Annotated in this window: 103 protein-coding genes and 1 pseudogene (1 of these 104 cut by a window edge); 57 read left to right on the forward strand and 47 right to left on the reverse strand. The window is 56.1% G+C overall.

The window, feature by feature from the left end:
* Positions 1-1,009, reverse strand: partial view of an OmpA family protein gene (locus G536_RS0104340; RefSeq protein WP_033369629.1) — the 5' portion only. It extends 20 nt beyond the left edge of the window; 1,009 of the gene's 1,029 nt are visible here — the first part of the coding sequence; it begins with the start codon at positions 1,007-1,009; its stop codon lies off the left edge, out of view.
* Between the two features lie 264 nt (positions 1,010-1,273).
* Here G536_RS0104340 and accD point away from each other — a divergent pair, with 264 nt between their 5' ends.
* The 5 genes from accD (at position 1,274) to G536_RS0104365 (ending at position 6,169) form a co-directional block, all read left to right on the forward strand.
* Positions 1,274-2,164: an acetyl-CoA carboxylase, carboxyltransferase subunit beta gene (accD, locus tag G536_RS26220; protein WP_022822360.1), complete on the forward strand. Its 891-nt coding sequence runs from the start codon at positions 1,274-1,276 to the stop codon at positions 2,162-2,164.
* Positions 2,165-2,376: 212 nt separating this feature from the next.
* A complete protein-coding gene (locus G536_RS0104350) occupies positions 2,377-3,123 on the forward strand; it encodes a YiaD family glycine zipper/OmpA-like lipoprotein (RefSeq protein ID WP_022822361.1) in 747 nt (248 codons plus the stop codon).
* Between the two features lie 356 nt (positions 3,124-3,479).
* A complete protein-coding gene (locus G536_RS0104355) occupies positions 3,480-4,190 on the forward strand; it encodes a YiaD family glycine zipper/OmpA-like lipoprotein (RefSeq protein ID WP_022822362.1) in 711 nt (236 codons plus the stop codon).
* 88 nt (positions 4,191-4,278) lie between these two features.
* Positions 4,279-5,094, forward strand: a complete 816-nt coding sequence (locus tag G536_RS0104360) for an endonuclease III domain-containing protein (RefSeq protein ID WP_245575749.1) — start codon at positions 4,279-4,281, stop codon at positions 5,092-5,094.
* A 91-nt stretch (positions 5,095-5,185) separates the two neighbouring features.
* Positions 5,186-6,169, forward strand: a complete 984-nt coding sequence (locus tag G536_RS0104365) for a radical SAM protein (RefSeq protein WP_022822364.1) — start codon at positions 5,186-5,188, stop codon at positions 6,167-6,169.
* Between the two features lie 10 nt (positions 6,170-6,179).
* Here G536_RS0104365 and G536_RS0104370 read toward each other — a convergent pair whose 3' ends face one another.
* Positions 6,180-6,539 (reverse strand): DUF4870 domain-containing protein, encoded by a 360-nt coding sequence (locus G536_RS0104370; RefSeq protein ID WP_026879823.1) that lies wholly within the window; start codon positions 6,537-6,539, stop codon positions 6,180-6,182.
* A gap of 175 nt (positions 6,540-6,714) precedes the next feature.
* On the opposite strand from G536_RS0104370, the gene G536_RS0104375 reads away from it, so the two are divergent.
* Positions 6,715-7,227 (forward strand): gamma carbonic anhydrase family protein, encoded by a 513-nt coding sequence (locus tag G536_RS0104375; protein ID WP_022822365.1) that lies wholly within the window; start codon positions 6,715-6,717, stop codon positions 7,225-7,227.
* A 44-nt stretch (positions 7,228-7,271) separates the two neighbouring features.
* Here G536_RS0104375 and G536_RS0104380 read toward each other — a convergent pair whose 3' ends face one another.
* Positions 7,272-8,603, reverse strand: coding sequence for a hemolysin family protein (locus G536_RS0104380; protein WP_022822366.1), 1,332 nt, complete (start codon positions 8,601-8,603; stop codon positions 7,272-7,274).
* A 201-nt stretch (positions 8,604-8,804) separates the two neighbouring features.
* On the opposite strand from G536_RS0104380, the gene G536_RS0104385 reads away from it, so the two are divergent.
* From G536_RS0104385 to G536_RS30320, 4 genes are all read left to right on the forward strand, one after another.
* Positions 8,805-11,042 carry a protein-disulfide reductase DsbD family protein gene (locus G536_RS0104385; protein WP_022822367.1) on the forward strand — a complete coding sequence of 746 codons (2,238 nt, stop codon included), beginning with the start codon at positions 8,805-8,807 and terminating at the stop codon, positions 11,040-11,042.
* 86 nt (positions 11,043-11,128) lie between these two features.
* Positions 11,129-12,271 carry an isoaspartyl peptidase/L-asparaginase family protein gene (locus tag G536_RS0104390; RefSeq protein ID WP_022822368.1) on the forward strand — a complete coding sequence of 381 codons (1,143 nt, stop codon included), beginning with the start codon at positions 11,129-11,131 and terminating at the stop codon, positions 12,269-12,271.
* A gap of 582 nt (positions 12,272-12,853) precedes the next feature.
* Positions 12,854-13,324 (forward strand): Lrp/AsnC ligand binding domain-containing protein, encoded by a 471-nt coding sequence (locus G536_RS0104395; RefSeq protein WP_022822369.1) that lies wholly within the window; start codon positions 12,854-12,856, stop codon positions 13,322-13,324.
* A gap of 194 nt (positions 13,325-13,518) precedes the next feature.
* Entirely contained in the window at positions 13,519-14,484 is a 966-nt protein-coding gene (locus G536_RS30320) for an energy transducer TonB (protein ID WP_169515040.1), read from the forward strand.
* Positions 14,485-14,657: 173 nt separating this feature from the next.
* Here the strand turns inward: G536_RS30320 and trxA are convergent, their stop codons facing one another.
* The 6 genes from trxA to dnaE all read right to left on the reverse strand — a co-directional run bounded on the left by trxA (position 14,658) and on the right by dnaE (position 22,357).
* Positions 14,658-14,987 (reverse strand): thioredoxin, encoded by a 330-nt coding sequence (gene trxA, locus G536_RS0104405; protein ID WP_022822371.1) that lies wholly within the window; start codon positions 14,985-14,987, stop codon positions 14,658-14,660.
* 191 nt (positions 14,988-15,178) lie between these two features.
* Complete coding sequence (locus tag G536_RS0104410; RefSeq protein ID WP_022822372.1) at positions 15,179-15,562, reverse strand: hypothetical protein; 384 nt, start codon at positions 15,560-15,562, stop codon at positions 15,179-15,181.
* Between the two features lie 43 nt (positions 15,563-15,605).
* Positions 15,606-16,532: a TIGR01777 family oxidoreductase gene (locus G536_RS0104415; protein WP_022822373.1), complete on the reverse strand. Its 927-nt coding sequence runs from the start codon at positions 16,530-16,532 to the stop codon at positions 15,606-15,608.
* A gap of 120 nt (positions 16,533-16,652) precedes the next feature.
* Positions 16,653-17,171 (reverse strand): GbsR/MarR family transcriptional regulator, encoded by a 519-nt coding sequence (locus G536_RS0104420; RefSeq protein WP_022822374.1) that lies wholly within the window; start codon positions 17,169-17,171, stop codon positions 16,653-16,655.
* Between the two features lie 112 nt (positions 17,172-17,283).
* Entirely contained in the window at positions 17,284-18,570 is a 1,287-nt protein-coding gene (locus G536_RS0104425) for a chloride channel protein (RefSeq protein WP_022822375.1), read from the reverse strand.
* A 103-nt stretch (positions 18,571-18,673) separates the two neighbouring features.
* Complete coding sequence (dnaE, locus tag G536_RS0104430) at positions 18,674-22,357, reverse strand: DNA polymerase III subunit alpha (protein WP_026879825.1); 3,684 nt, start codon at positions 22,355-22,357, stop codon at positions 18,674-18,676.
* 507 nt (positions 22,358-22,864) lie between these two features.
* Here dnaE and G536_RS0104435 point away from each other — a divergent pair.
* Positions 22,865-23,932, forward strand: a complete 1,068-nt coding sequence (locus G536_RS0104435) for a fatty acid desaturase (RefSeq protein ID WP_022822377.1) — start codon at positions 22,865-22,867, stop codon at positions 23,930-23,932.
* Between the two features lie 76 nt (positions 23,933-24,008).
* Here the strand turns inward: G536_RS0104435 and G536_RS0104440 are convergent, their stop codons facing one another.
* The 6 genes from G536_RS0104440 to G536_RS0104465 all read right to left on the reverse strand — a co-directional run bounded on the left by G536_RS0104440 (position 24,009) and on the right by G536_RS0104465 (position 33,352).
* A complete protein-coding gene (locus G536_RS0104440; RefSeq protein ID WP_022822378.1) occupies positions 24,009-26,273 on the reverse strand; it encodes a LysM peptidoglycan-binding domain-containing protein in 2,265 nt (754 codons plus the stop codon).
* A 164-nt stretch (positions 26,274-26,437) separates the two neighbouring features.
* A complete protein-coding gene (locus G536_RS26230; protein ID WP_051166837.1) occupies positions 26,438-29,350 on the reverse strand; it encodes an outer membrane beta-barrel protein in 2,913 nt (970 codons plus the stop codon).
* Positions 29,351-29,556: 206 nt separating this feature from the next.
* Positions 29,557-30,201, reverse strand: a complete 645-nt coding sequence (locus G536_RS0104450) for an O-methyltransferase (protein WP_022822380.1) — start codon at positions 30,199-30,201, stop codon at positions 29,557-29,559.
* A gap of 127 nt (positions 30,202-30,328) precedes the next feature.
* Positions 30,329-30,772: a YDG/SRA domain-containing protein gene (locus G536_RS0104455; protein ID WP_026879827.1), complete on the reverse strand. Its 444-nt coding sequence runs from the start codon at positions 30,770-30,772 to the stop codon at positions 30,329-30,331.
* A 128-nt stretch (positions 30,773-30,900) separates the two neighbouring features.
* A complete protein-coding gene (locus tag G536_RS0104460) occupies positions 30,901-32,133 on the reverse strand; it encodes a M16 family metallopeptidase (RefSeq protein WP_026879828.1) in 1,233 nt (410 codons plus the stop codon).
* Positions 32,134-32,326: 193 nt separating this feature from the next.
* Complete coding sequence (locus G536_RS0104465; RefSeq protein ID WP_022822383.1) at positions 32,327-33,352, reverse strand: glycosyltransferase family 9 protein; 1,026 nt, start codon at positions 33,350-33,352, stop codon at positions 32,327-32,329.
* Positions 33,353-33,552: 200 nt separating this feature from the next.
* On the opposite strand from G536_RS0104465, the gene G536_RS0104470 reads away from it, so the two are divergent.
* From G536_RS0104470 to G536_RS26240, 3 genes are all read left to right on the forward strand, one after another.
* The gene (locus G536_RS0104470) at positions 33,553-34,848 is read left to right on the forward strand and encodes an aminopeptidase P N-terminal domain-containing protein (RefSeq protein ID WP_022822384.1); all 1,296 of its coding nucleotides are present in this window, start codon (positions 33,553-33,555) and stop codon (positions 34,846-34,848) included.
* 345 nt (positions 34,849-35,193) lie between these two features.
* Positions 35,194-36,657 (forward strand): OmpA family protein, encoded by a 1,464-nt coding sequence (locus G536_RS30325; protein WP_022822385.1) that lies wholly within the window; start codon positions 35,194-35,196, stop codon positions 36,655-36,657.
* Between the two features lie 282 nt (positions 36,658-36,939).
* On the forward strand, positions 36,940-38,505 hold the full coding sequence (locus G536_RS26240) for an OmpA family protein (protein ID WP_022822386.1): 1,566 nt from the start codon (positions 36,940-36,942) through the stop codon (positions 38,503-38,505).
* A 530-nt stretch (positions 38,506-39,035) separates the two neighbouring features.
* Here G536_RS26240 and G536_RS0104490 read toward each other — a convergent pair.
* The 5 genes from G536_RS0104490 to G536_RS0104505 form a co-directional block, all read right to left on the reverse strand.
* Positions 39,036-39,584, reverse strand: a complete 549-nt coding sequence (locus G536_RS0104490) for a DUF4252 domain-containing protein (protein WP_084708483.1) — start codon at positions 39,582-39,584, stop codon at positions 39,036-39,038.
* A gap of 114 nt (positions 39,585-39,698) precedes the next feature.
* Positions 39,699-41,285 (reverse strand): hypothetical protein, encoded by a 1,587-nt coding sequence (locus tag G536_RS0104495; protein WP_157530400.1) that lies wholly within the window; start codon positions 41,283-41,285, stop codon positions 39,699-39,701.
* Between the two features lie 171 nt (positions 41,286-41,456).
* Complete coding sequence (locus G536_RS0104500) at positions 41,457-41,873, reverse strand: EVE domain-containing protein (protein WP_022822389.1); 417 nt, start codon at positions 41,871-41,873, stop codon at positions 41,457-41,459.
* 90 nt (positions 41,874-41,963) lie between these two features.
* A complete protein-coding gene (locus G536_RS32030; protein ID WP_157530402.1) occupies positions 41,964-42,323 on the reverse strand; it encodes a hypothetical protein in 360 nt (119 codons plus the stop codon).
* 117 nt (positions 42,324-42,440) lie between these two features.
* Positions 42,441-42,839: a hypothetical protein gene (locus G536_RS0104505; RefSeq protein ID WP_022822390.1), complete on the reverse strand. Its 399-nt coding sequence runs from the start codon at positions 42,837-42,839 to the stop codon at positions 42,441-42,443.
* A gap of 182 nt (positions 42,840-43,021) precedes the next feature.
* Between G536_RS0104505 and G536_RS26245 the strand changes: the two genes are divergently transcribed.
* From G536_RS26245 to G536_RS31325, 5 genes are all read left to right on the forward strand, one after another.
* Positions 43,022-44,773, forward strand: a complete 1,752-nt coding sequence (locus G536_RS26245) for a DNA polymerase/3'-5' exonuclease PolX (RefSeq protein ID WP_022822391.1) — start codon at positions 43,022-43,024, stop codon at positions 44,771-44,773.
* Between the two features lie 95 nt (positions 44,774-44,868).
* A complete protein-coding gene (locus G536_RS0104515; RefSeq protein WP_022822392.1) occupies positions 44,869-45,933 on the forward strand; it encodes a glycosyltransferase family 9 protein in 1,065 nt (354 codons plus the stop codon).
* Between the two features lie 115 nt (positions 45,934-46,048).
* Complete coding sequence (locus G536_RS0104520; protein ID WP_026879830.1) at positions 46,049-46,702, forward strand: hypothetical protein; 654 nt, start codon at positions 46,049-46,051, stop codon at positions 46,700-46,702.
* 250 nt (positions 46,703-46,952) lie between these two features.
* Positions 46,953-47,393, forward strand: a complete 441-nt coding sequence (locus G536_RS0104525; RefSeq protein WP_022822394.1) for an OsmC family protein — start codon at positions 46,953-46,955, stop codon at positions 47,391-47,393.
* A 65-nt stretch (positions 47,394-47,458) separates the two neighbouring features.
* The gene (locus tag G536_RS31325) at positions 47,459-47,722 is read left to right on the forward strand and encodes a UBP-type zinc finger domain-containing protein (RefSeq protein ID WP_071837654.1); all 264 of its coding nucleotides are present in this window, start codon (positions 47,459-47,461) and stop codon (positions 47,720-47,722) included.
* Between the two features lie 103 nt (positions 47,723-47,825).
* On the opposite strand, the gene serS is transcribed toward G536_RS31325, so the two are convergent.
* Positions 47,826-49,106 carry a serine--tRNA ligase gene (serS, locus tag G536_RS0104535; protein ID WP_022822396.1) on the reverse strand — a complete coding sequence of 427 codons (1,281 nt, stop codon included), beginning with the start codon at positions 49,104-49,106 and terminating at the stop codon, positions 47,826-47,828.
* Between the two features lie 547 nt (positions 49,107-49,653).
* Between serS and rho the strand changes: the two genes are divergently transcribed.
* Positions 49,654-52,014, forward strand: coding sequence for a transcription termination factor Rho (gene rho, locus G536_RS31330; RefSeq protein ID WP_022822397.1), 2,361 nt, complete (start codon positions 49,654-49,656; stop codon positions 52,012-52,014).
* A gap of 83 nt (positions 52,015-52,097) precedes the next feature.
* Positions 52,098-52,760 carry a DsbA family protein gene (locus tag G536_RS26250; RefSeq protein WP_022822398.1) on the forward strand — a complete coding sequence of 221 codons (663 nt, stop codon included), beginning with the start codon at positions 52,098-52,100 and terminating at the stop codon, positions 52,758-52,760.
* Between the two features lie 133 nt (positions 52,761-52,893).
* On the opposite strand, the gene G536_RS0104550 is transcribed toward G536_RS26250, so the two are convergent.
* From G536_RS0104550 to G536_RS0104565, 4 genes are all read right to left on the reverse strand, one after another.
* On the reverse strand, positions 52,894-53,517 hold the full coding sequence (locus G536_RS0104550) for a hypothetical protein (RefSeq protein WP_022822399.1): 624 nt from the start codon (positions 53,515-53,517) through the stop codon (positions 52,894-52,896).
* A gap of 99 nt (positions 53,518-53,616) precedes the next feature.
* Positions 53,617-54,486: a UbiA family prenyltransferase gene (locus tag G536_RS0104555; protein ID WP_022822400.1), complete on the reverse strand. Its 870-nt coding sequence runs from the start codon at positions 54,484-54,486 to the stop codon at positions 53,617-53,619.
* A 67-nt stretch (positions 54,487-54,553) separates the two neighbouring features.
* A complete protein-coding gene (locus G536_RS0104560; protein ID WP_033369643.1) occupies positions 54,554-55,345 on the reverse strand; it encodes a class I SAM-dependent methyltransferase in 792 nt (263 codons plus the stop codon).
* A gap of 58 nt (positions 55,346-55,403) precedes the next feature.
* A complete protein-coding gene (locus G536_RS0104565; RefSeq protein ID WP_157530404.1) occupies positions 55,404-55,865 on the reverse strand; it encodes a hypothetical protein in 462 nt (153 codons plus the stop codon).
* Between the two features lie 781 nt (positions 55,866-56,646).
* Between G536_RS0104565 and G536_RS0104570 the strand changes: the two genes are divergently transcribed.
* The 9 genes and pseudogenes from G536_RS0104570 (at position 56,647) to G536_RS0104610 (ending at position 63,986) form a co-directional block, all read left to right on the forward strand.
* Entirely contained in the window at positions 56,647-57,288 is a 642-nt protein-coding gene (locus G536_RS0104570) for a hypothetical protein (RefSeq protein WP_022822403.1), read from the forward strand.
* A 136-nt stretch (positions 57,289-57,424) separates the two neighbouring features.
* Positions 57,425-57,718: a winged helix-turn-helix domain-containing protein gene (locus tag G536_RS0104575; RefSeq protein WP_022822404.1), complete on the forward strand. Its 294-nt coding sequence runs from the start codon at positions 57,425-57,427 to the stop codon at positions 57,716-57,718.
* Positions 57,719-58,068: 350 nt separating this feature from the next.
* Positions 58,069-59,199 (forward strand): annotated as a pseudogene (locus G536_RS0104580) (DUF4153 domain-containing protein); the annotation flags it as partial.
* Between the two features lie 279 nt (positions 59,200-59,478).
* Positions 59,479-59,718 (forward strand): hypothetical protein, encoded by a 240-nt coding sequence (locus G536_RS0104585; RefSeq protein ID WP_022822406.1) that lies wholly within the window; start codon positions 59,479-59,481, stop codon positions 59,716-59,718.
* 13 nt (positions 59,719-59,731) lie between these two features.
* Positions 59,732-60,145 (forward strand): hypothetical protein, encoded by a 414-nt coding sequence (locus G536_RS32035; protein WP_157530406.1) that lies wholly within the window; start codon positions 59,732-59,734, stop codon positions 60,143-60,145.
* Positions 60,142-60,543 carry a ribosomal maturation YjgA family protein gene (locus G536_RS0104595; protein ID WP_022822408.1) on the forward strand — a complete coding sequence of 134 codons (402 nt, stop codon included), beginning with the start codon at positions 60,142-60,144 and terminating at the stop codon, positions 60,541-60,543. The genes G536_RS32035 and G536_RS0104595 overlap by 4 nt, the downstream gene beginning before the upstream one ends.
* A gap of 61 nt (positions 60,544-60,604) precedes the next feature.
* Entirely contained in the window at positions 60,605-60,997 is a 393-nt protein-coding gene (locus G536_RS0104600) for a hypothetical protein (RefSeq protein WP_022822409.1), read from the forward strand.
* A 54-nt stretch (positions 60,998-61,051) separates the two neighbouring features.
* Positions 61,052-61,387, forward strand: coding sequence for a hypothetical protein (locus G536_RS0104605; protein WP_022822410.1), 336 nt, complete (start codon positions 61,052-61,054; stop codon positions 61,385-61,387).
* Positions 61,388-61,610: 223 nt separating this feature from the next.
* Positions 61,611-63,986 carry a transglycosylase domain-containing protein gene (locus tag G536_RS0104610; RefSeq protein ID WP_022822411.1) on the forward strand — a complete coding sequence of 792 codons (2,376 nt, stop codon included), beginning with the start codon at positions 61,611-61,613 and terminating at the stop codon, positions 63,984-63,986.
* Positions 63,987-63,995: 9 nt separating this feature from the next.
* On the opposite strand, the gene G536_RS0104615 is transcribed toward G536_RS0104610, so the two are convergent.
* The 5 genes from G536_RS0104615 to G536_RS0104635 form a co-directional block, all read right to left on the reverse strand.
* Positions 63,996-64,259, reverse strand: a complete 264-nt coding sequence (locus G536_RS0104615; protein WP_022822412.1) for a BPTI/Kunitz domain-containing protein — start codon at positions 64,257-64,259, stop codon at positions 63,996-63,998.
* A gap of 39 nt (positions 64,260-64,298) precedes the next feature.
* A complete protein-coding gene (locus G536_RS0104620; RefSeq protein WP_022822413.1) occupies positions 64,299-65,516 on the reverse strand; it encodes a hypothetical protein in 1,218 nt (405 codons plus the stop codon).
* A gap of 9 nt (positions 65,517-65,525) precedes the next feature.
* Entirely contained in the window at positions 65,526-66,440 is a 915-nt protein-coding gene (locus tag G536_RS0104625; RefSeq protein ID WP_022822414.1) for a TIGR01777 family oxidoreductase, read from the reverse strand.
* Between the two features lie 130 nt (positions 66,441-66,570).
* Positions 66,571-67,245 carry a GTP cyclohydrolase I FolE gene (gene folE, locus G536_RS0104630; RefSeq protein WP_022822415.1) on the reverse strand — a complete coding sequence of 225 codons (675 nt, stop codon included), beginning with the start codon at positions 67,243-67,245 and terminating at the stop codon, positions 66,571-66,573.
* A complete protein-coding gene (locus G536_RS0104635) occupies positions 67,238-67,645 on the reverse strand; it encodes a 6-pyruvoyl trahydropterin synthase family protein (RefSeq protein WP_022822416.1) in 408 nt (135 codons plus the stop codon). The genes folE and G536_RS0104635 overlap by 8 nt, the downstream gene beginning before the upstream one ends.
* Positions 67,646-67,901: 256 nt before the next feature.
* Between G536_RS0104635 and G536_RS0104640 the strand changes: the two genes are divergently transcribed.
* The gene (locus G536_RS0104640) at positions 67,902-68,609 is read left to right on the forward strand and encodes a hypothetical protein (protein ID WP_022822417.1); all 708 of its coding nucleotides are present in this window, start codon (positions 67,902-67,904) and stop codon (positions 68,607-68,609) included.
* A 103-nt stretch (positions 68,610-68,712) separates the two neighbouring features.
* Here the strand turns inward: G536_RS0104640 and G536_RS26255 are convergent, their stop codons facing one another.
* Together G536_RS26255 and G536_RS30335 are read right to left on the reverse strand one after the other, a co-directional pair.
* On the reverse strand, positions 68,713-69,297 hold the full coding sequence (locus G536_RS26255) for an inorganic diphosphatase (protein ID WP_071837655.1): 585 nt from the start codon (positions 69,295-69,297) through the stop codon (positions 68,713-68,715).
* Between the two features lie 18 nt (positions 69,298-69,315).
* On the reverse strand, positions 69,316-72,297 hold the full coding sequence (locus G536_RS30335; RefSeq protein WP_051166839.1) for a M1 family metallopeptidase: 2,982 nt from the start codon (positions 72,295-72,297) through the stop codon (positions 69,316-69,318).
* A 142-nt stretch (positions 72,298-72,439) separates the two neighbouring features.
* Between G536_RS30335 and G536_RS0104655 the strand changes: the two genes are divergently transcribed.
* Positions 72,440-72,841: a hypothetical protein gene (locus G536_RS0104655; protein ID WP_022822420.1), complete on the forward strand. Its 402-nt coding sequence runs from the start codon at positions 72,440-72,442 to the stop codon at positions 72,839-72,841.
* A gap of 84 nt (positions 72,842-72,925) precedes the next feature.
* Here G536_RS0104655 and rplS read toward each other — a convergent pair whose 3' ends face one another.
* From rplS to G536_RS0104695, 8 genes are all read right to left on the reverse strand, one after another.
* A complete protein-coding gene (rplS, locus tag G536_RS0104660) occupies positions 72,926-73,306 on the reverse strand; it encodes a 50S ribosomal protein L19 (protein ID WP_022822421.1) in 381 nt (126 codons plus the stop codon).
* Between the two features lie 179 nt (positions 73,307-73,485).
* Positions 73,486-74,163 carry a tRNA (guanosine(37)-N1)-methyltransferase TrmD gene (gene trmD / locus G536_RS0104665; protein WP_022822422.1) on the reverse strand — a complete coding sequence of 226 codons (678 nt, stop codon included), beginning with the start codon at positions 74,161-74,163 and terminating at the stop codon, positions 73,486-73,488.
* Between the two features lie 15 nt (positions 74,164-74,178).
* Complete coding sequence (gene rimM / locus G536_RS0104670) at positions 74,179-74,760, reverse strand: ribosome maturation factor RimM (RefSeq protein ID WP_022822423.1); 582 nt, start codon at positions 74,758-74,760, stop codon at positions 74,179-74,181.
* Positions 74,761-74,872: 112 nt separating this feature from the next.
* Positions 74,873-75,415, reverse strand: a complete 543-nt coding sequence (locus tag G536_RS0104675; protein ID WP_022822424.1) for a 30S ribosomal protein S16 — start codon at positions 75,413-75,415, stop codon at positions 74,873-74,875.
* A 207-nt stretch (positions 75,416-75,622) separates the two neighbouring features.
* Positions 75,623-76,381 carry an acyl-CoA desaturase gene (locus G536_RS0104680; protein ID WP_022822425.1) on the reverse strand — a complete coding sequence of 253 codons (759 nt, stop codon included), beginning with the start codon at positions 76,379-76,381 and terminating at the stop codon, positions 75,623-75,625.
* Between the two features lie 233 nt (positions 76,382-76,614).
* Entirely contained in the window at positions 76,615-77,322 is a 708-nt protein-coding gene (locus G536_RS0104685) for an RluA family pseudouridine synthase (RefSeq protein ID WP_022822426.1), read from the reverse strand.
* A gap of 119 nt (positions 77,323-77,441) precedes the next feature.
* The gene (gene panB / locus G536_RS0104690) at positions 77,442-78,257 is read right to left on the reverse strand and encodes a 3-methyl-2-oxobutanoate hydroxymethyltransferase (RefSeq protein WP_022822427.1); all 816 of its coding nucleotides are present in this window, start codon (positions 78,255-78,257) and stop codon (positions 77,442-77,444) included.
* 112 nt (positions 78,258-78,369) lie between these two features.
* Positions 78,370-81,324, reverse strand: coding sequence for a putative LPS assembly protein LptD (locus G536_RS0104695; RefSeq protein ID WP_157530408.1), 2,955 nt, complete (start codon positions 81,322-81,324; stop codon positions 78,370-78,372).
* 121 nt (positions 81,325-81,445) lie between these two features.
* Here G536_RS0104695 and G536_RS0104700 point away from each other — a divergent pair, with 121 nt between their 5' ends.
* From G536_RS0104700 to G536_RS26270, 8 genes are all read left to right on the forward strand, one after another.
* Positions 81,446-82,240, forward strand: a complete 795-nt coding sequence (locus G536_RS0104700) for an N-acetylmuramoyl-L-alanine amidase family protein (RefSeq protein ID WP_022822429.1) — start codon at positions 81,446-81,448, stop codon at positions 82,238-82,240.
* Positions 82,241-82,302: 62 nt separating this feature from the next.
* Positions 82,303-83,307, forward strand: coding sequence for an MlaD family protein (locus tag G536_RS26265; protein WP_022822430.1), 1,005 nt, complete (start codon positions 82,303-82,305; stop codon positions 83,305-83,307).
* A 195-nt stretch (positions 83,308-83,502) separates the two neighbouring features.
* Entirely contained in the window at positions 83,503-85,131 is a 1,629-nt protein-coding gene (locus G536_RS0104710; RefSeq protein WP_022822431.1) for an acyl-CoA carboxylase subunit beta, read from the forward strand.
* An 895-nt stretch (positions 85,132-86,026) separates the two neighbouring features.
* Positions 86,027-86,599: a DUF1572 domain-containing protein gene (locus G536_RS0104725; RefSeq protein WP_022822434.1), complete on the forward strand. Its 573-nt coding sequence runs from the start codon at positions 86,027-86,029 to the stop codon at positions 86,597-86,599.
* 77 nt (positions 86,600-86,676) lie between these two features.
* On the forward strand, positions 86,677-87,144 hold the full coding sequence (locus G536_RS0104730; protein ID WP_022822435.1) for a hypothetical protein: 468 nt from the start codon (positions 86,677-86,679) through the stop codon (positions 87,142-87,144).
* Positions 87,145-87,167: 23 nt separating this feature from the next.
* Complete coding sequence (locus tag G536_RS0104735) at positions 87,168-87,620, forward strand: GNAT family N-acetyltransferase (RefSeq protein WP_022822436.1); 453 nt, start codon at positions 87,168-87,170, stop codon at positions 87,618-87,620.
* Between the two features lie 147 nt (positions 87,621-87,767).
* Positions 87,768-89,495 carry a ubiquinone-dependent pyruvate dehydrogenase gene (poxB, locus tag G536_RS0104740; RefSeq protein WP_022822437.1) on the forward strand — a complete coding sequence of 576 codons (1,728 nt, stop codon included), beginning with the start codon at positions 87,768-87,770 and terminating at the stop codon, positions 89,493-89,495.
* A gap of 187 nt (positions 89,496-89,682) precedes the next feature.
* Positions 89,683-90,561: a transglutaminase-like domain-containing protein gene (locus tag G536_RS26270; protein WP_022822438.1), complete on the forward strand. Its 879-nt coding sequence runs from the start codon at positions 89,683-89,685 to the stop codon at positions 90,559-90,561.
* Positions 90,562-90,729: 168 nt separating this feature from the next.
* Here G536_RS26270 and G536_RS0104755 read toward each other — a convergent pair whose 3' ends face one another.
* A complete protein-coding gene (locus G536_RS0104755) occupies positions 90,730-91,341 on the reverse strand; it encodes a redoxin domain-containing protein (protein WP_026879835.1) in 612 nt (203 codons plus the stop codon).
* A 98-nt stretch (positions 91,342-91,439) separates the two neighbouring features.
* A complete protein-coding gene (locus tag G536_RS30340; RefSeq protein WP_022822441.1) occupies positions 91,440-92,096 on the reverse strand; it encodes a 4'-phosphopantetheinyl transferase superfamily protein in 657 nt (218 codons plus the stop codon).
* A gap of 134 nt (positions 92,097-92,230) precedes the next feature.
* Here G536_RS30340 and G536_RS0104765 point away from each other — a divergent pair, with 134 nt between their 5' ends.
* The 14 genes from G536_RS0104765 to G536_RS33040 all read left to right on the forward strand — a co-directional run bounded on the left by G536_RS0104765 (position 92,231) and on the right by G536_RS33040 (position 106,455).
* Positions 92,231-93,157: a WD40 repeat domain-containing protein gene (locus G536_RS0104765; RefSeq protein WP_022822442.1), complete on the forward strand. Its 927-nt coding sequence runs from the start codon at positions 92,231-92,233 to the stop codon at positions 93,155-93,157.
* Positions 93,158-93,314: 157 nt separating this feature from the next.
* Positions 93,315-94,334: a DivIVA domain-containing protein gene (locus G536_RS0104770; protein ID WP_022822443.1), complete on the forward strand. Its 1,020-nt coding sequence runs from the start codon at positions 93,315-93,317 to the stop codon at positions 94,332-94,334.
* Between the two features lie 137 nt (positions 94,335-94,471).
* Positions 94,472-94,834, forward strand: coding sequence for a dihydroneopterin aldolase (folB, locus tag G536_RS0104775; RefSeq protein ID WP_022822444.1), 363 nt, complete (start codon positions 94,472-94,474; stop codon positions 94,832-94,834).
* A gap of 194 nt (positions 94,835-95,028) precedes the next feature.
* Positions 95,029-95,580, forward strand: a complete 552-nt coding sequence (locus tag G536_RS0104780; protein WP_022822445.1) for an RNA polymerase sigma factor — start codon at positions 95,029-95,031, stop codon at positions 95,578-95,580.
* Positions 95,581-95,609: 29 nt separating this feature from the next.
* The gene (locus tag G536_RS30345) at positions 95,610-96,464 is read left to right on the forward strand and encodes a HEAT repeat domain-containing protein (RefSeq protein ID WP_022822446.1); all 855 of its coding nucleotides are present in this window, start codon (positions 95,610-95,612) and stop codon (positions 96,462-96,464) included.
* A gap of 107 nt (positions 96,465-96,571) precedes the next feature.
* A complete protein-coding gene (locus tag G536_RS0104790; RefSeq protein ID WP_022822447.1) occupies positions 96,572-97,348 on the forward strand; it encodes a DUF4097 family beta strand repeat-containing protein in 777 nt (258 codons plus the stop codon).
* A 96-nt stretch (positions 97,349-97,444) separates the two neighbouring features.
* On the forward strand, positions 97,445-98,269 hold the full coding sequence (locus G536_RS0104795) for a carboxylesterase family protein (protein ID WP_157530410.1): 825 nt from the start codon (positions 97,445-97,447) through the stop codon (positions 98,267-98,269).
* A 43-nt stretch (positions 98,270-98,312) separates the two neighbouring features.
* Complete coding sequence (locus tag G536_RS0104800) at positions 98,313-99,041, forward strand: DUF4097 family beta strand repeat-containing protein (RefSeq protein WP_022822449.1); 729 nt, start codon at positions 98,313-98,315, stop codon at positions 99,039-99,041.
* A 69-nt stretch (positions 99,042-99,110) separates the two neighbouring features.
* The gene (locus G536_RS0104805; RefSeq protein ID WP_022822450.1) at positions 99,111-99,935 is read left to right on the forward strand and encodes a DUF4097 family beta strand repeat-containing protein; all 825 of its coding nucleotides are present in this window, start codon (positions 99,111-99,113) and stop codon (positions 99,933-99,935) included.
* 113 nt (positions 99,936-100,048) lie between these two features.
* The gene (locus G536_RS0104810) at positions 100,049-100,477 is read left to right on the forward strand and encodes a BlaI/MecI/CopY family transcriptional regulator (protein ID WP_022822451.1); all 429 of its coding nucleotides are present in this window, start codon (positions 100,049-100,051) and stop codon (positions 100,475-100,477) included.
* Positions 100,464-103,046, forward strand: a complete 2,583-nt coding sequence (locus tag G536_RS30350; protein ID WP_084708485.1) for a M56 family metallopeptidase — start codon at positions 100,464-100,466, stop codon at positions 103,044-103,046. The genes G536_RS0104810 and G536_RS30350 overlap by 14 nt, the downstream gene beginning before the upstream one ends.
* A 348-nt stretch (positions 103,047-103,394) precedes the next feature.
* Positions 103,395-105,956: a DUF5916 domain-containing protein gene (locus tag G536_RS26290; protein WP_022822453.1), complete on the forward strand. Its 2,562-nt coding sequence runs from the start codon at positions 103,395-103,397 to the stop codon at positions 105,954-105,956.
* Positions 105,957-106,063: 107 nt separating this feature from the next.
* Positions 106,064-106,366: a VOC family protein gene (locus tag G536_RS29970; RefSeq protein ID WP_425402119.1), complete on the forward strand. Its 303-nt coding sequence runs from the start codon at positions 106,064-106,066 to the stop codon at positions 106,364-106,366.
* Positions 106,303-106,455 carry a VOC family protein gene (locus G536_RS33040; protein ID WP_425402125.1) on the forward strand — a complete coding sequence of 51 codons (153 nt, stop codon included), beginning with the start codon at positions 106,303-106,305 and terminating at the stop codon, positions 106,453-106,455. The genes G536_RS29970 and G536_RS33040 overlap by 64 nt, the downstream gene beginning before the upstream one ends.
* A gap of 52 nt (positions 106,456-106,507) precedes the next feature.
* On the opposite strand, the gene meaB is transcribed toward G536_RS33040, so the two are convergent.
* The gene (gene meaB / locus G536_RS0104830) at positions 106,508-107,485 is read right to left on the reverse strand and encodes a methylmalonyl Co-A mutase-associated GTPase MeaB (protein WP_022822454.1); all 978 of its coding nucleotides are present in this window, start codon (positions 107,483-107,485) and stop codon (positions 106,508-106,510) included.
* Positions 107,486-107,623: 138 nt separating this feature from the next.
* On the opposite strand from meaB, the gene G536_RS0104835 reads away from it, so the two are divergent.
* The gene (locus G536_RS0104835; RefSeq protein ID WP_022822455.1) at positions 107,624-109,024 is read left to right on the forward strand and encodes a DUF5723 family protein; all 1,401 of its coding nucleotides are present in this window, start codon (positions 107,624-107,626) and stop codon (positions 109,022-109,024) included.
* Between the two features lie 321 nt (positions 109,025-109,345).
* Positions 109,346-110,713, forward strand: coding sequence for a DUF5723 family protein (locus G536_RS0104840; protein ID WP_169515041.1), 1,368 nt, complete (start codon positions 109,346-109,348; stop codon positions 110,711-110,713).
* A gap of 165 nt (positions 110,714-110,878) precedes the next feature.
* Here the strand turns inward: G536_RS0104840 and G536_RS26300 are convergent, their stop codons facing one another.
* The 3 genes from G536_RS26300 to G536_RS0104855 form a co-directional block, all read right to left on the reverse strand.
* Positions 110,879-111,976 (reverse strand): TolB-like translocation protein, encoded by a 1,098-nt coding sequence (locus tag G536_RS26300; protein WP_022822457.1) that lies wholly within the window; start codon positions 111,974-111,976, stop codon positions 110,879-110,881.
* Positions 111,977-112,100: 124 nt separating this feature from the next.
* The gene (locus G536_RS26305) at positions 112,101-112,661 is read right to left on the reverse strand and encodes an NUDIX hydrolase (RefSeq protein ID WP_022822458.1); all 561 of its coding nucleotides are present in this window, start codon (positions 112,659-112,661) and stop codon (positions 112,101-112,103) included.
* A gap of 56 nt (positions 112,662-112,717) precedes the next feature.
* Positions 112,718-113,479, reverse strand: coding sequence for a L,D-transpeptidase family protein (locus tag G536_RS0104855; RefSeq protein WP_022822459.1), 762 nt, complete (start codon positions 113,477-113,479; stop codon positions 112,718-112,720).
* A gap of 214 nt (positions 113,480-113,693) precedes the next feature.
* Between G536_RS0104855 and G536_RS26310 the strand changes: the two genes are divergently transcribed.
* Entirely contained in the window at positions 113,694-114,671 is a 978-nt protein-coding gene (locus G536_RS26310; RefSeq protein ID WP_169515042.1) for an alpha/beta hydrolase, read from the forward strand.
* On the opposite strand, the gene G536_RS0104865 is transcribed toward G536_RS26310, so the two are convergent.
* Positions 114,661-115,305, reverse strand: a complete 645-nt coding sequence (locus tag G536_RS0104865) for a hypothetical protein (RefSeq protein WP_157530414.1) — start codon at positions 115,303-115,305, stop codon at positions 114,661-114,663. The two genes, G536_RS26310 and G536_RS0104865, sit on opposite strands and share 11 nt — an antisense overlap.
* Positions 115,306-115,343 lie beyond the last annotated feature (38 nt).

Consider the following 115,343-nt stretch of genomic DNA (forward strand, 5'->3'; position numbering starts at 1 on the left):
CCGCAGAGCTGGAATCCAGAATTTTGAACAGCTCGTTGAGCTTGGGCGTCAGAATGATTTCGGTGCGGCGGTTCATGGCTTTGTTGGCGGGTGTGTCATTGGCTGCTATTGGCACGTACTGTGAGCGGCCCGAGGCGGTTACGCGCTCCGGTTGAATGCCGCCGGTGGTAAGCAGCCGCGCAATTTCAGTGGCGCGTAGCACGCTCAAATCCCAGTTGTCCTGCATTCCACCGGTGGGGCGGCTGAACGGCACGTTGTCGGTGTGGCCTTCCACCACCACGTTTACGTCGGGTTGGGTTTCAAGCACAGCGGCCAACTGCTTGAGGGCCTGCTGGCCTTTAGGGTCGACTTTGGTGGAGCCAGTTTTAAACAACAACTGCTCCGACAGCGACACATACACTTTACCGTCCTTCATTTTTACCTGCAAATCGGTGCCCTGGAAGCCGCGCAAGGCGTTGGCTACGCTGGCCCGTAGGTCATTTACGGCTTTGTCTTTCTCGGCCAAGGCTTTTTCCAGTTCGGCCAAGCGGGCTTCGCGGGTTTTCAGGTCGGCGTTGAGCTTGTCGATAGCGGCGCGGTTTTTCTTCAGCGAAGTATCCAGTTCACCCAGCTCAGCTTCACGGCGCGCTAAGTCCTGCGCCACTTTGTTGTAATCCGACGACTTGTTGGCCAGTTCCCGGTCACTGTTCTTCAGCAGTTTGTCGTAGCTGTCGGTGAGTTGGGTGTAGAGCTGGCGGGTGCGGCGCAGGGCGCTGCCAGTTTGCGTGGAGTCGTCGGTGAGGCGCTTGTTGTTGAGGCGCATCTCGTTGAGCTCGTCGGTGGTTTTTTGCAACTCAGCCACGGCTTTACGCTGCTGGCGCTCGGCTTCGGCCTTGCCCTGCTCCGTGGAGGCCTGACGGGCTCTTAGGTCTTCGTACTTTTTAGAGGGCACGCAGCCCGGAAGCAGCGTAGCAGCCGATAAGGTGAGGGCCAGCAAGCGGGAGGAAGTGTTTTTCACGAAAAAGGGCATGATGAAAAGCAAGGGGCAGAAAGCAGCGTATACCACGCGGCATCTTTGCGGCAAGGTACTCAGCAGCTGCCGGGTATTGCAACCCAACACCTGCAGCCAACCGATTTCGCCCTATATTTGACGCAGCTTCGCAATTAAAAATTGTGAGTTGAAGGCCACTACTTTCAGGTTCGGCGCTTTTGCCGCGGGCAACTGCTTGCTACTAGAGTAGTCTGTGGTCTTTCACAATTTCTAATTCATAATTTTTAATTCATAATTGAAAAGATGTCTTGGTTTAAGCGCGTAGAGAAAGGCATTGTTACGCCAACGGAGCAAAAGAAAGAAACGCCCGACGGGCTGTGGTATAAGTGCCCGGAGTGCAAAACCGTGGCCACCATGGCCGAGCATAAGCGCCTGCTCTACACCTGTGGCAACTGCAACCACCACGACCGGATTGATGCAGCTGACTACTTCGAGCTGCTGTTCGACAACGGCCACCTCACGGAACTGGATGCCGATATGCACTCCGCCGACCCGCTGCACTTCGTGGATACCAAAGCCTACCCACAACGCCTGACGGCCACCGAGAAAAATACGGGCCTTACCGATGCTGTACGGACCGGCCACGGCCAGCTTAACGGCAAGGGGCTGGTAGTAGCCGCCATGGACTTCCGCTTTATTGGGGGCTCGATGGGCTCAGTAGTAGGTGAAAAAATTGCGCGGGCCATCGACTACGCCCGCCAGAATCGGCTGCCGTTCCTGATGATTTCCCGCTCGGGGGGCGCCCGCATGATGGAAGCCGGTTTCTCGCTGATGCAAATGGCTAAAACCTCGGCCAAGCTGGCGTTGCTTTCCGAAGCCGGCCTGCCCTACATTTCGCTGCTCACCGACCCCACTACTGGGGGCGTTACGGCTTCCTTTGCTATGCTCGGCGACTTTAATATTGCTGAGCCTGGTGCCCTCATTGGGTTTGCGGGGCCGCGTGTAATCAAGGAAACCATTGGTAAGGACCTGCCGAAAGGTTTCCAGAGCGCCGAGTTTGTGCTTGAGCATGGCTTCCTGGACTTTATTGTCGACCGCAAAGAACTAAAGTCACGCCTCACCGACCTGTTGACCATGCTTGGCCCAGCAGCTGCAAAACCGAAAGTTGGAGTGAAAACAGAACAGCCAATTTAAAACTCGGCACGCTTCTTGAAAACCCCGCTCAATATGCAGTAGAATGCATTGGGCGGGGTTTTTGCATTTGCTTCATCACTCAAAATCATGCGTTATTGCCACGAGGTGGTAACCAAGTTGTCTGGTAAGTTCAGCAAACATTTTTCCGCCAATTGCAGTAAGCACGTCCATCACTCTCTTCCAAACTCAACTGTTCCACTAACTTCATTTCGATGAAAGCTTCTAATTCTCTTCTCTCGTTTTTCATGGCGCTGACGTTGCTGCTCGGTTCGTGCGCCTCATCTAACACCCGTAACCCCAACATCCCGGATGCACCCGATACCAACGGCACCGGCCCCCGCAAAACGGGGATGAGCAAAACCGCTAAGGGTGGCCTGCTGGGCGCCGGTGGCGGTGCTGTAGTAGGTGGCGTACTGGGCCGCGTGATTGGCGGTAAGTCGGGTACGGCTGCCGGTGCTATTATTGGTGCTGCCGTGGGTGGCGGTGGTGGTGCACTCATCGGCCGCAAAATGGACAAGCAGGCCGAGGAATTGCAGCGCGACATGCAGAACGCCAAGGTGGAGCGTGTAGGCGAAGGCATCAAAATCACCTTTGACTCGGGCATTCTCTTCGATACCAACAAGAGTGACCTGCGGGCTGCTTCGCAGTCGGAAATCCAGAAAATGGCCGAAGTGCTGAAAAAATATCCCGACACCAACGTCCTGATCGAAGGCCACACTGATGCTAGCGGCTCCGATGCCATCAATGATCCTCTGTCGCAGCGCCGGGCACAGGCTGTGGCCAGCTACACCATCAACCAGGGGGTAGACGCCTCGCGTATTACCACGGAGGGCTATGGTTCCAAGCAGCCCATTGCCGACAACACCACCGAGGCTGGCAAGCAGGCTAACCGCCGCGTAGAAATTGCCATCTATGCTAACGAAAAGATGAAAAAGGCTGCTGAAGCTGGTAAGCTGTAACTTTAGGCTCAAACAGCCGCAGGAAAAGGCCGCACATTATGTGCGGCCTTTTTTTATGGTTGAATTGTTCGGTTTCATTTCCAGTGAACCATAAAAAAAGCTGGAAGGCTATTAATTGTTAAAGTGCAAGCAGTCAAGGTTTTTTCTGATTAGCGAATAAATATAAAGAGGCGTTTAGACGCATTTAAAGGCTGTTTCTACACTATTTTTAGAACACAGCCGTTTTTGGCAAGGTGGTTGCAAAATGCCTAGTGCAAGCGAGTTGGTTCGACATAACCACTATCTTCGGCCCGAATTAGCGCTCATCATATTTCTCGTTCTTACCACTTACTTCCGAAACCCTTAACTTTTTCACAATGACAGATCTTCGTTCATTTTTCCTTGTGCTGCTGGCGTTGCTCACCGTGGGCACCAGCACCGTACAGGCCCAAACCGAAACGACTACTACCAAAAAGCCCTGGAGCAAAACTGCTAAAGGCGGTATAATTGGGGGCCTAGGTGGCGCTGCCGCTGGTGGTGTACTGGGCCGCGTGATTGGTGGCAAGAATAGTACGGCTAAAGGGGCCATCATTGGGGCAGCCGTAGGTGGCGCCGGTGGAGCGCTGATTGGCCGCCGCATGGATAAGCAGGCCGCTGAACTCAAGAAAGAAATGGCTGGCGCCAAAGTGGAGCGCGTAGGCGAGGGCATCAAAATCACTTTCGACTCAGGCCTCCTGTTCGCTAAGAACTCATCGGCTTTGACGTCGGCAGCTCAGCAGAATATCAAGGAGTTGGCCCAGACGCTCATCAAGTACGGTGATACCAACGTTATTGTGGAAGGCCACACCGATAACACTGGTACCGATGCCATCAACGACCCATTGTCGCAGCGCCGCGCTCAGGCCGTAGCTAACTACACCCAGCAGCAAGGCGTGGATGCTTCGCGCTTCACTGTATCGGGCTACGGCTCCAAGCAGCCCATTGCTGATAACTCTACCGAAGCTGGCCGGGTGGCTAACCGCCGCGTAGAAGTAGCCATCTTCGCCAACGAGAAGCTGAAGAAAGCTGCCGAGAAAGGCACCATCTAAGCAGCTGCTAATCGGCCGTTGCTGATTGAACAAAGCGGCCCCGCTACCTTTTGGTGGCGGGGCCGTATTATTTAGTAGCCTTTCGAATGTGAATCGGTGGGCCAACCACCAACCAGCCGCCAACGAGCAGCAAGCAACTAGCCGCATGGAGTACACCTTGCCACCCGCCGAAAAAACCTGGGAAAACCACCTGCTTCTAAACGCATTTTATCCGCCCCTGACGCTGGAGCAGCCACGCCGCACACCTATGCGGGAACTGATTTCCACTATTCTCTCGCACCGTACCACCCACGCCGACGAAGAGCTGGCCTACGACCGGATGCTGGAAGCATTTGGTGATTGGGCCGGGGTGTTAGCGGCTCCTACCACTGAATTGGCCCACGCCATCCGGACTACCCGCTGGCCCGACACGCAGGCGCCCCGTATCCAAGAGGTGCTGCGCCGCATCCAGACCCAGACGGGTGGCGAATTTCACTTGGACTTTCTGGCGGATTGGCCTGTAGAGCAAGGCATGCAATGGCTGACCGATATGCCCGGCATCGGTCTGAAGACGGCTTCCTTGGTGTTACTTTTCAACTTTCATAAGCCCGTGCTGCCCGTTGATACGCACGTGCACCGCATTGCGCAGCGTGTAGGCATGATTGGGCCGAAAGCTTCCGCCGACAAAGCGCATCAGGTACTATTGGAGCAACTGCCTAAGGACGCGCTGGTGCTGCTTAACTTTCATAAGCACAACTATTGGCACGGGCAGCGCATCTGCCTGTTCAGCAAGCCCGATTGTCCGAAATGCCCCTTGAAAGGCTTCTGCAATTATTATCTGGAGCATTATGGTCCGGCCACTCCTGAGGCGCTGGCCGCTACGCCCAAGCAGTGGGATACCGCCTGGGGTGCGTTGCCGCATTAGGCCTTTGCTGTTAGCTGATGGCTTTTAGCTGTTAGCTTTGGCGCGGCACAGCGGCTAACAGCTAAAAGCCATCAGCTAACAGCTCACTACTATGCGTCTCGTTCGTCATCCGGTTCTGTGCAATTATTACGTCACGTATCGGTGCAATGCGCGGTGCTCATTCTGTGATATTTGGGAGAAACCCTCGCCGTATATTCAGCTCTCAGATGTGGAGCGCAACCTACAAGACCTGAAAAAGCTGGGTGTATCGGTGGTGGATTTTACGGGCGGTGAGCCGCTGTTGCACCGCCAGATACACGAATTTGTGGGCCTGGCGCACGATATGGGCTTTATTACCACGCTCACCACCAACTGCTTGCTGTACCCGAAGTACGCCGAGAAGCTACGCGGCAAAGTGGACATGCTGCACTTCTCGCTCGACGCCTCTGAAAAGGAAGTGCACGACAAAGGCCGCGGCGTGGCTTGCTACGATTTTGTGCTGGAGAGCATCCGGGTGGCGCGGGAACTGGGGGAGCGGCCCGATATTCTGTTCACCGTGTTCCGCGAAAACCTGCACGACCTGGAAGCTGTGTACCGCGACATTGCGCAACCTAACAAGCTGATGCTGATTCTGAACCCCGCTTTCGAGTACAATAGCGTGGAAACCGGCGAGCAGCTCACCGCCGAAGAACTAGACTACCTATCAGCCTTTGGGCAGCGCAAGGGCGTGTATCTCAACGAGGCCTTCATCCAGCTCCGGCGCGACGGCGGCAACCACGTAGCCGCGCCAGTGTGCCGGGCGGCTAGCACTACGCTTGTTATCTCGCCCAGCAACGAACTAGTACTGCCATGCTACCACTTGGGCGAGCAGAAATTCCCCATCAACGGGCAGCTTTTTGGCCTGTATAATTCGCAGCAAGTGCAGCAACTAGCGGCGCTGGAAGGCCGGTTGCCGCAGTGTGAGGGCTGCACCATCAACTGCTACATGCAGCCAAGCTTCGCTGTTGAAACCAGCAAATACTTCTGGCATGCGCTGCCCAGCACGCTTAAGTATAATTGGGAAAAAGGTACCTGGAAACGAATGCTGACCCGGTAGTTGCCCGTTGCTACGAGAAGAAGCGGATAGAAAGCGGATATACCCACAGTTCACCGTTGTTAGCTTTAATTGCCCCAATAACGGGAAAGATAAGCCCTAGCACCGCCAGAATGCCAAGTAGCGGCAGACCAATTAACACGAAAATCAGCATGCCGCTGATGGCACCATAAATCAGGGAACTGATTACCCAGTTGGTTACCACTTTGCCGTGAGCATCGACGCCGGGTAGTTCGTTTTTCTTGAGCTGCCAAAGCACGATGGGTAGCACAAATCCTGCTCCTGGCACCAGCACGCCAGCCAACAACGAAAGGTGCAGAAAAGTGGTCCACTGACGGGTTTCCTGATCGGCGGAAAAAAATGGCTCCTGCATAGCATACTACCTTTTGCGCTGCCGGAGGTGGCAGACAGGCAGCAAGTAAGTGAAAATCAGCAGTAAGCCTAGCCATTGCTCGCTAGATTCGCTGAGGAGAAGTTTTCACGCGTAGGTTTGCAGTGGCCGTGCCATGCAGCCTCACCAAACAGCCACTTCATCCTCAGTTTCCTATATGCCCGCTCTCATCCTGCCCGTTCACGGAATCACGCCCCAGCTAGGGGCCAACTGCTACGTTGCCGACAACGCTACCATAATTGGCGACGCGGTGCTAGGTGAAAACTGCACTGTGTGGTTTAATGCCGTTATCCGAGGCGACGTGAACAGTATCCGCATCGGCAACCAAACCAATATTCAGGACGGGGCCGTGCTGCACTGTACTTATCAGAAGGCGGCCTTAACCATCGGTTCCCGCGTTAGTATCGGCCACAAGGCCATTGCCCACGGCTGCACCATCGAAGACGACGTGCTGATTGGCATGGGCGCCATTGTGATGGACCATGCTGTGATAGGCACCGGCTGCATTATTGCAGCGGGCGCTGTAGTACTCGAAAACACGCAGTGTGAGCCAGGCTACTTGTACGCTGGTATTCCGGCCCGCCGTATCAAGCCGGTAACTGACGAGCAGCGCGCAACTATAGCCCGTACCGCCGATAATTACGTGTTGTATGCTAGCTGGCTGAAATAAAGAGTTGCGAGTTGTCAGTACGACACCTGACAACTCGCAACTGATTACAGATTCAGCGCTTCGTTGGCTTCTTCTTCCTGCTCAGCGGCAGTGGTTACGCGCAACTGCACTAACTCCACGGAGCGGCGGGAGCGTTTCAGTACCCGGAACTCGTAGTTGTCGAGCACGGCCACGTCGCCTACTTCAGGGATGTTGCCATAGATGACGTTGAGCAAGCCGCCTACGGTTTCGTAATCGTCGCCTTCGGGCAGAGGGTAGGGGAGATACTCGTTGGCGTCGGAGATGGCCGTGGCGGTGTTCACGCGGTATTCCATTTCCGATACCTTTTCCACTACCGGCACTTCATTGTCGTACTCATCCTGAATTTCGCCGACCAACTCCTCCATGATGTCCTCGATGGTGACAATACCGGAAACGCCGCCGAACTCGTCGCTCACGATGGCCATGTGCATGTGCTTGCGCTGAAACTGGCGAAGCAGGCGGTTAATCTTCTTGGTTTCGGGCACGAAGTAGGCGGGGCGCATGATTTTTTGCAGCACAATCGGCTCGTTGCGCCGAATGATTTGCAGCAAATCTTTCACGTATAGCACGCCCACAATGTTGTCGATGTTGCCCTCGAATATTGGAATCCGGGAAAAGCCTTCATCGTACACTGTTTCCAGAATACCGTCTTGTGGTGTGTTTACATCAATGGCCGACAGCTTGGTGCGAGGCACCATAATCTGCTTCACCATCCGGTCATTGAACTCGAATACATTTTCAATCAGCTCGTGCTCCGAATCCTGAATCTCGCCGCTCTGCTTGCTTTGGTCCAGCAATAGCCGAATTTCTTCGGCCGAGTGCGCTTCGGGGCCGTGGGTTACTTCGCCGCCTACCAACCTAGCTACCATATTAGAAAGCGTATTGAGCAGCCAAATAAAAGGTTTGGTAATCCAGGCGAAGGCAAACAGCGGAATTGCTACGGCAATGGTCGTGTTTTCGGGCTTCTGAATAGCTAGCACCTTGGGTGCCTGCTCACCCAGCACGATGTGCAACACCGTGATGATAGAAAAGGAGGTGACCAGCGAAATCTGGTGTACCGCTGTGGCGGAGAGGGTGATATGGAAGTTATCAATAACAGCCATTACCACTTCAGCTACCACGCTTTCCCCAATCCAACCCAGTGCCAGCGAAGCCAGGGTAATACCCAACTGCGTTGCCGATAAGTAGAAGTTCAGGTCGTGCAGCATGCGCTGCACCAGTTTGGCCAAGCGGTTGCCGCCTTGCGCTTTTATGTCGATTTGCGAAGAACGAACCTTCACGAAGGCAAACTCTGCTGCCACAAAAAACCCGTTCACTAATACCAGCAGAACGGTCAGAAATATATTTAAAGCCATAGATCCGGGGGTCGGGCTCACGCGGCCCAGCTCCCTTGGTACTACAAAAGTACGTGTTTCCGCCCAAGCGGTTCCGGCTGAGTTATAATTGGTCGCAACTTGCTAGGTGTTTACTTTGTTGGAAACCCCTAAACCCGTGCGGCTGTTGGGCTTTCTGCCGACCTTTGCGGTCTTATCGTTTTCGTTGCTTTTTCTTTTCCAATGACTTCCTTCAAGAATATCCTGTTGGTTCTGCTGCTGGTGCTGGGCACGGCAGCCGGTGCCACCGCCCAAGTTCTGACGCCCACCAAGCTGTCGGTAGCGCTTGGTGCCTCCACGGTTAAGGCGGGCGAGGAAGTGGACCTTATCGTTAATGCCCGCATCGACGACAAGTGGCACCTTTACGCCACCGACTTCGACCCTGATCTGGGACCTACAGTTTTCACGTTCAACTTCACCAAGAGCCCGGCCTACGAGCTAGTGGGCAAGCCCAAGTCTATTAGCTCGCAGAAGCACTACGACGACGTATTCAAGGGTGACGTCACATACTTCGAGAAAACCGGCCAAATCCGGCAGCGCATTCGGGTGTTGCAGCCGGGCGCCCTCACCGTGAAGGCCAGCGTGGAGTACCAAAGCTGCACCGATGTAGACGGCCGCTGCATTCCCGGCGACGAAACACTGAGCTTTGGCCCCATCACCGTAACGGGCACCGCCGTACCTGCTCAGGCTCCTGACACCAAGCCCGCCACACCTGCCAAGCCCAGCGCACCTACTGGTGCTGTAACTGCCCCTACTACCTCAGCAACAACCGCCGCCGCAGCTACTGCTACCCCTATCGACACTGCTGCAACAGCTGCCGTCGTGCCACCAACGCCCGCTACAACCACTATTGCTGAAGACACTACTGTAGCCACTGCTGCGCCGACCACTGCTAGGGTAGCTGCCTCGTCAGTAATGGGTGCTAATGGCGCTGAACCTGCCAAGGAAAGCTTGCTGGCTTTTGCATTCGGAGCATTCCTGTTTGGGCTGAGCGCCCTTATTACCCCCTGCGTGTTCCCGCTGATTCCGATGACTGTATCGTTCTTTACTAGCGGCAACGACAGCCGGCAACGGGGCATCCTGAAAGCCTTCGTGTACGGCCTCAGCATCATCGTCATCTACGTGCTGATTGGGGTGGTAGTAGCGGCATTATTAGGCGAAGACGGTCCCAACTTGATTGCTACGCACTGGTTACCCAATTTAATTTTCTTCACGGTATTCGTGGTATTCGGCTTGTCATTTCTGGGCTTGTTTGAAATCACGCTGCCCCACGGCATGGTCAATAAAATTGACGCGCAAGCCGACAAAGGCGGCTGGGGTGGTGTTTTTTTTATGGCTCTCACGCTGGTAGTGGTGTCGTTTTCGTGCACTGGGCCTATTGTGGCGAGTATCCTGGGTTTGGCTGCGCGGGGCGAAAGAATCACGCCGGTTGTAGGCATGTTGGGTTTCTCAATGGCGTTTGCGCTGCCGTTCACATTGTTTGCCATCTTCCCAACCTGGCTTAAAAGTCTGCCCCGCTCAGGCGGCTGGTTGAACACGGTGAAAGTGGTGCTGGGCTTCGTGGAGCTAATGCTAGCCCTGAAATTCCTGAGCATGGCCGACCTAGCCTACCACTGGAACCTGCTGCCGCGCGACATTTATTTGGTGCTCTGGATTGCGCTGTCGGGCCTGCTGGGGCTGTATCTGCTGGGCCGGTTCAAGCTTTCCCACGATTCCGACCTGACCCACCTGAGCGTGGGCCGGCTGCTGATGGCGGTGCTGGCATTCAGCTTCATGACCTACCTGGTGCCTGGCCTGTTTGGAGCGCCGCTGCCGCTGCTGGCCGGCTACTTACCCCCTCAGTCTAGCCGCGACTTCACGCTGGCTGCTACGGCTACGCCAGTTGCCACTGCTACTAAGATGAACGCCTTATGCGAAGCGCCTCGCTATAGTGAGTTTCTGGAGCTGCCCCACGGCCTGCGTGGTTACTTCGACTTAGAGCAGGCCCAGCGCTGCGCCAAAGCCGAAAACAAGCCTATATTCATCGACTTCACTGGCCACGCCTGCGTGAATTGCCGCAAGATGGAAGCTACCGTATGGAGCAACCCGGAGGTGCTGCGCCGCCTGCGCGACGACTACGTGGTGGTGGCCCTGTACGTGGACGACAAAACCGAACTGCCCGCCGCTGAGCAGTACACCTCCAAGTATGACAACAAGCTGAAATCCACACTGGGCAAGAAAAACGCAGATTTGCAGCTAACTGGCTTCAACGTGAATGCTCAGCCCTTCTACGTGCTGCTTGACCCTAACACACCTGCTAACCTGCAAAACACGCTGGCTACACCTATTGCGTATGAACCCGATGCGGAGGCATTCGTGAAGTTTCTGGATGCCGGCTTGGCCCGTTACCACCAGCAAAACCAGCCGGTAGCCAACCGCTAAGTTGTAACTGCTTATTTTTCACGGCCCGCTCCCTGGGATATAAGCCGGGAGCGGGCCGTTTTGCGTCCATTCACCTTTCACTTACCATGCAAAAGTTTCTACTCCTGCTGTTTGCAGGGCTGCTCGGCCAGTTAACTCCTGCTGCAGCCCAAACTTCCGCCAATGCCAGTCCATCAGGGCCCTTCACGCTGGTTATCCACGGCGGAGCGGGCACAATCACCAAGGCCAACATGACGGCGGAACAGGAAAAAGCCTACCAAGATGGGCTGAATAAGGCCCTGCAAGTAGGCTATACTATTCTCAAAGATGGCGGTACAGCGCTTGATGCCGTGGAGGCCACCATCCGGGTGATGGAAGACAACCCGTTGTTTAACGCGGGCAAAGGTGCCGTATTCACCCACGAAGGCCGCAATGAAATGGATGCTTCTATCATGGAAGGCGAAAAGCTGCGTGCGGGTGCTGTGGCGGGTGTTACGGTGGTACGCAACCCCATTACGGCCGCGCGGGCAGTCATGGAGAAGTCGGAGCACGTGCTACTGACCGGGCCGGGTGCCGAACAGTTTGCTCGTGAGCAAGGATTGGATATTGTGGAGCCTTCCTACTTCTTCACGCAAGCCCGCTACGACCAACTGCAAAAGGCGCTAAGCACCGAGAAAAGCCCCAGTTCTCTCAGCCAGCCGAGTACTCCAGTTAAAGCGGCGCCAACTCCCACCGCGCCTACTAAAAGCAAGGGTAAAACCAAAGCCGGCAAACCAAGCAGTGGATTAGTGCCTGCGGGCTCTCAAGACCTGGCAGACCTCATCTTCACTGAAGGCCGCAAGTATGGCACTGTTGGCGCAGTAGCTCTCGACAAGCAAGGCAACTTGGCTGCCGCTACCAGCACCGGCGGCATGACCAACAAGCGCTACGGCCGCGTTGGCGATGCGCCCATCATCGGAGCCGGCACCTACGCCGACAACCAGTCTTGCGCGGTTTCATGCACGGGTTGGGGCGAGTACTTCATCCGAGCTACAGTGGCGCGCGACGTAGCTGCGCGCATGGAATACCAGAAGATTCCGTTGAGCCAGGCCGCTCAGGCTACCATCGATAAAGTTGACGCAATGGGAGGCAACGGGGGCCTGATTGCCCTGGACCGGGCCGGTAACATTACTATGCCTTTCAATTCGGAAGGGATGTACCGCGGCTTCATCAAAGAAGATGGTCGCAGCCAAGTACTCATCTATAAGTAGCTGAGTAGGAAGAAATATGCTAGGCTAAAGATTAAAAAGCCCGATTTGCAAATATCACTGCAAATCGGGCTTTTTATTGCAACTAACATCGGCTAGCCCATAAGATTTATCTTTCTTTGCAGCCAGTAGCGAACTGAGGTGTCATTTGGCCACCTACAATGAAAATATCCGCACTATTAAACAACAAAAAGGCGGCACCCACCCAGATGCCGCCTCTTGATGCAACGGAAGCACCCACCCAGATGCTGCCTTTTGCAAGGGAACGTACCCACCCAGATACGTTCCTGTTTTTCCCTCCTCACATTAATCCACCCAGTGCTGTAGAAGAAGGATTCGAACCTCCACGGTGTAGTTAGCCGGCCGCCAAACCAGTTTTTCCCGAATCACCACCCCCGAGAGAGGAGGGTATGTCTGCCAGTTTCATCACTCTACAATGTTTCCCACGCCATCCGCGTTGGATTATGACAAATGTATTACTTTGATTTGAATTGTAAAATTTTCGCAGAGATCTGCATTAAAATTTACAAAATTTTTCAAGAAACACCGTTCTGATTTCAATATATATAATCAAACACCTGCAAAATGGCTAAGAATTACGAACTTGACGACACCGACCGCAAAATTCTGGATTTATTGATGCAGGATGCCAAGATGCCATACACCGAAATTGCTCGCAAAGTCCACGTATCGGGTGGAACAGTGCATGTACGGATGGCGCGGCTAGAGGAGCTAGGCATTGTGAAGGGCGCAACGCTACAGATTGATTATCAGAAGCTCGGCTATGGCGTCAATGCTTTTCTGGGAATTTATTTGCTGAAAAGTTCGGTGTACGCCAGTGTGGCCGAGCAGCTCCGCGAAATCCCGGAAGTCGTCAGTATTCACTTCACTACTGGCGCCTATGGCATCTTCGCCCGCATCGTGTGCCGCGATACGCAACACCTGCGCGACGTGCTGCATGACCGGATGCAGTTGATTGAGGGCATCGAACGGACGGAAACGCTTATCTCACTGGAAGAAAGTTTGAATCGTCCGATTCAGCTTTTGCCTTCCTAAAGTTTTCCTTTACAGCACAAAGGCGGTTGCTATTAGTAGCAGCCGCCTTTTTTAGGTTACGTGAACAAGGGGATATAAGTAATCAATATTAGTTTAGTACTGTATGTAGAACTTTGCCGTCTTGGCCATTGAGTGCTTGGGGGAAGGCTGCGGGAATGGTATATTTCCAGAACCCCACATTATTGCCGCGGCCGATGAAAGCATATTACATGGTGTTTTGCGGACTATTGTTCGTGCTGCCGGCAGCAGGGTCGGCGCAGACGATGCCTGCCATCTACCTCAATGAGCGCGACGAAGAAGTGGTGCCCGACAGCGCCACCCATTACCGACTCATCGAGCAGAAAAACGAGCTGCTGAGTACCTACGCCATGCGTGAGTATTCGCTGGCTGGTACGCTGCTGCTACGCGGCACCCTGGCATCCATTGAGCCGCTAGTACGCGCCGGGGTGCTGACTTGGTACCACCCCAACGGCAGTAAGGCCGCGCAGGTCCACTACCGCAACGATGAGGCCGACGGCGTATATGTGGCCTGGTACGAGGACGGGCGCGTCAGTCAGCGCGGTGAGTACGCCGATGGGCAGCGCATGGGTACTTGGATTAGTGTGCACCGCAACGGCCAGAAACGCTCGAAAGGCAGCTATACAGCTGGCAAGCCCACCGGTGAGTGGCGCTACTATTATGATACTGGGCAGCTAAGCGCCATTGAGTTGCTGAGCCGGGAAAGGGGCCCCGCGCTGGCGTTCTTCAACGAGGATGCCTCGCCGTACGTGGGCCGGCTGCACAAGCGGCAGCTACCCGAGTTTCCGGGTGGGCAGGAAGCTTTACTCAGTTTTGTGGCCCGGAACACTATTTACCCCAAAAACACGCGTCGAAAAGGCATTATGGGCAATGTGTACGTGCGTTATACAGTGGACGAAGGTGGCCGCGTGGGGCAGGTGGAAGTGGTGCGCGGCCTGGCCCCCGAAGCCGACCAAGAGGCCCGCCGGGTGGTAGCCAGTCTGCCTGCCTTCCAGCCCGGCCGCGAGTACAATGTGCCCACCGCCATGACCTTCACAGTACCCATCCACTTTTCGCCGGCGTTTTCGCTGCTGAGCGGCACCCGGCCGCCGCAAGTGCCACCCACCGAGGCACGAGCCTCTACGCCCGATGAGCTGTATTAGATAGTAAGTAATTAGATAAAGGATAAACGGTATTTATAGGCAATTCAAATGGTTCGCATCCTGAATCCAACTGCTAAACACCTACTCAGATACGCTCAACCAATGGCTCATACACAACAAAAGCCCGCTTTCCACGAAGGAAAGCGGGCTTTTGTTGATGTAAGCAGGGGTAACTAGGCAGTTACTTGAGCGTCTAGCTTGCCAGCGAGTACGTGCTTTGGTACGGCACCTACTTGCTTGTCTACCACTTGGCCATTCTTGAACACCAGCAGCGTAGGAATGCTGCGGATGCCGAATTTGGCGGAGGTTTGCGGGTTGGCATCCACGTCAACTTTGCCAATTACAACTTTGCCTTCATATTCGCCGGCCAGCTCTTCTACCACAGGGCCTACCATGCGGCAAGGGCCGCACCATTCGGCCCAGAAGTCCACTAGAACGGGCTTATCGGAGTTGATGATTTCGTCGAAGTTAGCATCGGTGATTTCGATGGCTTTATGTCCCATAACACGAGGGGGTTAGTTGGAATGTGTGTGCTGCTGTTTACGGTCAAGCGGGCCGCAAGGTAGCAGATTGCGAATCAACAAGACACGGGCCGGAAAGTTCAGTGCAGACAGGATGGCAGATGTAGTAACCACGCGCAGCACGGCCCTAACACCGCCAGTTACGCTCAGACTGGGTATCAGGGCCGATTATTTTATTGTTTGTTGGCTACAAAATCGTAGGCGCGGGCTTCGTTTTGGGCGCGGCTGCGGAGCTTATAAAACACATACAGATTGAAGAAGTGCATGCCACCTAGAATCAAAATGATAGTTCCGAGCTTGATGCTGAGCGTTTCTACAGTCTGCTGGTAGCTGGTAACAGGGTCGTCGGAACGGAGGGTAAGGGTGGCGTATCCGATGTTGATAAGGTAGAAACCAGTAAGAAGCAGCTTGTTCACGGAGTCGGCCAAGGGCTCGTTGCCGTGAAAGATGTCAACCAGGAAAGTGCGGCCGTTGGTAAAAAGGGTGCGTGCCACCCATACTGTGAGTAATACCGTGACGGGCAGATAAACGCCGTACACCAGGAGCAAGTAATTCATGATGCGTTAGAAAAAGAAGTGAAAGAAAAACAAGCGTGAAATGTCAAATAAGGTCCGCCACTGCCCGCTCACAGGTTGGGAAGCGGAACCAGAAGCCGAGGTCCAGCAGGCGTTGTGGCACCACTTTGCGGCTTTTCAGAATCAATTCGGTTTCAGTGCGCAGCACGAAGGCACCCAGCTCTAGCAGCCACGTGGGCTGTGGCAAGCGCAGCAGTGGCTTGAACTCTTGCGCCAGCAGCGCATTGAAGTCACGGTTCATTAAGGGGGCCGGGGCGCAGACGTTGAACACGCCCGCTTGGTCGGTTTCGTTGAGCAGGAATTCCACGGCTCGGCAGAAGTCGTGTACGTGCAGCCAGCTGATCCACTGGTAGCCGCTGCCCTGCGGCATGCACAGGCCCCATTTGGCCAGCTTTTTCATCACTGGAAACGCGCCCCCATCACTTCCCAGCACAATAGAAGTGCGGAGGGCAATCCGGCGTGTGTTGGGGGTCGTGGCTGCCCACAGAGCGGCTTCCCAGGCTTGGGCAACTTCCACTGAAAAACCAGTGCCTATTTTTCCGTTCTCTTCAGTGTTGGCTCGCTGCCAGTTCTCGTTGTGCGCATAAATGGTAGCTGTAGACGAGTTTAGCCATACTTGCGGTGGCCGTTCACAGGCCGCAATGGCTTCTCCCAGCACGCGGGTACTGTCAATTCGGCTGCTTAGGATTTGTCGTTTATTGGCCGCCGTATAGCGGCAATCCACGGTACGCCCCGCCAGGTTGATAACAGCGGCGGCGCCTTCCAATTCAACTGCCCAAGCTCCTATAATGCGCCCGTCCCATTGCACGTGGTTTGGCAGAGAACTGCTGGCGCGGCTAATCACCACGATGCGGTAGCCTATGCTTTGGAAGTGCTGGGCCAAATGTTGGCCCAGGAAACCGTTGCCGCCGGCCAGCACAATCTTGGGTCGGTTCTCGGGGAAGCTGTGCATAACAAAGAAGCTTGTAAGGCGAGTGAAAAAGCCGGGAATCGCACCCATGAGAATGTGATATGAGTGTTATAGAAATTTCAAAAAATATTGAAACATAAAACTAAAAAAATAAGCTTCTGCTCATCCTGGCCGCATCAGCTTCATAAACGTGCTCAGAAACCAGTTCTCATCAGCCTTAATGAGGGTGGAAGCCGCCCGGTTGGCGAATTCGGCAAAGTTGTGGATGCCGCTTATTGTCTCAGCGAAAGCCGCCGTTTCTTCGGGGGTGGCGTTGGGCGAGGGCTCCACATGACGGATTTCGCCGAGCACCCTCATAATGGGTTCCAACTCGCGCCGACGGCGTTCCTGCAAAATCAGGGTAGCTACTTTGTGAATATCCTTTTCAGCCGAGAAAAACTCACGCCGCTCACCGGGACGCAATTCTTTCCGCACGATGCCCCAGTCCATTAGGGCCCGCACGTTCAGGTTCACGTTGCCTCGCGAAATCTGGAGCTGTTCCATGATGTCTTCGGTACTTAGGGAGCCCAATGAAACCAGCAGCAACGCGTGCACCTGCGCCATTGTCCGGCTTACGCCCCAGGCCGAGCCCAGGGTACCCCAGCCTTCAATGAACTTGCTTTTGGCTTCGTCGAGTTGCATGGTTCAAATGTAATAAAGTGTTTTAAACTTTCAATAAAAATTGAAAGTTTATTTTCGCGGATACACGCTGTTAGCTTATTTATCGCCGCTTACGAAAACAAGTAGTCTAGTATTAGCCGTGCTCATCGTGTTCCGGCAAACCCAGTTGCGCGTTGATGAGCGGTGACTTGGGGGCCAGAAAAAAGCCCGTCAGGCTAGCAAACATGATGGGTACAAGGCTGTGGAAACCAGTGAGCGAAGCCAACAGAATAGTGGTGCTGATAGGAGTACGCGTAACGCAGGCGTTGATGGCGGCCATGCAGCTAACCATAATCAAGGGCAGATTCTGGTCCGGGAACAACTTGCTAATCAACAGCCCCACCACAGCGCCCACGAAGAAAAGAGGAATGATGAAGCCGCCGCGCCACCCAGAAGTTACCGTGAAGGCAATGGACAGAATCTTGGCTGCCAGCAGCGCCACGAGGAACTGCACAGAAAGAGGCGTCCGCAGAATCTCGTTGAGCTGGTCGTGCCCAAAGTAGCGTGACAACGGCACGAAGTAGGCAATGACCCCTAGGAAGAAGCCACCCAATGCTAGCTGCCAGAAAATGGGGAGCCGTAGCTTGCGGAAAAAGCGGCGGCACTGCCGAACAGTGAAGATGAACCCCCAGCCAGCGGCCGTACCCGCTAGGGCATACAGGATGGCGAAAAAGAAGTCGTTGATGCTAGTAGGAGTGTAGAGCGGAAACTCCCAGGTGGGGCCCAGGCCGGTATGGGTGATAAGCACGAAAATGACATAGCTGGAGCAGCTAGCCACGAAAGCCGGAATCAGGGCCTGGTAGTACTCCACTACATGCCGGTGGTGCAGAATCTCCAGCGCAAACAAGCTGCCGCCCAGCGGGGCCCCAAACAAGGCCGTGAAGGCGGCGGCCATGCCCGCAATAGTCAACGACCGTAAATCTTCGCCGCGCAGCCGGAATTTCTGAGCTAGCCACGTTCCCGTGGAGCCAACCACTTGCACCAACGGGGCCTCGGGCCCGGCACTGCCGCCACTCGCTATGCACAGCAACGACGACAGAATCATGGAGGGGTTGTTGCGCGGGTCGAGTTGCCCGCCTTTGAAGCGAATGTTGTTGACAATTAGGTCCATCTCGCCAGGGTCGCCGAGCTTATGGATGATGAAGCCCGCGAGCAGCCCCGCGCCCGTCATCAGCGGAATAACGAGCAGGCCGTTTACAGCCGACAGCCAGTGCAACAGGTACTCCAGAACAATCCAATAGCTGCCTGCCAATACTCCGCCAATTACGCCAATAGCCGCCCACAAAAAGAACAACCGGCTGAATACGAAAGGGTTGAACTGGAGCGAATCGTTGACGCGGGTACGCAGCGTTAACGCTCTTCGGCGGGCACTAAATCTCATGGTACAAGGGTAAAAAAGGAAGCCGTTCAGTTCTTCTAGCCTAGGCTAAAAAGGACTGAACGGGCATCCGTGAAAAGCAGAGTGATGAGCAGCTTATTCTTCCTTAAATCAGCTGGCAGGCATCGATTTCCATCTCGCGCATTTTGCGGATGAATTCCTTGGGCTCGATGCGGTAGCGGCGGGAGTAGGTATCCACGGCCAAGTGCTCGTGGGGCTCGGCGAACTTGATTTCCAGCTTCTTGGAACCAGCGGCACTTTCCACTGCTTCCATGAACCGATCCATGAAGGGCTCAGTAATAGTGCGTAAATCCAACTGCACGCGCACGCCATTCGAGAGCTTCTCGGCCACGTTGAACAGCGGCTCCATAGTCATGATCTTGAACTCGAACTGGTCGGAGTCGCGGAAGCGCTGGGCGTATTTACCGCGGATGAACATGGGCGGCACCTGCTCCTTGTCGTAGTTGCGCGGGTTGATGATGCTGGAAAACTTGGTGTAGTCGTCGCGGAACAGGGCTAGGTTCAAACTTGATTCGTAGTCTTCCACGTTGAAACTCACGAACGGATGACCGGTTTTGGTGGTCTTGAACAGTACGTTGGAAATCAAGCCGGCCACCGTAATGTCGCGGTTCTTGTAGTTCTCAATCTTGTCGAGACCGCAGGTGCAATACGAGTCAATTTCCAGCTTGAAGTCGTCGAGCGGGTGGCCGGATAGGTAGAAGCCCACCACTTCCTTTTCGCGGCGTAGCTTCTCGGTGGGGCTCCAAGGCTCCATGTCCTGGATTTTGGGCATTGGAATGGCCATTTCGCCTCCGCCGCCCCCGAACAGGCTCTGCTGGGCCGATTCTTTGGCGGCCTGGTGCTGCTGGCCCACTTTCATGGCCTTCTCAATCAGGTTCTGGTCGTTGCCGGGGGCCTCAATAAACTGGCGGCGGTGGTAACGCTCAAACGAATCGAAGGCACCGGCCTGGGCCATGCTCTCAAACGTTTTCTTGTTCACGGCCCGCAGGTTCACGCGGCGCGAGAAGTCGAAAATATCCGAATAGGACCCTCCTTTGGTGCGCTCCTGTACAATTTCTTCCACAGCGGCTTCACCCGCACCTTTCACGGCGGCCATTCCGAAACGAATCTGGCCCTGCTTGTTCACGTTGAACTTCAGGATGGATTCGTTGACGTCGGGCCCGAGTACGGCTACACCTTGCTTGCGGGCTTCCTCGATAAAGAACGTCACCTTCTTGATGTCGCCCATGTTGTTGGTGAGCACTGCGGCCATGTACTCGGCAGGGTAGTGGGCCTTGAGGTAGCCGGTCTGGTAGGCTACCACCGAGTAGGCGGCGGAGTGGGAGCGGTTGAAGCCGTAGGCCGCAAACTTCTCCATTACGTCGAACACCTCGTTGGCTTTCTTGGCCTTGATGCCGTGCAGCTTCTCGGCGCCGGCCGTGAACTTCTCGCGCTCCAAGGCCATCTTCTTCATGTCCTTCTTACCCATGGCGCGGCGCAGCAAGTCGGCGCCGCCCAGCGAGTAACCGGCCAGAATCTGGGCCGTCTGCATGATCTGCTCCTGGTACACCATGATGCCCTGCGAGTAGTTCAGGATGGGTTCCAGCAGCTCGTGCGGGTAGTCTACCGGCTCGCGGCCGTGCTTGCGGTTGATGAAGTTCGGGATGAACTGCATCGGGCCCGGCCGGTACAAGGCGTTCATGGCAATCAGGTCCTCGATGTTGGTGGGCTTGAGGTCCTTGAGGTACATGCGCATGCCCTCGGATTCAAACTGGAACGTGCCAATCGTGTCGCCGCGCTGGTACAGCTCGTACGTCTTCTGGTCGTCAATCGGGATTTCGTCGATGTCAATTTTGACGCCGTGGTTCTGCTCAATCAGGTTGATGGCATCGACGATGATGGTCAGGGTTTTTAGCCCCAGGAAGTCCATTTTGAGCATCCCGGCACTCTCAATCACCTTGCCATCAAACTGCGTAACGAGCAGGTCCGAGTCCTTGGAGGTGGAAACGGGAATGTACTTGGTGATGTCGTCGGGGGCAATAATGACGCCCGCGGCGTGAATACCGGTGTTGCGCACCGAGCCTTCGAGCTGGGTGGCGAGGCGCAGAATCTGGCCGCGCAGGTTGTCGGGCGCTTCGTCGCGCCGAATCATATCCAGCTCTTGGTTTTCAGCAAATGCTTTGGCCAGCGTGGTACCCACCTGGTCGGGCACCATCTTCACCAGGTCGTTGGCAACGGGTAGCGGCAAATCCATGGCCCGCGCTACGTCCTTGATGCTGGACTTGGCGGCCATGGTACCGAAGGTGATAATCTGGGCTACCTGGGTTTTGCCGTATTTATCTACTACGTAGTCAATGACTTTCTGGCGGTTCACGTCGTCGAAGTCAATATCAATATCGGGCATGGAAACCCGCTCCGGGTTCAAGAAACGCTCGAACAGCAGCGAGTACTTAATTGGGTCGATGTTGGTGATGCCGATACAGTAGGCCACCGCCGAACCCGCTGCCGAACCCCGACCCGGCCCTACCGCCACGCCAATGTTGCGGCCGTGGTTGATAAAGTCCTGCGTGATGAGGAAGTAGCCCGCAAAGCCCATCGTCTCAATCACACGCAACTCGTAGTCCAACCGCTCCTCGATTTCGGGCGTGCGGTCAGAGTAGCGGCATTTCGGCCCCTCGAAAGCACCTTTATAAGTGAGGAACCGCAGGAAGGCGTCGGCGGTGGGGTGCTCGGCGGGCAGCGGAAAGTTGGGGAGCAGAATGTCGCGCTGGAGCTTGGGCGGCGTGATTTTATCAACGATTTCGTTGGTGTTGTCCACGCTTTCCGGCACGTCGGCGAACAGCGCGTTCATCTCCTCCTGGGTTTTGAAGTAGAACTGGTCGTTGGCAAATCCGAAACGGGCCCGGGGCCGGGGTGCCTGCGCTTCCTCATCAATGCGCTGCAACTGGCGGCGGATGGTGGCATCCTGCGCCGACAGGTGGCGCAGGTTGTCGAGGTGGTCGTAGTGCACCTTGTTATCCTGCGAAATCAGCCGGAAATATTGCGTCTGGAAGTCGCCAACTGGGATGCTGTGCTCTTCGCCGGTATTCACGCACAGCAGGATATCGTGCGGCGCGAAGTCGGTCTGGTCTACGTAGTGCGAGTCGTTGGTGCAGATGACCTTCACGTTGTACTTCTTGGCGAGGCCCAGCAGCACTTGGTTCACGTCTTCCTGGCTTTTGCCGGTGCCGTCGAAGTTCATCAGCCCGTGCCGCTGAATTTCGATGTAATAATCGTCCTCGAACACATCAAGCCACCATTTCAACAACTCCTCGGCTTTGGCCTCACTCTCAAACAGAATAGCCTGCGGAATCTCGGCGCCAATGCAGCACGAGGTAGCAATCAGACCTTCGTGATATTGAAGCAGAATCTCCTTATCAATGCGGGGAAACTTGGAGTACACACCCTCAATGAAGCTCATGGAGCAGAGCTTAGCGAGGTTGTGGTAGCCGGCTTGGTCCTTGGCTAGCAGCAGTTGATGGTAACGCTTGTCCCGCTCGCCTTTCTCACGGCTAAAAGCTTTTTTGTGGCGGTCAGCCACCATGTAGAACTCGCAGCCCACAATCGGCTTCACGTTGTACTTATTGGCTTCGGCCACGAAGTTGAACGCCCCGAACATGTTGCCGTGGTCGGTGAGAGCAACGGCAGGCATGCCATCGGCCTGGGCCTTTTTCATGAGGGCGCCAATGCTGGCCTGGCCATCAAGAAGGGAGTATTGGGTGTGGGAGTGCAGGTGTGAGAAGACGGGCATGGGCAATGCGCTCCGTACCATTAGGGCGCGAAGCGTACAGTAAAGTTACCCATGAAATGGTGGCTAGGAAAGATTGCGCCGCAAGGGATTTTACACTATCACCAAACGAAATGAGAGGTTACGGCAGCTATATAGGTTTGCCGGAGTTAGGAGCAATGCAACGGCTAGCTTCCTGCTGAAAAGCAGGAATAGATGCTCTCTTTTGCTGTATAGGAGAATATATATAATTCGGGCGCTTTGTTGAACGCCGGAACCTCAGTAACCAGAAACCAGTTAGCTTGCATAGTCATTCCTACGTATAAAACCATACGTATAAGCCGTATCACTTGCGGCTAGCCGGCCATCTTAATGGCATTCGGCAACTAATCTGACCTTATTGGTAAACAGGGGTGTGCGGCTTGCTTGATTATGGCCGAGTTCTTTTGGTTGCTACTGAGATACTATTCAGTTCTGCATCACCAGCACCTTTCTCCGCGGTGGCCAAATTCAACGGTCAGCATCTCCCCTATGAAGTATCTAGCACCTCTCACCGATCCGGTTTATAACCAGACGGCTCCCGCATCTTTTGTTGATCAGCGTCTGCTTCAATTCATCCAGGACAAGCGGGATTTGCCTTTTGTATATCTGATTCTGGAAATCACGCTTACGTTGTTGCCGATGGTAGTAATGATGTTCTGGCCCGGCCTCGACAACGGCCTGTGGTGGGCCACGCTGGGCGTGTATATGTTTCTGACGACGTTCTATTTCAAAGGTCCGTTTGGCTTGATGTTGCACTGCACCAGCCACCGCATTCTGTTCAAGAAGCAGTACGCCACCCTCAACCACTATATTCCTTGGGTGATTGGGCCGCTGTTTGGGCAAACCCCAGAAACCTACTTTGCACACCACATGGGCATGCACCACCCCGAAAACAACTTGGAGGAGGACGAAAGCTCGACCATGGATTATCAGCGCGACTCCATTGCCAGCTTTGGGCGCTACTTGGGCGGGTTCTTTCTGGTTGGCATTCCCCGTGTGGTATATTATTTCAACCGCACCCGGAAAACCAAGTTTCGGCACCGGCTGCTGCGCGGCGAGGCAGTGTATCTAGTGGTATGTGTAGGACTGGCTTTCGTAAATCTGTCGGCTACGCTGGCGGTGCTGGTGCTGCCGGTGGTAGTGGCGCGGGTAGTGATGATGCTGGGCAACTGGAGTCAGCATTCATTTATTGATGCTACCGACCCCGGCAACTGCTACACCAACAGCGTGACCTGCATCAACACCAAGTACAACCACAAGTGCTGGAACGACGGTTATCACATCAGTCACCACCTCAAGCCAGCCCTGCACTGGAGCGAGCACCCAGCGCACTTCTTAAAGAATGTGGATCAGTATGCGCAAAACGATGCCATCGTATTCGACGGCATTCACTTTCTGCACATTTTCGCCTACCTCATGACTCGCCGCTACGACTTGTTGGCCCGGCACTTTGTGAATCTGGGCAACCGTTACGCTTCCGATGCCGAAATCATCACCATGCTCAAGGCGCGTACCCAGCGTATTGTGCCGGCTGCTTCTCTGGCTGTGGCTGCGTAGGTGCAGTACAACCGTTCCAAACGAAAGCGGGCAGCCATTATGGCTGCCCGCTTTCGTTTGGGTTAGGCGCAACGTGTTATGGCTGCTTCACCGGTTTAATCACCAAGACTTCGCCGGGCCGCACGCTGAAATCAGGCTTGTTGTTCCACTCCATAATCTGCTTGATGGTGACGCCATACTTCTTGGAAATAGCGTACATCGACTCGCCGGCGCCTACAGTGTAGCTGATAGAGGCCAACTGGGGCGCTGGCGTAGCAGGAGTAGTTGCTGCCGGAGCGGCTGCCTTGGGTGCTACCTTGGGCGCTGGTGCTACGGTAGTAGGCTTGGGTGTGCTAACCGGGGCAACTACCGGAGTACCAGCCGGTGCAGTGAGACGCAAGGTCTGCCCAATGCGTAAAGATGGGTTCTCTGGTAGATTATTCCATGCAATAAGGTCGGCGGGGCGCAGGCCGTAGAGGCGGGCCACTGAGTATAGGCCTTCCTTGGCTTGCACAATGTGCAGCCCATTAGCCGGTAAGGTTTCGGCCCGACTAACCGGAACGGCATACGGAGCGGGCATGGGCTTCGTAACTGCCGGAGCGGGAGTAGCTGGTGCCGAGGCAGTAGGTTTGGCTGCCACAGGAGTTGCTGGTTTTGGCGCGGCCGGTGTGGTAGCTACTGGTTTAGGAGTAGACTTAACTGGCGCAGCAGGGGAGGGGGTAGGTGCTACCTCTGGCGTCAGTGGCTCGTCGGCTACCGGGGCTGAGTCCACAGAGTCTTTCTTAATGGGACGGGGAGTGTAAACGGTACGCGGCGCAGCTGGCTTGGGGGCGGGGTCCGGGGCAGGCGGTAGGTCGTTCAGGTTTTCGGTGGTAGCATCCGTGGCGCTGTCGGGCTGGGTGACTAGGCCTTGCGTGGCAGCCAGCGTATCAGGTGTTTCCACGGCATCTTCTAGCACGCGGGTGGCATCGGCGGTTTGGCCGCGGTACGGCTCCACCTCATTGGGACGGGCCTTTTTAGGAGCCGGCGCCACGGGAGCTGTTTGCGGCCTAGTGGCCTGGGCGCTAACCGGCCGCTCGAAGGCAGCCAGGGCGTTGGTGTCGTTGCTATTGGCGTACTCGATGGCTACGTCGCGGGGGCGAGTGTGCTGGAGCCACAGTACGCGGCCCGCCCGCAATTCCTCGTTGCGAGGCATGCGGTTCTTGCTCCAGATGGCGCGGGCCCGGATACCGTACTTCTGCGACACCGTGGCTACACTCTCGCCGGGCTGCGCCACATGGTATTCGGCGGCGGCTTTGTCACGCTTCTTCTGCACGAAGTAGGGCTGCCCTACCACAATGTTGTCGAAGGCAAACAGGTCGTTGTACTGCATGAACTTGCGCATCTTCAGGCCGGCCCGCTTGGCTAGGCTTTCCTTGGTGTCGCCGGGCAGGGCTACCAGCGCCCGAATGCCGTTCACACGCACGTAATCGGCATTCTGTGGGTCAACTTGAGGCTTATTGAGGAGCTGGCCCGCGGTGGCGTTCTTTTGTTGCGCCGCCATAGCCGTGAGCTGAATGCCATCCACTACTGGTACGATAATCGTGTAGATTTTATCGGACGGGATGGTGGGCGTGAGGAGCCAGCGGTTGTGGCGGGCCATTTCGGCGCCATCGGTTTGCAGGGTTTGCGCAACACTCACTAGCGTAAAGCCGGCCGGAGCCGGAAACTCCTGGAAGGTGAGCGGTGGCTTGGGGTTGTGGCCCACGGCGGGCTCATACGCCACTTTGTGCGCCAGCATGGTGAGTACGTACTGGTGGGTCCGCTCGGAAATCTCCATTTCCGTAGCGTCGAAGTCGGTGGGCAGGGTGTAGGACTTCACGCCGCCCGCGCCTAGGTTGTAGCTCAGCAAAGCATCCACCCAGTTGTGCAAGGTGTTGTTGTTGCGCTTCAAATACTTAGCGGCGGCATGGGTGGCTGCTACGATGTGCTTACGCTCATCCACGGCATCATTGATGAGCAAGCCGTAGTCCTGCGCGGTTTCGCGCTTGAACTGCCAATAGCCCACGGCATCATGAATGCTTTGGGCCTCGCCCTGCAAGCCGCTTTCCTGCACAGCCAGGTAGCGGAAATCCAGCGGCACGGCTTCTTCCTGCAACACCCTATCAATGATAGGGAAGTAAGCATCGGCCAGGTTGACGCGCGCTTGAAACGAGTTCGGGTGGCTGCGCAGAGCGTCTACTTTCTGCTGCACGGCGCGGCGCCCACCATCAGTCAAGCGCAGGTGCAAGCCCGCAAAATCAAGCTCAGACGGGACCGGAACGCTCTGGGCGTTGGTCAGCAAGGGCCAGAAGCAGAGGAGCGTGAAAAGGAATTGTTTCATGGACAGGGAAGAGCGGAACCCTGGCTGCGGTATGGTTGCCCACCAGGCTCCAATGCTACAAAGTAGGCGAAAAATGGGGGAAGTGGCATTATTTCAATGTAAAAGGCCTTTTCCATAAACCACAAGCGCCCGGCCTGGGGAGGTCGGGCGCTTGCCAAAACGAATTACATACCCCCGCCGGGCGGGCCAAAACCACCGCCTCCACCGGGCCGGTCGAAGCCGCCGCCTTCGGGCCGGAAGCCGCCGTTGCGCCGTTGCCGCTGCTCGGTCGGGGCGTCTTCGGGCGGGGTGCCGTTGCGGTTGTTACCGTTGTAGCTCCGGATGTTGTACGTGAACATCAGCATCAGGTAGCGTTGCAGAATGTTGGTTTGCACGTCTTCGGTGTACGCCGCTGTGGTGTTCACTTGAATGTTGTTGTTGCGACCCAGCAAATCGAAAGCATAGAGCTTGATTTCAGCCTGTTGCCGAGCCATAAACTTCTTGCCCAACGACGCATTCCAGAGCAGCGTGGTTTGGTTGTAGCCCGCCGACAACCCGCTATAGTACTGGTGGTTGATGTTGGATTGCAGCGTAATACCCTTGGCCACAATCCAGGAAAGACGCAACGAGGTATTCTGCCGGAAATACTGGCGGTTGAGCTGCCGCTGCAACGTGTTGCGGATGTAGTTCTGGTTGGAGTTCGACGAAATAGTGAAGTCCAGCTCGGGGCTGATGTTACTGCTCAACACCACGCCCAGGCCCCCGGAAGGCGTGCGGCTGTAGTTCAGCTGTTCGAACACCAAGCCTGGCGTTTGGGAGTAGCTGATGTTGCCGTTCAGGTTCAGGTTGGACTTCATGAAGGCCAGCGGCAGGCTGTAATTGGCAAACGAGCGGACCGAATACTGCTGATCCAAGTTCACGGGCCGCGTCAGTTGGCCGCCCACCGGAATAACCACGCCGCCCACTTCAATCGGCTCGTTGGTGGCGTAGATGGTGCTGTTGGTGATGTACTTATCGGTGAGCGAGCCACTCAGCGCCACAAAGAACGAGGTGGATTTTTCGGGCACCGCCGACGAGAACCGAACGTTCAGGCTGTGCTGGTTGGCCTGGCGCAGGTTGGGGTTGCCGGTGGTGAGCTGCAACGGGTTGGAGTTGTTCACCACTTCCTGCAACTGGCCAATACTGGGCGATTGGGTGTTCATGCGATAGTTGATGCGCAGATTCTGCTGCCGCGAGAAGTTGTAACGCAGCATAGCGTTAGGCAGCACGTTCAAAAACGAGCGTTCTGTTAGGGCAGCCCGCGGAAACTCCTGGTCGCTACGCAATTGCGCGTGCTGCACCGAGGCACCTACCATCCATTGTAGTTCCTTGTTCTGGTAGCGGTAAGTTAGGCCGCCTGAGTTGGTAAGGTAGCGGCTCTCAAACACACTGCTGAGCGTATCGTTGAGAATAGTATAGGCCTCTTCGCCGGGCGCGTAGTCGAAGGTGCGCTTATCGGACTGGTTGGGCGTGTACGATACTCGATATTCGGCTTGCAGCTGGCTGAACTGGCTGATAGGCTCGGTGTAGTTGAGGCTGCCGTTCCAGGCCCAGCCTGTTTGGTCGAGTCGGGAAAACTGGTTGAGCGTGTTGGTGCTAGTCACCGAGTCACGGGTGGAAACCGTGCTGGAAAGTAGGTTGTTGTCACCGTCGCGGGTGTTGTAGTTGGTGTTCAGCCCCAGCGAGAACGTGCGCCCGCGCTTGGCAAAGCGGCGGCGGTATAGCAATTGGTTGGAGGCGTTGATGCCGGTATTGGCTGAGCGGTAACTGCTGTTGTTGCCGCCCTGCGTAAAATCTGGCTCACCCTCGCTCACCTGATACGTGCGGCCATCAAGCAGGCTGTTGCTGGTGTTGCGCTGCACCGAAAGCCGCGGCTGCCAGATAATGGAGTTCACCGAATCGAAGCGGTGTTCCAGGCGCACGTTAAAGCGGTTATTGATGTTGCGGCTGGTAGCTAGCGAGTTTTCACTGTAGCGTTGGTCAATGGGCCGGTCGTTGGGGGATACGTAGCGCCGCAGCAGGCTGGTGCGGGCCGTGTTGTCGCTCAGGTTAAAAAAGTAGCTGCTCGTAACGTCGGTGTTCTTGCCCCAGGAGTTGGAGTAGTTCAGCCCCAGCGCGTGGGTAGTGGAAATACCCCCCGATTGCCCCACCGAGAAGTCGCCGGCATTGCCGCCGCCGCCACCTCGCCCGCCACGGCCCCCGCCGCCACTCACACCCAGCAGGTCTTCGCTGCCGAAGTTCTGCTCGTTGATGTTGTTGCTTTGGGCTACCAACGATATGCGCTCCTTACCCTTAAACGAGTTGATGTTGCCGCTGATGCGGTACCGGTCGTCTTTAGGGCCGTAGCCAGCCAGCACCCGCCCAAATTTGCCGGTCCGGAACTGCGGCTTGGTCACGATGTTGATGGTTTTCTGCTGGTTGCCGTCGTCGAAACCCGTGAACTGAGCTTGGTCGGAAGCCCGGTCATACACTTGAATCTTGTCGATAATTTCGGCCGGAATGTTCTTGAGCACCGCGTCGGGGTCGTCGCCGAAAAACTCTTTGCCATCTACTAACACCCGCCGTACTTGCTCGCCCTGGGCCTGCACTTTGCCGGTGGTGGGGTCTACGGTTACGCCTGGCATTTTGGTAATCAGGTCCTGGGCGTTGGCGTCGGGGTTGGTTTTATAGGAACCCGCATTAAACTGCGAGGTGTCACCTTTCTGAATGGCCGCGGCGGCTTTGCCCACCACTTCCACCCCTTTCAGCGTCACGCCGCCGGTGCTCAGCGGCAACGTGCCCAAGGCCAGCGGCTGGCCGGTGAGCGTCAGCTGGCGCTTTACCGTCTGGTAGCCCAGAAACGAAATCGTCAGCTCGTATCGCCCGGTTTTCAGCCCCGACACGGTGAAATTTCCTTCCGTGTCTGCCGCCGCGCCGTTCTTGGTGGAGTCGGCGGCCAGGCTACGCACCAGCACATTGGCCCCAATTAGCGGCGACTGGTTGGCCCCGTCTAGAATACGTCCGCTAATGGAGCTGGTCTGCTGCGCCCGCGCAACTCCGATACTCGTGATAAGCAGCAAAAAAAATAGTAAAAATCGTTGATGCATCAGTAAGAAATAGAGGTTCGCTAAGGCATAGACGCAAACGCACCCCGAACGTTTAATTCGTTGGGGGCAGATTGCACTACTTTTTAAGTTTCAGGAGTTGAGCCATTGACGCGCACCAATGAGTTGGGGCTGCGGCTCCGGTCAGACGAAGGCACTATTTTATTGGGTTATGGGGCTACTCAGCCCAGCTTGCGCACCAGCAGCAGTCCGTCACGCAAGGGCAAAAACACATTTTCTACCCGTGGATCGGCTTGCACCTTGTCGTTGAAGGCTCGAACGGCGCGGGTGTCTTTGTCGGAAGGTTTTAGAGGGTGAGAAGGTAGAGCTTTACCTCCCCAAAGTACATTGTCGATGAGCACGAACCCTCCTGCTCTTACCTGCGGCAGCACCAGTTCGTAATACGTGTCGTTGTTGATTTTATCGGCATCAATGAACACCAAATCCCATATTTCGCCTAGTGTGGGCACTATTGTATCCGCCGCTCCGATGTGTAGATGCAGTTTTTCTTTCAGCCCGGCCGCTGCTATGTAACGCCGAATTCGGGTTTCCAGCTCGGGGTTAAACTCAACAGTATGCAATTCTCCTTCCTGTATCAAACCCTCTGCTAGGCACAGTGCCGCGTAGCCCGTAAACGTGCCCAGCTCTAGTACCCGCCGGGGTCGTACCATGTGGCTGATCATGCTTAGCAGCCGCCCCTGCGCGTGCCCCGACAGCATGCGGGCGTATAGCATCTGCACGTGCGTTTCGCGGTTGAGCTGCGCCAACAGAGGCGGCTCGGGGCTGGTATGCTGGTCGGCGTAGCGTTGAATTTCGTCGTCGGACATCAGGCAAAAGTAAGCAAGCGTATATCTCCTAAAAAAAGCTATTAGCTATTGTCTGTTAGCCGTTGGCTTTCTCTACACCTCCATGAGCAGAGGAGAAAAAGCTAATAGCCAACGGCCAACAGTCTTTTTAGAAGGTGATGTCTGGCACCAACCGAAACAGAAAGACTTGATAGCCAGCTTTGCCCCGCACATATTCGTGGCTGACTACTCGATAGAGCCCTTCGTAACGAAGTTTCTCGCCGTCGTCGTGGGCTACGCGCTGGAAAACCCGCACAGGCTGGCCGGTTTCCTGGCTGCGGCATAGGGCCAAGTTGCGGCCAGTCATTTCCTGGTTGGCTACTTGCTTGCCGCTTTGCAGGTCGCGCCCGCCACTACCGGAGTAGATGATTTCGTGTTCACTGAACGCATCATCCTCGTAGGCACCGGCCAGTACAATAGAGTCGGCTCCCTCTGCTTGGCTGCCACTAACGCCCGCTCGGCGCGGCTTGTGTAGTCCCGTTAAGCTCAACTCCAACCGGTTCGCAAATAAGTCGCCGGGGCGGTAGGTGCCTACGTGGCCGAAAATGCGCATGCAGAGGCGAACTAGTGAGGTGGTGAAATGGTGAGCTTGTTTTTCAGTTTGCGTCACTTACGCAATACTTGTCAGTCAGTAAAAAAACGTATCAAACTCACTATTTAATTATACCACCAACTCACGGCTTACTCCGGTACGTACTGAAGCACGCTCAAATTGTCCTCCCGGAAGATGTCATTGGCCAGTTCCAGCAACTCGGAGGCTGTGACGGCGCGCACCCGGTCGAAGATTTCGTTGATGGATTCCACCCGGCCGATGTCGAGGGTGCTTTTGGCCAGCAGTTGCATCATGCCGCCGTTGCTTTCCTCGGCCATGGCCATCTGGCCCATCAGCTGCTCCTTGGACGTATGGAGTTGCGCGGTGCCCAGCGCTTGTTCGCGAAGGCGCTTCAGCTCTTTTTGCACCAAAGCCAGCGTCCGGTTTACTTGCTTCTTTTCGGTGCCGAAATACACGCCGAATAAACCAGTATCGGTATAGGGCGAGTAGGTGGCGTCGATGGTGTACACCAGGCCGTACTTCTCGCGGATACCCAGGTTCAGGCGCGAATTCATGCCGGGGCCGCCCAAGATATTGCTGAGCATGAAAAACGGAATCCGGCGCGGGTCGTTGATGGCGTAGGCGGGCCCCCCAATTAGGCAGTGGGCCTGCGAAATGGGCTTGCGTTCCAGTTTATCAAGGCGCTGGTGGCCGCTGAATACCGTGCGGGGCCGGGCGCCCAGCCGGGCCGGCAGCGGCGCCAGAAACTTGTCGGCCAGCCGCTTCACTTCCTTGAACGGCAGGTTGCTGACCGAGCTGAATACCAACCGGTCGGTGCGGATATTCTCGCTGAGAAACTGCCGAAAATCCGGCTGCTGGAAGCTGCTCACGCTTTCCCGTGTGCCCAGAATGTTGTGCCCCAAGGAATGCTGGCCGAAAACTACATCATCGAAATCGTCGATGATGGCATCTTCGGGGGCATCCTCGTACATAGCCATTTCCTCTAGAATCACGCCGCGTTCCTTCTCGATTTCCTTCTCGGGAAATACCGAGTTAAAGGTGAGGTCGGTAAGCAGTTCGAAGGCTCGCTCAAAATGGGTACTGAGTAAGGACGCGTAGAAGCAGATTTTCTCCTTGGTGGTATAGGCGTTCAACTCACCGCCCACAGTTTCGAGGCGGTTGAGGATGTGGAAGCTTTTGCGTTTTTCGGTGCCTTTGAAGGCCATATGCTCCCAGAAGTGCGCCAAACCCTGCTGGGCTGGCTTCTCGTCGCGGGAGCCAATATCGAGCAGAAAGCCTAGGTGTGCAATTTTGGTGTGCAGCACTTGCTTGTGTAGCACCCGAATACCGTTGGGCAGCTCGTATGAGTCGTAATCAGACATGTGTGGGGTCTTGGGAGCTTGGGTACTGAGGGTCTTGGGTTGCAAACCCCGGTTGTGTATAACCACCGAGCCCGGCAATTGGGTTTCCAAGAACTACAAAGTTACTTATTGGTGAGGTGGTGAGTTTGATATTCAGGAGGCGCTAGTCTGCGCAAGTGGCGCAAGCAGAACGTCAACTCACTATTTCACCATCTCACCATTTCGTTTTTTCCGCCTCGGCCAGTACGGCTAGCAATTGCGCGGTTTCGATGCCGTGGGCGCAGCGGAAATGGCCCAATGGGCAATTGCGGTACCCGTGTAGGCCGCACGGCCGGCATTCCAGTGGCTCCGGAATTTCCACTATGCGCGCAAACGGACTCAGCGGCCCGAACCCAAACGCAGGTACCGTGGAGCAGTACACGGCGCAGGTAGGCGCGCCCACCGCCGAGCACAAATGCATGGGCGCCGAATCGTTGACGTAGTTGAGCACCGCCCCGCGCATCAGTGCCGCCGAGGCCAGCAAAGACAGCTTACCGGCCAGATTCACGATGTTGGGGTGGTGGCTGGCCTGCATTAGCGCCGTGCAGTCGGCCACGTCGGGCGGGCCGCCTAGCAGATACACCCGGTATTGTGGGGGCAGAGCGGCCAGTAGCTTCAGCCACTGTTCTTGCGGGAACTGCTTGGTAAACCACACCGAAGTAGGCGCAATGCATAGGTACGGCCCTTCGGCGGCGTAGGGCGCGGCGGCGGCTTCGTCGGTGAGGGTAGGGTAGAGGCGCGGCGCTACTACCGGGCCTTGGTAGGTAGGGTCGAGTAGGTGCAGGTTGCGCGTTACCTCGTGCACCCCTTCGCCGATGATGTGGGGCTGGGTGCGGGTGAAGTTCCAGGCAAACGGATTCTTATCGAAGCCGATGCGCTCCGGTGCGCCCGAAAAGGCCGTTAGGAAGCCGGTGGAGGCAAACCGCTGCAACGTAACTACCCGTCCGTAGCCCGTGGCGCGTATCTGCTGGAGCAGCTGCCAAAGGCCCTTGTACTTCGCCTGCTTCTTGTCCCAAATCAGCACATTCCGCACGTAGGGGTGCTCTTTAACCAAGCCTTCATTGCCTTTGCGCACCAGGAAATCCACCGGCGTAGCAGGCTCGGTTTGGTGCAGGTAATCCAGCAAGGCCGTCGCCAGAATAACGTCGCCGATGAAGGCAGTTTGGATAAGCAGGATAGCCTTGGAAGACGCAGCGGACATACGAACGCACAGAAAAGAAGCGGGCGGCAAAAGTACGCAACCCATTCTCATTCGCTTTCACGCCTCGTGCCCCACCGCTAGGGCCAGCGCGAACCTAGCTTGGGCAGTTACCTCGGAAACTTGTTCGGCAGTCCAACCAAACTTCTAACTTGCGCCCGGCGCCCCCGGTGCGCTTTTTCTGTCTTTACCAAGTCTCGCTCATGCGCTACGGCTCCATTGCTCCCGAACTGTTCATCGAAAACCGCCGCAACTTCACCAAGCTGCTGCCGCCGGCCTCGTTGGCCATTTTCCACTCCAACGACATCATGCCGACCAACGCCGACGGCACCATGGCCTTCCGCCAGAACAACGACTTGTTCTATCTGTCGGGCGTTGACCAGGAGGAAAGCATCCTCGTAATCTTTCCCGACGCCGTGCTGCCGCAGTACCGCGAAATCCTGTTTTTGAAGGAAACCAGTGAGCATATTCTGGTGTGGGAAGGCTACAAGCTGACCAAGGACGAAGCCCGCGCCCAATCGGGGGTACCTACCATCATGTGGCTGGAGTCGTTCAAGTCGGTGCTGCCGGCCCTGATGAACGAGGCCGAAAACGTGTTCTTGAACTCCAATGAGCATATTCGGGCCGTGGTGGAAGTGGAAACCCGCGACGCCCGGTTCATCAAGTGGATTCGGGAGGCCTACCCGCTGCACACCTACCGCCGCGCCGCGCCGCTGCTGCACCGGCTGCGGGCCATCAAGAGTGCCGAGGAAATTCGGCTGATGCGCCGCGCCGCCGACATCACCGACAAGGCGTTTCGGCGCTTGCTGGGTTTTGTGAAGCCCGGCGTGATGGAGTACGAAATTGAAGCCGAAATCTTCCACGAGTTTCTGCGCCACGGCTCCCGCGGCCCGGCCTACGGCAGCATCATTGCCTCGGGTGCCAACGCTTGCATCCTGCACTACGTGAGCAACGACCGGGAATGCAAAGACGGTGACGTGATGCTGCTCGACTTCGGGGCTGAGTTTGCCAACTACGCTGCCGACCTTTCGCGTTCTATTCCTGTGAACGGCACGTTCACCAAGCGCCAGCGCGACGTGTACGAGGCAGTGTTGCGGGTAATGAAGTCTGCTACTTCGCAGCTGGTAGCCGGCAACCAAATTGAAGCCTACCACGCCGCCGTAGGCCGCACCATGGAGCAGGAACTCATCAAGCTGGATTTGCTGAACGAGTCGGATGTGAAAAACCAGGACCCAGCCGCGCCGCTTTACAAAAAGTACTTCATGCACGGTACCAGCCACTACCTGGGCCTCGATGTGCACGACGTAGGCGCCAAGTACCGGGTATTCGAGCCCGGTATGGTGTACACCTGTGAGCCGGGCATCTACATTCGGGAAGAGGGCCTTGGTATCCGCCTCGAAAACGACATTCTCATCACTGCTTCCGGCAACGACGACTTGATGAAGAATATCCCGCTGGAGGTAGAGGATATCGAGCGGCTGATGCGGGAAGCCCGGTAACTGATTGATGTAATAACAGCGAGTAGAAAGAAGAAAAAACCATCTGATATAATCAGGTGGTTTTTTTTATGGATTTATCTATGAAATAAAATTTTGTTCATTTTCTGAGGTCAGATAAGTAAAATTATGGCCTGATACCCTTGATAAGCTGAAAATTAGGTGTGTGGACACGATGAAAAAAGGAAAAAAAATGCGCTGTAAGTCGCCATAAACCGAGCTAGGCGCACTGTATTAATCAACGGAAATACAACTTTCCTAAATGTGAGGGGGTATAGTAGGCTGTTTCCGCTGTGTGCCACTCCTCTGGCATGCACTGGCATTGTACCTCCATCAAACTTCTCACCTATGAGACACCTGCTTACCTTCAGCACAGCGCTGGGACTCACGCTGCTGGCGGCTGCCCCAAAGGCGCACGCACAAAGCGTCGACCGCAAAACGGCCATCAGCCTCTCGGCCAACGCGTTCCAGTACAAAGGCAACTACGGCTCGGACTACTGGAACTTCACCCGCAGCCAGTGGGGCCCGGGCATCAGCATCAACCGCTACCTGAGCAAGGGCCTGGACCTGGGCCTGAGCGGCAACTACGTGGAGTTCAAGAACCCCAGCCAGCCGGCGGGCAGCACCAACTACTTCGCCAACAACGTGGTGAACGTGCAGTTGGCCTTCAAGCTGAAGCTCAACAATGGCTGGGCGCTGAAAGAAGACGCTTTTGTGCAGCCCTACTTGGTGGTAGCGCCGGGCGTGGCCTTCACTAGCCTGGAGGGTCGCTACAACGGGCAGCAGCTCAACAAAGACGACACGCGCTTTTCGGGCATGGCCGCGGCGGGGATCAACTTCCGCATCTCAGACGCCATCGGCGTGTTTGTACAGACGGGGCAGACCGTGCCGTTTGGCGTGAACCTGGACGGGGTGACCCCGCGCGACAATGATAGCTGGGATGACCGCTACTTGCAGCACACCGCTGGGGTAACCGTAGCTTTCGGTAAGCCAAAAGACGAAGACGGTGATGGTGTTCCAGACCGTAAGGATAAGTGCCCCGGCACGCCAGCTGGCGTAGCTGTAGATGAAAAAGGCTGCCCACTTGACGGCGACGGCGATGGTGTTCCAGATTACCAAGATAAGTGCCCCACCGAAAAAGGTGTAGCTTCATTGGAAGGCTGTCCTGACCGTGACAACGACGGCGTACGTGACTCGGAAGACGAGTGCCCCGACCAGGCTGGTACTGCTGCACTGCGCGGCTGCCCAGATGCTGACGGCGACGGTGTAGCCGACAAAAATGACAAGTGCCCTGATACCCCAGCCGGCACGCAAGTAGATGCTACTGGTTGCCCACTCGTAGTTGATGCCGACGGCGACGGTGTTCCAGATGCACAGGATACTTGCCCTAACACGCCAGCCGGTACTCGTGTAGATGCCAATGGTTGCCCGCTCACGATTGACCCAGCTGTTCAGAAATTGGAGCAGCCAATCCGCTTCGCTACCAACAGCACGGTTATCACGACTAGCTCGTATCCGAAGCTCAACAAAATGGTGCAGGCTCTGAAAGACCACCCCGAGTATAGCATCCGCGTAATCGGCCATGCTGACAGCCGTGGTACTGACGAGTTCAACCAGGCTCTGTCGGAGCGTCGTGCTGGCTCGGTGAAGCGCTACTTCACTGGCAAGCAAGTTGACCCATCCCGCATCGTGACCGAAGGCCGTGGTGAGAGTGAGCCAGCAGCTCCAAACTCGTCGAAAGCCAACATGTCGAAAAACCGTCGTGTTGAGTTCAAGTTCGAGTTCTTCATCCCAGGTCAGCCGCAGCTGTAAGGCTACTGCAAGACTCAAGTAGAAAGCGGCAGGCCATTCGGTCTGCCGCTTTTTTTGTGCCCTATCACTACCTTATGCCTTGCAAAACAACCGGATTACTGCCAGCACGAGCGGTGCAAGCAAAACCAGTTAGACGACTATTTCCAATGGTTCAGCTTCATGGAAATATAATATATCGACAATTCCGTCATAACCACAACCTCTGCGGCAGTAGATAGGTATAGGAGCCTAAGTTCCTTTGAGCGGAACTGCATGCTCTCCCCACACCATTCTTTTCTTCACATGAAAAATCTGTTTACCACTAGCGTGTTGCTAGGGGCGTCGCTGCTGGCGGCTGCCCCGAAGGCGCACGCACAAAGCGCCGACCGCAAAACGGCCATCAGCCTCTCGGCCAACGCGTTCCAGTACAAAGGCAACTACGGCTCAGACTACTGGAACTTCACCCGCAGCCAGTGGGGCCCGGGCATCAGCATCAACCGCTACCTGAGCAAGGGCCTGGACCTGGGCCTGAGCGGCAACTACGTGGAGTTCAAGAACCCCAGCCAGCCGGCGGGCAGCACCAACTACTTCGCCAACAACGTGGTGAACGTGCAGTTGGCCTTCAAGCTGAAGCTCAACAATGGCTGGGCGCTGAAAGAAGACGCTTTTGTGCAGCCCTACTTGGTGGTAGCGCCGGGCGTGGCCTTCACTAGCCTGGAGGGTCGCTACAACGGGCAGCAGCTCAACAAAGACGACACGCGCTTTTCGGGCATGGCCGCGGCGGGGATTAACTTCCGCATCTCAGACGCCATCGGCGTGTTTGTGCAGACGGGGCAGACCGTGCCGTTTGGCGTGAACCTGGACGGGGTGACCCCGCGCGACAATGACAGCTGGGATGACCGCTACTTGCAGCACACCGCTGGGGTAACCGTGGCGCTAGGCAAAGCCAAGGATGAAGATGGCGACGGCGTGGCCGACCGCAAAGATAAATGCCCTGGTACTCCCGCCGGTGTAGCAGTTGACGCTAACGGCTGCCCCTTGGACGGCGACGGCGACGGTGTTCCAGATTACCAAGATAAGTGCCCCACCGAGAAAGGCCTCGCCGCTCTCGAAGGCTGCCCTGACCGTGACGGTGATGGTGTGCGCGACGGCGACGACAAGTGCCCCGACACTCCCGGCAAGGCTGAACTGCAAGGTTGCCCCGATGCCGACGGCGACGGTGTAATCGACTCGCTTGACAAGTGCCCCAACACGCCAGCCGGCGTATCGGTAGATGCTAGTGGTTGCCCCCTCGACCGTGACGGTGATGGTGTGCCTGACTACCAGGACCGTTGCCCGAACCGCCCCGGCCCAGCTTCCAACAAAGGCTGCCCCGAGCTGAAGGTGGAAGAGAAGAAGAAGCTCCAGGAAGCCACTAAATTCATCCAGTTCGAGTTTAACAAGGCTACCCTGAAAACTTCGTCGTACCCTACGCTCGACGGCTTGGTGGAAATCCTGAATGCCTATCCGGACTATAGCCTGGGTATTTCGGCCCACGCCGACAACAAAGGCGATGATGCCTATAACCTGCGTCTGTCGGATGAGCGTGCTGCCTCGGCCCGCACCTACATGCTCAGCAAAGGCATCCCCGCCGACCGTATCGTGTCGCACGGCTACGGTGAGAGCAAGCCCATTGCCGACAATGCTACCGAAGCTGGCCGCGCCATCAACCGCCGCGTAGAGTTCGATGTGTATCTGCCCGGCGACCCGAACCCCGCCGAAACCAAATACGGTGTAGCCCCCGAAATTCCGGCTGCTCCTGCTAAAGCTGCTCCGAAAGCGCCCGTGAAAAAAGCACCCGCTCGGAAAGCTGCTCCCCGCCGGAAATAATATCCGCGAATTAACAGCATATCAAATTTTGATAAGTGAAAAGGGCCTGTTCCAGTGGAACAGGCCCTTTTTCGTATGGATACTCTACAGCTTGCGCGAATACTACCAGTGTTCTGTACTTGTGATTTTCACTACTGTAGTATCAACAACCAATGCATTGAGTATGGACCTTATACTGCTTGTTTTAAGAACCCGCGACTTAGCTAGGTTGGCTGACTTTTATAGCTTGCTGGGGTTGGTATTTGAATACCACAAACACGGAAACTCACCGCTGCACTACTCAACCATAATTGGGCTTTGGTATTGAGAATTTTGACGAAACAATGGAGCGGCTAAAGAATAAAAAAGCACTGTTTTCAGCAGAGCCAACGCAGACTACCTTCGGATTTATGGCCGCTGTTGTTGATCCGGATGGCAGGAACATAGAGTTGTCTAGAAAATAGTTGGGTAAAGATTTCACGGCAGATAATAGCCTAATAAAAACAGCCGCCCCGAATGGAGCGGCTGTTTTTGCTGGAAGCAGGAAGAAATTACTTGGTCATATCGGCAATGCCGGGCAGGATTTTGATAAGCTGGTCGAGTTGGCTTTGGGTGAAGTTGCCACCGATGGACATCAGCATAAACGAATCAGGGGCACCCGTGACGCTGCTGGTGGCTACCACTTCACTGATTCGGTCGCCTTGCTTGCGGGTGGCGTAGCGAATGTTGCTGTCGCCGGACGGCGTGAGGGGGCTGTACCGCTCGTTGGCTAGCAGGCCGTTCACTTCACTTACCAAGCCATCGGCAACCAGCTTTTGGGCGCTGTTGCTGGTAGGGGCGAAGGTCAGTATTTTGAAGCTACGGATAGACGATAGGGCTTGTGTTAGGTCGTTGCCACCGCCGAGGCTACCCAAGCGGCCCAGCAGCAGGCGGGTAGTGAGGCCGGCGTTCCAGTCGGTGGCTTTGAAGCCGGAACGGTTTTCGTATTTGCTGAAGAACTCGGCTACGGTGCGGGCGGGCCGCTCGGGGCCGGCGGCGCGGCAGCCCGCCATCAGCAATAAAGCCACCAGAGGCATCCAGGAGAGGGAACGAAATTTCATACGGTAGAGAAAAAGTGAATGATGGCCTTATACGGCGCGGCGAAAATAAGGCGTCGGCAGGCAACCAAAAATTCTTGCGTCAGCCCTTCGGCTAGTTGCCATCAGCACTCATTTTCACTCAAAACCAATAACGTTTACAAAGAATACTTCCCGGTTGGGTGCCTTCTCGGTGCGGATGTTCTGGTAACCGAACGCCAGAAACTTGCTTCCATACCACGTCAGAAGCCGTTCTTGGTTGGTGCTAGTGGCTTTTTCCTTCACGGTAGGCAGCGCTGCTGTCTGTAGCTCCACGTGTAAGTCGTTGGGCGACGGGGCGCTGTGGTCGATAACTTTGTAATTGAATTTCTCCTGATCAAGGTAGGCAATGGCCACGCGCTGGCCGTCGGGTAGGGGGCGCAAATGAACCGTTTCGGTGAGGCTGTTGGTGTACACATCTTTTAGTACGAAGGTATTGTCCCATAACAAGTTGCCACGGTTATCAAAGCCGCAGACCAGCGCGTGGGTGATGCGGTAGCCTTCGGCTTGCCGGCTGCTGCCGTACCAGTTGTTATTGTTGTAGTTACCGTAGCGGTAGGGGCTGTAGGGCAGGAAAGGTCCGCCCCACATGCCGTAGTTGTTTTGCCGATACTGCGGATAGTAGATTTCAGCCACCATCACGTAGCCCCCCTGAAACGGAACCAAGTCGTGAATCAGGGTGCGGTAGTGCAGCCGCAGTACTTTGTCGGAGGCGCGCATCTTCTCGCTCCGCTGCCGTAACCGGGCAGCCCTGCCGGGGCTCATAAAGTCGAAGAAGTGCTTGAGGTTAGCAAAGTCGTAGAAGCGTAAAGACCGGCGCGAACCGGTGGGCGTGACGCCCGCCGAAAGGTCGGCGGCAAACAGGCCCTGCGAGTACCGGGCGTCGCGTAGGGTGTAGGTGCCGGCCAGTAGCCGTCCGTTGGCCGAATCGGTGGCCGGGCTGATTTGGGCTGAGATAAGGCCCCGCTCACTTTCGGCCTGCACAAACTCCGAGCGGAGCAGCTTGCCTTCTGCCGAGAGCTGTTTGAGTTGCAGCCGGTTCTTGAAGCCGTTGGTTTGGCTCAAAACAAACTCGGCCCGCCGCGCCGCCGAATCGGCTAGAAACGACAGTTGCGTGGGCAGCGGCTCGTACACCGACGGCAAAAACTGAAACTTATTGGCCGCCAAATCCAGCAGCAGAATCGTGAGGTGGTTGTCCACCAGCACCGACACGAACAGGTTGCCGCCAATAACTTTCAGGTCGTAGATGCTACGAGCCAACTTGGTATCGAAGGTGAAGGTCTTTATCTGACCATTATCACCGTTGATGGCAGCCACCCACAAGCGGTGCTCCACCGATTCCGACTGAAATAACGCGTAGGCATTGTTGCCTTCGTTGGAAAGCTGCCGCATCTCAAACTCGCGGGGTACCTCTAGGGCCTTAGTCCAGCGGGGCTGTAGGCGGTGGTCGTATTTCTGAATGCTATACTCGAGGCGCCGATTGCCCAGCGGGTCTTTGTCAACCAAGAGCAGCAAGCTGCTGTCTTGCGGCATAGGTAGCACCTGCACGTCGCTGTTGTACATTTCCAGCGGTAGCTCCAGGCGCTGGCCCTGCACGGGGGTAGGAGGGGTGGGCTGCTGCGCCAGTGTAGGCCGCGATAACCCCGCTGACAGCAAGAAAAACACGAAAGCGGATACGTACTTCATAAGCAAGGCCAGCTGCCAGCTTCGGCATCTGCGCTCAGTAAGATACGGGAAGTACCGGATTTGGTAAGGCGTTTCGGAAATAGTAAACCCGGTAACAAAAGTGGCGGCCGCAAAACCCAGCCACTCAGGTTTGTCAGCCGCCATTTGCGGGTTGCTTAGCTGCCAGTAAAGCTATTCCACTGCCTCACTCAACTCCAGAATGGCATCAAACTCGGCGGCTTGCAGCGGCATCACCGACAGCCGCGACTGGCGTAGCAAACCAATCTGGCTTAGGCGCTCATCACGCTTAATGGCCGCCAATGAAACGGGTTTGGTTAAAGCCTGCTGCGGTTTTAGGTGCACGGCCACCCAGTTGCTGCCCGCTTCGGCGGTGGCATCGGGAGCGGCAGCCGCCACTACTTCGGCCACGCCCACCACTTGCTTGTCGGTTACGCTGTGGTAGTACAGTACCAAGTCCTGAGGTTGCATTTGCAGCAAGCAGTTGCGGGCCTGAAAGTTGCGGACGCCGGTCCAGTCGGTGCCACCGTCACGAAGGAAATCCGCCCAGGAATATGCGGCGGGTTCTGATTTAACGAGCCAATACTTCATGCGGCGAAGCTACTATGCAATTGGTGCGCAGGAAAGTATTGAAAACCCAAGGGGCTACGTAGCGGCAACCAACCGGGTATTGCCATAGGGCTAGGGTAGCCGGCGAGCCGCTAAGCTGGTACTGGTTACGGTGCTAATTAGTAGAGTGTAAGTATAAGGGGTGGTTTGTGGTGGATATATGGTGACGCTAAAGGTCTGTCCGTCAACAGTAGTCCAAGTACCAGGAACGCTAAGGGTACCATCGGCTGGGGCTGGCATATACTCAATAAAAGTGCCGTCTGATTCCAAGCGAAACCCACTCTGGCCCAAACGTGGTGGTGCCGAAGCCGCCGGTATATACGTGGTGTTGCCGTTAGCATCTTGCTGCATTACAAACCAATCCACTCCGAAAAGATCAGGCGAGATAATGGTGTCTTGGTCTTCCTTGCAACTAACAAGGAGTATAAGCATCAGAAAAAGCGAGAGGAAACTAGTAACACGCAGTGTCATGAATAAGTGGAATTAGAATGAAAGAAGGGACTCTATCATGTAGAGTCCCTTCTATATACTTAGGTTGCAAGCTGTTACTTATTCTGCTTCTATCCGCTTCACTTTCAGCAGGTCCTTGTTCATCGACACGATTTCCAGCTTATAGTCGGGGTCTTTCTTGTCGTCGAGGGTGATGCGGAGGGTATGGTCGTTTTCGGCGGTCCACTTGCCTTTGCGGCCTTCGAGGCCATCGGTAGGAGCAATGTCGAACTGCGTGAACAGGCCGTTGTGGTCGAAGGCAAACCCGGTGCGGCCCCTTGAGGGCGGAAAAGCGTAGGTGTTGGGCCGGTACACCCGGATGTCGCCTTCGTCTTCTTCGTGGGCATGCAGCCAGGTACGTTCCAGTTGTTTCATTTCGGCGGAGGCTTTGGTACCGGATTTACAGGTGGCGGCTAGCAGCAGCACGCTCAGGCAGGCAAACAAGGTGAACAGACGCATATCAGAGAAGAGTAATGGCTGATGGTTGAGGATGGAGCGGTTGTGCCGGGCGCAAATGCGTAAGACTACCGCGCAACGAAGGTAAACGAATCAAACAGGGTAGGCGGTAATGCTGCTTTATACGTACGCTCATCAACAAGTAGCAAGCAACAATCAGCTACCAGAAACTACCTTTGCTGACTATGGACAACCGCGCCCTGACGCGTGCTTTTCGGCTGGCCGCCCAACTGCTGGAACTGCACGATGAGAATCCGTTTAAAATCCGGGCCTACGAAGGCACCGCCAGCGCCCTCGAAGCCCTGAGCTTCCCGGTGGCTGATGTGGAGCGCCACGGCCTGCCCGACCGCACTGGCCTCAGCAAAACCGCCGCTGCCCGCGTAGCCGAAATGCTCGATACCGGCTCGTTTGAGGAGCTAACGCGCCTGCTGGCCGCTACCCCGCCCGGCGTGGTGGAGCTGCTGAGCGTGAAAGGTATCGGCCCCAAGAAAATCAGGGCGCTGTGGAAGGAGCTAGGCATTGAGAGCCCCCAGCAGCTGCGCGAAGCCGCCGAAAACGACCAAGTAAGCAAGCTGAAAGGCTTCGGCCAGAAAACCCAGCAAACCATTCTGGAAGCGCTGGAATTTTCGGCTCAAAGCCGCGGCAAGCTGCTGTACCCGCAGGCCGAGGAACTGGCCAACGACCTGCGCCAGCACCTGCAAGACGCGCTTGGCACCGAGCAGGTAGCCGTGGTAGGGGAGGTACGCCGCCGCCTCGAAACCGTGGAAACCGTAGCGCTGGTAGCTGCCACCGCCCAACCCACCAAAGCCCATGCTCAACTCAACTCCTTGGAAGGGCTCACCGCCGACCCGCACCGCTCCGGCCCGTTTGCGTGGCGCGGCACTGCCACCGCGTCGGGCGTGAAAGTGGAAGTGTTGCTGGCAAGCAAGGAGGACTTCACCAACCAAGTATTCCTGCAATCCGCCGCCGAAAAGCACCTCTCGGAGCCGCTGGCTGAGGCACCCACGGGGCAGCCGAACACGTTGCGGCAATTGCTGAAACGGGAGCGGTTCTATCAGGAAGCAGCCATCTACGAAAAAGCTGGGTTGCAATACGTGGAGCCCGAAATGCGCGAAGGACTAGGCGAGTTGACCTTGGCCAAAGAACATAAGCTACCTAAGCTGCTGGAAGACGCCGACCTGCGCGGCTCCCTGCACAACCACAGCAACTACTCCGATGGCAGCCACAGCCTGCGCGAAATGGCAACCTTCCTGCGCGACCAAGGCTACCAGTACCTCGGCATCTGCGACCACTCGCAGGCGGCGCACTACGCCAATGGGCTGAGCGTGGAGCGCGTGCGCCAGCAGCAGCAGGAAGTAGACCAGCTCAACCAGGAGTTGGCGCCATTCCGCATCTTCAAAGGCATTGAGTCCGATATTCTTTCCGATGGTGCGCTCGACTATCCGCCCGCCGTGCTCGAAACCTTCGATTTTATTGTAGCCTCGGTGCACAGCAACCTGCGCATGGACGAGCACAAAGCCACTACGCGCGTACTGCGGGCCATCGAAAACCCGTATTGCACCATGCTAGGTCACCCTACTGGCCGCTTGCTGCTGCGCCGGGAAGGCTATCCGCTCGACCACAAGGCTATCATTGATGCCTGCGCCCAGCACCAGGTTATCATCGAAATCAACGCCAACCCCTGGCGCCTCGACCTAGACTGGCGCTGGGTGCGTTATGCCCTCGACCAAGGTGTGCAGCTCAGCATCAACCCCGATGCGCATCATACCAATGGCTACGCCGACATGCGCTACGGTGTGTTCATGGGCCGTAAAGGAGGCCTGACCAAGGACATGACGTTCAATGCCAAATCGGTGGAAGAAGTGGCCGAGTATTTTGCCCAACGCAAAGCCAACATCAAGCCCCCGCTGCAATTTCAGGATACCCTGTTTGGGTAAGGGTTTGAAGCTATTAGCTGCTGGCTGTTAGCTTTTTGTTGATACGAACCACAAAAGCCAATAGCTAACAGCCAGCAGCTAATAGCTTAATCATCATGAAGATTCTGATTCTGCGCTTTTCTTCCATTGGGGATATTGTGCTGACTACGCCGGTGGTGCGGGCGGTAAAGCAGCAGGTGCCGGGCGCGGTGGTGCATTTTTGTACCAAGCCGGGCTACCGTAGCATTATCGAGCCTAACCCCTACGTGGACAAGGCGCACTATCTCACCGGCTCATTGAAAGAACTGGTGGCTGAACTGAAAGCCGAGAAATTTGATTTCGTGGTGGACCTGCATCACAACCTGCGAACCAGCTTGCTGAAAGCCCAGCTCGGCGTGAAATCGGCCAGTTTTGATAAGTTGAACTGGCGCAAGTGGTTGCTGGTGCAGTTCAAAATCAATACCATGCCGCGCGTACACATCGTGGACCGGTACCTGGCCGCCGCGGCGCAGCTAGGCGTGAAAAACGATGGCAAAGGATTGGACTACTTCATTCCGCCAGCCGATGAAGTGGACGTGGCTACGTTGCCTGCCGGCTTTCAGCACGGCTACGTGGCTTTTGCCATTGGGGCCCAGCACGCCACCAAGCGCCTGCCGGTAGAGCGCATCATTGAGCTATGCGCGCAGCTCCGGCGGCCCGTGGTACTGCTTGGTGGCCCCGAAGACGAAAGTACCGGGCACGTTGTAGAATTGGCTTTCGAGAAGCAAGCCGCCGTTTCGCCGCCTTCCATGCCGAGTATTCCCGACAGCCCTTATTACTTCCCCAAACAATCGGCAAGCAACAATCAGCAAGCAACAACCATTTACAACGCCTGCGGCCGATACTCCCTGAGTCAGTCGGCCTCGTTGGTGCGGCAGGCGCAGTTGGTCGTCAGCCACGATACGGGCCTGATGCACATTGCGGCGGCCTTCCGGAAGGAGATATTCAGCGTGTGGGGCAACACAGTACCGGAATTTGGCATGTACCCGTACCGCACCGAGTTTCGGGTGCTGGAAGTGCGCGACCTGCCGTGTAGGCCCTGCTCGAAAATTGGCTACGAAAAGTGCCCGCAAGGCCACTTCCGCTGCATGCGTGATATTAAATTTGACTTAGACTTGCCTCAAACGCAAGACGGTAGATAAAGGTTTAGAAATAAGTATAGGGTTTAGCGGATTTTCAAATAGGTTTTTATATACTTGCCAGTAAATTGGTCAGGCAAAATCCTATTTAATTTTCTTTTCTCTAATCCTTTTCTAAATGCGCATTTCTACTTTGGGCTCTCTATTTATAGCCCTGTTTGCTATGCTACTCACCGCCTGTGGCCCCAGTATTTATCTGGCAAACGACTTTCGGTCTTATGCTCCCAAGCACAAGACGGTAGCTATTCTACCTGCTTACGTAACTATGCAGATGCGGCCTAATCAGGCAAAGAATACAACTCTCGAGCAGCAGCGCGAGATAGAAAATAAAAGCGGTATTGACTACCAAGAAAAAATTTATGCTTGGTTGTTGCGTCGTACCCAGCAGCGTGGGTACACGGTCCAGTTTCAGGACATCACGCAAACCAATGCGCGTCTGCGGGAAAGTCAAATTCCGACGGCTGAGCTCCGCAGCCACACTCCACAGGAACTAGCCAAGATTTTGGGTGTAGATGCCGTACTAACCACCAACGTGCGAACCACCAAACCCATGAGCGATGGTGCTGCCGTAGCAGTAGGCTTACTTGTTGGCGCTTGGGGGGCTACCAACCAAGCCAACATCACGGTGAACATTCACGAAGCCGACGCCGGTAAGCTGTTGTGGAAGTACGACTATGTTGCCGCCGGCTCGGTAGGTAGTTCCACTGAGAGCACAGTGAATATGCTAATGCGCAACGCGTCGAAGAAATTTCCTTATACGCCAAAGTCGTAATACGATTTCTGAGGCCTGACCGCCAAAGAGGCAGCTTGAGTCATCGAACTTAAGCTGCCTTTTCATTTATACATTCGCGAAACCAGTCTCATTAAGCCAAGCCGAAAACTGTATCTCTCTTCATAAATCCCTAGCTGGTGTGATGAGCTGAAAGGTTGTTTTAACTGAATATCACCCACACCATTAGTGCTCGTGCCTAGTTGTTACAGCTAATCACTAGGTACAAGGTGCACTCTTTACTACCAACAGCATGATGGACGCTCCCAACAAAGCAGTATTAGTAAAAGTAGGCCAAGACGCACTGCTGGCCGATGTGCAAGCCGGCCGCCACACGTGGTTCATTGATGAGCCCGTGGCTGCCGGAGGCCAAGACCAAGGCCCCACACCCTACGACCTATTGCTTTCCGCGCTGGGAGCCTGCACGGCCATTACGCTACGCCTCTACGCCAACCAGAAAAAATGGCCTCTCGAAGCCATTGAGGTACGTTTGAGCCACCAGCGCGTGCACCGGCAGGATTGCGACAAGTGCGAGATGCCTAGCGAGATGCTGGAAGAAGTGCAAAAAGAGCTGCGTCTAGTTGGTCCGCTCACGCCCGAGCAACGCCAGCGCCTAGAGGTGATTTCCAGCAAGTGCCCAGTGCAGAAAACGCTAATGAGCGGCCTGCGCATCGTCACGACACTGGTGGAATAGCAGATTACCGAAGAAGCTTCCTATTTTACGGTAGTCAAACCCAGCCTTCTTTAACCGTACCCTATATGGCTATCTGCTCCCATCTTTCTGCCCTAACTGCGCTTATCCCTGCCGCTGAACACGTCTGCCCCGATTGCGTCGCCCTCGGGGATAAATGGGTGCACCTGCGCGTCTGCCAGGAGTGCGGCCACGTTGGTTGCTGCGACCAGTCCAAGAACAAGCATGCCACCAAACATTTCCGCGCCACCGAACACCCAGTTATCATATCGGCCGAGCCCGGCGAACAATGGGCTTGGTGCTACGTGGACGAGCAAATGGCCGAGTATTAGCACTGAAAATACTGTAGTATAAAGGTGGGCCTCTCGAATTAGAAAGGCATAGAAAAAGCCCGTTCAACTCAGTTGAACGGGCTTTTTCTATGCCTTTCTGACATTATCCAATCTTGCTGAAGCCACAGTAGGAGTGGAGCACTTCCGGCAGATGGATGCTGCCGTCCTCTAGCTGGTTGTTTTCCAGGAGCGCAGCCACAATACGAGGCAGCGCCAGCGCCGAACCGTTCAGCGTGTGCAGGAGTTGCGTTTTGGCACCATCCTCGGGGCGGTAGCGTAGCTTGAGACGGTTGGCCTGATAGGTTTCAAAGTTGCTGGCCGAGCTTACTTCCAGCCATCGGCCCTGGGCGGCGCTCCACACTTCCAGGTCATACGTAAGGGCCGAAGTGAAACCCATGTCGCCGCCGCAGAGGCGCAGCACGCGGTAGGGCAGCTCCAGCTTTTGCAGCAGCTTTTCAATGTGAGCTACCATTTCTTCCAGTGCCGAGTAGCTCTGCTCGGGTAGCGTAATCTGTACAATTTCCACCTTGTCGAACTGGTGCAGGCGGTTGAGGCCGCGCACATCGGCACCCCAGCTGCCGGCTTCACGGCGGAAGCAGGGTGTGTGGCCGGCGTTGCGGATGGGTAGCTTGTCGAGAGCTACAATTTCGTCGCGGTAGAGGTTGGTGATGGGCACCTCGGCCGTTGGAATCAGGTACAGGTTGTCCCGCTCGTCGTGGTACATCTGGCCTTCCTTGTCGGGGAGCTGGCCGGTGCCGTAGCCCGAAGCTTCGTTCACCAGAATTGGGGGTTGCACTTCCTCGTAGCCAGCGGCGCGGGCCTCATCTAGAAAGAAGTTGATAAGCGCGCGCTGCAAACGCGCACCTTGCTTCTTATATACCGGAAAACCCGCTCCGGTAATCTTATTGCCCAGCTCGAAGTCGATGATGTCGTGCTTCTTAATTATCTCCCAATGCGGCTGCGCGTTGGCAGGCAGTGTGGGAATGGTGCCTACTTCGCGCACCACTTCGTTGTCTTGGGCCGAGCGGCCTTCCGGTACGCTGCTGTGCGGCAGGTTGGGTAGCTTGTAGAGGGTTTGCTGCAAGGCCACTTCCACCTGGCCTAGCTCGTCGGCGTGGGTTTTGGTTTGCTGCTTTAGCTCGGCAGTGCGCAGCTTCAGGGTTTCAGCCCCGGCTTTGTCACCCGATTTCATCAAAGAGCCAATCTGGCGGGCCAGCTCGTTGGCTTCGGCCTGGGCCGCATCGTGGGAGGTTTGCAGGTCTTTGCGGCGCTGATCGAGTTCGAGAATGGCCTGCACGTCGGCTTGCGCCGTTTTGTAATGCTTCTTGGCCAGGCCGGCCAGCACCAGCTCGGGGTGCTCTTTGAGAACGGAAACTTGCAACATGGGGCAGCAGATACAAATGAATAGGAGCGCAAAAATAGCCGTAGATTTTGCAGAATAAACGCAGCTTCTTTACAAGGCAAAGTTGCTGTACGGCTTTGCCACTTAAAACAAGAGAAAAAACGTCTTTACTCGAAAAATAACGTAGTAAATAGGTGAAGTACCACTACCGTAACCTGCGCACCAATTAAATAGAGCCAAGCTAAACCTTGAAAAGGTGCCTTAATTCAAGCTGTGAGGCATCTAAGCCTATATTTTTGCGTAAAGGAGCTTAATCCGCAAAATTTCTGTTCCGATTTGGCAGTTCATTCGTATTAGAGTAACATTGTGCTAACAAGTCGGCAGCTGATGCCGGACCCTCGGTAGTTTTTATACGTCCGGTCCGCGGTTATTTTCCAGCGCTGCTCCCGTTACCACTCCCCTCAGTTCTGTCCTGAATACCTGTACTGTCTGCCGCTTTTGCGGCTCCTAGGTATAGCCCGCATATGGGCAATGTACCGCTGTTGGTTGTGCTTCTGCTTTTGATTTTTCCCTCCCCCTCATTGCCTCTATGTACACTATTGAAGAGTTGAAGGACCGTCTGCTTTCCGACCTGAAGGAAGTGGCGGAAGAACTCAACGTCGGTAACTTTAAGAAACTTAGCAAGCAGGATCTGATATATAAGATTCTCGATCAGCAGGCCCTTATTCCCGCCGACAAGCTACCCCCTAAGATTCAGCCAGCAGGTAAGGCGCGCCCCGAACAGCCTTTTTCTGATGTAGCCGTGGCGGAAGTGGGCGAGGTAGCAGCCCCGGCCGCTCCCGATGAGGCATCCGCTCGTCCCATCGTTGCTGCTCGGGCTTCCGCGCCCGCCCGCGCGGCCGCTGCCACCCGCACGGCCACTTCGCGCGCTGCTGCCCCAGCCCGTACCCCCAATGCCGGCCGCACGAAAGCGGCCGCCGCAACGGCCGCTGCTACCGTTGACGCACCAAGTGACGTAGTTGCTCCTGCTACCCCAGAAGCAGTTGTGGCTCCTACCACTCCGGAGGCACCTGCTGTTGCCGAAGCTGCCGTAGCGCCCACCGAAACCACGGCTCCTACTGAAAATGCCGCGCCGGCTTCTGCCGAGCGCCCAGTGAAGGTTTTTCAGCGTCCGGAGCGCCGTACGCGCGAAACCAACAACCGCAATAACCGCCCCACGCCCGAATTGCCTTTTGAAGTGGATTCGGCCCCAGCCAGCACCGATACTCCGCTGGAAACGGCTGTGGAGCGTGCTCCATTTTTGCCGCCAGCTGCCGCTGAAGTCACTCCTGAAACTGCAACGCCAGCCACCACTGAGGCCGCTCCAACTGCCGAGGTAGCACCCGTAACCACTCCGGCCCCTCGTATTTTCCGACCCGAGCAAAACGGCACCACGCCGCGCACCCCGCGGGACCAGCCGCGGGAGCGGGAATTCCGTTCCGACCGGGATTCGAACCAGCCCCGCGACCTACGCACCGACCAAACCCGCGAAGCGCGGCCCGCACCTACTTCCGATGTAGCCCGCACCAATGACGGCCGCGCCACGGATGGAGTTCGGGACATGCGCGACTTCCGCAACGAACCCCGCACCGGCGACCAGCCCCGTACTGACCAGCGCGACCAAAACCGCCTGCCCCGCGATTCGCAAGGCCGCCCCGACCGGGAGCAGCGCCGCGAAGACCGGTATGCCGCCCGCGAATTGCAGCGGCAGCAGCGCCAGGAAGCCAATGGCCAAGCACGCGAGCCTCGCCCCGATGGCAACAACCAGCAGCAGCAGCGTCCCCGCAACGATTTCGATATCACGATTCCTGGGGAAGGCACGCTGGAAATGATGCCTGATGGCGGCTACGGCTTCCTGCGCAGCCCGTTCTACAACTACATGGCCTCGCCCGACGACATTTATGTGGCGCCGGCGCAGGTGAAGCAATTCTCGCTGAAAGCCGGCGACACGGTGAAATGCACCATCCGGCCCCCGCGCGAAGGCGAAAAATACTACGCGCTGGTTGGCGTGGACAGCATCAACGGCCGGGCAATGGAAGAAGCCCGCGACCGGGTGCCGTTCACTAGCCTCACGCCGCTGTTCCCCGAGGAACGGTTGAAGCTCACCACCAAATCGGCGCTCTACAGCACCCGCATTCTGGACTTGTTTGCTCCTATTGGCAAAGGCCAGCGCGGCCTAATTGTGGCGCAACCGAAAACCGGTAAAACGGTGCTGTTGCAGGAAATAGCCAACGCCATTTCCGAAAATCACCCCGAGGTGTACCTGATGATTCTGCTCATCGATGAGCGGCCCGAGGAAGTAACGGACATGACCCGCTCGGTGAAAGCCGAGGTGCTCAGTTCCACCTTCGACGAAACGCCTGACCGCCACGTGAAAATCACGAGCATTGCGTTGGATAAGGCCAAGCGCCTTGTGGAATGCGGCCACGACGTAGTGATTCTGCTGGACTCAATTACTCGTTTGGCGCGTGCTTACAACGCCGTGCAGCCTGCTTCCGGCAAAATCCTATCGGGTGGTGTGGACGCTAATGCACTGCACAAGCCCAAGCGCTTCTTTGGAGCGGCTCGTAACGTGGAAGACGGCGGTTCGCTCACCATCATTGCCACGGCCCTCATCGAAACTGGCTCCAAAATGGACGAGGTTATCTTCGAGGAATTTAAAGGCACCGGCAACATGGAATTGCAGCTGGACCGCAAACTGGCCAACAAGCGCATCTTCCCAGCCATTGACGTACCGGCTTCTGGTACCCGCCGCGAAGATTTGCTGATGAGCAAAGACGAGCTAAGCCGCATCTGGGTACTGCGCAAGTTTATGGCCGACATGACGCCTTCGGAAGCTATGGAGTTCTTGAAAGACCGCATGAAAGGCACCAAAGACAACCTGGAATTCCTGGTGTCGATGAACGGCTAAACCCGTTGTATAATGAATATGTTGAACGTCATGCAAAGCCTTTAAAAGCTTTGCATGACGTTTTCATTTACTGATTATTTGCAATGACGCAACCAACGCCTTCCACCACCGACCGGCCCGAGCTACTCTACATCTTCGACCCGCTGTGCGGCTGGTGTTACGGCATGAGCTTAGTTATCCAGCGCGTGCAGCAAGAATTTGCTGATCAGCTAGATGTATCGGTGCTATGCGGGGGAATGATAACCGGCGAGCAGGTAGGTCCGATTGGCGAAGACTGGCACCACATCAGCAACGCGTTGCAACAGGTAGCCCAAACAACGGGCGTGCGATTTGGGGCGGCGTTTTGGGCTTTGGGCGAGGAAGGCAGCTACGTGCAGGACTCTGAGCCGCCGAGCTGGGCCATCAACGCATTTCGGCAGCTCAATCAGGCGCAGGTGGCCAGTTTCGCCCATGCGGTGCAACACGCGCACTTCCACGACGGAGCCGATTTGAACGAGCCTAAAACCTATGTGCCGCTGGCAACCGCCCACGGCGTAGATGCTGCCGAATTTCTGCATCGGCTTACGCAGCCGGAAACGGCTACTGCCACGCGCCAAGAGTTTGCGGCAGTAGCTAAGATCGGTGTTCAAGGTTTCCCAACCAGTGTGCTACGGATAGGTAGCCAAGGCTACGTGCTGGCCCGCGGTTACCAACCCTATGAAGCGTTTGCCAATGGCCTACGTCAGGCTCTGGAGCAAGGCCATTAGGCTTCCATTCCAACCAAAGGAGGAATCCGGCTTCTATTAGTTGTTTGAACAGGATCCAATAAAGGCCTTCATTCCAAGCTTGTCGAGGAATGAAGGCCTTTGGCTTGTTATATGTTGCTGAACGGAATAACAGCTAGCTACCGAAACCTGGTAGATGCACTACTTGCTTGGCGCCCGGCGACCAGGCAATACGGCGGCGGTCTTCTTTTCCGACTAGGTAGCTGAAGCTAACAGCATCGGGGCGCTTCAGTAAGTCATCCCAGGCGACACGCGGAATGGAGTTGTCGGTGGGGTAGGTGGCTTTGGCGGTGAGGGCTGGCTTCTGGAAGTTTTTATCGGCAAAAAACTCGTCCATGCGACGGCGCACGTAGGCTTCGCGCTCGGCCGCGGTGGCGGTTGGCGTTTTCATCTCATACACCATAGCCGCTTCTAGGTCCTCGGCGGCCAGCATCTCGCGAAAAACCACCTGCCCGCTGGCATCCGTCACTGTAAAAGTAGCCTTACCGGTCAGAATATCCTTGCCGCGCATTTCCAGCTTAAACACGTCGGGTGCCCCCGGATTAGAGAAAACGTGCCGTTTGGTTACCGTTTTCAGCGTGTCGGACTGGGCGCTGGTGGCGCTGGCGCGGGTGGTATCCAGGGGCTCCACTTGGGCAACTGTATCAGCTGTGGAAGTGGTGGTAGTTGCTTGGCGGGTATCGGGAGTGGAGCAGGCCGCCGCGAAAGCAAGCAGCGGAAGCAGAAAAATGCGACGCATAACACAATACAGGATGGTACGGGTCTGCAATACGCAAAAGCAGCTATACTGTTCAGTTGACTGTAATTAGCTTGGCTACGGTGGTAGCGCATAAATCAGCTACCAAAGTAACATCAGAATGAACGCGGCACTCATGCACAACGACGACACCTGATTCATGCGCATGGTGTGCTCGAAGTCGGCAGCGGCGGGGTTGCGCCACACAGCATACACCCAGCGCCCAAATAGCGCCACCACGGGGCCGGTAGCCACCAAAAAGATAAGAAGGTGTCGAATTTCGTCACGCAGCCAGAGTGTGTATGCTAGCACCGCCGCGCCAGTCAGCAAACCGATGGCCGCGAAAATAAATGTGCCCCGAATACCCAGCAGCAAGCTTAGCGTTTGGTCGCCGCGGCGGGCATCTTCTTGGTGCTGATACACTTGGGTAAGCGGGTATGAGCCACACAAAAACAAGCTGCTCACAAAGGCCAGGAGTAGGTTAGTCGGCTCCAGCAAGGTGCCCTGAGTAGCGCCCATGCCTACCTGGGTCATCAAAAAGGTGAAGGCTCCCTGAAACACTACCACTACAGCCGTACTCACCAGCGGATACTTCTTGAGCCGGATGCCTTCGTAGCTATACGCCTTCGAGACCAGCAGGTACACCGCCACCAGCAGCCCAAACAGCGGGTTCAGGAGCACACCACCTAGGACGGCCAGCGCATCAAACAGATACACCAGATACAGCAATTCCTTGGATACCTTGGGTGGCTGCTTCAAGCCCCCAATGCTGCCTTCGTCCCGGTCGTAGTAGGAGTTGTAGCCGTTGGAAGCCGGGTAGGCTAGCAGGTGCAGCACCACAAATACCGCTACGGCGCGTCCTATGCTGATTGGCTCTCGCAATGCGCTCAGGCCAAACCAGAACACTGGCATTAGGTAAATGGAAAACGGGATGCGCAGCAGGAGTAAGGCGCGGCGGTAAGAATGTAGCATAGCTTCGGTAGGGGCGGCCCCCAGGCAACACAGCCTGCGGCCAGAGGCTCACGGTGCAAGCTAAAGCTTACGCTACATTTTTCGGTGTCCCAATCAGGTAGGTTACTTCGGGGCCCCACCAATGGCGCACTTTACCAGCTTGCCACGCAAAGCGGCCGGTAGGGTCGGCGCGGCGGGCTAAATCAAGCAACTGTTCCGGAGGGTACATCCGCAGGATGGACACGGTGCCGTCCCAGATGGTAAACAGCGGAATCAGCGGAACAAGGTAAGTGAACAGCAGCCGGCTCAACCGGAAGGGGCGCATGAAAGGCGTGAACAGCAACTGCGCCACCGGCAGCACCGTCCAGGCCAGGGCAATTTCCAGCCAGTGCTTGCCGGCTCCTTCAAACACTCCAATACCAGCTTGTTGCCGTACCGCATCAGCCAATAGCGCCTCGGCAGCGGCAGGCGGGAAGTGGTGGAAGGCCGAAAATACCGTGCGAAACCCAGTTAGCGCCGGCGGTACGGCCGTAGCATCAACCGGGGCCGCTGTGTAGGTCAGGCCGGGCGTGCGCGCCGCCAACAGTTGCCAGGCCGCCGGCTGCGGATACAGGTCGGTGAGCGTGATGTGCGTATCGGGTAGGCCGGTTGCCCGCAAGCGCTGTAAGATGCCCTCCGTGCCGCCTCCCGACCCGGCGCACAACTCTAAAAGCTGAAGCGTATTAGTGCGCTGCATGGCCGTGCGTAGCAGCGGCACAATGGGCTGGTAGGTGCCCAGCAAAGAAATCATGAAGCGTAGGTAGTCCATCATGCCCGCCCGGATAACGCGCGGAAACCAAGGCAGATCCTCGAACTCGAATAACTGAAGGCGGAATTTCACTTTGCTACCTACGCGCAACCGACCTGTAGTGGTTATCAGGCAGACTCGTGGCGAGGCACTAGCTCAACAGCATGCGGTTGTTTTGCTTTCTGGGCCACAGAGCAGCCGTGGAAGTTTTGCCGCCAGAGCTGTAGAGCCAAGAAACAACAAGCAGGCCCGCCGCCAAGTAGGGTATCGACATTTCCAGCAAACCCCAGAAAGTAGCAAAGGGGAGTAGCAGGTGCAGCAGTTCGTTGGCCGCCAGAAAGAACAGCGTCACGCCGAGCAGAGCCATTGAGCGGCGGGAGCAAGCGGGGCAAAAGCGAGTAACCAGCGCGAAGAAAGGCAGGGCCAGCGGCACCAGCGGCAACGTAATAAGTGCCGCCAGCAAACCCGCAGCTATGGCAATGGTGCTGTCGTTGAGCTGGTGAGTTAAGGCGAATCCCATGCCCAATAGCAAGGTGCCGCCCAGGTTGCTGAGCAACCATAGTAGCATTGTGCGGGTGATAGTAGATTGGATAGAGGTAGAAGAAGCTGGCATTACGGTAAGCAATAGATGGTGGAGAGAAAGACTGTTCAGGGCGACACCACGAAACCTCACTGGTGCTGGAAGCTGAACGAGGGTATCTACGAACCACAAAAACCCCTAGGATTCCATTGGAATGTACTTGTTTGGGAAAAAAGGTATTCCAATTTGAGCGAGGAATACTCCAAACCATCCCGCTTTGATTCAGCGCGGAAATAAGCGCCGTCTCAGCCACCACGCCGCCGTTACCGAGGGCAAGAGCCACGGCAAACTCAGACAAATAAATAATAGGGCTGTAAAGGCCACTAGCTGTGCTGTAGTCATTCCAGAATCGACTTTGGAGCCGATTGCAAATAATAGCGGCAAATACAGTAGTATAAAGGTATAAAGACAGCTATTGAGGCTTCGAACACTGCTACTGTGCGCAGAATCAGGCCGCTTCTTAAAGTAGTAGCCGTGAACATCCCTTGCATTATCGTGCGTCGCACAAGAACTCCTGGTAGTGCTGGCAATCCCAAGCAAACCATAGTTCCCACGAAGCCAATCAGCAAGCTGTATACTATTGTTGAGACAGTCAAATTATGTATTGGACGACCATGTGATACAGATAAGATAGCGACTCCTGCTGTGGCAAGTAAGCCCATCGCCCATACTACATACATTCCCCACAGCCACGAAAACCACATATGTCGTTGGGCCAATTGTCGGAAATCATATTCTATAGAAAATAGTTAGCCCTGCCTCTTGCAAAGGAGAAGCTATTTACCGTGCTTTGCAATACAAAGTGCTTTTAGATATGACAAAGCCTGCCGTCGACCCCTTAGCTCAACTCACCGAGATTCGCGCCATTATGGAGCGCTCCTCGCGCTTCATTTCACTTAGCGGCCTCTCGGGCGTCGGGGCCGGGGTGGTGGCGCTAGTGGGCTCGGGAGTAGGGCACTTGTACCTGAAGCGCGAATACGGAACCCAGGGGTTTCTGCGGCTACTGGAAAGCACCGAGTCGGAGCGAACTTTGGTGCTGCCGTATTTACTGCTACTAGCGTGCGGTATGATTACAGCGGCGCTGGCTGTGGCGGCTTTCTTTACGTTCCGTCGTGCCCGCAAAGCCGGCCAGCCCTTGTGGAGCACCTTGGGGCGGCGGCTGGCCCTTAGCCTTATGATTCCGCTGGTAGCGGGTGGGTTGTTTTGTATTGCGCTGTTTCTGCGCGGGGCCGTGAGCCTAGTGGTGCCAGGGCTGCTGCTGTTCTACGGTTTGGCCTTGCTGAACGCCAGCAAGTACACTCTCGACGAAATTCGGTGGCTGGGCCTCACCCAGATAGCCCTCGGATTGCTAACTATTTTGTTGCCTGGGGCTGGATTGTTGTTCTTTGCGCTCGGTTTCGGGTTGGGCCACATCGGCTACGGCCTGCTGATGTACAACCGGTATGAAAGAAGTTAGCAGGGAAGAAGCTAGAGCCAGAAATTAGGAGGAGTGGTGCCCAATATTAAAAATTTCCGGCTTTGCTTTCCAATCTTCACATTCTACTCTCTTCCTTTAACCTCTTAGCCCTGTCTTCTAACTCCTAGCTCCTTACTTGAAACACCTCATCCACACGCTCAATAAAGCTTTCGACCACCGGGTGCGGCTGGGCGTGATGGCCGTGCTCATGGCCAACGACGGCGTGAGCTTTACTGACCTGAAAGAGGCCCTCGACCTGACCGATGGCAACCTAGCCAGCCACGTGGCGGCTCTGGAAAAAGCGGGGTATGTGGAGGTGAGCAAGCAGTTTGTGGGCAAAAAGCCGAACACTACTTACACGGCTTCCAAAGATGGAAAACAGGCTTTTCAAGACCATTTGGCGGCTTTGGAAAAACTGCTGCGAGGGTAAACTCTATTTTTTTGACTTTTGGCTTTGAAATACAAAGTTCTTTTAAAATATCAGAACTAATAATTCCTGCTGACAACATGAACCATTCTATCCCCGTGGCCGGCTCCCGCTATGCCCCTACCGACGCGCCGACGCCGCAACTCACGCTGAGCACGCTGCAAAAAGTGGCGCTGCCGGTTGGTGCCATTCTGTTCGATTTGCTGTTCTGGCATGAGCGGGCCGCCCTGAATATGCTGATTTACACCGTGTTTGTGGTGGGCGTGGTACTGACCCAGCTGCCCCGGCACGCGCCGCAGTGGCGCTCTGGCTACTTCCGTCTGACGCTGGCGGGCACCGTGCTCAGCGCTGCCATGGTGGCCTGGTATGGTTCGGGGGCGGCGCTGCTGGCGTGCGTAGCCTCGCTGGCGGTGTGGCTCGGTTACCTCAATCAACCCCACCTGAAGCTGGTCAGCAATGCGCTATTCACGGCTATTGGTAGCGCGTGGCAGATGATGCCGGGCTTGGTAAGCCTAGTGCGCCTGCCCGACAATGTAGGCGGCCGGGTAGGTCGGGCCTGGTTTTATGGCCGGCTGCTGGGCGTACCGTTGCTGGCGCTAGCTGTGTTCCACGTGCTGTTTATGATTGCCAATCCCGTGTACAGCCAACTCACCAGCCGGGCGCTGGCGATAGTAGGGGAATGGATAGAAGCCCTATTTGAAAACCTGTCGGTGCCGCATCTGCTGTTTTTTCTGCTGGGACTGGCTACCACCGGGGCCGCGCTGGTACTGGTGCCGGTGCACTACTTCACCGACCGGGAATCACGCTTCGGCGAGTTTATCACGCGGCAGCGCGACCGGGTGGCCTCCTTTGCCGTGCGCCGCCCCGATTTTCGCCTGCAGAACTTCCGAGCCCTCGATTTGCGCAAGGAATACCTGGTGGCGCTCAGTTTGCTGGTTTTGGTGAACGTGCTGCTGCTGGTCGTCAACGTCATCGACATCAACTGGATCTGGTTTGGGTTCAAGCCCGCGCCCAACTTCGACCTCACGCAATTTGTGCACGAAGGTACTTATGTGCTCATCTTGAGCATTTTGGTAGCTATGGGGATTGTGCTGTGGTTTTTCCGCCGCAACCTGAATTTCTACCAGCGCGGGCTGCCAGTACTACGCGGGCTGGCCACGGTGTGGGTGCTGCAAAACGCAGTGCTGGCCGTGTCGGTAGGGCTGCGCAACTACTACTACATCGTCAATACAGGTTTGGCTTACAAGCGCATTGGGGTGTATGGCTTCCTGTTGCTCACGTTTTTTGGGCTGGCTACGGTGCTGCTCAAAATCTGGCAGCGCCGCTCGGCCTTCTCGCTGGTGCGCCTCAATGCGCTGGCGGCTTACGTGCTGCTGGTGGGTCTGGCTTGCGGCAACTGGGAAATCTGGATTGTGCGCTACAACCTGCGCCCTGAGTTGCCTACCCTCGATTACGGCTTCTTGCTAGACATGCCCGACCGGGTGCTACCGGAATTGGCTGCCCACCAAGCGGTGCTCACGCAGCGCCACCTCGTGCACGAAAGCTACAGTGGTACTTGGGAAAAGCTGGAACCGGCCGCTGCTACCCAACGGCTTCAGCAGCGCCTCCAAGAGTTCAAGGCCCTGCAAGCCGCCCGCCACTGGCCCAGCTACACCTACGCCGACTGGCAGGCAGATAAGGAGCTGAACGAACGAGCCTCCAGACCAACGAAATAGCCTGCTGCCTCAACCATTTGCCTGGTCGCTCATTCATTTATCGAAGATATGCTCCTTCAATTCGCTTTAACCGTCTTGGCCCTGCTGGTATGCGTCGGCGACGTAGCAGCGCTGGCTTTCCTACTGTCTTGGCAAGACCACGCCGACAACCCCATTTCCCGCCGCCAACGCCTACTGACGGGCGTCCTGCCAGCCAGCTGCCTACTCCTGTTGCTGCTGTTGGGTGCGGTATTTTTCCTGATGATGCTTTGGTCGCCGCAGGGGGCTGAGCTATTGGCTGGTCGTTGATATTTTCTTCGCTATGGAAGCTCAACTCACTCCGTCCGCACCACTGGCAAGCAGTAGGCTCGGCCGCTGGCTGGCCGTTGCGCAACAGCTTAAGGATACACTTACTATCCTGGGTATAAATATTATGCTGCTTTTTGCTTTGTTGTTTTTCGGCTTGCCTGTTCCCGGTCTGATTCTTTATTGCCTGCGTTGGCAGCTAACCCGCGGAGCCAGTACCTACCGCCGGACCGTGGTTCTATGGTCCCTCAGCGCCGTGCACGAACTGCTGTGCATACTGCTGTTTCAATCCGCGGAGATGCATGCGGAAATGCATGAGTACGCCCAATGGCTCAGCTGGGGCTACACTCTAGGGTTGGTACTCAGTTTGGCCGGTTTTGCCGAAGCCGTGTACAGCGGCCAAAAAGCAGAAATGTCAGCGCAACAGTGACCGGCAGCAGTCCACCCGATACGCTCCGTCGCCGAGTGTGGTACGTGGCCCTGGCGTTACTCACTATGCTGGCTGGGCTGGCTTCTCGTCGGCCGGAGCTGGAGTTGCCCGGTTTCCTGGTCACCTACGCCGGCGACACGCTGTGGGCCTTGCTAGTTTTCTGGCTGCTCGGGCTGGTGTTCGTGGGTAAAACCACCAACTGGGTAGCTGCTGTGGCGCTGGGCTTCTGCTTCCTCATCGAAACCAGCCAACTCTACCAAACGCCGTGGCTGAACAGCCTGCGCGCTACGCTGCCGGGTAGCTTGGTGCTGGGCCACGGCTTCCTGTGGCGCGACTTGCTTTGCTACACCGTGGGCGTGGCGCTGGGGTGGCTGTTGGAAACCGGCTGGCAGCGTTGACGAACTCGCCTTGCTCAGCACAACCAAACAGTAAAGTAGACTTCATTAATCAATTTTCTCAATGCAAATCGTGAAGGAATACCCGCTTAAATCTGGCTACCAGCCCCGGCCTGCTTCTTCGCCGGGTCGGGCACTGAGCGTGCTGGTGGCCGTGTGCGCCGTGCTGTGGGTGTGGTGGATGGTGCCGTACTTCTGGCCGCAGCTTGATACTTACGGAGTCAATAGCCTGTTCAATTGGCTGAAAGTGGCCTTGCCGCTAAGCAATGGAGCCGTGCTCTGGTGGGTGACCCGGCCGATGTGGAAAAGCCCCCGCCTCGACAAGCAAGAAGAATTCAAGCGCAGCTTTGTGCTTGTGCTGAGCGTGCTGTTTCACCTAGCATCTCTCACATTGATGGTAGCCTTAGTGCTCTTGTTTAGTGACGTTGTGGTGGACGGTGCCGGCGGTGTTAGGTAAGGTGCAATTTCTGGTGGCCGCTTTGTCTTATCGTTTTTTCAAGGTGCTAATCGTATGAGCCAGCTCCAGCTTTTTGCGGCCCGTGCGTTGCGGGCATTGCCTACGTCGTTGTGGTGGGTGCTAGGCGCGCTGGTAGGGGCGCTACTCAGCATCCGCCTCGAAAATGAAGTTTTTCCGCACACGCCTGCCGCGGCCAGATTGGCCTACTGGATAGTGAGATTGTGCGTGGTGGTGCTGCCGCCGCTGGGCGTGGTGTGGCTGTGGCGAGTGGCGGCAGGAGTGGGGCATGCGGGCTGGCGGCTGCTGTGGTACATGGCTGCGTTGGGTGCCACGGGCCTGTCAGTTGGGATGCTGTTGCTGCTATTGTTTGGGTTGATAGTGTGGCTGTAACGCGGCCTGGCTGGTGAAATTTCAGGCACTGGAAACGGTGGAACACTGCCTAACACTGCGCTTTTCCTCTACGCAACTCTACGCGAACCATCGATGTGTGCTACCAACGAGTTGCTACGCAGAAGGCAAACCAACAAAAACGGCAGGCCAGCCCGCGCCTAACTGGTATATTTACCACTTCTTGACCTGCCACCCCAGGAAGTTGTTGCCCAATCTGCTCTGAATGTCCGTTCCAAGACTGCCGAAGACAAACCCTACACCCAAGCCACGCCGGCCGTGGTCGAACCGTGCGGCACGTGCCATTTGGGCCCTTTTCGTGCTCGGCGTAGGCACCTTTCTGCTCTACCCGATTCTGGTGAGCATGAACTTCATGTTCCTGTTCGGCAAGTCGCCGAGTCTGGAAGAACTGGAAGACCCTAAGGTGGAGCAGCCTTCGGAAATCTACACGGCCGATGGCGTACTGTTGGGCAAGTACTTCCGCGAAAACCGGGTACCGGTGTCCCTCAATAAAATGTCGCCGCTGCTAATCAAGGCGCTGGTTGCTACCGAAGACGTGCGCTTCTACGAGCACTCCGGCATCGACCTGACGGCTCTGGCCCGCGCCGTAGGTGGCGTGTTGAGCGGCAACCCCAGCGGCGGCGGTTCCACCATCACCCAGCAGCTAGCCAAAAACCTCTACAAAACCCGCCGGGGCGAAACCCGCGGCGGCCTCGGCTACATTCCGGGTGTGAGCACGCTCATCAGCAAAACCAAGGAGTGGCTGACCGCCGTGGAGCTGGAGCGGCGCTATACCAAAGAGGAAATTCTACGGATGTATTTCAACACGGTGGAGTACGGCTCGAAGGCTTACGGTATCAAAGTAGCCGCCAAAACCTTCTTCAGCACATCCCCTGATAGCCTTACTGCCGAGCAGGCTGCCACGCTGGTGGGCATGCTCAACAACCCTACCGCCTACAATCCGCGCTTTCACCCGGAGGCATCCCGCAAGCGCCGCAACTTGGTCCTTGCGCGTATGGGTCAGGCGGGCGTGCTGCCGGTCGCCGAAGTGGCCGCGCTCCAGCAAACGCCCATCCAGCTTAAGTATCAGTTCGAGCAGCACATTGATGGCCCGCCGACGTATTTCCGGGGCGCCGTGAGCCAGTTCGTGAATAACTGGTGCGAAAAGAACGGCTACGATATGTACCGCGACGGGCTGCGCATCTATACCACTATCGACTCACGGATGCAGCAATACGCCGAGGAATCGGTGCAGGACCGCATGAAACGGCTGCAACAGCAGTTCGATAGGTTCTGGAAAAACCGGGACAAAAACCCGTGGGTGGACGAGGACGGCAATGAAATTCCGAACTTCATTGAAACCCAGATGAAGCGCATCGAGCAGTACAAAGAGCTGGCGGCCCGCTACAAAGGCCAGCCGGCCCTGCTCGATTCGGTGCTGCACCGCAAGCGTCCTACCAAGGTATTCACCTGGAAAGGGGACGGCGACACCACACTGCTACTCTCGCCGCTCGATTCGCTGGCGTACTACAAGCACTTCCTGCACGCCGGCATGATGACTATGGACCCCTTCACCGGCCAGATCAAGGCTTGGGTAGGTGGGCTCAACTACCGCTTCTTCCAGTACGACCACGTGAAGCAAGGCAAGCGCCAGGCCGGCTCCACGTTCAAGCCCTTCGTTTACCTCACCGCCATCGATAACGGCTACGCGCCCTGCGACCGTATTCGCGACGAGCGGGTGACCATCAACTACGTGGAGAACGGCAAGGACATGGAGTGGAAGCCTGATAACGTGACCCGCGAGTACACCGGTATCAACATGACCTTGCGCCAAGCCATGGCCCGTTCCGTAAACTCGGTAACGGCCCAGCTCACGGAGCGGGTCGGCTGGGAGAACGTAGCTAAGTACGCGCATAAAGTCGGCATCAAGAGCCCGTTGCTGTCGGTGCCCAGCATCGGCCTCGGCTCGGGCGGCGACGTGAGCGTGTACGAAATGGTGAATGCCTACAGCACCTTCGTCAACCAGGGTTTTCAGTCGGAGCCTATGATTGTGACGCGCATTGAAGACCGCAACGGCAACGTCATCAAGCAGTTCGACCCCAAGCAGCGCCGTGCCATTGCGCCCGAAACGGCGTGGCTGATGCTTTACATGCTGCGCGGCGGCATGGACGAGCCCGGCGGTACCTCGCAGGCCCTGTGGGAATACGAGCTGTGGAAAAAAGACAACCAGATTGGCGGCAAAACCGGCACCACCTCCAACTATTCCGACGGTTGGTATATGGGCGTCACCAAGGATTTAGTAACCGGTGTGTGGGTGGGCGGCGAAGACCGGAGCATCCACTTCCAGGGCTCCCAGCAAGGAGAAGGTGGCCGCACGGCGCTACCCATCTTCGGCAAGTACATGGAGAAAGTGTACGAAGACACCGACCTGGGTATCACCATGGGGCCGTTTCCGAAGTATCCCGGCAAGATTTCGCGCAAATACCAGTGCGTATCTGAGCAGCCGCGCCGCCGCCGGGTAGAACCAGTTGATTCTATTGTGGCGGATAACCTGCTGGAGCAAATTAACAGCGGCGCGGTAGCCGTACCCGATAGTTTGTAGATGCTGCCGCTATTTGCAGCCGCAGTCTTCGCACTCTTTCAGCGTAACGAACGGCACCACCCCGGCGCAGCCACCCCAAGTAAATTGCTTGCACTTCTTCTCTTTTGGGTCGAAGTAGTAGCGGGGTATAGCCGCAAGGCACATGCCCGCATCGGGCACCAACGAACAGGCGGCGGCTTGTTCGGGGCTAGGAGTATCGATGTCGTCCTCCCGGCAACAGGTAGCAGAGGAGAGCAGGGCAGTAGCAGATAGTAGGAGTAGCGTCTTTTTCATGTAACTATGAGCCCCACACTTAGGCTATCGTTGCATCAGCTAACGATTTGGCTGGCGGCGCAACACAAATAATATCAGCAGCAGACCAGCAGCCACCAGCGCCGAAAGCCCCTGAAATCGGAGGCGCCAGGAAACTGAGCTTTCCATAGCTTGATTCACCTCTAGCGAATTGCTCCAAGCAATAAAAGCATCTGCAATGGGAAGCTGACCGAAGAGGTAGCGCTTCTGCCCACCAAGAGTAAGCGGAATACCAAAGGCTTCTATGCTGTTGCGTAGCCCAATAGTGGTAGTATAATCGCCGTAGCGCTGCATCACCCGCCGGCCTACAATGGATGCTGCTCCGCCTACATCCAGCAACACCGGTCCCGAGTCGATGTGCTCGGCGTTGGGCGCTTCTTGCGCCGATTCGCGCATGCCTGGCAAGCCGAAGCGGGAAGTCAGGAAATGGTGGCGGTATCGTATGAAGTGTTGGCGCGCGTAAGCGGAATCCACTTCAAACAGAAAATTGAGTATCTGACTCTGCGAAGCCCCCATGGCGGCCTGTACTACCACGCCGGTTTGCGCGTCGGTCTTGTGCGGAATCAGGCCCAGCGAATCAAGATGCGTATCAACGCGGGCCAGCCACTGCCGGATGGCTGGTTGATAACGTGAGAGTAGCACCCGGTCATGCGTAGCGAGAGCCGCCAGACACACCACCCCATCGGCGGGCCAGGCCGCATCGGAGTAAGATTCAGGGTAGGGGGTGGCACTCTGGGTTATACCCTGGGCTATGGAGGCGCAGCCTTGCTCGAACTGTCTTACATCGGCGGTGTCGCGGCGGGCGGCGGGCTGCACGGCTAAATAGCGGCCCAGCAGGTAGGTTGACCAGCCAGTATAATAGGCGCCGTACGGTATTGGCAGGTCTTGCTCAAAGGTGGAGCGGCCCGTTGGCGAATTGATGGCGTGCACTGCCCAGGAAACTTCCGTTAGTGCCTCCTGGTATACGGCCGTAGTGTCGGGTGCGCCGGCTGCTAGCTCCACCCAAGTCAGGCCGTAAAGTGCATTGAGGTACACGAAGCCTTCTGGGTAGATCTGTTGCATTTCCTCGGCTGCCCCTTGGTGCAGGCGGGTTTTCAGAAAGCGTGCGTGTTGCAGCAAATCCTGATTGACGGCGCGGCCACCAACCAACGTGAAACTAGGGTGGTAGTACAGCCGGTAATTCAGGTAGGCCAGCAGGAGCAACAGCAAAACCAAAGGTACCCGCAGTAGTGTCCGCATGGGTTCTGGCTACTCTTCCTCGTAGAACGATTCCAGTGCGGGTTTTAAGTGCGGGTACTCGAATGTGAAGCCCTGGCGCAGCACCTTTTCGGCGCTTACCCGTTGGCTGGCTAGCACAATCTCACTCATTTCGCCCATCATGAGGTTCAAGGCAAACTCCGGTACCTTGGGCAGTACCAACGGGCGGTGCAGCACGCTGGCTAGGGTTTCGGTGAACTCCTTATTGGTAACCGGGTGTGGCGACACGGCATTATAAGTGCCTTGCCACTGCGGTTCCTCCAGCATCTGAATCAGCAAGCGGCACAAATCGTCGAGGTGAATCCAAGACATATATTGCTTGCCGGTGCCGAGCGGGGCGCCCGCCATCATCTTCACGGTGCGCGCCAATGGCACCAGCGCGCCACCTTCGGGACTGAGCACAATACCAATACGAGTTATTATGGTGCGGATGTCCAGCTTCTCCACATCATGCGCAGCGGCTTCCCACTTCTGCGACACCTCCACCAGAAAATCGGTGGCCGAAGCAGCTGGTGTTTCCTCGTTTACTACTTGGTCACCACTGTCGCCGTAAATCCCAATAGCCGAAGCCGAGATGAAAGCGCGCACATGGTGCCCTGGCTTGGCTAGTTCGCGTGCTAGTAGCGCTGTGCCTCCCAACCGGCTGGTCAGGATTTCGCGCTTGCGCTCCTCCGTCCATTTGCCCTCTGATACGCTGGAGCCCGCCAGATTGATTATGTAATCGGCGTAGGGTACGGCGGCTTCGTCGATGGTGCTGGCGCGTAAGTCCCAGCGGAAGCTACGGTAGCGGCCGGTGCCGGGCTGGCGGCTGAGTAGAGCTACCTCGTAGCCGGCATCAATAAGCATCTCGGCAAGACGGGTGCCAATCATGCCGGTACCACCGCTGATGAGGACTTTACGGGACATGGGAAGGGTTGCTGATGTGGGTTGCGAAGGTAGTAGCCTTGGTGAAACCGCGGCTAGCTTAACATTAAATTGGAAAAGGACAGCAACCTATCATTTAAACCAGAATATTCAGAAATATTCTTTTAAAACATTATTTGCCAATCATGCGCAGAAACTCAGCCCGCAAGGCAGCGTCCTGCTCGAATATCCCACTGTATTCGGCTGTGATAGTAGAACTGCTGGTGTCGTTTACTCCGCGGCTCATCACGCAAAGGTGGTCGGCTTCAATAAGTACGGCCACATTATCGGTATGTAAGGTCTGCTTCAATTCCTCAGCAATCTGCCGGGTAAGGCGTTCCTGCACCTGCGGGCGGCGGGCATAGTACTGCACCACGCGGTTCAGCTTGCTTAGCCCTACCACGTGCTCGCCCGGTAAATACGCTACGTGGGCTTTCCCAATAATAGGTACGAAGTGATGCTCGCAGCAAGAAAACAGTGTGATGTCGCGCTCCACCAGCATTTGCTGATACTGGTAGCGGTTATCAAACAAGCGTACCTCGGGGCGGTGCTCCGGCGAGAGGCCCCGAAACCACTCCTGCACATACATCTTCGCCACTCGGCGCGGTGTACCCGCTAGGCTGTCGTCGGTCAAATCGAGGCCCAGCAGCTGCATTATTTCGCGGAAGTGCTCCGTGATGCCAGCTATCTTCTCGTCTTCCGTCAGCTCAAAAGCATCAGACCGCAAGGGCGTACGCAAATCGGCCGATAGGTGGGTGTCAACGGGCAGGGTGCCCTCAGGGGCTGAGGTCGGCACGGAGTTATCCATGGTATTCAACAAAATTTCGCTCGGTCTCATACAAAGTAACCGAGAGGGTCAGATGCGCATCCAAATGCTGGCGCAACCGGTTCCAGATAACCACCGAAATATTTTCGGCCGTTGGGTTCACTTCGCGGAACTCCTCGGTGTCCAGATTCAGGTTCCGGTGGTCAAAGGTATCGAGAATCTCACGTTTAATGAGGTCACTTAATAGCTTCATGTCATACACGTAACCGGTATCCGGGTTGATTTCACCCGTCAGGCGCACAATCAACTCGTAGTTATGGCCGTGATAGTGTGGGTTGTTACACTTTCCAAACACCCGTTGGTTTAGCTCATCACTCCAAGCGGGGTTATGAAGACGATGCGCGGCGTTAAAATGCTCTTTGCGGCAGACAGTTACAGGCATAGGAGAGTACAACTCTAGATTATGGGTTTTGGTTTTGGTAATTAAACAAGATACAAGAGCACTGATGAAATCTTGTTAAATGGTATTTTTGTCAGTTAAACGGTATGTGATATAATCTATTTAATAAAAGATGATTTCCTTCAAAAAAATCAACCAAGGGCGTATTAAGATGTTTTGCAAGTAGTTAAATTTGAAAAGTAGAAATTGAAAAATCGGACATAATCGAGACTAGCGTTTCACTCACTATTTTACTCACATGAAAAAAGGCGTACTCTTATCCCTGTTGATCTTTGTGCTGACGGCAACTGGTTACGCACAAAAATCCCCCGTTGATGAAACGGATATGGCCATCAAAGGTATTCCACGCAAAGGCCAGCGTGTTACGGTTCAGCTAGACAGCAAGCGGGTAGACGAATCGTGGAAAAAGCAGCTTGATGCTCAGTTTGGCGGCAAAGTGAAAGCTGATAAAGGCGTTTATCAGATGGATGGTGTTGTTATCGAAGATATTTCGAAAACGCCAGTTCGCGTAATCAGCAAGGTGGATGCTACGCCTACCGGCACTTCGGTTTGGTGGTCCGTTGACTTGGGCAACGCCTACCTCAGCAAGGATGCTACGCCCGTTCAGTGGAAAGCTAGCGAGAAATACCTGAAGGATTTCGCTCGCATGCTCTACCGCGAAGACCTTGCTGTGCAGGTAGCAGAAGCCGAAAAAGCGCTGGTTTCCACGCAAAACAACCATATTGCTGTAATCCAGAAGTCGGAATCTATCAAGAAGGACATCGAGAAGAACAAGATCAAAAAGGTGGAAATTCAGCAGCAGTTGGCTCAGAATGCCGCCGAACTGCTCCAGTACAACAACATGGTGGACATGAACCTGAAAGAGCAGGAAGCCGCCCGCGCCGACATTGTGAACATGCGCGTAGCGCTGGAAGCTGTGAAGGATCGGATGAACAAGATTGAATAGTGCAGCAATAAAGTAGGGAGCATAAGTAGGGTAATGCAGAAAAAGCCGCTTCAATTGAAGCGGCTTTTTCTGTGTAAGTACCTTCTGTAAAATAAACTGTGGGCTAGTTCATGACGGCTTTCACCTGCTGCTCAGCGGCCTTTTCGTTTTTCCAACTTACAACACGAATTTCGCCTGGCCGTCCCTGATGTAAAACCCATTGCTGAATTACGGTGCGAGCTCCGGGGTAGCGGGTTAATAGATCCTGCCAGGTAGTTACGTCGGGGAGAATCTGCTGGCTGGGGCGGGCGGGTACGGCTAGTACCAGATGCTGTAGCTCGCCATTGTCGTCGAGGGTAAGCAGGCCGATGGGCAGTACTTCCAACACGGTACCCGCGGGCTGAGCCTCGGTGAGCACCAGGGCGGCTAAGGGCCGGGCTGCCAAGCCCAGTTGGGTACCTGGCACGAATCCCAGGTTGCCGGGGCACGGCAGAAACTCCACCACCAACTCTAGGCCCGCCCGCCGAACTGGTACAAATGTATGGGTGGTCATATCGTAGCGGCGGGCGTGGTTGGTGCCGGCGGGCATTTCTACCACCACTTGTAGCAGCTTACGGTCGGTTGAAAAGGTAGGTAGGTCCTCGTAGTGCTGCTGGCAGCCAACCAACCAACCACTCAGCCCTAATGCAAAGGCAACGAAACTTCGCATAGGTAACTGTAGGGTGAATTATTGTGCTAGCTCCTCATCGAGCAGCCGGAATGGATTGAGCTGGTTGAGGCGTAACACGAAACGAATCTGGTCGGTGAAATCCTTCCGGCTCGACGGAAACCCATTGCCATACTGCGAACCAGCCACCGGGAAGTAGAAGCTAAGTACTTTCTTGAACAGGGGAAGGCTGACCCCTGCATCGTAAAACAGGCGTTGTGCGTTCCGGTCGGCTACCACCTGCGTCTTGTTTTCCGTGGCACCGAAATCGGCAAAGACTCCAAGTGAAGTAACCGGTAAATCGGCCTGCAAATTCAGTGTAGTGAGCCATCCACGGGTGGCAACAGGAATGAAGGCTTTAAAAGCGCCATCCCGTTCATCAAACTGATGGTACTGCCGAGCTAAGCTGGGCGAAATCTGCTGCCGGTCCAAGAATACGGTTTGGCGGCGGTAATCGGGGCTGCCGCTCAAACCCATTTCAAACGGCGCCGTTTTCGATTCTTGCAAAAAGCTGCCCCCAAATAGCCGAACCGAAAATGTCTTCTTAGGAGAGTAATAGCGTAAGTGGTTGATTTCGGCGCGTACCAATCCAGCTTGTAGTCTGGAATTGTCTTCGGAAAGGCTAGGTGTGAGATAGTTGAACTCAACGTGACCTATCCAGCGGCGCACAGCGTTGTTGATGCGCAGGCCGTATTCCAACGACTGAATGCTGGCGGTTAAGCGTGTATCCTGGTCGTAAACGGTAGTGTTGGCTAACTTCACGGTGTGCTGCGCCCGGTCGTAGGCAGAGTGCGGTAGCTGCAAAGTGAGGCTGGGTTCTACCTTGCGGTACCGCTCGAAGCGTTGTACTTGCACACCCAGGATAGCACGGCGGGTCACCTGCATCGGCAGAATGTTCAGGTTCAAAATGCCAATGCCGTTCAACTCATTGCGGTTGAAGCTGTACATAGGCATGGCCAAGTAGCTGAACTTTTTCACGTTCAGAGGGCTGTTATAAAACGCAGCGCCCAGCATAAACTTGTCAGAAGTGTTGGCACCTAGCACTGGGAGCCAATTAATGGCAGCTCGGTCCCAACGCTCCGGGCTAACCAGCGGCCGAAGTTTGATGGGTTCCAGTGCCCGGAAAGCCCCGTCGGTTTTAAGCTTGTCGTCTCGGCGGTTGAGTTGGGGTGTTACGTAGGTAGGGTCAGCTACCACGGCGGCTACGCCTTCTTCCTTGAACAAGAGTACGGCGCTGTCATCTTCATCGGTACTGGTGAAAGGCTGGGTCCACTTGGTTTCCAACACTTTGCCCTGGGCGTCGAGGGTGGCTACCGGAAACGGAAACGGGGCCGGCGAGTCATTGCGAACCAGTACTTTGCGTTGCCCTTTTTCCACTTTAGACTTGGCTATTACCGCATTATAGTGGCTAGTGCCATTGAGCATAGGACCGAAAAACCAGTTTAGCTTTTGGCTGGCAGTTTCCTCGAACACCGCCTGCATGTCCTCGGGGTACGGATGCCGGAATTGCCACCGCTCATAATAGGTGTGCATAGCCGCGTCGAACTTGTCCTGCCCCAAATAGGCAGCCAGGTAGTTCAGCAATGACGCCGTTTTGCCATACATGATGATGCCATAGTTGGCTTTGCCATAGTCAGCCGAGGTAATGTTGTTCACAGGCTGGTCGAGGCCACGGCTAGCCATTATCTGGTATGGAATCTGGCTGAGAGCAGCATTCGTGAGGCCATCGGTGCCCAAAACCCGGCCAACAGCGCCTTTAATGGGTAACCCTGACAGCATACCGCCGCCTTCACCGTGCAGCTCCGCCACCCGGTTTTCCACGTAAGAGTTCACTCCTTCGTCCATCCATCCAAAGTCTCGCTCATTGGTGGCCAGAATACCGTAAAACCAGTTGTGACCCACCTCATGCACAATAGCTGAAGGCTGCGTGACGGTCACCATAGGATATTCCATGCCCGAGCCGGCACTTAGTGCCCCGTCAACGGCCGTTGCGGCGCTGTATGGATATTCACCTACCCAGCGCGAGTAGTACACCACCGCCGAATCTACATCCTGTAAGCCTTTCAGCCACTTCTTAGCCTCCTTATTGGTGAACATCACCCAGGTGGCAACCTGACGGCCGGAGGGCAGTGTCACGCCGCTTTTCAACACGTTGAAACGCTTGTCGGCAAACCAGGCAAAATCGTGTACCCGATCTTGCACATAGCGTAGCGTTTTTGTTTCAGTAGCCGAAACGGGAAACTTCAGGTCATTGCCAAAGTCGGCATCGGTTTGCTTGAGGGCAGTGGCCGCCGCTAGCTGGTCGAGGCGGGTTTGTTCCTCGGGGTTTTGCAGCACGCCGGTAGCACCTACCGTGTAGTTGGCCGGCAGCGTAATACGAACGTCAAATGAGCCAAACTCCGAGAAAAATTCTCCTTGGTCGAGGTAGGGCATTGGGTGCCAACCTTTCCGGTCGTACACGGCTGGCTTAGGGTACCACTGGGTTATCTGGTAGCTCTGGTCAACGTGACCGAAACGGGAAAACGAATCCGGTATTTTCACCCGGAACGGCGTTGTAATGGTAACGCTAGCCCCGGCCGCCAACCGCTGAGGTAGTACCAACTTGGCCATATCGGGACTTTCGGGGTCGTATTCTAGCTTGGCCGGCTGCCCATTAACCTGGAAGTCAAGCTGGTCGATGAAGCCTCGCTGCTCATCAGTGGCGAAGTGGAATTTGCGGCTGTCGTTGCGGAGCTGCTGCCGAGCAAATGCAGTATTATCGTCGCGGTAGGCGTTGGGCCACAAATGAAACCAGATGAACGGTAGCGCAGAGGGCGAATTATTGGTGTACACCAGTTCCTCGCGGCCCGTGAGTGTGTGCTGCTGGTCATCTAGAGTCACGTCAATCGAATAGTTGACTTGCTGTTGCCAATAGGCAGCTGGCGCCACCGGCTTAGCAGTAGGCTGCGACGAGGCTGCCAGGGGAAGCACAAACAGGCAAAGGCCGGCGAGAAAATTTTTCATGCAGAACAACAAGGAACAGAACGATACAGAAACGAAAGTAACGGTCTAAAGCGTATTGCCGCGCTACAACCTTTGGTAAGCGCGCGTCGTTTGCACAAACAGTTCTTTTTCATGCTGCTCTAGCAGCCCAACTTCTTGCCCCATGTCCTTCCACAAACAGCCCAAAGACGACACCCAACACCAAAACCACCTCGACGGTACCACTAAAATTTTGAGTGGCAGCTTACAGGATGAAGCCGAGCGCGCCGGCCTCGACAACGCCTTGCAGCGCTGGATTGAAGACGTAAAAGATGCCAGCAACCCCGAGCTACACCAAATTGTAGTGGATCTGCAAGCTCTGAAAGCGCATTTCGGTGGCGGCTCTATCGATAATAAGCTAGTAAGCCAATTGCTGAGCCGTTTGGGCGAAAACACTACGAAAGCGGCCATCTTTGCCGAAAATCCTAATACTGCCGAGCGAGTAACTAAGCTAGGCGAGGCGCTGACAGCAGCTGGTAAGCAGGTGCAAAACCCACAGAACGCAACTACTGAAGATGCTAGCTAGTACAGTAGCAGACAATCAATAAAAAGGCCGGCCCCCTCTGTGTAGAGGGGGCCGGCCTTTTTATTGATTGTCTGCTAAGTAAGCTTATGCAGTTACTTTTTCAATGATGTTCAAACGACGCTCTTTGATACGAGCCGCTTTGCCCGACAAACCACGCAGATAGAACAAACGAGCCCGACGCACTTTACCACGACGAATTACTTCGATTTTGTCGATGTTAGGCGACAGGAGCGGGAAGATACGCTCGGTACCAATTTGGTTGGAAATCTTCCGAACAGTGAAAGTTTCGCCGTTGGAGTTTGGGTTTTTGCGCTGAATTACAACACCCTGGAACTGCTGCACGCGCTCCTTGTTGCCTTCACGGATTTTTACGTGAACATTGATGGTGTCGCCGGCAGCAAACTTAGGGAAGCTGGCGCGGCGCTCCTGGGATTCCTGCTGAATAAAATCGAGTAGTACGCTCATGGCTGAAAAACTGTGAAAGGACGGCCGCGCCGTCTATGGTTTCTGTTAAAGAGGCGCAAATATAGCGCTATGGTTTGAGGAATGCAACTTCCGTTGCAAGTAACTAAGCAACTGCATACTTGAGAGCTAGTATGTCTTAAAGTATACAATTGGAAATGCGGCGTAATCAACCGTTTGGGCTATTCCGCTAGCAAGTCGGGGCGGCGTTGGCGGGTGCGCTCTAATGCTTGCTCGTGTCGCCAAACGTCAATCTTAGGCGTGTTGCCAGAAATTAGTATCTCTGGTACTTCTTGGCCGCGCCACTCTGCTGGACGAGTATATACTGGCGGCGCCAACAGATTGTCCTGAAACGAGTCGCTCAACGCCGACTCCTCATTGCCTAATACCCCAGGCAATAGCCGGACTACCGCATCAACCAGAATAGCGGCACCAAGTTCGCCACCGCTCAATACGTAGTCGCCAACGCTAATTTCGTGGGTGATGTATGCCTGCCGAATTCGTTCGTCTACGCCTTTGTAGTGACCGCACAAAATCAGCAGGTTTTCAGCTAGTGACAGACGGTTGACTAGCGGCTGGCGCATCGTTTCGCCGTCAGGCGTCATATAGATGATGGCATCATAGGTGCGTTGGGCCAGCAGTTCGTCGAAACAAGCAGCTATTGGCTCCACTCGCAACACCATGCCTGCCCCGCCACCAAACACATAATCATCAATCTGGCCGTGCTTGTTGATGGCGTATCGGCGTAAATCATGCAAATGAATTTCAGCCAGCCCTTTGTCCCGCGCACGCTTCACAATGGAGTGGGCAAAAGGGCTACCTAGCAAATCCGGCTGGCATGTTACAATATCGATGCGCATGGCAAGAGGGTTATACTAGGCTTCATCGAACTCGTCGGGCTCGTCTCGCTCTCGTGAGGCAGGCGTGAGGTACACGTCTAGTAAGCCTTCGGGAAGCGCTACGTATAGCTTTTTAGCTTCTTGGTCGGCACGGGTAATCAACTCGTCTACCACCGGAATCAACACTTCCTGGCCTTTGTAGCGCATGGCCAGCACATCTTGCTGCGGCAGTTCATAAAACGTTTCGACGGTACCTAGCTCTCCTAATTCACTGTCAACCACCGTATAGCCAACTACATCGTGAAAGTAGAACTGGTCGTCGGCTAGCTTCGGTAGCTCTGCCAGCGGGCGGTAGAGCTTGGCATTGCGCAATATCTCAGCCTCCTCAATCCGGTTGATGCCTTTGAGTTTGAGCATCACTCGGTTTTCGGCCTGTGGCTGAAGCTTCTCCACATCGTACGCAATCAATTTGCCGGGCGTAGCAGGCATTTCCAGTAGTACCGATTTCACCTTACGGTAGGCGTCGAGGTCGTCTACGTCCAGAAAGGCTATTACGAATCCTTTAAGGCCGTGTGGCTTACCGATGGAGCCAAGTAAGTAGCAGTCGTCGAGCGTCATGAATGAGTGGGTTAGTAAACGTGAAGAGGTGATTAGGAGTGAGCAATTAGAAGCCGGCGCTTTCCAATCACTCAAGTCCTAATCACCTCTCCCTCAGTTACCGGCAAAGAGCTTAGGCGCCGGCTTCTTCGGTAGTTTCGGCCGAAGCTTCAGCATCAGCGGTTTCGCCTTCAGCAGCAGGAGCTTCTACAGGAGCCGGCGTATTTTTCTTACGCAGTGCTTCAGCACGAGCCTCTTTTACTTTGGTTTCGGCAGCCAAACGAGCGGTACGAGCGTCGTCTTTAGCAGTGCCAAGCGAAGTGCGCTTGCCTTCAATTTTGGCGTCTTTCTGCTCTTTCCAGTCGGTGTAGCGCTGGTCAGCAGTTTCCTGAGAAATAGCACCTTTGATAACACCCAACTGCAAATGCTTACGGTAGAGCACCCCCCGATACGAGAGCATAGCACGAACGGTATCGGTAGGCTGGGCACCTTTCATGATCCAATCAAACGCCTTATCACCATCGAAATTGATGGAAGCAGGGTTAGTATTGGGGTCGTAGGTACCTAGTTTTTCGATGAAGCGGCCGTCACGCGGAGCGCGGGAGTCAGCAACAACGATGTCGAATTGAGCGGCCTTTTTGCGGCCACGGCGGGCGAGGCGGATTTTAACTGCCATAAACCAGGTTGGTTGAAGCGACGCAACTCGTGCGTCTGATTGAAAAATGAGGTGCAAAGGTAAGACAAAAACCGTCAGGTGGTTGCATTGCCTCCAAAGATTTCCTAGAGTTGAATTGTAGCCCTTCTAACAGCCATTTTCTTATAAGAAAAAAGGGGTGGCCCCATCTGGAGTCACCCCTTTCCTTACGCTGTAAAGCAACTGGCACTATGCGGCTACACGCATTTTCTGCGCTTTCTGCTTACGCTTGATTTTGATGATGCCTGCCTTGTCCATGGTCCAGATGAACATATAGGTCGGGTCAAACTCCCACCATTTCACCCCGAAGTTTACGCGCATCGGAAGCTTATGGTGGTTGTTCTGGAACAGTTCACCAAAAGCCAGAAAGTCCAGCGCCAGCGTATTTTTAGAATGGTCGTGGTTGTCGAAGTTCTGATAGCCGTACTTGTGGCCGCCCCAGTTCACAATTGCACCATGGATCGGGCCCATCAGGAAGTGAATTGGGAGGAGAAGGTACTGCCACCAAGCGGTGGCGAAGTTGATGTAGAATAGCGCGTACGCAGTTCCCCAGCCCAAGCGCGAATACCACTTGTCGCCTAGATTCTCGATGAGGCTCCATTCCGGATAGTTGCCCTCGAAACGCTCGGCGGCTGCGTAGTTGTGGTTTAATACATCATTGTAGATGTTCTTAGTTTTCCACATCATCGAAAAAGCATTCGATGAAAACAGGGGAGAGTGCGGGTCCAACTCTGTATCGGAGTAGGCGTGGTGCATGCGGTGCAGCAGTGCATACGCCCGCGGCGAGAGAAACGACGAGCCCTGGCAGATGTATGTGAACAAGAAGAAGAACCGCTCCCAGAACTTGTTCATCGTGAACATCTTGTGCGCTGCGTAGCGGTGCAGATAGAACGTCTGCGTGAACAGCGACAAGTAATAATGGGCAACAAAGAAAACGAGAATTGCCATAGCAGAATGATGATGAGACGAAGTCGGGAGTAGACGCTTCAGGGGGCAAAAGCCTAAAGGGCGTGCTTTAGTTCAGAAGCTGGTTTACAAAAATACAGCCGCTCGTTGCCTGGGTCCAATTATCAATGCCGAAAGGCCAAAATATTGTTCACGTTATCTTAACCAGCGAAAAGCTCAGGTTGAACCGGTGAACATAGAAAGTGGGAGATTATTGATAATCTCCCACTTTCCACTTAATAGTAAGCTTCTGCTGTCTCCCAGTGTGGCATTTCCGGCAGCGGTGCGACAAAAGTCATTGTCTCTCGAGTGACGGGATGTTGTAGCTCCAGTTGCCGGGCATGTAGGGCAATGCTAACATCGGGCAAGGGAGCCAGAAAGCCATACTTCACATCGCCGACAATAGGAGTGCCTAAGCCAGTGGCTAGCTGCACTCGAATTTGGTGAGGGCGGCCGGTAATAGGGTTTACCTGCACAAGGTAGCGGTTACCAGCCTGCCCAAGGACAGTATAGTCTAGGTCGGCTTTGAGGCCTTGGCCGTGGCGCTCGGTGTACGCTTTGGTGGTGTTGCGAATGGGGTCTTTCACCAGCCAATGCGTTAGGTGGCCGCTGGTTGGCTCAGGGCATTTGCCAGTGAGTGCCCAGTAGGTTTTCGTGATTTTGTTGTCACGAAACATTTCATTTAGCCGGCTCAGGGCTTTACTGGTTTTAGCCAATATTACAATGCCGCTTACAGGCCTATCAATACGGTGGGCCACGCCAATAAACGCCGCGCCGGGCTTTTTGTATTTGAAGCGCAAATACTCTTCCGCTTTAGCAGAAAGAGGCTCATCGCCAGTGGCGTCGCCCTGCACAAGCAGGCCAGCCGGCTTGTTGATGACCAATAGATGATTGTCTTCGAACAGAATTTCTTTCCGCTCCGACCACAGGTTAGGACGATTCACTATAAGGAAATTAAAAACTAAAAATTAAAAATTGTGAGTTGAGCCGTATGTTTATCAATCTGATGATAAGGCACAGCTTAGGATGATTTTTAATTTTCAATTCTTCATTTTTAATTGATTTAGTAGGCTTCCTCTGCACTAGGGAAGTCCCGGCTTTTTACATCGTTGATATACCGCTGCACGGCATCGTGCATCACGTCGCCGAGGTCGGCGTAGCGGCGCAGAAAGCGTGGCTTGAATTCCTTGGTAATTCCGAGCATGTCGTGTACGACTAGCACTTGACCATCTACATCGGGGCCAGCCCCAATGCCGATTACGGGAATCGTTAGCCTCTCCGCTACTTGTTTGGCCAGCGTCGACGGAATCTTTTCCAGTACCACCGCAAAGCAGCCCAGTTCTTCCAACAACACCGCATCATCAATGAGCTTTTGCGCTTCGGCCTCTTCCTTGGCTCGTACCGTATAAGTGCCGAATTTATAGATGCTTTGCGGAGTGAGACCTAGGTGACCCATTACAGGGATACCAGCCGTCAAGATGCGGGTAATAGAATCCTTGATTTCGGCGCCACCTTCCACTTTGATACCGTGCCCACCCGATTCTTTCATGATGCGGATAGCTGAGCGCAAGGCCTCTGACGAATTGCCCTGATAGGAACCGAAAGGCATATCCACTACCACAAAAGCACGCTTTACGGCTCGCACCACGCTTTGGGCGTGGTAAATCATGTGGTCGAGGGTAATAGGCAATGTGGTTTCGTGGCCGGCCATGACATTGGAGGCCGAGTCGCCAACCAATAGTACATCAATGCCTGCGCCGTCGAGGATGGTAGCCATCGAAAAATCGTAGGCAGTGAGCATGGAAATCTTCTCGCCACGCTGTTTCATTGCCAGCAACTGGTGCGTGGTCACGAGTTTGACTTCTTTATGCTGCGACATAGGGCAATGGACTAAGTGACAAGTTTGAGTTGGAATGAAGGGCCAAAAGTGTTGAAATTCCAGCAAACACTTGACTCGAACACCAAATAACCTGTGTTAATCGGGCTGTGGGCTAACGGTTGAGGAAAGTCCGGTTGCGGTTCAACTTCAAATCTTGAAGCAGCGACGACTTGGCGGCAATAGTCACGAAATAACCTTGCGCGTACCCTTTAAACGGCCGCCAAGTACCGGTAATCTGCCAGCAGTGCAAGTCGCGGAAAATATCCAGCGACGTGAAGGCCGAAGTGCCATTGATGAAGTCGTAGTTGGTGGTGTAGCCTACGCGGGTATTGCTGGTCAGTTTCACCGAGCCGCTTAAGTTCAATGATGCCGCCGTTAGGGAGCGGGGCCGCACATAGGTACCGCGGGTAGGGCGAGGTCCAGGGTCGGTATATTGGGCCGTAAAGCCAGAGCTTAGCTCCCAGGGTAGCTCGAAATCCACGTAGTCTTCATACGGATTTATTGGGATAGGACCACCCAAAGCGGGGTCGTTGGCTGGTGCTACGTCGCGGTTGATGTTGGACTTGCGGCCCGGCTTCTGCGTGGGGTTGAACTGGTAGTTCATTTGCAACGCTGCATTGCCGAGTCGAGCCAAGCGCCGCCCATTGGACTGGGCGAAAAGATATTTGTCGATAAGCACGTTTGCTGTATCGCGCTGGTAAGGCTCGAAAGTGGCGCTTAACAAGACGTTGAGCTTGCGGGCTACCTGAGTCCGGAAAGAGGTGGTAAGTGGTGAAAGTTTGAAAGCATCAGCTGTGAAATTGTAGCTGAAGTTCAAGTCCAGACCATCAATCAGACTGACTTTCTTGAAGGGCGTAGTGCCGGTTGTGTCATTGTTGTCGCGGACCTTGGCTTCCACAGCGTTTTGAAGTGAGAAGCCAATGGAAGCAGCTGGCTCCCGTACGGCGATGGATGGTGCGCCGGTAAAGCCTTGATAGTAAGAGTAATAACGCCGATCTAGAATCCGGGCTCTGTTATTAGGGTCTCGGTCAATGCCTACTGGTAGAGCTACATTGGTAGGAATGGTGCCGTAATACGGTAACCCCGCAATTTGCTGTGCTGTATTTGTTGGCTCGCCACTGCCTGGTACGAAATTGAGGCTGATGTTTGGAGTAACCTTGTGCCGAATAGCCTGAATTTTCTTGCTATTTATCGGATAGAGGCCATACACGTTGGTGCCTAGGTTCACGCTAAAGCCACTAGAGTAGTCACTCACCCGACTGAATTCCCGCAACGTATCAATCCGGACAGCCTGCGCCACGGTGTCGTAGGTGTAGTTAAGCTTCTTGAGGTACCAAGATTCATTGTAAGTGAATGTAGGAGCCAGATTTATAACTTTCAGAAAGTTGTAACTGCCCAACGAAATCTGGAAGCTGTGCAGCACACTGGTCTGAGAGTTGCGCAACATCTGGTCGATGTTGGATAGCTTGATCGGAATAATGCTGCTGGTTGTGCTGCCGCCTAGCAGCGGAATGCCATCGGTGAAAGTACGGGCCGGCTGGGTGTTGGTGATGCGGTTCTGCGAGGTAAGGGTATAGGAGAAAGCAAACTGCTCGTAAAACTTGCCGGTGGGGGCCAGGCCCAGCCATTGGTACGGGTACTGCCGGGCTACACCCACCGTGATGTCGGGCAGGGTGAAGTCCATGGTACCAGTTTGGGTGTTCTGGCTCTGGCTCAGGTTCAGCGAGTAGTTGACGGGCGCATTGCGCAGCTGTTTGCTGTAGCTGATGGTAGAGTTGAAGGCCGGCGTCAGGTAGCGGGCGGCATCAAACGTGTTCTGCTGGTTGTAGGCACTGCTACCCGCCCGTACGCTGGCCGAAAATCGGCCGCCACCGGGCCGGGGCGTGGGCGAGTGAGTCCAGTTCAGCCAGAAGGTTTGCGGCTTGAACTGCTGCTGGGTGATAGGGCTGGTAGTAGCTCCGTCACGGGTTTGAATCAGGCCAGCGGGCCTTGATGAATACTCGAAACTAAGCAAGCCATTGTAGCGGTAGCGCTTGATGTATTGCATTTCGGCAGTACCGCGCCAGCCGCCAAACTGCTGGTTTGCGCCGGAATAGATATCGCCAGTGAGGCGCAGGCCAATATTGTCGCTGGCGGCCCAGTAGTAACCGCCGTTGCGCAGGAAGAATCCCCGGTCGGTGGACGTGCCAAAGGTGGGGATAATCAGGCCCGAAGCGCGCTTCTTGCTGGGCGACGGGAAATAGCCGAACGGCAGCCCCAGCGGGGTAGGAATGTCGCCGATAACCAAGTTGAACGGGCCGGTAATCACTTTCTGGCCCGGAATCATCTTCATCTTGGTAGCATTAATGAAGAAGTGCGGATGCTCTAGATTGCAAGTGGTGTAGCGCCCGTTGCGCCCGTAAATTTCGTTGAACTGGTTTTTCTTGATAACGTCGGCGTGCACGTAGCCTTCGCCCTGTTGGGTAACGGCTTCAGCAATTTTACCCTTCTTGGTTTTGAAATTATAGTTGATGCGCCCCGCCTGGTAGTTTTCGGCGCCGTTCTTGAAAATCGGCTTATCCTGAATCTTACCCAGCGAATCGGGTGCACCTTCGGCCGTGAGCAGATTCTTGCTGTAATCAACAGTAATGACAGCCGCTTTCAGAGAAATCTCGCCGTAATCCACGTTGGCTTTGTCATACAGCACGGCCCGCTTTTCCTGCACATTAAAGCGAATCGAGTCTTTGGCGGCATACTTCACGGTAGTTTCCACGCTGCCCTTGCGCTTGTTGCCCGCTGCTAATTGCAACGAATCGGTACCGGTTTGCCGTACTAGGCCCGTGGTATCCGGAGTGGTGCCTGCGCGCCGGGTTGGCGCGGTTTGAATGGTATCGGTCCGCAGAATAGGCGGCGGAGTCCGCACGTCGGAACGGTTGCTGGTGCCAGGGCGCCGCACGGGCGTAGGAGTCTGCGCCTGCGCTTCGATAACCAAGCAACACAGCAGAATTCCGGATAGCAACAACGGAGAGGCGCGCCGGATAGCCCGACGTAGCGCTCTGATAACGAAAATAATACTAGCGTCGGACAAAGGCTCGGGTAGGGCCACGTGGTTTTATTCGTTTATTTTGTGGCGGTTTGCAAAGGTAGCGGGTCGCTGCCCTTCACTAACGAAATCTGTGCGGAATATTGTCGGCTTGTGCCTCATAGGCATGTTGTGTTTTTCCGGCTCTCCGGCGGCCATTACGCCGGAAGCCTCAGTGCCCCCGCGCCTCGTGCTACCCGCGGCCTCAGCGGGCTATCGGCTACGGACGGTAGTGCTCGATGCCGGCCACGGTGGCAAAGACCGGGGCTGCGCGGGCGTGAGTGCGCGTGAGGCCGATGTAGCCCTGAAGATAGTGCTGGAGCTGGGCCGTCTGATTCAAGACAGTATGCCCGGTGTGAAGGTGGTATACACCCGCAAAACCAACGTGTTTGTGGAACTGGCCGACCGGGCCGGTATTGCCAACAAAAACAACGCTGACCTTTTTATTTCGGTGCATTGCAACGCCGCCGCGCCTAATGCCTACGGCACCGAAGTCTGGACCATGGGGCCGCACAAAACCGACGCTAACCTATCGGTAGCCAAGCGCGAAAACGCTGTTATTCTGCAAGAAGATAACTACCAGGAGCGCTACAACGGCTTCGACCCCACTTCGCCGCAAAGCCACATCCTGTTTTCGCTCTATCAGAGCGCGCATATTGTGAACAGCATCCGGTTTGCGCAGAAAGTGGACCGGCAGTTCCGTACTACCGTAAAGCGCCCTTCGCGCGGCGTGAAACAGGCGGGCTTTCTGGTGCTCTGGAAGTCCACTATGCCATCAGTTCTTATTGAGGCCGGCTTCCTGACCAACCGCACCGAAGAGAAGTATCTGAACGATAAAGCCGGGCAGTCGTATATGGCATCGGGTATTTACCGCGCCTTCCGCGACTACAAACAAGAACTGGAGGGTATGAACGGGGAATAAGCCTGCTAATACGCCTGTCGTGGCCAGTTCTCTCCTCCCATCTCACTAACCCATAGACCACAGTGGCGAAAGAAATAAAAGTGGCCTTGCTCGGCATTGTAGCCCTGGCAGCCTTGTTTCTAGGATTTAATTTTCTCAAGGGCAGCAATTTGCTTTCTTCCGACCGAACCTATTACACCGTTTATGATAACGTGGATGGGCTGGCCGTGGGCAATCCCGTTATCCTGAACGGCATCAAAGTAGGGCAGGTGAAAGAAATGAAGCTGCTGCCCGAACAAGCCAACCGAATTCGGGTAGCGGTAGAGTTGCAGAAAGGCGTTACCGTTGGTGACTCGACGGTAGCCAGCCTGAGCGGCTCGCTATTGGGCTCGAAGACGATTACGCTGTTCCTAGGCAAAAATTCCAAAGTCTATGACGGCGGCGAAGAGCTGAAATCGTACACTGTGGCCAGCATCACCGACGCGTTTCAAGCCAAGGCGCTGCCAGTGCTTGGCACTGTAGACTCCACGCTGACCAAGGTGAATAGCTTCCTAAACAAAGATGCTCGCATTAGTTTGCAGGCTACGTTGCTGAACGCGCAGGGTAGTACCGAGGCGTTGCGCAACCTGTTGGTAGCCAACCAGCGCAACATCAACCAGATTACCACCAACATGGCGCGGCTCACCAACGACCTCAATAAGACCAGCGCCAAGTTTGACCGGATTGCCGCCAACTTCAGCCAGCTCAGCGACTCGCTGAAAGGTGCGCCCGTCGGGCCGGCCATGCGCAAGCTCAATGCCACCATGACTGAAGCGCAGGGTACCATGACAACGCTTAATCGCTCATTGTCGGACCAGAGTGGCTCGCTGGGCAAGCTCATCAACGACACACTGCTCTATAACAACCTCAACGCCACTGCTGCCAGCACCAACTCGCTGCTCACCGATTTCCAGGCCAACCCGAAGCGCTACGTGCATTTCTCGGTGTTCGGAGGTGGCAAGGACAAGGTGAAAAAGGAAGTGGAAACTACTACCACTAAGCCCAGCGGTGCCGTTGTGGAAACTGAAGCCAAGACCACCATCAAGTAGCCGAGTTACCAAATCGACAATCATCTTACCTTTGAATCCGCCCTGTGAGGGGCGGATTTTTTTGTTCTCTACCCGACAGTGAATAAGTAAGTGCGTGACTGAGTGAAGTATCCTCTGGTGCCACTGGCGCGAACATCAGCAGACATAGGTTACTTCATTCAGTCACGCACTTACTCACTCCCCATTCCCACCCGCATGAACCTCGAATTCAACAAAAACGAAGACAGTATCAAGCAATTAAATTTCCAGCTGAAAAAACGGCTGGAGAAAGTAGCCCTTGGTGGCGGCGAGAAGCGCATTGAAGCGCACAAAGCCAAAGGCAAGCTCACGGCGCGGGCGCGGGTAGAGTACCTGCTCGATAAAGGCGCGGAAACGGTAGAAATCGGGGCGTTTGCGGGCGAGGGGATGTATCAGGAGGAGGGAGGCTGCCCCGGCGGCGGCGTGGTAGTAGTTATTGGTTGGGTACAAGGCCGGCAGTGCGTGGTAGTAGCCAACGACGCTACCGTGAAGGCCGGCGCCTGGTTTCCAATTACAGCCAAGAAGAACCTGCGGGCCCAGGAAATCAGCATCGAAAACAAGCTGCCCATCATCTACCTCGTCGATTCGGCGGGGGTGTACCTGCCGATGCAGGACGAAATCTTCCCCGATAAGGAGCACTTCGGCCGCATCTTCCGCAACAATGCCGTGATGAGCAGCATGGGCATCGTGCAGCTAGCCGCCATTATGGGTCCGTGCGTGGCCGGCGGGGCCTACCTGCCGATTATGTCTGATGAGGCGATGATTGTGGACGGTACCGGCTCGGTGTTTCTGGCGGGCTCCTACCTGGTGAAATCGGCCATTGGCGAGAGTATCGACAACGAAACGCTAGGCGGCGCTACCACGCACTCGGAAATTTCGGGCGTGACGGACTATAAGTTTGCCAACGACGAGGAGTGCCTCGACCATATCCGCAACATCTTCGACAAATTGGGTGGTCATGCTACAGCGGGTTTCTCGCGCAAAGCCTCCGCGCCGCCCAAGCAGAATCCACAGGAAATCTACGGCCTACTGCCCGCCGACCGCGCCAAGCCCTACGATATGATGGACATCATCAACCGGCTGGTCGATGATTCCGAGTTTGAGCCCTATAAAGACCTCTACGGTCAGACGCTCATCTGCGGGCTGGCGCGCATTGATGGCTGGGCCGTGGGCATTGTGGCCAACCAGCGCAAAATCGTGAAGACCAAGAAGGGTGCTATGCAGATGGGCGGCGTTATCTACTCCGACTCGGCCGATAAGGCGGCGCGCTTCATTATGAACTGCAACCAAAAGCGCATTCCGCTGGTGTTCCTGCACGACGTGTCGGGCTTCATGGTGGGCTCGCAGAGTGAGCACGGCGGCATTATCAAGGACGGCGCCAAGATGGTGAATGCCATGGCCAATTCCGTAGTGCCGAAGTTCTCGGTGGTTATCGGCAATAGCTATGGGGCCGGCAACTACGCCATGTGCGGCAAAGCCTACGACCCGCGCCTGATTGTGGCTTGGCCCACCGCCCAACTGGCCGTCATGAGCGGAGCCGCCGCCGCTAATACCCTCCTCCAGATTCAGGTAGCGTCTCTGAAAGCCAAGGGCGAAGTCATCACGCCCGAAGCTGAGAAGGAGCTGCTAGACCGCATCAAAGCCCGTTACGACGAGCAACTCTCGCCCTACTACGCCGCGGCCCGCCTCTGGGTCGACGCCATCATCGACCCGCTAGAAACTCGCAAAATCATTTCCCAAGGCATCAGCATGGCCAACCACGCGCCCATTGAGAAGGCGTACAACGTGGGCGTAATTCAAGTGTGATGACTAGATTAGCTTACTTATGTACAGTGACCTCAATAAACAACAAGTAGCGCTACACGACTTGATGAATGATATCTCAGAAGAAGCTTGGTGCATAGGTTGGATGGACGGGTTAGAGTATGTTCTATAGCGTATCATGTTAGAAGGTCCTACACGATATGGTGTCACACTTGTTGATGAACAGCAAATTTAGCAGTTAAAGCAGCTTTCAACTCAGGCAGGGTGCTGGATAGTGTTCGATGAAATAATTGAAGAAAAGGCCGTTCCAATAATTGAATGGAATGAACTGTATCGGTTGGCTGACCTTGATAAATTTCGGTTCTATAAAGCTGAGCTGAACAACAGCTAGTATAACTATACTAGCTGTTGTTCACTGAGTGAGCTAAGAATTTCAACACTTGTACCTTGGTCGGCGGGAATAACGCGGGCAAAACTATGGCCGCCTTTGCACTACTATCGGGGCTGCTAGAAGTTCTTGAAGGCCGATGGAATTGCGCGACCTTTTCGCCGTTTTGACAACCTGAAAAGGCAACGCATTATGGCACGCTCTTACCGACACAGCCCGATTCTGGCCGTAACAAACGCCGCATCAGAGAAGCAGGACAAGCGGCAAGCGAATAGGCTATTGCGCCGCAAAGTGAGACGAGGAAAGGTGTATTTGACCTTGCGAGAAGTCAGTAACGTCTGGGCATTCAGCAAAGACGGTAAAACATATCAGCTTTCTGCTACTGCCCGAAACATGCGAAAATAGTGATTGACCACTTGGCCCTTCATTACTACCTAGTACAACGGGCCGTTGTACTCGCAGGGCGGCCGCCTCCGGTCGAAAAGAGGCCAGATGTGACTATTTTCAAGCCCTTCTGGCCGAGAAACACAGCGCCTAATTCCTCTTTTCATGGATACCGACTACCTCATCAGTGCCCGCAAGCAGTTCGAATACTACAAGCTGCTCGGCGACCAGACATTTGCCCAGCTGCCCGACGAGGCACTGTTCTGGCAGCCCAATCCTGAAAGCAACAGCGTAGCCACCATCGTAAAGCATTTGTGGGGCAATATGCTTTCCCGCTGGACTGATTTTCTAACCACCGACGGTGAGAAGCCCTGGCGGCAGCGCGAAGCCGAGTTCGACAACGACTTGGGTACGCGGGCTGAGGTACTGGCGCGGTGGGAAGCGGGGTGGAGCTGCCTGCTCGCGGCTCTCGACTCGCTCACGCCCGACAACTGGCAGCAGCCGGTGTACATCCGTAACCAAGGCCATACGGTAACGGAAGCCATCAACCGGCAGCTGGCGCACTACCCGTACCACGTGGGGCAAATCGTGTTTATCGGGAAGCTGGTGCGGGCGGGGCAGTGGCATTCCCTCTCGATTCCGCGCGGTACGTCGGCTGTCTACAATGCCGAGAAGTTTGCGCAGGAGCCGCACCGGGCGCATTTCACCGACGAGTATCTGGGCCGCAGTTCCACATGAGCCAGTAGCAGGCAGGTAGGCAACGCACGACACTGCCCGCCGCTTACCTTTGCCGCTCAACCCATAGGCTCCCAACCGTGAACGAACCGACTACCGCCGCCTTCGACAAGGCCCGAACTGGCTTGTGGACCAGCTTGCAGAAGCATTTGCTGACTGTGTACGCCGCCGAGAAAAGTTTTCTGACGGCCACTGCCTTTGCAGAAGCTTTTCCGTTTGCGCTGCACACTGCCACCGAGGAGCAGCAGACCGACTACCTCGCCGGCCGCAACGCCCTGCGCGACCTCTACACCGATGAAACTGCGCAGCTTGATACGCTGGTAAAAGCTATCCGGACCAAAGGCTACTCCGAAGACCAGAAGAAACAGCTATATCTGCTCATCCTGGGCTACATGGACATTGCTGCCTCGGTGTTTGAACTGCTGCATACCCATGTGCCCACTAAGCAGCCCGAGGATGAGGCACTGACAGAGGCTACCACGCGGTTCGAGCGAGTTAAGAAATTCGCTCGGCTCAACGTGAAAGGTATTATGGGCTTATTGTCGTAGTATTTTCATCAAGCCCATTACTGATGCTTAGCCTTATCCGCACCACTTCCGAGAACCCCGGTTTCCGCGCCCTGATAACCCTGCTTGACCAGGACTTGGCCATCCGTGACGGAGCCGACCACGGTTTCTACGCCCAGTTCAACAAGATCGACAAGATCAACCATGCGGTGGTAGCCTACCAAGGCGACGAGCCTGTGGGCTGCGGGGCCTACAAGGAGTTTACCCCGGAGGCAGTGGAAATCAAGCGAATGTTCGTGCTGCCTACGCATCGGGGTCAGGGCGTGGCGGGAGCAGTGCTGGCCGAGCTGGAACGGTGGGCGCGAGAGTTGAACTACACCGCTTGCGTGCTGGAAACCGGCAAAAAGCAGCCCGAAGCAATCCGGCTCTATGAGAAAAGCGGTTACTCGCTCACACCCAATTACGGGCAGTATGTGGGCATTGAAAACAGCGTGTGCATGCGGAAAAGCGTCAACTGAGCTGCCTCTTGAAATCCGTTTGACAATCTGAGGCCGCCGCGCGAATAGCGGCGTATTCTGCGGGAAACTCGTTGCGCCAAGCCGGAAATCAGTCGCCTCTAACCCCTCAAATCCCGTATAGCCCCTTGGACTTACTAACCAAGGGATATGACGAAGACGGTAGCGGAAATCATAGTAGATACCATCATGGCAGCCGGCGTGACGCGCGTGTACGGCGTGGTTGGCGACTCGCTCAATGGCATCACCGACGTAATTCGGGCGCGGGAAGGCATCGAATGGATTCATGTGCGCAACGAAGAGGCCGGCGCATTTGCTGCTGGCGCTGAGGCGCACCTCACCAACTCCTTAGCTGTGTGTGCCGGTTCGTGCGGACCCGGTAACACCCACCTTTTCAATGGACTCTACGACTGCCACCGCAGCCGCGTGCCGGTACTGGCCTTGGCCGCCCAGATTCCCAGCATCGAAATCGGGACCGGTTACTTTCAGGAAACCCACCCCGAAACCACGTTCAAAGAATGTAGCGTCTACTGCGAGCTACTCTCGCAGCCTAGCCAAGCAGTACGCATGACCGAAGCGGCCATCCAAACGGCCCTGAGCCAGCGCGGCGTGGCCGTGCTGGTAGTGCCCGGCGACGTAACCCACCTCGACGTACCTGACGTACCTGCTCCGCGCCTGCCCATTCTGCGTAGCAAGCCCACCCTGGTACCCGCTGCTGCCGACCTGCGAGCTGCTGCCGATCTGCTGAACACCTGCGAGAAAATAACCATCATGGCCGGGGCGGGCTGCGCGGAAGCTCACGCCGAGCTATTACAAGTAGCCGAGGCTCTGGGCGCGCCCATTGTGCACGCCCTGCGCGGCAAAGAATACGTGGAGCCCAACAACCCCTACGACGTAGGCATGAGTGGCCTGCTGGGTTTCACCTCCGGCTACCACGCCCTCATGGATGCCGACTCCGTGTTGCTGCTGGGCACCGACTTCCCGTATACCCAGTTTCTGCCCCAGGACGCCCGCAACGTGCAGGTGGATGTGCGCGGTGGGCATATTGGCCGCCGTGTGCGGGTGGAAGTAGGATTGGCCGGCGACGTAGCAGCCACTATCCGAGCACTGCTGCCGCTACTCAACCACAAGCAGGACCGCACTCATCTAGAGAAGGCTCTCGATAACTATCAGGAAGCTCGCAAGGACCTGGATGAGTTGGCCATCGGGGAGCCTGGCGACACCAGCATGCACCCGCAGTACGTGACACGCCTGCTCAACGAGCAAGCCGCCGAAGACGCCATTTTCACTTGCGACGTAGGTACGCCTACCATCTGGGCCGCGCGTTACGTGCGCTTCAACGGGCAACGGCGGCTGATTGGCTCCTTCAACCACGGCAGCATGGCCAACGCCATGCCACAGGCCATTGGGGCCCAACTTACGCACCCCGGCCGCCAAGTAATTGCCATGGCCGGCGACGGTGGCCTGGCTATGCTGCTGGGTGAGCTATTAACTATCCGCCAGTTGAAGTTGCCCGTCAAAATTGTGGTCTACAACAACGCCAGCTTAGGCTTTGTGGAATTGGAGATGAAAGCTAACGGCATTCTGGAATACGGCACCGCCCTCGATAACCCCAACTTCGCGGCACTGGCCGAGGCAGCTGGCCTGCACGGCATCCGCGTAACCGACCCCGCTGAAATGCCCGCCGCCATAGCCGAAATGCTGACCCATCCTGGCCCCGTACTGCTCGACGCCGTAGTGAAGCGAACCGAGCTTTCCATGCCACCCACCATCGATGCCAGCCAGGTGAAAGGCTTCAGTATCTACGCCCTCAAAGCCCTGATGAGTGGCCGTGGCGGCGAGCTGATAGACATGGCTAAAACCAACCTGTTTCGGTAGGGCCACAGGAATGTAGAAGGCAACGTGACACTGATTTGCGCGCTACCTTCTGCATTCCTGCCTTAAATTGAACATTCCACCCTGCTTGCTGGGTTGATCCTAAACGGCTGGCGCTGATTAGGCCCGGCTGGCTACCTTTATCTGTTCCGCAGGCCGCCTCACGCCGTCTGGCCCCGCTTACCCGTACATGACCAACAAAGAAATAAAAGCCCTTATCTCCCTGCTCGACGACCCCGAAGTTGCCCCGCAGATTCAGGAGAAAATTCAAACCCTTGGGGAGAGTCTGATTCCGTTTCTGGAAGAATCATGGGAAGAGACCCTGGACTCGCAGCAGCAGCAGCGCCTCGAAAACCTAATTCACAATCTCCAGTTTGAGGGCCTGCAACAGCGCCTGCGCGTGTGGCGCGACTCGGGCTCCGACAACCTGATGGAGGGCATGTGGCTGCTGAATTCTTATCAGTACCCTGATGCCGATTTGCAGGTGCTTACTCGTGCCATCGAGCAGTTGCGCTTTGAAGTCTGGACCTTACTCAAGCCCGAAATGCATCCTGCCGACCAAGTGCAGGCACTAAACTACGTGCTGTTTAAAACCCACAAATTCGCGGCCAACACCCAGAACTTTCACTCGCCGGCTAACTCGATGTTGCAGCGGGTACTGGAAACCCGCCGGGGCAATCCGCTCACGCTGTGCGTGATTTACTTGCTGGTGGCGCAACGCCTGAACCTACCCATCTACGGTGTGAATCTGCCCAACCTGTTCGTGCTTACCTACCGCCTCGACGACCTGGATGTGGAGCCGTTCTATATCAACTGCTACAACCGCGGCCTAGTCTTGTCGCGCACCGATATCGAACACTACATTGGGCAGCTCAACCTCACGCCCAACGATATTTTCTACGAGCCCTGCACCCACGTAGATATTGTACGCCGCGCCCTACGCAACTTGCAGCTAAGCTTTGAGAAGCTCCAGGAGCCCGGCAAAGCCGCTGAGGTGAACAAGCTACTTGCCATCCTCACCGACGAACCAGCCGCTTCCGAAACCGCGGAACCCGAGGAGGAAGATTAAAAAACTCCAGCAATGCCGAGACGTGAAGTGTCGCATTTCTGCATCAACCAGAGAATTTATACAAGCAAAAAGCCCTTGCCGTTTGATTACGGTAAGGGCTTTTTCTTGTATGAAAATTACTACGCGGCTTGGGGCAATCCTTCGTTTCGGCTCGTGCTGATTTAAGGGTTAGTTGCGCTTGATGAGGCAGCCCGCGGCGCGCTTATCGGGTACGCCGGCGGCGCGGCCGGCCAGTAGGTTGTCGAGGGTTTGCTGGAGATAGTGCTCCTTGGCGAAGCCTTCCACCTGCGGGTTATCATCAATGGCACCCTTGTAGCGCACCGCAAACCCGCTGCCGACGGGCTGGAGTACCACAACTTCAGGAGTTTTGGTGGCTCCTAACAGGGTACTTACTTTCTGGCCTTCGTCGCTAAGCATAGGCAAATCGGCGCCGCTGGTGGTTTTAATTTTTAGCTTTTCGGCGTCGGTACCCCCGGCACTGGCTTCTAGGTTAATGGGTGCTTCGATGAATAGAAACTGCACGCCGCGCCCGCCATACGTTGCGCTCAATGCCGCCAGCCGGCCCTGATACAGCCGCGTGAAGGCACAGTTAGGGTTCACGAATACCACCACCACAGCCTTGTTTTCTGCATAGCTGCTGAGCGCCACTTCGGCGTTGGCGCTGTTTTTTAGGCTGAAATTGTCAACCGTACGGCTGCCCTGGGCACGGGCCATACCCACAGCCACCGTGCAAAAAAGCAAAGCTGCAGCCGCTACAATAGAAATTCGACGAAGAGACATGAGGAAAGTGAAATGGTGAGATAATGAAGTGGTGAGTCTAAATAATGGAGCAGAGAGTTTGGCTGATTGGGTAACCTGCCGTCAAACTCACTATTTCACTATCTCGCCATTTCACTGAGGCAGTAAGTTAGTACGTAATCGGGAGTGAGGCGCTGATAGTGGACTTGGTGTTGGCTGCGGGAGTTTTCGAGGAGCAGGTGTCCCGTCAGTACACCGGCCTCCCGCAGCCCAAACGGGTCGAGTAGAATTTGCTCTTTGAACACCAGGCCCCGGCGACTATGCAGTTTGTAGAGCGTCTCTTTGGCACTCCAATAGAGACTGTACTTCACTGCGTCGTCGCCGGCGTCGGCCCGTTCGGTTTCCGATAGAACCCGCGGTGCCAACTTTTGCGCTTTGTCCCGTACCAGTTCAACATCTGTGCCAACTCGCCCGTGCGTGGCCACCACTCCCGCCACCCAACTGCCGGAGTGCGACAGAGAAACCGCGAAATCAGGCAGCTGCACGAAGAATGGCCGGCCGTTGGGGTCGTTGGAAAGTAGGGCAGGAGCGGGCGTGAACTCGCGTAGCAGTTCATGCACCAGCACCCGGCCCGCCAGCCATTGCGTGCTCCGGGCTTCGTGGCGGCCGGTGGGCAGTACGGCCGTGTAGTGCGCCGGAATGGGCAGGCAGGCAAGCAACTCTTCCGGGGTTTCAGTCAGTTGCCACAAGCCAAGTACGGCGTGTTCGGAGAGGGGAGTAAGGGAATGCAAGGGCATAGCGGTAAAGGTAAGGCAGTAGCATGAAGCCGTTGGGTTGCGTTTGGTTTCCTACTCTTCAGGCTGACTGCCAACACGAGTATTCACCAGCGGCTGTTCGCGCTGCTTCCAAGTCAGTGCCCTACCTTCGTGGTATGGCTCTGCTGCACCGTCCCGAAGTTCAAAAACTCGCCGCCCTCACCGGGCACCACGACTGTGTGTACACGGTAGCCGGAACGCCAGGTGCCTCGCATTTCTATTCCAGCGGCGCCGATGGGTTGGTAGCGGCGTGGCGCGCTGATGCCGCTGAGCAGGATGGTGAGTTGGTGGCGAAGGTGGAAAACTCGGTGTACGCCCTGCTTCACCTGCCAGATCGAAATCTGCTACTGCTGGGTCATAACTTTCAGGGCATTCAAGCCATTGACTTAACGCAGAAAAAGCTGGTTTTTGCTACTGCCTTGCCGCCGGTTGCCATTTTCGATATGGCGTATTCCGAAGCGCGGCAGCGGCTGTATGTGGCCCTGGCCGATGGCACGCTGGCTGTGCTGCGCGCAACCGATTTTCGGGTGGAAACCCTGCTGCGGGTCTCCGATAAAAGCCTGCGTTGCCTGACGCTGCACGAGGAGCGGGGCGAACTAGCCGTAGGCAGCTCCGACTGGCTGATTCATGTGCTGGATGCTGATACGCTGGCCGTGAAGCACAGCATCAGCGGCAGTACCAATTCTGTATTCACCGCCGCTTATTCGCCCGATGGCTGCTACCTGCTCACGGCTGGCCGCGACGCGCATTTGCGGGTGTGGGACGTAGCCGCTGGCTACACGGAGCACCGCAGTATTGTGGCGCATCTGTTCACCATCAACCACCTGAAATTTTCGCCCGATGGCCAGTTGCTAGCCACATGCAGCATGGACAAAAGTATCAAGCTCTGGGATGCCGAAACGCTGGCGTTGCTGCGCGTGGTAGATAAGGCGCGACACGCCGGGCACGGCACTTCCGTCAACAAGTTGTTTTGGCCGGCAACCCAGAATCGGCTAGTTTCGTGTAGCGACGACCGTAGTTTAGCCGTGTGGGGGCTTACGTAGCTATTGGCTGATGGCTTTTAGCTGTTGGCTCTATGGTGCTGATAAGTAGCCCGTAAAGCGTGGACTTGTTCTACTTCTCATTGTCCAACTGCGCCTCATTTCTTTCAATTCAAAAGCTGCTGGCTAACAACTAACAGCTAGTAGCCAATAGCTAAAAATGAAAATCACCGCCCTCGATATCCGGCAGAAAACCTTCGAAAAAGCCTTTCGGGGACTCAACAAGGAGGAAGTGGAAGCTTTTCTGGTTACCCTCTCGCAGCAGTGGGAACGGATGGGCGACGAAAACCGCGAATTGCGCGTGAAGCTCGACCACGCCACCCAGGACGTGAGCAAGATGCGCGAGGTGGAAAGCAGCCTTTACCGCACCCTCAAAACTGCCGAAGACACCGGCAACAGCATCACCGAGCAAGCCCAGCGCGACGCCGAGCTGCGCATCCGAGAGGCCCAGCTCAAAGCCGAGCAGTTGTTAGCCGATGCCCGCCAGAAAGCCCGCGCTGTGGTGGAAGATGCGTATCAGCAGTCGGAAAAGACGATTGCTGAAATGAAGAAAGAAGTGAGTGGCCTCGGGCAGGAGTGCCAGCGCCTCGAAGCCCACCTGGAAGGCTTAGTGCGCGACCTGCACCACTTGGCCTCCGAAGCGTTGGCGAAGGCCGAAAAGGCGCGGGCACAGCCGAAAGCCAGCACGGCAGCCATCCTTTCCCGCGCAGCTAGCGTAAAGGTAAACCGGCCCGATTCTGAGCCCGATTCACCCCAACCCGCCGCTCCTATGTACGCTACCTCCTCTGCTAGTTCTTCCGCTGCTGCCATTGGTAGCTCGGCCACTTCTTTTTCTGGTTCGTCTTCGGCCGCGGCTGTAGCCGAGCCACGCAACTACAACCCCAAGCCAGGCCAGCAGCCCGACCCTGGCGCGCCGGCCCAAACACCCGGCCCCGACATTCGGCCCAATCCGTCGCCCGACGAAAACCCTGGCAAGGCTGATCCGTCGCGCATCTACGAACCCGGTCCGGCCGTGGTGCCTAACCCAGTAGAACCCTACACCGAGCCTGTTGCGCCCGATATCCAGCCAATAAGCCCCGGCCACCCCGAAATAGCCCAGCCCGCTCCGGCTACGCATCCCGGCCAGCCCGGAATGGCTGCTGTAGCATCCACTGAGAAGTCGTTTTTCGACGAAATATAGGTGCCGGCATCAGCTTAAAATGATCGAACAAAAAGCCTGCCTTTCGGGGCGGGCTTTTTTGTTGCTTTGTACTTCAGTGGCCGGAGTGGCAGATCAGACACTCCATTTCACTGCTTCACACTTTCACACCTCACCACATGGGCCAGATTGCACTGGAAGGAATGGAGTTTTTTGCGTTCCACGGCTACTACGACGAGGAGCAGAAAATCGGGAATAAGTACGGCGTAGACCTCTACATCACCACCAACCTGCACGCGGCTGGTGCCTCCGACCGCCTGCACGAAACCGTGAACTACGAAGTGCTCTACCGCGTAGTGCGCGAAGAAATGATGGCCCCCGCGCGCCTACTCGAACACCTCGGCCACCGCGTGCTAGACCGGGTTCTGGAAGAGTTTCCTTATATCGACGCCGTGCAGGTGAGCGTCTCGAAGTTCAACCCGCCGCTGGGTGGCATCTGCCACCGGGCCCGCGTCACGTTGGAACGGCAGCGCGGTGCGTAGTCTTTGAGAAGTATATAAACGCAGAAAACCAGCTGTAATAGGCTGGTTTTCTGCGTTTATAGGTATAGCGTTGAGGTGAGGGCGAAGTAATATCTTGCCGATTATAAAAAATAAATGCGGGTGCTTGTAACGAATGGCCCTGCTGCCGGTAATCGGTGCAAAATCAATCTTCTACGCCTCTTTTTCCCCTTAGAATGCAGGTTGTTGCTACGAGCGACGAAGAGCTAATGGCTCAGGTGAAGGCTGACAACCTGGACCAGATGGTGCCGTTGTTCGAGCGTTACCAAGGCCCGCTTTTTGGGTTTCTGTGCCGGTTGAGCGGCGGTGATACCGAAGTAGGGCAAGACCTCACCCAGAACGTGTTCTACCGGGCCATGAAGTACCGGGCCAGCTACCAACCCGGCCAACCGGTGCGGGCCTGGCTCTACCAACTGGCCCGCCATGTGCACGCCGACCATTGGCAGAAAAGCCGCCGCCAGCAGCCCGTCAGTGACCTGGAGGGCGTGGAGCGCACCGCCAGCCATGGCCGCGCCGCCCAGTCGTACTGCCAGTCAGTTGACCAGCAACAGGCTTTGCAGGAAGCGTTGAACCTGCTGTCGGCGGATCAGCGCGAAATTCTAGTATTGCACCGCTTTCAGGGGTTCGACTACGCCGAAATAGGAGAGATGATAGGCTGCACTGCTGGGGCGGCTCGCGTGAAGGCCCACCGCGCCCTCGAAGCGCTTCGCAAAATATACTTCAGCTGAAAACCGCGGGCCTGGCCCGACTACATATTATGAACGAGTCTTTCAACCATCACGCTCCTAGCCCCGCCGACTGCGACGCCCTGGCGCCGTTGTTGGCCGGCTACGCCGAACAGGATTTGTCGGCGGAGGAAACGGCGCAGGTGGAGGCGCATCTGCCGAATTGCACCGTTTGCCAAACCCACTTAGCTGAATTGCGCCAGCTGCTGAGCTGTATCGACGACCAGCCCAACCTTATGCCCCCGCTGGCTTTGCGCGACAACTTTCTGGGCCAGCTGGCCGCTGAAAAATCGGCTTTGCCCCAAGCTACGGCTCCGGTGTCAGCGGCACCCGCCGAGGCCAAAGTGGTAGCCTTCTGGGCCCCAACGCCTACGGCCCGCTGGCTGCGCATTGCCGCTAGCATTGCCTTGCTGGCTGTAGGGGCGGTGCTGGGGTTGCTGTTGCGCCCGACGGGTACCCCCGATATGGCCTCGCGCCAACCCGGTGCTTCTGAGGCGCTGGCCGCCCACCTGACAGCCGCCACCAGCCAGCCTGCTACGGCTAGCCGCCGCATTAGCCTAGTAGCCGAAGCGCCAGCCACCTTGCAGCCCGGCGACCCTGCCGTGCAGGTGCTCATCAATACTCTCAACGCCGACCCCAGCCCCAACGTGCGGCTGGCCGCCTGTGAGGCCCTTTACCGCCTCCGCGCCGACCCGCGGGTAGGCCCTGCACTGGTGCAAGCCCTGCCCAACCAGCGCGACCCCAACGTGCAAATCACTTTGATTGAACTCTTGGTAGCTCTGCGCGACAAACGTGCCGTGCCTACACTGGAGCGCCTTTCGCGGCAGCAGGATGCTTTACCCGCCGTGCGCCAACAGGCGCAAAATGGTATCGGCCTGCTTATCTAACCAGCTAGAATGCCCGGCAAGCATCCGGATGCCTTGCCAGACTTCCTACTGCCACGCTCAATGCTGGTGCCTTATTTTTTTCTTCTCGACTTACTGACTGCTTACCCATGAAAAAGCCTCTTGCACTTACTTTTTTCGCGCTGCTGACTGCTTGCCTCAGCGTGCGCGCCCAGGAATTCAAAACCAAGTTCAGTAGCCGCCAAGACCGCAAGGTGGTGCTGGAAATGCAGGGTGGCGACGTAACCGTGGAAGGCTACGACGGCGACGAGCTGGTCATCCGCGGCAACGGCTTCGAGGAGCCGCCCAAAATGGCTCAGGGTCTGCGCCCGGTGTACAATACCGCCCAGGATAACACCCAAATCGGATTGTCGGTGACGCCGGGTACGGGCAATACGCTACGCATTGTGAAAGCCTCGCGCAAAGAAGTTACCTACACCATTCGGGTGCCGCGCCGCACGGCGGTGGTGTTCACTGAAACCAACTGGAACAGCGGCGACCTAGTGGTGCGCGACTTGGAAGGGGGCATTGAAGCGTCTCTGAAAAGCGGCGACATGAAGCTGCTGAACGTGTCGGGGCCAGTAGTAGCCAACAGCATCAGCGGCGACGTAACCATCCGCTTCAGCAGCCTGCGGCCCGAGCCCAGCTCCATTTCGGTGGTCAGCGGCGACCTGGACGTAAGCATGCCCGCCGCCAGCAAAGCGAACCTGACGCTACGCTCCATCTCCGGCGAAATCTACACCGACTTCGACCTGAATCTGGCCAAAGGCGCCGATAATACCGTGCGGGTAGGCGGCCAGACGGTGAGCGGCACCATCAATGGCGGCGGTCCGGCTGTGTCACTCAAAACCATCAGCGGCGACATTTTCGTGCGCAAAGCCAAGTAGGTAAGCCGCATAGGTACAGCGCAATTTGAGCACAGGTAAGACGGCGCTATTTCTTATCCCTATCCCCTCAGTGAAGTGATACAACAGGTACGATGCATGTTGCTCGCATTGCTGCTGCTTGCAACTAATCAGGTGGAAGCCCAAAAGAAACTAGCCGCGGATAGCATTGCGGCGGTGGAAAAGCAATGGGTGGCAAAAATACTTGCTAATACTATTGCGCCGCAATCCGGTAACAAGTTCAAAAAAGCTCCCACAGGGTTTGCCTTGTATTTCATTGAAGCCGACACGCTGAAAGTGCCTTATTGGGTGTATGTGCCGAAACAGTATAACCCAGCCAAAGCGCACAAAACCATTGTCTATCTGCACGGCGGGGTAGGCTCTATCAAGCAGTTTCAATACAAAGATCCGGAGTATGCCACCGAGTCAATATTTGCCCTGGCTGAGCGCTACAATGCTATTGTGCTCTACCCGTTTGCCAAAAAGGATTTCGGCTGGATGCAGCAACCAGCTTCGTTTCAGTATGTGCTTGACATGATTGATGCGGCCAAGCAATCCTACCATATCAATGCGCAGCAGGTCTTTTTAGGCGGAATGTCGAACGGGGGCTCTGCAACCTTCTGGTTTGCTAGTAACCACCCCGACCTGTTTGCGGGCTTCTACACCTTTGCCGCGCTGCCTAAGTTGCAGATAAGCGAAATCAACTTCAAGGCGCTGGCGAGCAAACCTTTCTATTCGCTACACGCCCACGACGACAGCTTGTACCTGTACAAGAATGTGAAGGCGACTTACGATTTGCACAAAGCAGAAGCTAAGGCCTGGCATCTGGAAACTGTGCCGCAAGGAGGCCATGGCTTCATCTACAGGAAAAATAGCGAAGAAGTCATGCAGGGGTTGCTCGACAAGCTTCTGCTGCATCAGTAACCCGCTTTTCAATTCCGTTTCTCCACTTTCTAATTTCCAGCTCATGCGCCAGTTTCTACTTCCCCTCTTGCTTGTTGGGTTGACTCTTGGAGCCGCTCAGCCAGCTTCTGCCCAGAAAATCATCGAGAAAAATGCCAAAGTAGCGGCCGGGCAGCGCGTGGTGCTGGATCTGAAATTCGGCAACACCATCCGCATCCGGCCCGCTACCGATAACCAACTGCACCTGCGGGCTTCAGTCAACATCAACGGCAACAAGCTCAACGACGCTCTGCAATTGTCGCTCACCGAAACCAGCGGCAGCGTAACCGTAACGGCCGACCTCAACCAGACCCTGCTGGCTACCGCCCAATCCGGCGACTGTTCGCCCAATAGCTCGACCACGCACTTCGGGACTTGGGATAAGAGTAAAGGAAAGCGAGACGGTGTGTGCACCGATATCAACTACGAAATACAGGTGCCGGCCGGGGCCGATGTGCGGGTGAACACCATCAGCAGCAACATAGAGGTGGCTGGCCTGACCGGGCCGCTGGAAGCCAAATCGATTAGCGGATTTGTAGACGTGAGCTGGCCGCCTGCAAAAGGCGCAGCACTAGCCTTGAAAACCATTACTGGCGAAGTGTACACTGACCAAGAAGTGGCCTTCGAGAACCGCAAGGCAAACCCGATAGTGGGCTACCAGCTGCGCGGCGCGCTGGCCAGCGGCAACGGCCCACTGCTTAAGCTGGAATCCATCAGCGGTGACGTGTTTTTTCGCAAACCTAAAACGAAGTGATGCAGTAACCGGCCAAGCGAAAGTCGGTCGGGTCAATAATCTATAGTCAACACTCATCAGCCAATACCCATGAAAGCTTTCTTCACTACCTGCGCGCTGGCGCTGCTGGGCCTGCAAGCGGTGGCTCAAACGCCGGCGGCTCCTATCTTCAAATCCGACTGCGAAGACCATTGGTCGAATGGCGGCAACAAAGGCTACTGCGAAACCCGTGACATGACGTTGGCCGCTCCCGCCGCCGGCCAAACCCTCACGATTGACGGCCGGCGTAACGGCGGTATTACCGTGCATGGCTGGGACGGGCTGGATGTGCGGGTGCGGGCCCGGGTGCAGAGCTGGACCAAATCGGAGGCGGCTGCGCAGGCGCAGGTGAAAGCCGTGAAAATCAGCAGCACGGGTAATGTACTGAAGGCAGAGTTGGGCAGCGACGATAATTGGGCGGTGAACTACGAGGTGTTTGTGCCCCGCCGCACCGCATTGGCGCTGAACACCTACAACGGCGGTATCAGCATAGAAGGCGTGCAGGCACCCGTTACGTTTGAAGCGTACAACGGCGGCATCAGCCTGACCGGTCTGGGCGGCGACGTGCGCGGCACTACCACCAACGGCGGCGTAAACGTGACCCTCACCGGCACCAAATGGGAAGGCAAAGGACTGGACGTGACGACCACCAACGGCGGCATCAACTGGCGGATTCCCAAAACGTACTCAGCCCAGCTTAAAACCGCCACTCAGCACGGTGGCGTCAGCGCCGACTACCCCATCACCGTAACCGGCAAAATCGGCCGCAGCCTCGATACCAAGCTCGGTGAAGGTGGGCCTCTGGTTTCGGCCACTACCACCAACGGCGGCATCAGCGTGAGAGGCAGCATGCTGGAGGGGTTGAAGAAGTTGTAAAGGAAACATCTTCTCGTTGCACGAAATATTTCGTACATTATATTTGGATCTACGACATGCTTCGTATATGTTTGATGTACGAACTGATTCGTAGGACTAAAACAGCCGTAGCAATGAGCAAGACCCCCATTCCCAAACCAACTGAATCGGAGCTGGAGATTCTCCAGGTGCTGTGGCAGCACGGCCCCAGCACCGTCCGGTTCACCAACGACCAGCTCAGCCAGAAGCGCGAGGTCGGCTATACTACCACCCTCAAGCTGCTCCAGCTCATGCTCGATAAGGGTTTGGTGCTGCGCGAAGACGACTCCAAAACCCACGTGTACCGCGCCGCAGTGCGCGAAGAGGAAACCCAGGGCCTGCTGCTCGACCGGTTTGTGGATGCCACCTTCGGCGGCTCGGCCACCAAGCTGGTGATGCAGGCCCTCGGCAACCACCCCACCTCCGCCGACGAACTGGCCCAGATTCGGAGCCTGCTCAACCAAATCGAACAACAGCGCAACGATACGTCCAACGCTAAAGGTCAAACCGATGAGCCTGCTTGAACACTATGGGTCGCCGGCGCTAATGCGCGCCTTGGGTTGGACGTTGCTACACTCAGTTTGGCAGGGTGCATTGGTGGCCCTCACAGCCGCCACGCTCCTGATGCTTTTGCACCGCCACGCCGCTGCTTTACGCTACCGGGTGGCAGCCGGAGCCATGCTACTGTTGTTGGTACTAAGTGGCTTCACCTTCGGGTACTATTACGCTTACTTTCATGCTGGCAGCAGTTCAGTAGCGAAAACTGGTGCTACCGTATGGTACGCCAACGCGCCGGCTGATGTAGTGGCAGTACCAGAAAACGGCGTAGTACTCCAGGATGGCAACGGCCCGACGTTCACTGATGCCCTTACGCCACTAGAGGAGCCCAGCCGTTTGCAACAGCTCCTGCAAACCAGCAAAACCTACCTGGAGCGCAACATGCCGTTTGTAGTGGTGGCCTGGCTGCTGGGTATGCTAGCCATGACGCTGCGCTTCCTCAGCGGCCTGGCTTACGTGCAGCGGCTACGGCGCTACCGCGTGGCCGCTTTGCCCGCCGAGTGGCAAACCCGCCTCGATGCGCTAGCCGCCCGCACTAATCTACGCCGGCCAGTGCAGATTCTGGCCTCCGGGCTAGTGCCGGGGCCGCTGGTAATTGGTTGGCTGAAACCAGTGGTGCTGCTGCCTATGAGTGCCGCCTCGGGCTTGTCGGGCAGTGAGCTGGAAGCCATTCTGGCCCACGAACTGGCCCACGTCATGCGCCGCGACTATCTGTTCAACTTGTTGCAGTCGGTGGCCGAAATCCTGTTCTTCTACCACCCAGCGGTGTGGTTCCTCTCGGGGTGCCTGCGCACCGAGCGCGAAAACTGCTGCGACGATATTGCAACTGAATTGTGCGGCGACTCGCTGGTACTGGCACAGGCGCTGGCTTCTTTAGCAGCCCTGCAACACACGCAATCCACCTTCACGCCGCGCATGGCTATGGCCGCTGCCGGGCAGCCGGGTTCGTTGCTGAGTCGGGTGCGCCGCTTGGTGCAGCACCGTGCCGCCGCGCCTACGTTCTCCGATGGGTTCTGGGCGGCTTGTGTGGTGCTGTTGAGCGTGGGGTTGCTTACCGTAACCACGGTGCTGTCGTTGAGTGCCGCTTCGTTTAGCACGCCTTCCACTACCGCCACTGTGCACGATGCTTCAACGCCAATGGAAGCCGAGGCTGCCAAGGAAGTGGTTTCAGAAGCCCCTGACGCGGTTCCCGAGCCCAACGGCTACGAGCCTAGCGAAACCCAACTGCTCGATGACACCGTGGTAGTGTATGCCCAGAGCAACCCCAAACTGCTCACCAAATCCGGCAAAGCCAAGCTCAACGAAATTAAGGGCCTGACCGTGGTGGTGAAAGATGAAAGCGGCGCCATTTCCGAGGTGTACGTGGATGGAAAAAAGGTGCCCGCCGCCGAACTGCCTACCTATCGCGAGGCCTTAGCCAAAACCGAGGCCGCTAAAGGCACTGCCAAAACGCGCGTAGTCACCGGCCAAATACAGCAGGACCGTATGACCATGCTCTCCAACCGCATGGCTACGGCAGCACTGTCCGGCAATTCGCCCAGCGCCGCTGATGCCGAGGAACTCTCGAAGCTGGCCATGGGAACTGCGCGCATATCCGTGCAGATGAGCCAGCTCAACGGGGACATCCAGCAAATGGAGAAATCGTTTAAAGCAGCTGAAAAGGACATCATTAAGGAGCTAAATCAGAAAAACCTGAGCGAGGAAAAAATCGAGGCGCTACGGGAAAGCCTCCAGGAGCTACGGGAGCAACACATAGAGCAAGTGGAGGAAATTCGGCTCGCTGAAGACCAGGACCGGCGGGACGAGGAGCAGGACCGCCGAGACGCCGACCAAGCCCGCCGAGACGAGCAACAAGCACGCCGTGACGCCGACCAGGCGCGGCGCGATGTAGAGCAAACCCGCCGCAACGTGGAGCAGGCGCGGCGCGACAAAGAGCAAGCCGCGTGGCACAAGGCACTATTAAGCGAACTGACGAAGGATGGCCTGATTCGGGACCCCAACAACTTCAGCTTCTCCCTCAGCCAAAAGAGCCTCGCTGCCGACGGAAAAAAGCAGTCGGATGCCCTGCGCGACAAGTACCTGAAGCTATACGAGAGCCGCACTGGCCGCAAACTGAGCACAACAGGTTCAATCAACATTGTAGAACAGCGCGACAGTAACTCCACCGTGGCCTATGATGACATGCCGCCGGCCCCACCTGCGCCGCCAGCACCAGGTACGCCCATGGCGCCGTCGTTGCCGCGGGTGCCCCGCACGCCAAGCATACCACGGGCCCCCTCGGCACTCCGCGCGCCTACGGCCCCGCGTCCTCCCCGCGCCCCGGAGGATCGATCTGAGCGGGTTCGGGAAGCGTTGTGGCAAGATGGGCTTCTCGACAAAAGTGAGAAAAGCTTCAGCTTGCAGCTCAACAGCAAAGGCCTGATCGTGGACGGTAAACAACAGTCGGCAGCCCTAGCCGACAAGTATCGGAAACTACTGGGTGTTTCCGATGCCAAAAACAGCAAGTCAACTATAAATATTACGGTGAGTGAGTGAATCGCCGTGCCGGCCGCTGCTGCAACAGCGGCCGGCTTTATTACTAACAGTGTCTGTGGAAGGTATTTGTAAAAAATACTTGCGAATACCAGTAACCTATTCGCCGTTGGGGAGTGTCTGCTACACCAAGCTCCGTTTTTAGGCCGAAAAGCGACCTTGTAACATTAAAATATAGAGTTCAGGCAACGTTTGACGCGTTGCGGGCATCTATGGCTCCAAGTGCTTGGAGTGACCTTATCACGTAAACCTTTATGCCCCCGCGGCCACTAGCCTAATTGGATTGTAGCCGCTGCCGAGTCCACCTGAATTTCTGTTTTTCTGACCCCATCTCTATCCCGCCATTTCGTCGTGACTAGCTACCGCTTTGTCTTTTTTTTCTGGCTGTTTCTTGCGCTGACTGCTTCCGCCGTGGCCCAGCAGCCGGCCAGCCCCGCGGCCACCAGCGCCACCGACTCCAAGGTGCCCGCGCCCAAGCGCCAGCTGCAAGCCGTGCGCATCACCGAGAGCATCAAATTGGATGGGGCACTCGATGAGGCGGTTTGGCAGCAGGCCCCCATCGCCACCGACTTCATCCAGAACCGCCCCAACCCCGGCCCGCACGAGAAGCACCCCACCGAAGTCCGCATCCTTTACGACGACGCTAACCTCTATGTGGGCGCCATCATGCACGACATACACCCCGATTCCATTCTGCGCGAACTGACCCCGCGCGACGATGCCGGCAACACCGACTTCTTCGGCATCTTTCTGGATACGTATAGTGACAAGCTCAATGGCTACGGCTTTTTCGTGACGACGGGCGGGGTGCAGATGGACTGCCGCTACTCGCCGGCCGGCGGTGAGGATTTCAACTGGAACGCCGTGTGGGACTCGCGCACAACCCTTAAGGGCACCGATTGGGTGGCCGAAATGCGCATTCCGTATTCTGCTATCCGGTTCAGCAAAAACGCCGAGCAGCTCTGGGGCCTCAACTTTATGCGGCAGCGCAAGCGCGACAACCAGGCGTTTTTCTGGAACGAAGTGCGGCCTGCCGTGGATGGGTTTGTGAACCAGTGGGGCATATTGCAAGGCGTGCGCGGCATCGAGCCGCCGTTGCGCCTTTCGCTCACGCCCTACGTGTCGAGCTACGTCAACCACAACCCACTCAATGAGGAAGGCACCCGCCGCACTACCAACAGCTTCAATGGTGGCGCCGATATTAAGTGGGGTATCAACGAAAGCTTCACGCTGGACGCTACACTAGTTCCCGATTTTGGGCAGGTGCAGAGCGACAACCAAGTGCTCAACCTCTCGCCGTTCGAGGTGCAGTTCAACGAAAACCGCCAGTTCTTCACCGAAGGCACCGAGCTGTTCAACAAAGGCAATTTGTTTTACTCGCGGCGAGTGGGTGCTACGCCAGTGGGCTTTTATGATGTGGCTGTCGGCGACGACGAAAAGCTCGTGAAAAACCCTTCTGAAACCCGCCTGCTGAACGCCACCAAGGTATCGGGCCGTACCAGCAAAGGCTTGGGCGTGGGCATCTTCAACGCCCTAAGCAACGATGTGTACGCCACGGTGCGCAACAAGGAAACCGGTGCCGAGCGAGAGGTGCTCACCCAGCCGTTCAGCAACTACAGTATTGCCGTGCTCGACCAGAGCCTCAAAAACAACTCCTACGTTAGCCTCATCAACACCAACGTCACGCGCGCTGGCAACACCTACGACGCCAACGTGACGGGCGGGCTGTTCCGGTTTGCCAACAAAAAGAACTCCTACGCCTTGGATGGGCAGCTGGTGTACTCGCGCCGCCGCGGTAACGGCTTCAACTCCGAGCAGCAGATTGACGACCAGAACGGCTACAAATACAAGCTAGGCTTCGGCAAAATCAGCGGTGCCTTCACTTGGGGCGTGAACCACGGTATTGAATCCGACCACTACAACCCCAACGACCTAGGTATCCTGTTCGGCAACAACAATATCTCGCAGAGCCTATACGCTAACTACAACAAATACAAGCCTTTTTGGAAGGTGAATAACCTTTACAACTGGTTCAATTTCAGTCACTCGCTGCTCTACCGGCCCACGCGCTATCAGGACGTTAGTATTGCAGGCGGAACCCAAACTACCTTCACCAAAAGTTTCATCACGGTGGGTTTAGATGCCAGCATTGATCCGGCTCGCAATGACTTTTACGAGCCGCGGACGTTTCCGCTGGGCACCTACTACGTGCGAGTGCCGGGTCGGGCCGGCGTCAGCGGCTTTCTGTCAACCGACTACCGCAAGAAGCTGGCCTGGGACTTAAGCGCCGGCACCCGGCAATATGCCGAGGATGAGCGGCTGCCGCGCCCGCGTCGTACGAGCTATTCGTTGTCGTTGTCGCCGCGCTACCGGGTAAACAATAAGCTCAATTTCCGCTACAGCCTGGATTGGGAGCAGAACCAGAACCAGATTGGCTACGTGAACGGAGGCATGCGCCGCGACGAGCCGCTCGACCAGGAGTTTATAGGCCAAGTAATCTTGGGCCGCCGCAATGTAGTAACGGTGTCCAACGTGCTGCAAACGGCTTACACCTTCTCTAACCGCATGTCGTTTACGTTCCGGGCGCGGCACTACACCAGCAACGTGCGCTACCAGGATTTCGCCCGTCTCACCCCCGGTGGCCATGAGGAACTGGTAGACTACCGCCGCAACCGCGACAACACCTACAACGCCTTCAATATTGATGCGGTGTACTCGTGGTGGTTTGCGCCTGGCTCGCAGGTAAGCATCGTGTGGAAAAACGCTGGCTACACCGACCTGCAAGCCAACGAAGCCACTCCACTCTACTTCAACAACCTGAGCAATACCATCAACACGCCGCACAACAACTCGGTATCCATCAAGGTGCTCTACTATCTCGACTACCTAGCCCTCCGCCCGAAACGCGGGTAATACATGCCTGAGCGGGCTGCACCCCGTTGCCATGTACCTTCGGCCCGTTGCTCTGCCTGAACAGGAGCGACGGGCCGAAATCCGTTTTATCCTCCCTCAATCAATCCATGAGCCAGTACATTGGAGCCCTCTCCTTGCTCGTCCGCGACTACGACGAAGCCGTGGCTTTCTACACTGAAAAGCTGGGGTTCGATTTGGTGGAAGATACCGACCTGGGCAATGGCAAACGCTGGGTGCTAGTATCTCCTAGTGGTCCGGGCGCTACGCGTTTACTATTGGCCAAGGCGGCGACAGAAGCGCAAATCCAGCAATCGGTAACCAGGCAGGGGGACGGATATTTCTGTTTCTGCACACCGATGATTTCACCGCCGACCACGCCCGCTTATTGGCCCAAGGCGTGCAGTTTCTAGAGGAGCCTCGCCACGAAAGCTACGGTCGGGTAGCCGTTTTTCAGGACCTTTACGGCAACAAATGGGACCTGCTGCAACTAGAGTCATAATTCTGTCATTCCAACATTCCACTTGATACGTGGAATATCGGAACAACAAAGGCTATAACCCTAGCAATTCCGCTGCTGCTCCAAACGCGGATTGGCGGCCTTCGAGTACGCGCTGCCGCACGGCAGTTAGTTGAGCTTGCACTTCGGGGCGGGCGTAGAAGCGGGTTTCCAGCGTTTCGCGGATGGTTTCGTGGAGCCAGTGCAAGTTCTGCTCTTGGCGGCGCTGTTGAAAGTAGCCGCTGGCCTGGGTCTGTTGCACGTACTGTTGCACCACTTCCCACACGTTGGGCACGCCCGCGCCGGTAACCGCCGAACTGGTCGTAACCACCGGGGCCCAAGCGCTGGGAGCCAGTGGAAACAAGTGCAGCGCATTCTGGTACTCGCGGCGGGCTCGGCGGGAAGCTAGCTCGTTGTCGCCGTCGGCTTTGGTGATGGTCACGGCGTCAGCCATTTCCATTATGCCTTTTTTAATGCCTTGCAGCTCATCGCCGGCGCCGGCCAGCATCAGTAGTAGAAAAAAATCCACCATGCCGTGCACGGCCGTTTCGCTTTGGCCCACGCCTACGGTTTCCACAAAAATAACGTCGTGGCCGGCTGCTTCGCACAGCAGCATAGCTTCACGGGTGGCCCTCGTGACGCCGCCTAGGCTGCGGCCGGCGGGGGAGGGGCGAATGAAGGCGTGCGGATGGGCGGCCAGCAGATTCATGCGGGTTTTGTCGCCGAGGATGCTGCCGCCGCTGCGTTGGGAGCTGGGGTCAATGGCCAGCACGGCTAGCCGGTGGTCGTGCGCATCTACCAAGTGTAGCCCTAGCGCTTCAATGAACGTGCTTTTGCCAACACCCGGTACTCCCGTAATGCCCACCCGCACCGAGCGGCCCGCGTGAGGCAGCACCACATCGAGTACCTGCTGGGCCAGGGCTTGGTCGGAGGGGAGCGTGCTTTCCACCAGCGTAATGGCGCGGCTCAGCATCACACGGTTGCCACTCAGCACGCCCTCAGCGTATTCGGAAACGGAAAAGCGTTTGGCCATTACACAACAGGGAAAACAACGGTATTAGCCGGTGAAAACAATCCGATAAGCCGGTATTGCGTTTGCAAACTACGCCAACCAGTACATTTGAAGAAATACACTTCGGCTACTTGATCCTCTACGCAAATCCCAATTATCGTGAATAAAAGCTTTTACTCTATCCTGGCGACGGTGCTGCTGGGGACTTCTTTGCCACTCCAGGCTCAAAACGAGCTAAGCAATTTCACGGCTACCGGCCGGGGCGGGGTAGCTACCACGTTTGCCACCGACTACCAAGCCATTGGTATTAATCCCGCCAACCTGGGTCGGGTGGGCGGGGCCCGTTTCGCGTTTACCATCGGCGAGTTTGGGGTGGGGGTAGGTTCTCAGTCGCTCACGCGCGACCAACTCCGCAAGTTCGTGTACAGTACCAACGACGCCCTAAGCGCCGCCGACAAACAGGAACTGGCCCGCGCCTTCACTTCCGACAATGCCCTCAACCTTAACGGCGACGTAACTACCCTAGCCTTGGCCATGCAGATACCAGCGCTGGGCGGCTTTGCGGTTAGCAACCGGCTGCGCACGGCAGGCCACGTAGAACTCAACAAAAATGCGGCAGAGCTGCTGTTTCTAGGCCAGAATGCCCCCATATATGCGTCGGCCAGCGCCACCAATATCCCGTTGGTGTCGGAGGCGCTAGATGGTACGCAGATGCAGTTTTCGGCCCTCAACGAATTCAATATTGCCTGGGGGAAGCGCCTTGTTGATTTGCCACTGTTCCAGCTTTCGGCAGGCGCGGGCTACCGCTACATTCAGGGTATTGGCATTCTGGATGTGCGCGTGAAACCTGGTGATTTACGGGCCTACAGCTCATTGTCGCCGGTTTTCGACATCGACTATGGTAACTTGGTCAACAACCCCGGCTTCAACTTCCGAGCCCGCACCAACGGCCTGCAACCCGTAGGTACAGGTCACGGCTTCGACCTGGGCGTGGCCATAGAAGCGGGCAAAGCGTTGCGCCTGGGGCTGGCTGTGACTGACTTAGGTAACATGAGGTGGGAGGGCAACCTGCTGACAGCCAACGACCAGAAGCTGAAGCGGCTGAAATCGGAAGGTGTAGGTACGTACAATTTCTTCAAGGAAGCCGCTGAAATCTTTGCCTCCGGCACCGACAGCCTGTTCCAGTATCAGACCGGCCAGGAGCGGCGCGCCAACCTGCCCACCAAACTACGGGCTGGAGCCGGGCTACGCATCAGCGAGTTTTTCGAGGCGGGACTTGATGTAACGCTGCCGCTGAATGAAGTAGCCGGCAACCTTACGTCCCCCTTTGTGGGCGCGGGCGTGGATTATAAGCCGCTAAGCTGGCTGCGTTTGAGCAGTGGCGTAACCGGTGGAGCTGGGTACGGTGTGAGTGTGCCGCTGGGCCTTACCATAGTAACCAGCGTGTACGAAGGCGGCATTAGCACCCGCGACGTAACGGGCCTGCTGACCGATAAAAACCCATACGTATCGGTGGCGGCAGGTTTTCTGCGTTTTAAGTTCGGCGGTAAAACCCAGTAGAGGATAATGATTTGTTTATCAGCTGTTCCGCTTTGCTGAGACAACTTCGATGGAGTTGTTTCAGCAAAGCGGAAAACCGTGATGCAGCGCGCTGCGAAGCATGACGTGGCTGCTATGTTGTAGCCTACTCTCCGAGCTAAAATTTCATTTGGTAGCTGCTTCATATGAAGCAGCTACCAAATGAAATTACCTATATATAGGTATTGTGTGAGGCTGGTAATAGCGCTCTATTTGCTGTGGATCTATTGATAAATTTCACAGTTGCGTGCTATGAGTGTCTTTACTCGAATCTCCCTTTACACGGCGCTCTGTGCTTTGGCCATGAGCACCGCCCACGCCCAAACCGAATTAAATAACTTCTCCACGGTGGCGCGGGGCGGCGTGGCTACCACTTTCGTTACCGATTATCAGGCCATTGGTATCAACCCAGCCAACCTGGGGCGCACCGGCAACGCGCGGGTAGCGTTTACCATTGGCGAGTTTGGGGTGGGGGTGGGGTCGCAGTCCTTGAGCCGCTCGCAGCTGGAGAAGTTTGTGAAGCACGCCGACGACAAGCTGACGCTGGCCGACAAGCGCACCTTGGCCCGCGCCTTCACCTCCGACAACGTGCTCAACGTCAACGTGGATGCTACACCAGTGGCGTTTTCGGTGGTACTGCCGGTGGTGGGCAGCTTTGCGTTTAGCAGCCGGCAGCGGGTGATAAGCCACCTGGCTATGAACAAGAACATGGCCGAGTTGCTGTTTCTGGGCAAAGATGCACCCATCTACCCCGCCAACTTCAACCCAGCCACGGCCCCCCTTATTTCTGAAGTGCTGGACGGCACGGCGGTGCAGCTGGCCGCCTACAACGAATACAACTTGGCGTACGGTCGCCGCGTGCTTGATTTGCCAACGCTCAAGCTGTCGGTGGGGGCTGGCTACCGCTACATTCAGGGCATTGGCGTGATTGATATTCGCTCGGAAAATGGCAAGCTGGAAGCCTACAGCGCCCTTTCGCCGCAGTTTGATATCAAGTACGGCGCCGTAGCCAACAACCCCTCGTTTAACTTGCAGAGAGACACCGACAAACTGCTGCAACCTGTGGGCCGGGGCAACGGCTACGATTTGGGCGTGGCGGCGGAGGTAGGCAAAATGCTGCGCCTGGGCGTGTCGGTGACGGATATCGGGCGCATGAACTGGGAAGGCAACCTGCTGACGGCCAACGACCAGAAGCTGCGGCGCCTGAAGTCCAGCGGCGCCGACAGCTACGAGTTCTTCACTGAGCTAGCTGACCTTTTCGCCAGTGGCACCGACAGCCTGCTGCAATACCAGCCCGCCAACAAGCGCCGCACCGATTTGCCTACCAAGCTACGGGCCGGCGTGGGCCTGAAAGTAGGCACCCGCTTAGAGCTTGGCCTCGATGTAACCCAGCCGCTCAACAACGTAGCCGGCAACATTCCCGATACGTTTTATGGCTTAGGTGTAGATGTAAAACCGCTCAGCTGGATACGCCTGAGCACGGGTATCAGCCGGGGCGCGGGCTACGGCACGGGCTTCCCGGTAGGGTTTGCCATTGCCTCTAGCTTCTACGAGCTAGGCTTCAGCACCCGTGACCTGCGCGGCATCCTCACCGACGACGAAAACCCGTACGGCTCTATTGCCATGGGCTTCCTGCGCCTGAAAATCGGCAAGGTGAAAGAAGGGATATAACTACATGACTTGTAAGAGAAGACAGGGAATTGTTAGTGGCTTTCAGTGGTAGGAAACGGTGGCTGATTTCCTGCTACAATTACAAAAAAGGAGCCTTCGGTGCTGCAAACACCAAAGGCTCCTTTTTGTGATACGCTACGAGCCACAAGGCTTTGCGCTGCTGCTCTATTTTCCTGGTTCGGTGATGAAGTTGGGGAGGCCGAGCTTGCTGCGCCGGCCGCCGAGCTTGAGGCCGTCGTCGGTGTACTTGGCGGTGCTGGCGTCGCCGTTGGGGTTGCTGATGATGCCGAGGAAGGAGTTGTCTTCGCGGGCCACGTAGATGTTGCCATCGGGTGCGCGCTGGAGCTGGCCCACTTTGCGGTTAGCCGATTTGCCGATGACGGCGGCTTTGCCAGTTTTCAAATCGAACTGAAAAATCTGGGCCTGGCCACCGCCTTCGCCGTTGCTGGACCCATAGAGCTTGCTGCCATCCGGCGAAAACTCGATGCCATAAGCTTCTGGATAAGGCGAGAATACCTTAGGGTTTTTCACTAGCCCGGTGTTTCTGTCGAAGTCGAACACCTCGTAGCGGTTGGCCTCGCGCCACACGGCCACGCCTATTTTGCGCCCATCAGGCGAGAATTTCATGGCGCCAATGGCGTTGCGGCCCGGTCCGGCGTGCATGCCGCCCACGTTGCTCAGAATCGGCTTGGTTTGTACGCCCTCCGCCGTCACGAGGTAGCTCACGAAGGCGTTGGAGTTCCAGCGGTGGGCCACCACCCACACGTCGCGGCCGTTGGCGTGGCGCACGGCCGCCAGCTTCTCGGCCACCGGCGAAATCAGCAGAATATTCACGCGGGGTACGTCGCCGAGGCCATTGTCGCGGGTCATGTCCACTACTGAGTAGCGCATACCTTCCGGCCCGCCCTGCGCGCCCACCGTGAATAGGTAAAACACGTTGCCGCTGCCGGGGTCGGGCACAATGAGGGCGCTCTGGGTACTGGCGCTGGAGCCGGTTAGCTTACGGCCGTTGGGCATGATGGCATGCTGGCGGTTGAACACGTTTTCGCCGTTGGTGTAAAACAGCAGCTGGCCCTGCGCATTGGTGGCTACCGCCGAACCTTCGTAGGTGGTCATTTTGCCGTTGAGCAGCGGACTGGGAGCGCCCCCGCCCACGGGGAAGCTCAGACCCGCCTGTTGCCCGAAGTACCAGAGGCTTTGCTCTCCCTGTGCCCAAGCAGCAACGGGCGCAAGCGCAAAAAGCAGAAAAAGGAGTCGTTTCATGTCGGAAAGATAAGGCCAACCCTTAAACGCAATTTCGTGCCAGATAATGTGAAATGGTGAAGTTGTGAGTTGACGTTCGATTTGCGCAGGCTCGTACCATCGAAACATCAAACTCACCACTTCACTATATCACCATCTCACCACTAAGCAAGGGCCCGATGAGTGGGGCAATGATGCGGTAGCTGGCGCCCCAGAGCTTGTAGCCGCCCGCAATACGGTAGAACGCCACGCGGCGCGCATCGGGCCAGCCGGGTAGCTGCCAATCTTCCTCGGTGTGCTGGGCGGGGTCGGCGAGGTGGCGCAGCGAAATTTCCAGCACTTCGTCCACTTCGCGCGGTTGCCACTGCCACACCGCGGGCCGCCGGATTCGCCCCAGAAACGGCGCAATGCGAAACCCGGTGGGTACCACTACAGTGGGCAGAGTGGCCACAATTTCCACATCGGCGGCCCCCAAGCCCACTTCTTCTTCTGCTTCTCGCAAGGCCGTAGCTACCAATGACGCATCGGTAGGTTCGTGCTTGCCCCCCGGAAACGCCAGCTGCCCGCCGTGCACTCCAAAGCTGCTTCGGCGCACCATTACTACGTGGAGCTCCCCAGCCGCGTCGCGGAATATTGGGACCAGTACAGCTGAGTCGCGCAGGGTTGCCGGAATTGGAAAGTCGTCGGGGGTGAGGGTGGCGGGCATGGCTTGCAGAAAGGCGTAGCCGGGTAAACCGGCGTAGCGCCGATTGGTTGCGCACGCTACTCTACCGCATACGCGCCGCGGGCGTCTATGCTCACGCAGGGTAGCTGGTGGTAGTCTTCGAAATACTGATAGCCCGCTACTAGGCCCTGCCAGAAACCGGTGTGCGGACTGGCTACGCGGCGGGCTAGGTTTTCGGCTGTCAACTCGAACGGGAAAATATGTACGGCAATATCGGTTTGGCCGGCGGCGCGGGCTTCCACGGCCAGTACGTACAGCTCCCGAATGCCCGCGTCGGTGATGGGTAGGCAGCCGATGGTAACGTTGGAGCCGTGAATGAAGATGTCGTTGCCGGGGTCGGGAGCGGCGTGGCGCAGGTCGGCGGCGTTGGGGTAGTCGAGGCCCAAGGAAAGGTGATACTTGCTGTCGGGGTTGAAGCGGGTGACGTGGTAGAAGCCTTCCGGAACCTGGCCGTCGCCGGCGCGGCGCTTGGGGCCGAGCGTGCCCGAAGTGCCCGCCAGCCGATAGGTGCGCAGCAGCACAAACTCGCCGGTACCAGTGCGGCGCCCCCAGGCTTCGAGGCGCCGCCCCACCTTAAACGCCCGCAGATACAGTTCCAGCTGCCTCGCCGGAATACCATTGCGCCGCAGCAGCGCGTGCAAATCGGCTTCGTGCAGAATATAAGCCGCCCGCACCCGCGGAAACCGTTGTTGTTGCATCCGAAACGCCGGATTAGGTTCGGTAGCCTGAGAAAGGGATGATGCCGGACGGGCACACAGATTCAGCAGCAGGGCCGCAGCCAGCAGAGTAAGAAGACGCATGAAGTAAGAGAGAGGAACCCGCCGCCGGTTTAGTGCAAACCGTAAGAAGCACCTGTTTGAGGAATGAACGGGCGCCAGTTTCGGTTTAGTATTCCGTAAAAAATATATAGTCGGTATGCCAAGGTGTAGGCCGGGGCGAATGCCATAGGGTTATCAACTACTCCGCCGTACGAGCGAGCAACCATCGACAAGCAGCACTTTGCGTATGGGCAGTATGACTGCTCCCACTGACCCCGCTCCCTACCAACCCGACCCGCTAGGCCCCGATTTTCAGCTGCGCCACTTGCCCCAACCCGATGACTACGAAGGGCCGGTGCGGGCCACGCTGGTACGCCACGTACCGGCCCCAACCAGCAACCGGGCAGTCCTCTACGTGCATGGCTTCAACGACTACTTCTTCCAGCGCGAAATGGCCGCCGAGTATGCTGCCCACGGTTTCCGGTTCTACGCCCTCGATTTGCGCAAGTACGGCCGAGCGCTACTCCCGCATCAGCGCCCCAACAACGTGCGCAACCTGGCAGAGTATTTCGAGGATTTGGACGCCGCGCTGGCCGTAATTCGGGCCGAAGGAAGTGCTACGCTGTTGCTCAGCGGGCACTCCACGGGCGGGCTTATTGCGTCGCTATATGCCCAGGCGCGTTCTACGGCAGGCTTAGCGGCGCTGGTGCTCAATAGCCCCTTTCTGGACTTGTTTCAGCCTTGGTACAAGAAGCTGGCTGTTCCGCTAGCGGCCGGCCTTGGGGCGTGGCTGCCCGATTTCAAGGTGCCCTCGGGGTTATCGGATAAATACGGCTTGAGCTTGCACCGCGCGTACCGGGGGCAGTGGGACTACGATTTGGCCTGGAAGCCTAACCACATATTCGGCATCAATGCAGGATGGCTGCGGGCCATCCGCCAGGGGCACCGGCAAGTACGGCGTGGGCTCCAGTTGCCGATGCCCGTGCTGGTACTGCACTCCGACCGTACGGCCGCTGCCCCAACATGGTCCGACGATTTTCTGAGTGCCGATATTGTGCTCAACGTGGCCCACATCCGAGCCCTCAGCCCGCGCCTGGGGCCGCACACAACCGTGCGCGCCATTGCGGGCGGCATGCACGACCTGTTTTTGTCGGCCCCGGCGGTGCGGGCGGCAGCCTACCAAGCAGTGTTTGCGTGGCTGGAATCGGTGCTACCGCCCAAGGCTAGTGCGTAAGGCGGCTGCCTAGGCTAAACTTGATGCCAAGTTCTGGAAGTATACCATATTGAGTTCCAGTGAAATCAGTAATGTAATATTTCTGCGCAAAACGCCCTATTCCCGCGCCAGCGTAGGCATCGAGCCAGCCGTACTTACCCAGCCGACGCTGCATGCCCCAAACGGCTGTCAGGCCCGAGTAGCGGTAATCAGAGTAAGAAGATGCCCGGAACACGGAAGAGGTTTGCAAAGCCACGTAGTTGCCCACAAACGGCCCGGAAGCACGCCCTTTTCGGCGGCGCTTTTCCTGATTGTAATAGTAGCGGATGCCGGCATCGAAACCATAATAGCCAAAGCCAGCTTTCTGATATTCAATAAAACGACTGCTACCTAGTTTAAAACCACTGAATCCGTTGGCATATACCGAAACTTGAGAAGAAAGATAGTGCTCGATACTAACTACAACTGGGACAGAAATGCCTCTATATCCGCTTACCTCTAAGCCTGGAGGCACAATGCCCGTACCCAACTTAATGAGCGTACCCTTAGGTCGGGTGCGAGTCGCTGCTGAGTCGGGCGTTTGGGCGGCGGCAGGTAGCGTAGCGAGCAGCAACAGACCAGCGGTGGTGCCAAGCGTAACAAAGGAAATCGACATAGAAATAGGGGAAGTAAAGTTGCAGGAAGGGTGCCGGT

It is taken from the genome of Hymenobacter norwichensis DSM 15439, assembly GCF_000420705.1.
Classification (GTDB): domain Bacteria; phylum Bacteroidota; class Bacteroidia; order Cytophagales; family Hymenobacteraceae; genus Hymenobacter; species Hymenobacter norwichensis.

Bases quoted from the DNA above. Each gene is read 5' to 3' on its own strand.
- G536_RS0104495 (WP_157530400.1), bottom strand. From the start codon at position 41,285: ATGAAGTACGTATCCGCTTTCGTGTTTTTCTTGCTGTCAGCGGGGTTA.
- panB (WP_022822427.1), bottom strand. From the start codon at position 78,257: ATGTCGCAGCATAAAGAAGTCAAACTCGTGACCACGCACCAGTTGCTG.
- G536_RS0104795 (WP_157530410.1), top strand. From the start codon at position 97,445: ATGTTGCTCGCATTGCTGCTGCTTGCAACTAATCAGGTGGAAGCCCAA.
- G536_RS0104525 (WP_022822394.1), top strand. From the start codon at position 46,953: ATGATGGACGCTCCCAACAAAGCAGTATTAGTAAAAGTAGGCCAAGAC.
- G536_RS0104805 (WP_022822450.1), top strand. From the start codon at position 99,111: ATGAAAGCTTTCTTCACTACCTGCGCGCTGGCGCTGCTGGGCCTGCAA.
- G536_RS0104520 (WP_026879830.1), top strand. From the start codon at position 46,049: ATGCGCATTTCTACTTTGGGCTCTCTATTTATAGCCCTGTTTGCTATG.
- G536_RS0104855 (WP_022822459.1), bottom strand. From the start codon at position 113,479: ATGCGTCTTCTTACTCTGCTGGCTGCGGCCCTGCTGCTGAATCTGTGT.
- G536_RS32035 (WP_157530406.1), top strand. From the start codon at position 59,732: ATGGAAGCTCAACTCACTCCGTCCGCACCACTGGCAAGCAGTAGGCTC.
- G536_RS30350 (WP_084708485.1), top strand. From the start codon at position 100,464: ATGAGCCTGCTTGAACACTATGGGTCGCCGGCGCTAATGCGCGCCTTG.
- G536_RS0104780 (WP_022822445.1), top strand. From the start codon at position 95,029: ATGCAGGTTGTTGCTACGAGCGACGAAGAGCTAATGGCTCAGGTGAAG.
- G536_RS0104500 (WP_022822389.1), bottom strand. From the start codon at position 41,873: ATGAAGTATTGGCTCGTTAAATCAGAACCCGCCGCATATTCCTGGGCG.
- G536_RS0104700 (WP_022822429.1), top strand. From the start codon at position 81,446: ATGTTGTGTTTTTCCGGCTCTCCGGCGGCCATTACGCCGGAAGCCTCA.
- accD (WP_022822360.1), top strand. From the start codon at position 1,274: ATGTCTTGGTTTAAGCGCGTAGAGAAAGGCATTGTTACGCCAACGGAG.
- trmD (WP_022822422.1), bottom strand. From the start codon at position 74,163: ATGCGCATCGATATTGTAACATGCCAGCCGGATTTGCTAGGTAGCCCT.
- G536_RS26305 (WP_022822458.1), bottom strand. From the start codon at position 112,661: ATGCCCGCCACCCTCACCCCCGACGACTTTCCAATTCCGGCAACCCTG.
- G536_RS0104425 (WP_022822375.1), bottom strand. From the start codon at position 18,570: ATGAGATTTAGTGCCCGCCGAAGAGCGTTAACGCTGCGTACCCGCGTC.
- G536_RS0104555 (WP_022822400.1), bottom strand. From the start codon at position 54,486: ATGCTACATTCTTACCGCCGCGCCTTACTCCTGCTGCGCATCCCGTTT.
- G536_RS0104810 (WP_022822451.1), top strand. From the start codon at position 100,049: ATGAGCAAGACCCCCATTCCCAAACCAACTGAATCGGAGCTGGAGATT.
- poxB (WP_022822437.1), top strand. From the start codon at position 87,768: ATGACGAAGACGGTAGCGGAAATCATAGTAGATACCATCATGGCAGCC.
- G536_RS26270 (WP_022822438.1), top strand. From the start codon at position 89,683: ATGACCAACAAAGAAATAAAAGCCCTTATCTCCCTGCTCGACGACCCC.
- G536_RS31325 (WP_071837654.1), top strand. From the start codon at position 47,459: ATGGCTATCTGCTCCCATCTTTCTGCCCTAACTGCGCTTATCCCTGCC.
- G536_RS0104615 (WP_022822412.1), bottom strand. From the start codon at position 64,259: ATGAAAAAGACGCTACTCCTACTATCTGCTACTGCCCTGCTCTCCTCT.
- G536_RS0104735 (WP_022822436.1), top strand. From the start codon at position 87,168: ATGCTTAGCCTTATCCGCACCACTTCCGAGAACCCCGGTTTCCGCGCC.
- G536_RS0104355 (WP_022822362.1), top strand. From the start codon at position 3,480: ATGACAGATCTTCGTTCATTTTTCCTTGTGCTGCTGGCGTTGCTCACC.
- G536_RS26245 (WP_022822391.1), top strand. From the start codon at position 43,022: ATGGACAACCGCGCCCTGACGCGTGCTTTTCGGCTGGCCGCCCAACTG.
- G536_RS0104415 (WP_022822373.1), bottom strand. From the start codon at position 16,532: ATGCACAGCTTCCCCGAGAACCGACCCAAGATTGTGCTGGCCGGCGGC.
- G536_RS0104490 (WP_084708483.1), bottom strand. From the start codon at position 39,584: ATGAAATTTCGTTCCCTCTCCTGGATGCCTCTGGTGGCTTTATTGCTG.
- G536_RS30340 (WP_022822441.1), bottom strand. From the start codon at position 92,096: ATGCCCTTGCATTCCCTTACTCCCCTCTCCGAACACGCCGTACTTGGC.
- G536_RS0104605 (WP_022822410.1), top strand. From the start codon at position 61,052: ATGAGCCAGCTCCAGCTTTTTGCGGCCCGTGCGTTGCGGGCATTGCCT.
- G536_RS0104450 (WP_022822380.1), bottom strand. From the start codon at position 30,201: ATGTCCGACGACGAAATTCAACGCTACGCCGACCAGCATACCAGCCCC.
- folE (WP_022822415.1), bottom strand. From the start codon at position 67,245: ATGGATAACTCCGTGCCGACCTCAGCCCCTGAGGGCACCCTGCCCGTT.
- G536_RS0104840 (WP_169515041.1), top strand. From the start codon at position 109,346: ATGAGCACCGCCCACGCCCAAACCGAATTAAATAACTTCTCCACGGTG.
- G536_RS0104440 (WP_022822378.1), bottom strand. From the start codon at position 26,273: ATGAAACAATTCCTTTTCACGCTCCTCTGCTTCTGGCCCTTGCTGACC.
- G536_RS0104640 (WP_022822417.1), top strand. From the start codon at position 67,902: ATGAAAAAAGGCGTACTCTTATCCCTGTTGATCTTTGTGCTGACGGCA.
- G536_RS0104505 (WP_022822390.1), bottom strand. From the start codon at position 42,839: ATGCGTCTGTTCACCTTGTTTGCCTGCCTGAGCGTGCTGCTGCTAGCC.
- G536_RS0104455 (WP_026879827.1), bottom strand. From the start codon at position 30,772: ATGCGCATTTTCGGCCACGTAGGCACCTACCGCCCCGGCGACTTATTT.
- G536_RS0104610 (WP_022822411.1), top strand. From the start codon at position 61,611: ATGTCCGTTCCAAGACTGCCGAAGACAAACCCTACACCCAAGCCACGC.
- G536_RS0104625 (WP_022822414.1), bottom strand. From the start codon at position 66,440: ATGTCCCGTAAAGTCCTCATCAGCGGTGGTACCGGCATGATTGGCACC.
- G536_RS30325 (WP_022822385.1), top strand. From the start codon at position 35,194: ATGAGACACCTGCTTACCTTCAGCACAGCGCTGGGACTCACGCTGCTG.
- dnaE (WP_026879825.1), bottom strand. From the start codon at position 22,357: ATGCCCGTCTTCTCACACCTGCACTCCCACACCCAATACTCCCTTCTT.
- G536_RS26240 (WP_022822386.1), top strand. From the start codon at position 36,940: ATGAAAAATCTGTTTACCACTAGCGTGTTGCTAGGGGCGTCGCTGCTG.
- G536_RS0104675 (WP_022822424.1), bottom strand. From the start codon at position 75,415: ATGGCAGTTAAAATCCGCCTCGCCCGCCGTGGCCGCAAAAAGGCCGCT.
- G536_RS0104465 (WP_022822383.1), bottom strand. From the start codon at position 33,352: ATGTCCGCTGCGTCTTCCAAGGCTATCCTGCTTATCCAAACTGCCTTC.
- G536_RS0104770 (WP_022822443.1), top strand. From the start codon at position 93,315: ATGAAAATCACCGCCCTCGATATCCGGCAGAAAACCTTCGAAAAAGCC.
- G536_RS0104635 (WP_022822416.1), bottom strand. From the start codon at position 67,645: ATGCCTGTAACTGTCTGCCGCAAAGAGCATTTTAACGCCGCGCATCGT.
- G536_RS26300 (WP_022822457.1), bottom strand. From the start codon at position 111,976: ATGAAACGACTCCTTTTTCTGCTTTTTGCGCTTGCGCCCGTTGCTGCT.
- folB (WP_022822444.1), top strand. From the start codon at position 94,472: ATGGGCCAGATTGCACTGGAAGGAATGGAGTTTTTTGCGTTCCACGGC.
- G536_RS0104470 (WP_022822384.1), top strand. From the start codon at position 33,553: ATGCGCTACGGCTCCATTGCTCCCGAACTGTTCATCGAAAACCGCCGC.
- G536_RS0104370 (WP_026879823.1), bottom strand. From the start codon at position 6,539: ATGCAGGAGCCATTTTTTTCCGCCGATCAGGAAACCCGTCAGTGGACC.
- G536_RS0104800 (WP_022822449.1), top strand. From the start codon at position 98,313: ATGCGCCAGTTTCTACTTCCCCTCTTGCTTGTTGGGTTGACTCTTGGA.
- G536_RS0104435 (WP_022822377.1), top strand. From the start codon at position 22,865: ATGAAGTATCTAGCACCTCTCACCGATCCGGTTTATAACCAGACGGCT.
- G536_RS30335 (WP_051166839.1), bottom strand. From the start codon at position 72,297: ATGAAAAATTTTCTCGCCGGCCTTTGCCTGTTTGTGCTTCCCCTGGCA.
- G536_RS30345 (WP_022822446.1), top strand. From the start codon at position 95,610: ATGAACGAGTCTTTCAACCATCACGCTCCTAGCCCCGCCGACTGCGAC.
- G536_RS30320 (WP_169515040.1), top strand. From the start codon at position 13,519: ATGAAAGCATATTACATGGTGTTTTGCGGACTATTGTTCGTGCTGCCG.
- trxA (WP_022822371.1), bottom strand. From the start codon at position 14,987: ATGGGACATAAAGCCATCGAAATCACCGATGCTAACTTCGACGAAATC.
- G536_RS26250 (WP_022822398.1), top strand. From the start codon at position 52,098: ATGACGCAACCAACGCCTTCCACCACCGACCGGCCCGAGCTACTCTAC.
- G536_RS0104620 (WP_022822413.1), bottom strand. From the start codon at position 65,516: ATGCGGACACTACTGCGGGTACCTTTGGTTTTGCTGTTGCTCCTGCTG.
- G536_RS0104550 (WP_022822399.1), bottom strand. From the start codon at position 53,517: ATGCGTCGCATTTTTCTGCTTCCGCTGCTTGCTTTCGCGGCGGCCTGC.
- rplS (WP_022822421.1), bottom strand. From the start codon at position 73,306: ATGAGCGTACTACTCGATTTTATTCAGCAGGAATCCCAGGAGCGCCGC.
- rho (WP_022822397.1), top strand. From the start codon at position 49,654: ATGTACACTATTGAAGAGTTGAAGGACCGTCTGCTTTCCGACCTGAAG.
- G536_RS0104420 (WP_022822374.1), bottom strand. From the start codon at position 17,171: ATGCAACTCGACGAAGCCAAAAGCAAGTTCATTGAAGGCTGGGGTACC.
- G536_RS0104655 (WP_022822420.1), top strand. From the start codon at position 72,440: ATGTCCTTCCACAAACAGCCCAAAGACGACACCCAACACCAAAACCAC.
- G536_RS0104765 (WP_022822442.1), top strand. From the start codon at position 92,231: ATGGCTCTGCTGCACCGTCCCGAAGTTCAAAAACTCGCCGCCCTCACC.
- G536_RS0104755 (WP_026879835.1), bottom strand. From the start codon at position 91,341: ATGTCTCTTCGTCGAATTTCTATTGTAGCGGCTGCAGCTTTGCTTTTT.
- G536_RS0104395 (WP_022822369.1), top strand. From the start codon at position 12,854: ATGGCTAAGAATTACGAACTTGACGACACCGACCGCAAAATTCTGGAT.
- meaB (WP_022822454.1), bottom strand. From the start codon at position 107,485: ATGGCCAAACGCTTTTCCGTTTCCGAATACGCTGAGGGCGTGCTGAGT.
- G536_RS0104865 (WP_157530414.1), bottom strand. From the start codon at position 115,305: ATGTCGATTTCCTTTGTTACGCTTGGCACCACCGCTGGTCTGTTGCTG.
- G536_RS0104710 (WP_022822431.1), top strand. From the start codon at position 83,503: ATGAACCTCGAATTCAACAAAAACGAAGACAGTATCAAGCAATTAAAT.
- G536_RS0104385 (WP_022822367.1), top strand. From the start codon at position 8,805: ATGACTTCCTTCAAGAATATCCTGTTGGTTCTGCTGCTGGTGCTGGGC.
- G536_RS0104410 (WP_022822372.1), bottom strand. From the start codon at position 15,562: ATGAATTACTTGCTCCTGGTGTACGGCGTTTATCTGCCCGTCACGGTA.
- G536_RS0104570 (WP_022822403.1), top strand. From the start codon at position 56,647: ATGACAAAGCCTGCCGTCGACCCCTTAGCTCAACTCACCGAGATTCGC.
- G536_RS0104365 (WP_022822364.1), top strand. From the start codon at position 5,186: ATGCGTCTCGTTCGTCATCCGGTTCTGTGCAATTATTACGTCACGTAT.
- G536_RS0104790 (WP_022822447.1), top strand. From the start codon at position 96,572: ATGAAAAAGCCTCTTGCACTTACTTTTTTCGCGCTGCTGACTGCTTGC.
- G536_RS0104390 (WP_022822368.1), top strand. From the start codon at position 11,129: ATGCAAAAGTTTCTACTCCTGCTGTTTGCAGGGCTGCTCGGCCAGTTA.
- G536_RS0104460 (WP_026879828.1), bottom strand. From the start codon at position 32,133: ATGTCTGATTACGACTCATACGAGCTGCCCAACGGTATTCGGGTGCTA.
- G536_RS32030 (WP_157530402.1), bottom strand. From the start codon at position 42,323: ATGCTTATACTCCTTGTTAGTTGCAAGGAAGACCAAGACACCATTATC.
- serS (WP_022822396.1), bottom strand. From the start codon at position 49,106: ATGTTGCAAGTTTCCGTTCTCAAAGAGCACCCCGAGCTGGTGCTGGCC.
- G536_RS0104600 (WP_022822409.1), top strand. From the start codon at position 60,605: ATGCAAATCGTGAAGGAATACCCGCTTAAATCTGGCTACCAGCCCCGG.
- G536_RS0104515 (WP_022822392.1), top strand. From the start codon at position 44,869: ATGAAGATTCTGATTCTGCGCTTTTCTTCCATTGGGGATATTGTGCTG.
- G536_RS29970 (WP_425402119.1), top strand. From the start codon at position 106,064: ATGAGCCAGTACATTGGAGCCCTCTCCTTGCTCGTCCGCGACTACGAC.
- G536_RS0104680 (WP_022822425.1), bottom strand. From the start codon at position 76,381: ATGGCAATTCTCGTTTTCTTTGTTGCCCATTATTACTTGTCGCTGTTC.
- G536_RS0104585 (WP_022822406.1), top strand. From the start codon at position 59,479: ATGCTCCTTCAATTCGCTTTAACCGTCTTGGCCCTGCTGGTATGCGTC.
- G536_RS0104380 (WP_022822366.1), bottom strand. From the start codon at position 8,603: ATGGCTTTAAATATATTTCTGACCGTTCTGCTGGTATTAGTGAACGGG.
- G536_RS0104375 (WP_022822365.1), top strand. From the start codon at position 6,715: ATGCCCGCTCTCATCCTGCCCGTTCACGGAATCACGCCCCAGCTAGGG.
- G536_RS0104725 (WP_022822434.1), top strand. From the start codon at position 86,027: ATGGATACCGACTACCTCATCAGTGCCCGCAAGCAGTTCGAATACTAC.
- G536_RS26310 (WP_169515042.1), top strand. From the start codon at position 113,694: ATGACTGCTCCCACTGACCCCGCTCCCTACCAACCCGACCCGCTAGGC.
- G536_RS0104350 (WP_022822361.1), top strand. From the start codon at position 2,377: ATGAAAGCTTCTAATTCTCTTCTCTCGTTTTTCATGGCGCTGACGTTG.
- rimM (WP_022822423.1), bottom strand. From the start codon at position 74,760: ATGACGCTCGACGACTGCTACTTACTTGGCTCCATCGGTAAGCCACAC.
- G536_RS26255 (WP_071837655.1), bottom strand. From the start codon at position 69,297: ATGCGAAGTTTCGTTGCCTTTGCATTAGGGCTGAGTGGTTGGTTGGTT.
- G536_RS0104565 (WP_157530404.1), bottom strand. From the start codon at position 55,865: ATGCCAGCTTCTTCTACCTCTATCCAATCTACTATCACCCGCACAATG.